Origin of the sequence: Mesobacillus harenae (genome assembly GCF_013343715.1) — a bacterium.
Classification (GTDB): Bacteria; Bacillota; Bacilli; order Bacillales; family Cytobacillaceae; genus Mesobacillus_A; species Mesobacillus_A harenae.
Genome location: NZ_JABUNR010000003.1, coordinates 230,685 through 346,027 on the forward strand (window position 1 = coordinate 230,685; position 115,343 = coordinate 346,027).

Genomic DNA, 115,343 nt, shown 5'->3' on the forward strand with positions numbered 1-115,343 from the left:
GCCAGCAATGCCTCAAATGCATGGTAACATGGACTATCAGATGCCTTACTACCAAATGCCGCACCAGATGCCGCCACAAGTGCAGGGAATGTCGGACTACCAGATGCCGCCACAAGTGCAGGGAATGTCGGACTACCAGATGCCGCCACAAGTGCAGGGAATGTCGGACTATCAGATGCCGCCGCAAGTGCAGGGAGCGCAGACAGCACCGGGAATGGAGATACCTTGTTATCCAGAAGATCTGATGCCCATGTCACCTGTTATGCCTGGACCAGGTTATCCATGCACCCCATATACCATAATGCCGCATCAAATGCCGCCGCAGGTTCAGGGAATAACGGACTATCAGATGCCGCATCAAATGCCGCCGCAGGTTCAGGGAATGACGGACTATCAGATGCCGCACCAAATGCCGCCACAGGTTCAGGGAATGACGGACTATCAGATGCCGCATCAAATGCCGCCGCAGGTTCAGGGAATGACGGACTATCAGATGCCGCATCAAATGCCGCCGCAGGTTCAGGGAATGACGGATTACCAGATGCCGCATCAAATGCCGCCGCAGGTTCAGGGAATGACGGATTACCAGATGCCGCATCAAATGCCGCCACAGGTTCAGGGAATGACGGATTACCAGATGCCGCATCAAATGCCGCCACAGGTTCAGGGAATGACGGATTACCAGATGCCGCATCAAATGCCGCCACAAGTACAGGGTGCGTTTGATCCTTATGGTATGCCTGGAATGCAGCAAGCACCAATGCATGGATATATGCCATATGATTGTGGATGCGGAGGGGGAGGTATGATGCCGTATGGCCCTTCTCCAGGAGCCGCTCCCTACTATGGAACACCATATGACCAGCAGCAGATAGCTCCCTATAACTATGGGCCTCCTCAAGATTCAATAGGAATGCCGCGGGTCGACGACGAAAGTAATGATTATTAATTTCAATAAAAGAAGAGACGATTATCAACAAAATCGTCTCTTCTCCTATTTACAAAGCCAGCTGCCATTTAAAATTTTAAAAACTGAATTCATCCGTAATCAAGTGATTAAAATAACGACCAAAGATGCGATTACCATTTTGAAAGGATTTCCTAGCCTGGAGCACATTAAGATACAGGCAGATTTAACTAGTGCTTTAAAAACGGAGGGATTTTCCCAAGTTCCCGAATTTCTTTCCATGAATAAGCCGATTTTCTTAGATAATGAATATTATTCTTTTCAGGAATATATCCAGCCCGGATTGCCGGTATTTAACTATAAACGAAAAAAAGACCGTCAAGACGGATTACATCTTCTAAGTAAATTTCATGCCGCTTCAAAGCCTATAGTTCAAGAGTTCTCAAAAAAACTGCCTCATACAAGCCTTTATAGAAAATGGAAAGAAAGATTAATTCAATTTAATCATAACCTGTCCATCATAAGTGGTTTTATTGATCAGAAGTTTTTAATTGAAATTTGCTGCTGGGCAGAGCAAGCTTTGAAGGGAATGGAAAGAGACCAGCCAATCGCAGAGGAGCAAGTTATTTTGCATGGTGATGTGGCACATCATAATTTTATAAGGCATGTTAGTGGCGGCCTTTATATTATTGACTTTGATTTAACTGCTATCGGACCAGAAAGGTATGATTTACTTCAGTATTCAAATAGAATCCTGCCTTTTCTTGGATGGTCATTGAAAGAACTTTCCAAACTAAATACCATTAATTCATACACCAAGGATAAAGAATTTTTATATGCACTTGCCTATCCAGCCGATATATTAAGGGAATGGAATCGGTTAATCCGCAACGGCCAGCAAAATAATCCTCAGCGAGTCTTATATGTTACAGGCCTTACCATGAATCAGCTCAATTTGAGGAGGAGCTTTGTAAAAACTATTTTTGAAAAAACGGAAACATAATAGGAAATGGGAAGTTTTAATTGGTCTTAACTGACAGCATGAAAACCCTGCTTCGCTGATACCCTATAAATGAGCAGATTTTTTGCTCGATGACAGCGAAGGGGGTTTTCCGCTTGCGTAACAAGCCGTTAATTGTACCTTTAGCATTAGTCATAACAGCAGGCCTATCCGCCTGCGGAGTCAATGGCGATCAAGGAGCTCAGGATGATGGGCGGGCTCACCCACTAGCATATTATTCAAACAGGGATTCGGAAAATGGGAATGCAAGGACTTTAGATAATAGGGAAGGCCCACTAACAGAGATATATGATTACTCTTATGGTGATGAAGGCAGGGAAATAAATAACCAACGCCAGACAAGACTGCAGACTAGAGATGAAAATGGAAATCCGCCTAATCCATCTGTACCGCTTGCAGATCACGATCATAACTTTTTCCAGAGAGATAATCGATTCTCCCATGGAGATGCAAATTATCATGGCCACCTGGACGATAATACTTCACAGCCGCGGAGTTCCTATTACTATGCCTATGAAGGTGATTTATCAGAGAAAATCGCCGATACAACTGGCTTAGTTAGGAATGTAGAGGATGTTCGGTCAGTGATTTATGGAAGTAATGTCTTAATAGCTGTGGACTTGACTGACTACAGCAGGGAGCAGGAAACAAAAAGAGACATCCAAAAGGCTGTCAGGCCGTATCTTCGTGGCAGATCTTGCACTGTAGTGACCGATGAGGGAACCTTCAGCAGAATACGCAACCTTGATAATGATCTAAGGGATGGCGGCCCTCATGAACAAATTAATTTGGATATGAAGGACCTTTTTAGAACACTTAAAGAACGTGCCAATAACAGAATTTCACAATAAAGAGAAGGCAAAGCATAATCTGCTTTGCCTTCTTTTCAGTTGAGCTATTGATAACCTTGCTCACTTTATTATGTTCTATGTTTTTTCAGGATATTTAGCCAAGTTTTGGTCAAACTATTAATGCAGAAATACTTCTGATCTAAATTGAGGTGATCGGCCATGCGGCCCAAGTTATTTGCCTGTGTAATGTTTATCGTTTTAGCTGTTTTTGGCAGCAGGGAATTAAATGCCAGTCCTGCAGCCAGCCTGGGGAGCATCAGCTTTTGGGATAGGCCAGTCTTCGCTGCTGAAGAAATCAGCCCTCTTAGGATAACTTTACACTTGGAAAGAGTTTATCTTGACGGTGAAAAAAGTGAAGAGACCGTCATGGAGACTATCTGGTCAATGGAGGACTTCTGGGCAAAATATGATGCATGGCAGCTGATCGAAATGGAAGAGTCTGAAATTGTTTTTAGACAGCATGTGGATGATATTTCTCCTCTTTTAAAAACAAATGGCTACTTCGGTTTATCAGATGAAGGAGTTTTAACGATATTTAATGGCCGTCCGGATCACACAAATATTATTCAATCCTTCTTTCAGCTGGATTTAGGAAAGCTGGAAAGTACGAAGAGAGAAAAGCTGAATCAAGGAATCCCTATTAAGTCAAAGGATGAATATGAAAAAGTCCTTGAAACATACAAACCTTACACGAGGATAGAAAAGCATTAAAACTTCTGCACACGTAAAAAAGGACCCTATACGGGTCCTTTTTAACATTCTGCTATTTTTCAACACCTGTTATGATGTATTTACCTTCTGCTAACTCAACAGTATAGACAACATCTTCAGGAGCTGTAACAGTTCCCTTATTAGCGTCACCTTCAACTGTAACATCTTCTTGAGTTGTTGTAAGGATGGAAGCTGGGAAATAGGATTCCTGGTTCACAATCATTCTGCCATCATCTGTTTTTTCTTCAGTTGCATAGTGAGCGTAGATTTCTTTCGCTGTGTCTTCATTATAATACTTTGATAAAAATTCAACAGCAGATGCCTCGTCAGCAAATGATGAGTTGATCACGAAAGTTGGATCTTCAGCTGAAACAGTTTCCTTGGCAAAAACTTCGTTTACCTTGCCTTCAGCTACTCGAATTGAATTATACATTTTGGATTTAGCCTGATCTGTTAATTCGGCTGTATTTTCCTCAGCAGCACCGTTATCCTTGTCAGCATTTTCTTCCTCAGCTGAACAACCGACAACAGCAAAAACAATTGTGAAAGCTGCCAATAAAGCTAAAAGTTTTTTCATTTTTTACTTCTCCCCTAAATGGTAAATTTAACAACATTCCCATTATATAGGAGGAGATTCCAAAAGCGCAACTTTTTTCTTCATCCCTTTAAAAGTTGTATGGTACAATGAGGTACAGTTATGCGGAGGGGCGAGGAATATTGCTTGATTTTGTAAAGGGAACGATTGATTTCGTGGGCCCGGAATACATAGTTATAGAGAATAACGGGATCGGCTATCAAATTATGACGCCAAATCCTTTTATATATTCAAAAGAAGCTGGGCAAGAGATTAAGGTTTTCACTTATCATTATGTAAGGGAAGATGTATTAGCCCTTTACGGTTTCCAAAGCCGGGAAGAAAAGGGATTATTCACTAGGCTGCTAAACGTGTCTGGCATCGGCCCAAAAGGCGCTTTAGCCATTCTTGCTTCTGGACAGCCAAATCAAGTGGTCCAGGCCATTGAAAATGAAGACGAAGCCTTTCTGGTCAAGTTTCCAGGGGTAGGGAAAAAGACAGCAAGACAGATGATTTTGGATTTAAAAGGGAAGCTTAATGATCTTGTTCCTGATTATTTTCCGAATTTATTTAACACGGATGAAACCGTTACTTCTAAAATGAGCCAGGAGGAAGAGGCTCTGGAAGAGGCTCTTCTAGCTCTCAAAGCATTAGGCTATTCAGAGAGAGAAATTAAAAAGGTTGTTCCAGAATTAAGAAAAGAAAACCTTTCTACTGACCAATATATAAAAAAGGCGCTGCAAAAACTTTTAAAGTAACTGTTTTATACACCCTTTGCCATGAGATATTAAACAAAAAGGTGATGGACAAATGGAAGAACGGATTATTTCCAGTGAAGCCGGAGACCAGGATTTTTCTTTTGAACAAAGCCTGCGTCCGCAAACATTAAGGCAATACATTGGCCAGGACAAGGTGAAAGAAAACCTTGATGTTTTTATTGAAGCGGCAAGGCTGCGGAAGGAAACACTGGATCATGTTTTGTTGTATGGACCGCCGGGTTTGGGAAAAACTACCCTTGCTGCGATCATAGCAAATGAAATGAACGTAAACCTTCGTACTACATCCGGGCCAGCAATTGAAAGGCCTGGTGACCTTGCGGCAATTCTAACGGCATTAGAGCCTGGGGATGTCCTGTTTATAGATGAAATTCATCGGCTGCCACGGTCAATTGAAGAGATATTATACCCTGCTATGGAAGACTTCTGCCTTGACATTGTTATCGGGAAAGGTCCTAGTGCTCGTTCAGTCCGGCTTGATTTACCGCCATTTACACTTGTTGGAGCTACGACAAGAGCTGGATCTTTATCAGCTCCTTTAAGAGATAGGTTTGGAGTATTATGCAGGCTGGAATACTATAATGAAACTCAGTTAACTGAAATTGTTGTTCGGACTTCAGAAGTACTTGAAACTACAATTGGCGGTAGGGCAGCAGAAGAAATAGCCAGAAGGTCAAGGGGAACGCCGAGGATTGCCAACAGGCTTTTAAAAAGAGTAAGAGACTTTGCACAAGTAAGAGGCGATGGCTCAATTGATAACGAACTAGCCGAGCAAGCACTTAACTTGCTGCAGGTAGACCGTTTAGGACTGGATCATATTGACCATAAATTACTTAAGGGGATTATAGAAAAATACCGCGGGGGCCCTGTTGGACTTGAAACAATAGCAGCTACGATAGGTGAGGAAGCTCATACTATTGAAGACGTCTATGAGCCATATTTGCTTCAAATTGGCTTTCTGCAGCGCACACCGCGGGGGAGAATTGTAACCCCGATGGTATACCAGCATTTCCAAATGGAGGTACCTTCAGAATGACCGCAATCGGTAAAATGCTTATGCTGGCTGGTGTCGTTATTTTTGTGATCGGCCTCTTAATGCAATTCATTCAGATCGGAAAATTGCCGGGTGATATCGTGGTTAAAAAAGGCAATGCAACTTTTTACTTTCCTGTTGTCACTTCGATTCTGATTAGTATCATACTCTCGGCTATTTTTTATTTTATTGGACGCTTCAGATAATAAACCTACATTAAAAGGGTGACATGATGAAAGTAGATTTGTTTGATTTCCATCTGCCAGAAGAATTAATCGCTCAAACTCCACTTGAAAAAAGAGCGGAGAGCAGGCTGCTAGTTCTCAATAAACAGACGGGCGAGATGGAACATGATATTTTTAAAAATATAATAGACCATATTCAGCCAGGGGACTGTTTAGTTCTCAATGATACGCGTGTTCTGCCTGCAAGACTTTTTGGACTTAAACAGGAAACTGGGGCGAAGATCGAAGTTCTTCTTCTCAAGCAGGAAGAAAATGATGTTTGGGAAACCTTGATTAAGCCAGCAAAACGGGTGAAAAAAGGGGCTCTTTTAGAATTTGGAAATGGGCTGCTCAAAGCAGAGTGTGTTGGTGAATCAGACCATGGCGGACGTTTGCTCAGATTCTCTTATGAGGGTATTTTTTATGAAGTCCTGGAACAGCTGGGAGAAATGCCGCTTCCGCCCTATATCAAGGAGCAGCTGGATGACCGAGACCGCTATCAAACAGTTTTTGCGAGAGAGCGAGGCTCAGCCGCAGCTCCTACTGCAGGACTTCATTTTACGGAGGAACTGCTTGAAGAATTAACAGAAAAGGGTGTTCATGTTACGTTTATTACTCTTCATGTAGGGCTAGGCACCTTTAGGCCTGTCAGTGCCGAAAATGTGGATGAACACGAAATGCACTCTGAATTTTATCAAGTATCTGAAGGGACTGCCTTGCTCCTTAATGAGGTACGCAGTAAAGGCGGGAGAATTATAACAGTCGGTACTACTTCAACGAGAACACTGGAGACGATTGCTACTTCTCATAACGGCGAGTTTGCAGCTGACAGCGGCTGGACCGATATTTTTATTTTTCCAGGGTATGAGTTCAAAGCAATCGATGGAATGATTACCAATTTCCATTTGCCAAAATCCACCCTAATTATGCTGGTTAGTGCCCTTGCCGGACGTGAAAATACCCTTCATGCTTACAAGACTGCTGTTGAACAAAGATACCGGTTTTTCAGCTTCGGGGATGCCATGCTAATCCTATAAAAACGTTTAAAAAAGTGTGCCATTTACAAAATAATGGCTATGAAAGTAAGACTGTTTGTGGTAGGCGAGCGCTTATTGACAACTCTTTTATTAGAATCAAAGTGAAAAGAAAATCTGAGACTAGTTACTGGCTTAAAAATGGCCTGGTTGTTATCGATACCTTTAGTATCGTCTTTGCCGGACACATTTCTTCGACCTGTTAAGACAATCTCTCAAGATTTAATAAATATGGAAGGAGAGCAATCGATTGACTGCAATCCGATATGAATTAATAAAAACTTGTAAACAAACAGGAGCAAGGCTTGGCCGAGTACATACACCACATGGTTCGTTTGATACTCCTGCTTTTATGCCAGTTGGAACACTGGCAACAGTTAAAACAATGGCACCCGAAGATCTTAAAGAGATGGGGGCGGGGATGATCCTGAGCAACACATATCATCTTTGGCTCCGTCCTGGCCATGAAATTATTAAAGAGGCCGGGGGCCTACACAAATTTATGAATTGGGACCGTTCTATTTTAACTGATTCTGGTGGTTTCCAGGTATTCAGTTTAAGTGAGTTCCGGAAAATTGAAGAAGAAGGGGTACATTTTCGAAATCATTTAAACGGAGATAAGCTGTTTTTATCGCCAGAAAAGGCGATGGAAATTCAAAATGCCCTAGGCTCCGATATTATGATGGCGTTTGATGAGTGTCCGCCTTTTCCTGCCACCTATGAGTATATGCAAAAGTCAGTAGAGAGGACGTCCCGATGGGCAGAAAGATGCTTACAAGCCCATTCAAGGCCAGAGGATCAAGGACTATTTGGCATTGTCCAGGGGGGAGAGTTCGAGGAGTTAAGAAAGCAGAGTGCGAAAGACCTCGTATCCATGGATTTTCCTGGATATGCAGTTGGCGGACTGTCTGTTGGTGAGCCTAAGGACGTAATGAAACGGGTGTTGGAATTCACTACACCGCTTCTTCCTGACAATAAGCCACGGTACCTGATGGGAGTTGGATCGCCTGATTCACTAATAGATGGGGCATTGCGTGGAATTGATATGTTTGACTGTGTTCTGCCAACCCGTATCGCTAGAAATGGGACATTAATGACAAGCGAAGGGCGCCTTGTTGTGAAAAACGCAAAGTTCGCCAGGGACTTTGGTCCTCTAGATCCTAATTGCAGCTGTTATACATGCCGTAATTATAGCAGGGCTTATATAAGGCACTTGATAAAATGTGAAGAATCCCTAGGAATTCGGCTTACATCTTACCATAACTTATATTTTCTGCTAGAATTAATGGAGCAGGTCCGTCAGGCGATCAGAGAAGACCGCCTGGGTGATTTCAGAGAAGAGTTTTTTGAACGTTACGGCTTTAATAAACCGGATGCAAAAAACTTCTAGATAAGAGGGTCTGGCTTTATGAAAGGGGGGAAAAGGAATGGAAGGATTATTAGGCACAGTGTTTCCACTGATCTTAATGTTTGCTCTTTTTTACTTTTTGTTAATTCGTCCTCAGCAGAAGCGACAAAAAGCAGTACAGAAAATGCAAACTGATTTGAAAAAGGGAGACAAAGTTATCACAATCGGGGGCTTACACGGTTTTGTTGATGCTCTTGATGAGGGGACTATTGTTATTAAATGCGGCGATGGCACCCGTCTTACGTTCGAGCGCTCTGCAGTTCGTGAAGTAACAGAAGCCAACTAATAAGAAAATAAAAGGAAGCTGCCGATGGCATGCTTCCTTTCACATTTTAAGGGCTCTCCCGCTGTACCTTTCTATGCCTGCCTCGATTTTGATGTCAGATTAACACCTAAGATTCCACCCATCATTGCTGTTAGAATATAGCATGTATGATAGACGATTTGCTCCAGTGAAAACAAGCTGTCCAGTCCCAAATACTGAAATAGGAAGATAATTAAACTATATAACAATCCAGTGGCACCGCCAAGGAGCCATCCTTTTTGCTTTCCGCTTCCTCCCGATAAAAAACCTCCGACAAAAAGCGAAATAAAAGAAACCGATGTTATCATAAATTGTAATGAGCCTTCATTTGCGGATGAAAACCTAAGGATATTTGCGAAGATGAAACTGCTGACAATGGCTAGTACAAAGATTGCTGTAACCCCGTACAATACGGCTAACCCCATATTTCTTGACTCCATTTTTTCCCCTCTCCTTCTTCCCATTACGGCATGATCAAGCTGTAATAAACAGCTGAGTTATATTAGTACAAGCATATTCAGGGCATTTTGAAATTAGAATATAAATATTTTTGATTTATCTTCCAAATTGGAAACAACTCCCGATTATGTTTCTCTTCCAGCGATACAAAATAAGAGTTGAGCCTTTTTAATTCGAAGGGAGAACCCAATATGGAAGAGTATTTGTTAATCGCGCTAAGGACGCTCTTTTTGTATGTTGTAATATTGATCACATTCCGCCTGATGGGAAAGAGGGAGATTGGTGAACTAAGTGTATTAGATTTAGTTATCTATATGATGATTGCTGAGTTGGTAGTGTTGTCAATTGAAAGTCCCAACGAACCAGTCATCCGATCTCTGCTGCCGATCTTTCTTTTAATGGCAGTCCAAATTGGACTTGCATATTTTTCAATGAAAAATAAAAAATTTAGGGATATAGTGGACGGTCGTCCATCCATCTTAATAAATAAAGGCAAAATTGATGAAAAGGCAATGAGGGAACAAAGGTACAATTTTGATGATCTGCTTCTGCAATTAAGAGAAAACAATGTTGTAAATGTATCCGATGTGGAATTTGCAATTCTTGAAACCTCTGGGAAATTATCCGTATTTGAAAAGGTGAAAGCAAAAGGCGAAATTACGATTCCGCTGATTCTTGATGGTGAAATACAAGAGGATGGATTAGAAAGAATTGATAAAACAAGCCTGTGGCTTCGACAGCATTTAAAGGCGCTTGGTTATAAGGATATTAAAGCTATTTCATTCTGCAGTTATCAAAATGACCGATTCTACGTGGATCTTAAAGATATAGAAAAATAGCATGCTGCGGAAAGCAGCATGCCTCAGCGCTTTACCGGAATACAATTTTTGAAAGTGGGCCTCCTATCCAAGGGATTCTTGCAAGTTCGTCTTTTTTAACAAGGCCAAAGAACAAGGCTATGGTAAGATATGTAACCCCCATAAAAGTGGCTGTCACTACAACTTTTCCTGCAAGGAAAACCGACGGATCAAATACACTCCAGAGCATATGGCCCAGCCAGCCGGAAACTCCAATAACGATAAAGGTTTTTACATATTCCATCACATGAAAGGTAAACGATATTGTTTTAAGCACTGTTGCGAAATGGAGCATGGTAATTAGAACAAGCCCGACAATCATTCCGAGAGCTACCCCGTTTATTCCAAAAGCAGGCTGGCTGGCGAGCATAAAAATGACAGCCGTTTTGATTATATTTCCAATCAGGCTGTTAATCATGGCTGCTCTAGCAAGGTTAAGGGCTTGAAGTGTAGCCTGGAGCGGACCCTGATAATAATAGAAAATAAAAAAGGGTGCCATTATCTTAATAAATACAGCTCCACTGGAAGAGCCGTATAAAAGCAGCATTAACGGGTCTGCCAAAATATATAAAAAGATTACTGAAAGTCCGCCTGTCAAAAGAGAAATTCTAAGTGACTGCTGGAGCCTTCTTTCAATTAAAGCCGAATTATTTTGCGAGTAAGCTTCACTAATTGCTGGAACAAGTGCGGTAGAAAGGGAAAAAGTGATAAAGGAAGGAAGCATTAATAATGGGAGGGCATAGCCAGTTAGTGCCCCATACTGCTTGGTCGCCGCTACTGTAATTACCCCTGCAAGTGCAAGGCTGTGTGCTACGACAATTGGCTCGAAAAACCACGATATAGAACCTATCAGCCTGCTTCCAGTGGTAGGCAGAGCAATCCCCATTAAATCATTAAATGTTGCTTTCCCGCTTTGGATAAATTGAAAGAAATTTTTCCTGAGCGGGAATTTTTTCTTTAGTTTAAAAGCGGTTAATAAATAACCCAGCGAGAATAGCTCTCCTATGACAGATGCTACCATTGCTGCAGCAGCAGCATATTCGATTCCGTAAGGCAAAAAGGCTCTTGTTAAAACAGCAATTAGTGTAATTCTTATCAGTTGTTCAAGCACCTGTGATATAGCTGCCGGCTTCATATTCTGTTTGCCTTGGAAATACCCTCTAAGAACAGAGGAAACGGCCACAATTGGTATGATCGGTGTTATAGCCAACAACGGGTAAAGGATGCGATCGTCTGTAAACAGAGTTTGCGATAAATACGGAGCTAACAGGATAATGGCAGGAGTAAAAACAATAGACATGGAAATAGTCGTAGCAAGGCTAACGACTAAAATCTTTTTTATTTTCCCGTGATCTCCCCGTGCCTGTGCTTCTGCAACATGCTTGGAGATAGCCACTGGCAGGCCAAGCTGGGTAATAGTGATAACCAGTATGAGCGTTGGAAAAGCCATCATATATAGGCCAACGCCCTCTTCTCCAAGGAGACGGGCGATCATTATACGGTTAATAAAGCCAAGAATCCTCGTTACGAGTCCGGCTAATAGTAAAATAATCGTTCCTTTTATAAACTTGGACATCTAGCTCCCTGCCTTCTCAAACAAGCTAATTTCATATACAATTAACTATATGCAAGAAAGTGGACAAAGCATGACATTAAAAAAGAGAAATAGCGGTGAGGAGGCGGGCTGGCATGATTAAAAGCCACCAGTATGATGCGTATCGGCAAATGGTTCAACCTGCAATAGACAGCAAGCTTGAAGAATTCAAAATGCTCGGCTATGGAACTGTTACTGAAGGAGAGTTCTGGAATTTTTTAATGAAAAAAAAGTGGAAAAAGCCTAAAGATGATATCCAGCTTTACGAGGTAGTAGCAGATATTCTATCTGTGCGGGTCAGTACATACATGAATTTTGCTACAGTAGAGGCGTTTAAGCTGGAAGACTTCAATTTGGACGATGAGAAAGATCGCAGGGAGCTGTTAAAGTAATTTCAGATAAAACCCGAACATAAAAAGCAAATTGACAGCCTTTCTTGTTGTGATACATAATGAAAAGGCAATCTTGCAATATCATAGCTTTTGCGCGACAGAACTGCGCACACCGATTCTTCTCGTTACTAGAGCAGATATCTTTAGCTATGCCCTTTCCCACTATAAAGGAGGATTTTTACTTAATGGTTAAACGCAGCCGGATCATAGCTTTCTTTTTGCTGCTTATTGCAATTGGAGGCTTAATGGGGAGTACCACTGAGAATATTATTAAAAATATCAAATTAGGCCTGGATTTACAGGGCGGCTTTGAAATTCTGTATGAAGTAAGTCCGATTGATGAAGGTCAAGTTGACCGGGAAACATTAACAAGTACAGCTGAGGCACTTGATCGGCGAATTAATGTCCTTGGAGTCAGTGAACCTAATATTCAAATCGAGGGTGAAGACAGGATCCGTGTCCAGCTCGCAGGAGTAACGGACCAAAATAATGCTCGGGAAATTTTGTCTACGGAGGCAAATCTAAGCTTCCGTGATGTGAATGACCGAAAAATGATGGATGGCGCTGACCTGGCTGAGAATGGAGCAAAGCAAAGCTTTGATTCAGAAGGAAGGCCCAGTGTTTCTATCACGCTAAAAAGCGGAGAGCAATTCCAAGAGGTAACAGAAGAAATCTTGGCGATGGCCCCTGAAAATCAGTTGGTTATCTGGCTGGACTTTGAAGAAGGCCAAGACTCTTTTGAGGCAGAGAGAATGAAAGAAGATCCTAAATTTCTCTCAGCACCTGCTGTCCGGGAAGTTTTAACACAAAAAAACGTCGAAATCACCGGTGATTTTACTGTTCCGGAAGCTCAGCAGCTAGCTTCTTTGCTTAACGCAGGATCATTGCCTGTTCAGCTTGATGAGATTTACTCCACTTCTGTGGGGGCAAAGTTTGGGGAGCAGGCTTTAGATGAGACTGTTCTGGCTGGAATAATTGGTGTCCTGATTATTTTCTTATTTATGATTTTTTATTACCGATTCCCTGGAGTGATCGCGGTCGTTACACTGTCCGTTTATATCTATCTCATTCTGCTTATCTTTGACTGGATGAATGCGGTATTGACTCTGCCTGGTATTGCTGCCCTTATTCTGGGTGTAGGGATGGCTGTGGATGCAAATATAATTACTTATGAACGGATCAAGGAAGAGCTCAAAGTAGGAAGGCCGGTCAAATCAGCCTTTCAGATCGGAGCCAAGAACTCCCTTTCGACTATCTTTGATGCAAATATTACAACGATCCTTGCGGCAACGGTCCTGTTTCTCTATGGGACAAGCTCAGTAAAAGGGTTTGCAACAATGCTGATTGTCAGTATTCTTGTCTCGTTCATCACAGCGGTGTTCGGTTCGAGGCTTCTGCTTGGCTTATGGGTTAACAGTAACTTCTTGAAGAAAAAGCCAGGCTGGTTCGGAGTTAAGCCGGGGGAAATAAAAGATATTGCGGATAATTACGATACCCTTGATCTTCCAACCCGCTTCGATAAATTTGATTTTGTAAAACACAGAAAAAGGTATTTCTTATTCTCTGGAGCCTTGCTTGGTGCAGGCTTAATCATCCTAGTTGTCTTCCGTTTAAATCTTGGTATAGACTTTGCCAGCGGAACCCGAATTGAGGTATTGGCTGATGAAAGAGTAACGGCTGACCAGATTCAGACAGAACTAGATAAGCTTGGAATCCAGACAACAGATATCGTTATTTCAGGTAACGACAATGAAATCGGTGTTGCTCGCTATAAAGGGGTCTTAAGCAAGGAGGAAATTTCCGAGGTGAAAGACCACTTTAATGAGCTATTCGGAAGTGACCAAACAAATGTAAGCACCGTTTCTCCTACAATAGGGAAGGAACTGGCTAAAAATGCGATTATCGCTGTTATAATCGCATCAGTGGGAATTATTTTATATGTAACCCTCCGTTTCGAAATGTTTATGGCTCTTGCCGCAGTTATAGCGCTGCTGCATGATGCTTTCTTTACAATTGCCGTATTCAGCATTGCAAGGCTTGAAGTGGATCTAACCTTTATCGCTGCTGTTCTTACAATTGTGGGGTATTCAATAAATGATACAATTGTTACCTTTGATCGCATGCGTGAAAACTTGCGAAAGAAAAAGCGCCTCAAAACGTTTGATGATATTGCTGATGTAGTTAATTCTAGTCTGCGTCAAACACTGGCACGGTCTATTAATACGGTTTTGACAGTTGTGATTGCAGTCGTGGCCTTGATGATATTTGGCAGCCCGTCTATTAGCAACTTTTCACTGGCCTTGCTGTTAGGGCTAATATCAGGAACCTACTCATCATTATTTATTGCTGCCCAGCTTTGGCTTGTTTGGAAGAATAAAGAGCTGAAGAAAAAAGGGGTCATCAAAACATATAAGGAAAAGAAAGTAAGCTCCGATGAGCCTCAGGTATAAACCTTATCGATAAGGTGATGTATTGAAGGGTAATTGAGCAGAGCCACAGGGAGTCCCTGTGGCTTTACTTGTTGGTAAGATAGACTTGTTGTATACCTGCTCCTTCGCTATCTCGAATTTTCAGGTTAGAAGTAAATGATTTAAGGATAAACTATTATAAATTCGAAATACTAAGACCTGCTATCATAAAAGCTATTTTGGCCAAAAATAAAAACTAACGGCTTACTTGATTAATATAAGGGGAAGGAAGTTTTTAATGGAAAAACAAGATCGTTTTAAACAAGCAGAATTTGCAGCCATGGTTGGGGTAGTCGGGAATATCGTTTTAGCTATCCTTAAATGGGGAATAGGGATTTATGCAAACAGCCGTGCACTTATAGCGGATGCTGTACACTCAGCATCTGATGTGGCCGGCTCTTTAGCGGTCTATGTTGGCTTAAGGGCAGCCAAACAGCCGCCAGATGAGGATCATCCGTACGGCCATGGAAAAGCAGAATCAATTGCGGCGATTATTGTTGCTGTATTATTAATGCTTGTCGGGTTTGAGATTGGCAAATCATCTTTTGAGGCCTTTTTTCATCCATTAGAAGCCCCGAAGGCAATTGCCATTGCTGCCGTAATTTTTTCAATTATAGTTAAAGAATGGATGTTTCGTTATAAATTTAACCTTGGCAAAAAACTGAACAGTGACGCCCTTATTGTAAATGCTTATGAACACCGTTCGGATGTGTATTCCTCTTTTGCCGCACTTATAGGGATAGGAGGAGCAGTGATAGGAGGCTACCTAGACATTGATTGGCTTGTCTACGGTGACCCCGTGGCAGGTATTTTTGTTGCTCTTCTAGTCATTAGAATGGCCTGGAAGCTTGGAAAAGAATCGATTCATAATACATTGGACCATGTTCTCCACGAGGAAGACACAGAAGAGTTTAAAAAAGTTGTACGTGAGATAGCTGGTGTAGAAAAAATCGATGAACTGCATGCTAGAGAGCACGGCCATTATGTGATTATCGACTTGAAGATTGCAGTCGCACCTCTTATAACTGTTGAGGAAGGGCACCGAATTGGTAAAGAAGTAAAAAGAAAATTAATGGAATCCCCAAATGTACAAAATGTCTTTGTTCATATTAACCCATATAATACAGAAGGCACTCGGGAGGATAACGTTGAAATTGAATAGCAAGGGAGAGTGATTATATGAAATTTCAATGGACACTTTTGCTGGGTATAGGATTTGCCTTAATTGTTGCTGTATTTGCGGTCATAAACGTGGATGCAGTAACAGTTAATTATTTATTTGGCCAGGCTGAATGGCCACTGATCCTGATTATTCTAGGATCGGTTCTTATGGGAGGAATAATTGTAGGTTCTGTTGGTATTTTCAGAATGTACGTGCTCCAAAGAAAAGTTAAGGTTCTGGAAAAGGAAAAAGATCGTTTAGAGAAGGAACTTGTTCAGCAACAAAATCCAGAAGTACTCGAGGAGACAAAACCTATAGATGCTTAAAAGGATATCTGCGGGAAGTACAGTTTTACTGATACGCTCATATGAATCAGGGTTGCTGACAACAGCAGCCCCTATTTACTTTTAACAGCATTTTTTGAAAAAATATGAGGATGTGATCTAGCAAACTTCCTAACTGTTACATTGAAACGTTCCCAACCCTTATGTATAATAAATAGGCTGAGGGGTGAACGTATGTTAAAATCTAAATCTAGATGGATTATTGCAAAGTCGAACAGTGAGAAAGTAAGCGAACTTGCGAAAGAGCTTAAACTTACTCCTCTTACTGCATCCCTGCTTGTAAACCGTGGAATGGATACCGTGGAAAAAGCCCGGTATTTTTTATTTGAGCAGGCTGGAAGTTTTCATGATCCATTTTTACTAAATGATATGGAAAAATCAGTAAATCGCGTCAAAGAGGCAATTAATAATCATGAACATATTTTAATATTTGGAGATTACGATGCTGATGGTGTCAGCAGTACCTCGATCTTAATGAAAACACTTCTTCGTCTCGGTGCAATGGTGGAATTCTACATTCCGAATCGTTTTACAGAAGGCTACGGGCCGAATGAAACGGCTTTTAGAAGTGCCGCTGAAAGTGGAGTCAGCCTAATTATTACTGTGGATACTGGGATTTCTGCTTTGCATGAAGCTGAAGTGGCTAAAGAACTTGGCGTTGATTTAATCATCACGGATCATCATGAGCCTGGCCCGAAGCTGCCAGATTCATTTGCCATAGTCCATCCAAAGCTTGAAGGAAGCAATTATCCATTTCGTGAATTAGCCGGAGCTGGAGTGGCTTTTAAATTTGCGCACGCTCTTTTAGGAGAAGTGCCTGAAGAACTTTTGGAAATGGCAGCATTAGGAACAATCGCTGATTTGGTTTCCTTGCTTGGAGAAAATCGATTAATAGCTAAAAAGGGGCTTGAACGTTTAAAACGAACCAGCAACCTAGGACTTCAAGCTTTATTGGCTGTTACGAGGACTGATGAGGCTTCAATATCAGAAGAAACAATCGGATTCGTGATTGGCCCGAGGATCAATGCAGCCGGCCGTCTCGGAAGCGCTGATCCTGCCGTCCAACTATTATTGACTGAGGATCCAGCTGAGGCTAGTCAATTGGCAGAAGAAATTGAAATGCTGAATAGAGATCGGCAGTCCCTGGTATCTGCTATGACAGAGGAAGCGTTTGCTGAGGTAGAAGCACAGTTTCCCATTGAGGATAACCAAGTTCTGGTAGTTGGAAAGGAAGGCTGGAATGCTGGAGTGATCGGCATATTGGCATCGCGGCTCGTGGATAAATATTACCGCCCGACTATTGTATTAAGCTTCGATTCTGAAACAGGACTAGCTAAGGGCTCAGCCAGAAGCATAGCTGGCTTTGACCTGTTTAAGAATCTTTCCACTTGCCGGGATATTCTCCCGCATTTTGGCGGACATCCAATGGCAGCTGGTATGACATTAAAGCTGGGAGATGTAGACCAACTGCGCAGCCGCTTAAATGGATTGGCCAGAGAACAATTGGCTGAAGAGGACTTTACGCCTCTGACCGAGATTACCGCAGAAGTCAGTATCTCAGATATTAATGTTAGTTCCATAAAGGAAATGGAGCTTTTAGCACCTTTCGGGATGGACAATCCGAAGCCGAAATTTCTTGTTAAAGAGGCGAAAATATCTGCTATGCGGAAAATTGGCTCCGACCAGAATCATCTAAAGCTCAGCCTGGAAGGAAAACAGGCCGGCCTCCTAGATGGCATTGGGTTCGGAATGGGTCATTTATATGAACATATTTCTCCATATGCAAGACTTTCGGCAGTAGGCGAGTTATCCATAAATGAATGGAATAATAACAGAAAGCCGCAAATCTTCCTGCAGGACGTCCACATTAGCGAGTGGCAGCTGTTCGATCTGAGAGGACTAAAGCGTCATGACAAGCTTAAGGAAATTATCCCGCAGCAGAATAGCCAGTACATCTGTTTTTCCCAAGATAACCTGGAGAACTTCACGGCTGGCGGCCTGGAAGATATAACTTTGATTCGTTCGGAAGAGGAAGCCAGTCAGTTTCCTATCGATTCGAAAAATATAGTTTTATTAGATTTGCCTCCTTCTAAGGAAATTCTTGCTGAGTTGGTTAAAGAGAAAGTCCCATCAAGGATCTATGCTCACTTCCATAAGGAAAACAGCGAATTTTTCAGTACAATACCAACGAGGGACCACTTCAAATGGTACTATGCTTTTCTGGCAAAGAGGGAAAGCTTTGATATAAAACGTCATGGTGATGAGCTCGCAAAACATCGCGGCTGGACTAAGGAAACAGTTATTTTTATGTCAAAGGTGTTTTTTGAACTAGATTTTGTTAAAATAAACAATGGATTTATATCCTTAAATAAAAGCGGTCCCAAACGGGATTTAATGGAATCTGAAACATATCAGCAAAAACTTGCGCAATTTACTCTTGAAAATGATCTGCTATTTTCTTCGTTTCAGCAGTTAAAGAGCTGGTTCGACCAAGTCATTCAAGGGTCTGTTAAAAATGAGGAGGCACTAACAGAGTGGATTTAAAACAATATGTAACAATCGTCGAGGATTGGCCGAAACCTGGTATAAAGTTTAAAGATATTACGACTCTAATGGATAATGGAGATGCATACCGATATGCTACAGACCAAATTGTCGAATATGCACGTGAAAAACATATTGATCTAGTTGTCGGTCCCGAAGCGCGCGGCTTTATTATCGGATGTCCGGTAGCCTATTCCCTTGGTGTTGGCTTTGCACCTGTACGAAAGGAAGGAAAACTTCCAAGAGAAACAATAAAGGTACAATATGGTCTTGAATATGGAAAAGATATACTGACAATTCATAAAGATGCGATTAAACCAGGACAACGTGTACTGATTACGGATGATCTATTGGCTACTGGAGGAACGATTGAAGCAACGATCAAGCTCGTTGAAGAGCTAGGTGGGGTTGTCGCAGGTATTGCCTTCCTGATTGAGCTTTCATATCTGGACGGACGCAGTAAACTTGATGATTATGATATTATGACTTTGATGCAATATTAATACCGAAAAGAGAGCGCTCAGGTTGAGTGCTCTCTTTTACATAAGCGCTCCCATAAAAAAGTTTTTCGACAAATTTCTTAATTCCCTTAAAAATAATCACCTATCTCTTTACATCTTGCTTCTTTTCTCTGATAATGGTAACAATCCTTCATACCTTCTATTTGATGAAGGGTACAGGTACAAATTAATTAATTCACATAAAAAACTTCTTATCATGCTAACTCAGAACGGATAAACTGTTTTTATAAATGAAGAAAATAAAGGTGATTATATGGCGAACGATCAAGTGTTATCCGCCGAACAAGTCATCGACAGTACACAAGCATATTTAAATGAGGAAAATGTTGAGCTTGTAAAAAAGGCATATGAATTTGCCAGACAAGCACATCATGACCAATACAGAAAATCCGGAGAACCGTACATTATCCATCCGATCCAGGTAGCGGGCATTCTTGCTGACCTGGAAATGGACCCAGCTACGGTTGCAGCCGGTTTTCTTCACGACGTTGTTGAAGATACGGATGTTACCCTTGCGGACTTGAGGGACGTCTTTAACGACGAAGTGGCTATGCTTGTTGATGGCGTGACAAAGCTCGGTAAAATTAAATATAAATCTCAGGAAGAACAGCAGGCTGAAAATCACCGAAAAATGTTCGTTGCTATGGCACAGGACATACGGGTTATTTTAATTAAACTTGCAGACCGTCTTCATAATATGAGAACACTTAAGCACTTGCCGATAGAAAAGCAGCGAAGAATTTCTAATGAAACGCTCGAAATTTTTGCTCCGCTTGCCCACCGTCTAGGGATCTCTAAGATTAAATGGGAGCTCGAGGATACGGCTTTAAGATATTTAAACCCTCAGCAGTATTACAGAATCGTGAACTTAATGAAAAGAAAACGTGCCGAGCGTGAACAATATCTTGAGGAAGTCATTACAGAAGTGCGCGATCGTATGAATGAAGTCTCGATAAAAGCTGAAATTTCAGGACGGCCAAAACACATTTACAGCATCTATCGTAAAATGGCCATCCAAAATAAACAGTTTAACGAGATTTATGATTTATTAGCCGTACGTATTGTTGTTAACAGTATTAAAGACTGCTATGCGATTCTTGGGATTATTCATACATGCTGGAAGCCGATGCCGGGCCGTTTCAAAGACTATATTGCCATGCCAAAGCCCAATATGTACCAGTCTCTGCATACTACCGTTATAGGACCTAAAGGGGACCCTCTTGAGGTTCAAATTCGAACTTTCGAAATGCATCGTATTGCTGAATTTGGGGTTGCTGCGCACTGGGCCTATAAGGAAGGCAAACCTGTTACCGAGAGTTCATCGTTCGAAACAAAATTAACCTGGTTTAGGGAAATACTTGAGTTTCAGAATGATACAGCCAATGCCGAAGAATTTATGGAATCTTTGAAGATTGACTTATTTTCTGACATGGTTTTCATATTCACCCCCAAAGGTGATGTGATTGAATTGCCGGCCGGTTCGGTCCCAATCGATTTTTCCTATAGAATTCATTCGGAAATTGGGAATAAAACCATTGGAGCAAAAGTAAATGGGAAAATGGTTACGCTGGATTATAAACTTAAAACAGGTGATATCGTTGAAATTTTAACATCCAAGCATTCCTACGGTCCTAGCCAGGATTGGCTTAAGCTTGCACAGACATCTCAGGCGAAAAATAAAATTAGGCAGTTTTTCAAAAAACAGCGTAAAGATGAGAATGTTGAAAAAGGCCGGGAGCTTGTAGAAAAAGAAATTCGAAATATGGACTTTGATACTAAAGAAATACTGACGCCAGATAATCTTAAGCGGGTAGTCGATAAATTTAACTTTACAAGTGAAGATGATATGTATGCGGCTGTAGGATATAACGGAGTAACGGCTCTACAGGTTGCGAACAGACTGACCGAGAAGTTACGTAAAAAGCGAGACTTAGAGCAGGAAACCACAATAACCAACGCAGTATCTGAACTGAAAAGTTTTCCTTCGGCCAGGAAGCGGGAATCAGGTGTAAGGGTGTCTGGTGTCGATAACCTTTTAATCCGCCTTTCTAAATGCTGCAGTCCGGTACCTGGGGACGATATTATTGGGTTTATCACGAAGGGAAGAGGCGTATCCGTCCACCGTGAAGACTGTACCAACATCAATACGGATGATGCAATGGCAAGATTAATCCCGGTTGAGTGGGATACAGTTTTAAATGATAAAAAAGAATATAATGTTGATATAGAGATTAGCGGCTATGACCGTCGCGGATTGCTTAATGAAGTGCTTCAGGCGGTTAGTGAAACTAAAACGAACATTACAGCAGTATCAGGGAAGTCTGACAGAAATAAAATGGCTACCATTACTATGTCAATTGCGATTCAAAATGTAAGTCACCTTCAAAAAGTGGTTGATAGGATCAAGCAGATCCCTGATGTGTATGCTGTCAGAAGAATCATGAATTAAGGAGTTTGGTCAATGAAGGCAGTTGTTCAGCGCAGTAAAGCTGCCAATGTAACAGTTGAGGGTAAAATCATTGGCGAGATTAATAAAGGGTTTGTTGTTCTCATTGGAATTACACATCAAGATACAGAAAAAGATGCTGCTTTTCTGGCAGATAAGATTGCTAACCTTCGGGTGTTTGAAGATGAAAGTGGCAAAATGAATCTTTCATTGCTTGACACAGGAGGCGAGATTTTATCAGTTTCCCAATTCACTCTTTATGGTGATTGTCGAAAGGGCCGCAGACCGAATTTTATGGAAGCTGCCAAGCCTGAAGCAGCGATATCGCTTTATGAATTTTTCAATAGCTGTCTCCGTGAAAAGGGATTGAAAGTTGCGACCGGAGAGTTTGGTGCTATGATGGATGTCCAGCTTACCAATGATGGCCCTGTTACATTGATTATTGAAAGCAAATAAAAAAGCCTCCTGAAAAGGGGGCTTTTTTTCATCTTCAACTCCGTTTAGTATTTAGTTAGATTTAAAGTATCGCGCTAAACCCTCAAAAATTCCAGCCGTGACAGCTTCCTGATAATTTCCTGAGGAAATGGCCATTTCCTCCGATGCGTTACTTAAATAACCCAATTCCAGCAAGATGCTCTTTTGGCTGTTTTCCCTTAACACATGATAGTTTCCAGACCTAACCCCGCGATCTTTTAACTTTGTCTGGGAAATTACTGATGAATGAACATATTCGGCAAGGGATTTTTCTCGGGAGTAATAATAATAGCTTGTAATTCCTCTTACACTTCTATCGAAGATACTATCATAATGGATGCTAATAAAAGCATCAGCATTATTGTACTGGGACGTGCTTACCCGGGATTTCAAAGATAGATAACTGTCGCTGCTTCTAGTTAGAATAACCTTTGTTCCACTAGCTCTAAGTTTATCGTAAAGTAACTTTGCTGTCCTGAGATTCAAATCCTTCTCCAAGGTTCCTCTGGCTCCAATAGTTCCGCTGTCTCTGCCCCCATGGCCAGGATCAATGACGATCGTTTTATTTTTAATATGAAGGGATGCACCGGGCCTCTCTATCTGTGGAGCAGCCCCAGAAACTGAAACGATCCAACCTGCTACATAGCCTTTATCCCCATTTTCAAGTTCAATTTCATACCAGTCATTTTTTAGACCAGTTATGGAAAAGTTGGCTCCCTGATTTACTCTTTTTGCAACTTGATGTTTAACCCCGGGCCCTTTCCGAATATTTGTACCATTGTGAAGGATTTGTACAGTGCTTTTCGAGACATTGTGATCGGAAGGTACTTTATTTGTTTTATCAAAAAACCATCCTGCTGCCCATCCAAATGATCCAGGCTTATATTCTATCTTTACCCAGTTGTTTTTCTCCTCAATGATCTTGTAGCTCTGCCCCTTTGTCACGGAACCTACAACTTTTCCGTTTAAAGACCCTGAATTACGTACGTTTAATGATGAGGCAGTAACTATTCCAGTTCTTTCGGTAGAGGAAGAAGAGGACCCTGCTTGATCGGAAGAAGATGAAGCTGCTGCCTTTTTAACATATTGGCTGCTAACCCAGGCTGCTTGTCCTTTGTATTCGATTTTAGTCCAGCTCTTTTCTTCAGTAATGATTTTAACTGAGGTGCCCTTATTAAGCTTTCCAATTACTTGCCCATTTAAAGACGCTGTTGCTCGCACATTTAAATTGTCAGCCAGAATACTCCCGCTGGCTGTTGTCTTAATATTGTTTCCTGACAAAGCGGGACTAGAAAATGCTAGATATTCTTGTGAAACCCAACCTTCCCCAGCTGAAAACCGCACCTTTGTCCAATTCTCATTTTGTTCAAGTACCTGGACAGCTTGTCCGTTATTTAATGAGCCGACAATCTGGAATTCTGTACCGGGCCCTTTCCTTATCCTAAGACCATTTGTGGTTATCGTAGCTGTCTCATTCTTTGCAGAAGGCTTTATAGAAGAAACGGTTGTCTCCTTCTTAATAAACCAGCCAGCAACCCAGCCTTTGCTGCCATTTTTTAAAGAGATTTGCACCCAATCGCCATCTTCCTTAACCAGATTGTATGTTTCCCCTTTTCTGACTTGCCCGTTAACTCCATAGCTCAATCCAGGCCCTTTCCTGACATTTAAGCTGTCAGCAGTGATTTTTACCGTATTGGTGCTTGCTTCGGCACTTTCCTGTGGCAGGAAAGTGCTCCAGGCCATACATAAACAGATCAGCATTATCCCCAGTTTTTGAACCATATTTAACTCCCCTTTATGTATATCTATCTATATCTTTCTTGTTAACTAATTGGCAGTCTTTGTCGGACCTTCCAGTTTTCTCGTTTCTGGTCACTAAGGGAAGCTTCCCAGAATCATCCTCGCAGGAACACGCTATGCTTGTTCCGAGTCGTCTCCGCATTTCTTTGTCCAGCTGCGACTCCTAGCTTCTCGAGTCGCTTCGGTCCAGCTGTTGAAGTCAAAGAACGACTTCCCCTGCTGGCCCTCCAGCGCTTGTCGAAGCTGGTCAGTCGTCTCCGCATTTCTTATTCCAGCTGCGACTCCTAGAAACTCGGAAAACTTCAGGTCCTCCGACAGAAGCAAGGACCGCTTCTTTGTCGGACCTTCCAGTTATCTCGTTTCTGGTCAGTCGTCTCCACTTTATTTATTTTAACGGATTTTTCCATTGAACGCACGGCTATATTGTGTTGTATCGACGTTTGTCTAAATACTTTTATTTTTATTTTGATATTTTAGAAAGATTTATGGAAAAAATCGAGGGTGAAGGGAAAGAATAATCTTTAATGAAACGGAGGGATAAATGTGCGATTTAGTGAAAAAGGGGCGGTTGTCCAATCTGGAGACAATCAAATCTTCGGGGTGGATTTTCATGATTTTATGCAAAAGGAACAAAATTCTAATATGGTAGAGCTTGCTTCGGAATTCGGCTTGACAGTTCGGGATGTAAGAAATCTAAAAAAACAGATGGAACGGTCATAGGATCTACTTGACAATCGAGATTAAGGTCCGTATTATAATATAAACTAAGCGGGATAGCATTATTAAAACCGATGATGGAGAATAGTAGTTAAGAAATAGGTGAAAAGAGAGAAAATGTCCTGGCTGAAAGCATTTTCGCACACTGGCTTAATGAATTGAACACTCCGTAGGTTTCTCTCCGAAAGATTTAGTTTAGTAGGGGAGAACGTAGGCAGGCGTTAACTGTTAAAGAGGAAGCATTTTTTTTTATTGCTTCAATTAGGGTGGTACCACGGGAAATCAAAGCTCTCGTCCCTTGTTTTTATAACAAGGAACGGGGGTTTTTTTTATTATTTATACATATTATTATTTTTATGATTCATAGGAGGAAAGAGGAAATGTCAATTCAAATACCGAGAGGCACTCAAGATATTTTACCGGGTGAAGTTGAAAAATGGCAGTTGATTGAAGAGGCGGCCAGAAAACTTTGTGAAAAATTTCAATATCGTGAAATCCGCACACCGATCTTTGAGCATACCGAATTGTTCCTTAGAGGGGTAGGCGACACAACAGATATAGTTCAAAAAGAAATGTACACCTTTCAAGACCGCGGGGGTAGAGACTTAACACTTCGCCCAGAAGGAACAGCCGCGACGGTTAGATCCTTTGTTGAAAAGAAAATGTTCGGCGATGCGCAGCAGCCTGTTAAGCTTTACTATATGGGACCAATGTTCCGTTATGAAAGGCCGCAGGCAGGGAGATACCGTCAGTTTGTCCAATTTGGGATTGAGGCACTGGGCAGCGCTGATCCTGCTATTGATGCAGAAGTAATTTCACTTGCAATGTCTCTTTATAAGGATCTCGGTTTGGAAAAACTGAAGCTAGTTATAAACAGTCTTGGGGATAAAGAAAGCAGAAGTGCTCACAGGCAGGCACTTATCGAGCATTTTGAACCGAGAATTGAAGAATTTTGCGGAGATTGCCAGGGGCGGCTTGAAAAAAATCCAATGAGAATCTTGGATTGTAAAAAAGATAGTGACCATGAGCTTATTAAAAGCGCTCCATCAATCCTTGATTATTTAAGCGAGGAATCGAGCAGTTATTTTGAAAAGGTTAAACAGTATTTAACTATGCTTGATATCCCGTTTGAGGTTGATCAAAATCTTGTTCGCGGACTTGATTATTATAACCATACAGCTTTTGAAATTATGAGCAATGCAGAGGGCTTTGGAGCTATAACCACTCTTTGTGGCGGAGGACGCTATAACGGGCTTGTTGAAGAAATAGGAGGGCCAGAGACACCTGGAATTGGGTTTGCCTTAAGCATTGAAAGACTCCTGGCCGCACTTGACGCTGAGAAAGTAGAACTCCCATTAACAAGAGGAATAGACTGCTATGTCGCAGCCCTTGGTGATGAGGCTAAAGATTATACAGTAGGCCTGCTTGGGAAGTTACGAAAAGCAGGATTCTCAGCTGAACGGGATTATTTAAACAGAAAAATAAAAGCCCAATTCAAAGCTGCGGACCGTTTAAATGCTAAGTATGTAGCGGTTTTGGGTGATGATGAACTTAGTGGAAATAAAATTAATCTGAAGTCCCTGGCGGATGGGGAGCAGATTGAAATCCAGCTTGATGAATTCATTGAAAAATTTACGGAGTTATGCAAATAAGGGGGAAGTAAGATGTTTGGAAGGACGTATTATTGTGGTGAAGTGACAGAACAAGCAATAGGTGAAACGATTTCTTTAAAGGGCTGGGTTCAAAAAAGACGCGACCTGGGCGGGCTTATCTTTATCGACTTTCGTGACAGGACTGGGATCGTTCAGGTAGTTTTCAATCCTGAGGTTTCCCAAGAAGCGCTTGCTGTCGCAGACAAGGTGAGGAATGAGTATGTCCTTGATATCAAAGGGACAGTTATAGCACGTGAGCCTGGAACTATCAACGAAAATCTTAAAACTGGGAAAATTGAAATTCATGCATCGGAGATTACCATCCTGAATGATGCTAAAACTCCTCCATTTACAATAGCTGATGGGACAGAAGTTTCAGAGGATGTAAGACTTAAGTACAGATATTTAGATCTGCGCAGACCTGTTATGTATGAGACTTTTAAAATGCGCCACAATGTAACCAAGTCTGTCCGGGATTACCTGGACGGAGAAGGATTTTTAGATATAGAAACACCAATGCTAACAAAAAGCACTCCTGAAGGTGCCAGAGACTACCTCGTTCCTAGCCGAGTCCATCCGGGTGAGTTCTATGCTCTTCCGCAATCACCTCAGATTTTCAAGCAGTTGTTAATGGTAGGCGGTTTCGAAAGGTATTATCAAATTGCACGCTGTTTCCGTGATGAAGACCTGCGTGCCGACCGGCAGCCTGAGTTTACACAGATCGATATTGAGACCAGCTTTATGAGCCAGGATGATATCATTGCCTTAACAGAGGGCATGATGTTTAAAATTATGAAAGAAGTTAAAGGTGTTGAGATTGACCTGCCGATCAAAAGGATGTCTTATGATGAAGCGATGGCCCGTTTTGGCTCTGACAAGCCTGATACCCGTTTTGGAATGGAACTAAAGGACTTGTCTGAACTTCTTAGTGACTCCGGCTTCAAGGTGTTTTCTGGTGCGATAGCAGCCGGCGGGCAGGTTAAAGCCATCAATGTGAAGGGCGGAGCTGCTTTATATTCCCGAAAAGATATTGATGGACTCACAGATTTTGTCTCCCGATATGGAGCTAAGGGCCTTGCTTGGCTAAAATCTGAAGAAGAAGGCCTAAAAGGTCCTATTTCTAAATTCTTGTCTGAGGAAGAACAGCAGTCTGTTTCCTCGTTGCTTTCTGCAAAAGCTGGTGATTTGCTCTTATTTGTAGCTGATAAAAAAAGTGTGGTAGCAGATTCACTTGGTGCTCTTCGGATAAAACTGGCTAAAGAACTAAAATTAATTGACCAAAGCAAATTCAACTTCCTTTGGATTACAGAATGGCCCCTGTTAGAGTATGATGAAGAAACTAATAGGTATTATGCAGCACATCATCCTTTTACAATGCCAGCAAGAGAAGATTTGCCTTTGCTTGAATCTGATCCAGCTAGTGTAAGAGCTCAAGCGTATGATCTTGTTCTAAATGGCTATGAGCTTGGTGGAGGTTCTCTTCGGATCTTCGAACGGGAAGTACAGGAAAAAATGTTTTCTGTCTTGGGCTTTAGCCGTGAAGAGGCTCAGGAACAATTCGGTTTCCTCCTTGAAGCTTTTGAGTATGGCACACCTCCGCACGGCGGAATTGCCCTTGGTTTGGATCGGTTGGTCATGCTCCTGGCTGGGCGTTCTAACCTTCGTGATACGATTGCATTTCCTAAGACTGCGAGCGCGAGCGACCTTTTGACTGATGCTCCTGGTGAAGTGAGTCAAGCTCAGTTGAAAGAGCTCCATTTGTCATTAAATTTTAACAAAGGTAAGGAATAAGTAACATTCTAGATCCTTGAAAATGAGACCTGAAAATGGTATTATAATCTCAATAAAAGAAAAGTCCTGATGTGTTCGTTGTATTACCTGAAGTTTTGACCGAACATTTTGTTTACGGGAGTCCAGAGTTTTTAAAGCTGCGTAAAAGCCTTGCAGTGTTGAGGACTTACAAAGTTTAAAACAGGTCACCCACCTGCTCGGAGCGGGTTCAAAACAAAGGCATTTGCAGCGACGGCACGATTGGGACTTTTCTTACATAATCCGGAACTCCATGCAAACGCATGGGGTTTTTTGTATGAGATTATAAAAATATCGTTAATTATATGTGACGTAAGGATTGGTCCAATACGAGGAGCGAAGTTTAAGAGGTAAGAGAAGATCTGGAAGGGAAAAATTTTGACGACTAGCTCATCTCTATAAAACTTTTACTAAGCCAGCTAAAAAGGTGCGATATCCCCATCGAAATACTTGTATTTAAAAAAAGTATGATATATTCTTTATCGGGTATAGATAAAATACGATATCGACTTTTAAAGCAGGGAACCGAATGTATATATAATTATAGGTTTCGATTGTATGCTTAATCCTAAAAATTTGGAGTGAGAGAATATGCTTCATCAATTTTCAAGAAATGAACTGGCTATTGGCAAGGAAGGCCTCGAATTACTAAAAAATAAAACGGTTGCTGTTTTAGGTATTGGCGGTGTTGGCTCATTTTCTGCAGAAGCACTTGCAAGGTCTGGCGTTGGACGGCTTGTGCTGGTAGATAAAGATGATGTTGATATCACAAATGTAAATAGACAGCTAATTGCACTCTTATCAACGGTTGGCAGACCAAAGGTCGAGATCATGGAGGAGAGGATAAGGGATATTAATCCGGATTGTGAAGTCATCTCTCTAAAAATGTTTTATACAGAGGAGACGTATGAAGAATTTTTCAACTATGGCCTTGATTTTGTGGTGGATGCCTCAGATACAATTTCTTATAAAATTCATTTAATGAAAGAGTGCCTACAGAGAAAAATCCCAATCATCTCCAGCATGGGAGCAGCTAATAAGATGGATCCTACCAGATTTCAGATTGCCGATATATCTAAGACTCATACAGATCCAATTGCCAAGGTTATTCGAAAGAGGCTAAGAGCTGAAGGAATCCAAAAAGGAATCCCGGTCGTATTTTCAGATGAAAGCCCAATCGTGATTCGTGACGAGGTAAAAAAGGAAATTGGAAATGAAAATTCCGAGATCAGAAAAGCTCAAATGCCTCCATCCTCCAATGCATTTGTACCATCAGTAGCAGGGCTGGTAATGGCAAGCTATGTTATGAGAGAGCTATTGAGTGATATTCAGATCCACCGTGTAAATGATTAAAAATACGAATTCGTATAGTAATTCGGACTAAATAAAAATGCTTGGAGACATATGCTCCAAGCATTTTTTATACCCCTCATTCTTCAAGAATCGCTACTCGATAGTGCACTTATTCAGGTATTTTACAAGATTGGATACTGAATAACATCATACCTGTAAATAAGTGAGGAGGATCTGCATGGTTGATAAATAAGCGGAGAAATTCCTCTTAATTATGAAAAAACGCAAAAAGCAGCTTAAATAGAGGGAAAGATTCCGCTAATTAAGTCGAAAAACCAGAAAACAGATCATTTTGCTTTACTTAACGGGAAAATCTCCGCTTATATACCCCAAACCGAGCTCTATTCTACAGTCTAACGGGAAAGTCTCCGCTTATTTTATAGATCACTGATTTGACTGAATTAGGGATAAGTATAACATTTAGCATATGAATTCATACGCTGACAAAAAATTATGTCATCATGTTAAAAGGGGTACGAAGCACAGGGCTTTTTCACCGTTCATTTTAAGGGGCTTTTGTTTATAACTCTTTTTTCTAGTGCAGGAGTTTATTTTCAGGCTGTTCTTCTGTTGGATATAAACCTCCTGTGACTTCTTGAATACTTAAGACAAGCTTTTTATAATCAGCCTGGAGTTGAAGAAATGCTTCTTCTCTCAGTCTTACCTTTTCCAATAGCTGTTTTTGTTTTTTCACTAACTGACGTTTCTCTTCCTGAAGCTGCATGTTCTCTGTTTGTAAGCTGCCTTCATTTGAGGCCGCTTTTATTGATTTAAGAAAATCGATAATGTTATCAAAAGACAACGTCATTTCTTGAGCTGGTTCATGCGTAGCTGGCAACGACTTAGCTGCCTTCATTTTTGCAGGTTCGGTCTTAACTTTCAAAATATTATTCCAACGGTACCTGCAAGCAGCTGGAGTTCTCCCAACCAGCGTGCTTGCATCCTGAAATGCCTGGCTTTTTGAATATCCTTTTCTTACGGAGTCTTGGACGAGAAATGACAGCTTTTTATCTTCTGCCTCTGTCCAGGCGTCTTTTCGTTTTTTCACTGTCTCCCTCCTTTATCGCTCATTGTATGCTTATCCTCACCGAGGAAGGATAAAATATACTTTTGGAAAGCTGCCATTCAAGATATAACCGCGTATAGATTACTTTACTCGTGCCATTGCGCTTTTAATTTTCTCATAGATGGCACCAAGAGCCTGTTCAAACTTGCCGGTTGTTTTAGGATGAAAGTATACCTTTTTTTTAATTTTATCTGGAAGGTATTGCTGCGGAACCCAAGCGCCATCATAGTCATGGGGATATTTATAGGTTATCCCTCTTCCTAGCTCCTTTGCTCCAGCATAGTGTGCGTCCTTTAAGTGGTCAGGAACTTCCCCGCTGATCCCCTTGCGAATATCTGTTAGGGCTGCATCAATGGCCAAGTAGGCAGAATTTGATTTTGGGGACAGGCTAAGCTCGATAACGGCATTGGCAAGGGGAATACGGGCTTCAGGGAATCCGATCCGTTCTGCAATTTCAATTGCTGTAAAGGTTCTGGTCCCAGCCTGTGGGTTTGCAAGCCCAATATCTTCATAGGCAATCACTAGCAGGCGGCGGCTGATGCTCGGCAGGTCTCCGGCTTCAATAAGCCTGCCAAGATAATGAAGAGCCGCATTCACATCGCTTCCCCTGATTGATTTTTGGAGAGCAGATAAAACATCATAATGGGCGTCCCCGTCTTTGTCGTGGACTAACCCTTTTTTTTGCAGGCATTCCTCTGCTGCGTTCAGGTCGATGATGATCTGCCCTTCATCATTTGGAGCAGTTGACTGAACAGCGAGCTCAAGCGCGTTAAGTGAGCTTCGAACATCCCCGTTTGCAGCAGTTGCAAAATGCTCCATTGCATCGCTCGTTACATTGACTTGGTATTGGCCTAACCCTCTATCTGTATCTCCCAAGGCACGGTTCAAGGCCTTTTCAATATCTATAGGCGTAAGAGGCTTTAGCTCGAAGATCTGACATCTGCTTCTGATGGCCGGGTTTATGGCATGATAAGGATTGCTTGTTGTGGCCCCAATCATCGTGATCATACCGTTTTCAAGGTAGGGCAGTAAAAAATCCTGTTTTCCCTTGTCGAGGCGATGCACCTCATCTAAAAGTAAAATGACTTTTCCAGACATTTTAGCTTCTGCTGCAACCGCCTCCATGTCCTTCTTATTGTTAGTCACTGCATTCAAATTTCGAAAAGCATACCTTGTACTCCCTGCGATCGCGCTCGCGATTGACGTTTTTCCTATTCCGGGTGGTCCATATAAGATCATGGAAGATAACTGTTTCGCTTTTACCATCCTGTCAATGATCTTACCTTCTCCAACAAGATGATGCTGCCCGATTATTTCCTCAATTGATTTTGGCCTCATTCTAAAGGCTAGCGGTTTTACGTTCATAGCATTGTCATCTCCAATATATAAAACCTAATAAGTAGATTTCTACCTACTAAATCTAACATAACCAAAGAAGGACGCAAATTCATTTGCCGTTTAATTTATGCTATAATGTCAAAAGCTTACCTATTGACTCAGAATTTTGGTAAAATCTTTTAGAGCGTAATAAATCAAAATAGATATTAACAGGAGCGGAGATCATGAATAAAAGGAGAGGCCTTATTGGGGCCAGATTCGCGGTTTATACAACCGGTCTTTTGATTATGGCTCTTGGAATTGTTTTGTTGATTAAAAGCAGTCTTGGGGCCACTGCATGGGATGTTTTACATGTAGGTCTTTATTATCAGCTTGGCTTGACTATTGGGAGTTGGTCAGTTATTGCTGGCTTGTTTATATTATCTTTATCTACCATCATATCAAAGGAATTTCCAAAGTTCGGTGCGTTTTTAAACATGGTGCTTGTTGGCTTGTTTATTGACCTGTACATGTTGCTTCCATTTATGCAGACACCAGGCTCATTTGCCGGAAAAGCGTCTATGTTTGTGATTGGCACGATACTGATGGGATATGGAATGGGAATATATATATCAGCCCAGTTTGGGGCAGGTCCTCGTGACAGCTTGATGATTGCGCTTGCCTCTAAGAGAAAGTGGAAAATCCGCAATGTCCGCGCTGGAATGGAGCTGGTTGTTTTGTTAATTGGCTGGCGGCTTGGCGGTCCGGTTTTTTGGGGAACTGTGGTTTTTAGTATGACAATTGGCCCGATCGCAGGACTGGCAATCCCGCAATGCCAGAAACTAACCGATAAAGTATTAAAACATGTTCATAATAAGAAAGAACTCTTAAAAGGGAATCAGGGAGAAGAAACGAAGCGAGGTGCGGTTTTATGAAAATATCAACAAAGGGACGTTACGGACTTACCATTATGATTGAATTAGCTAAGCGGTATGGTGAAGGGCCGATATCTTTAAAAGCGATAGCTCAGTCAAATGATCTTTCCGAACACTATTTAGAACAGCTAGTGGCTCCATTGCGGAATGCAGGACTAGTTAAAAGTGTAAGAGGAGCTTATGGAGGATATATCCTCGGAGACCTTCCTTCTAAAATAACAGCGGCAGACATCATCCGAGTTCTAGAAGGGCCCATCAGTCCGGTTGAAGGAATCGAAGACGAAGAACCGGCAAAAAGAGAACTTTGGATCCGCATTAGAGATGCTGTAAAAGAAGTGCTCGATAATACGACTATAGAAGACCTTGCTAGCCATTCAGAAGATAGCGGAGAATCGGATGCGTACATGTTTTATATTTAATTTGAACTGACTGCACAAACGTATAGTTTTGCTTTCAAAGAGTCGATTAAGATGCGGAGAAGGTGAGAGATTGAATAAAATTTACTTGGATCATGCAGCAACTACTCCCATGCATCCAGATGTCCTGAAAAAAATGATCAAGGTAATGGAAACCTATTTTGGAAATCCATCAAGCATACATTCGTTCGGCCGGGAAGTACGACACATTTTGGATGAAACACGGTATGAACTTGCTAATAGCATTGGGGCAAAACCCAATACTATTATTTTCACCAGCGGCGGCACAGAAGCCGATAATTTAGCCATTATTGGAGCAGTAGAAGGAACCCGCTCCAAAGGGAATCATATTATTTCAACAGAAATCGAGCATCATGCAGTTCTGCATAGCTGCCATGCCCTTGAAAAGAGAGGGTATGAAGTGACGTATCTTCCTGTTAACAGTGAGGGCCTGGTTACTCCTGAAGCCGTCAAAGCGGCCCTCCGAGATGAAACGGTTCTTGTTTCGGTGATGTACGGAAATAATGAGGTAGGTACGATCCAGCCGATTGCAGAAATAGGAGATCTTCTCTCAGGTCATCAGGCTGTCTTCCATACTGATGCGGTTCAGGCCTTCGGAATAGAAAAACTTAATGTGGACGAATTAAAGGTTGATTTATTGTCGGTATCAGCCCATAAAATAAATGGACCTAAAGGGATCGGCTTTTTATACGTTAGGAATGGAACTGATTTGGCGCCCCGCTTCTTTGGAGGGGAACAAGAGAGAAAGAAACGGGCAGGAACCGAAAATGTAGCGGCTATAGCTGGTTTCAGGGAAGCGGTTCGAATCTCAATGGATGAACAGGCCTTAAAACGCGAGCAATATTTAGTTTTTAAACAGGTCTTTTTGGACAAGCTTGAAAAAAGCGGGACCAAATTTTCCCTAAACGGATCAGTTGCAAAATCACTTCCCCATATTTTAAACTTAAGCCTTCCAGGTACAAATGTAGAAGCTATGCTCGTCAATTTAGACTTGGCAGGGATTGCGGTCTCGAGCGGCTCAGCTTGCACAGCAGGGTCGATTGAACCTTCTCATGTCCTTGTGGCCATGTTCGGCAAAGATTCAGAACGGATTCAAAATTCAATTCGGTTTAGTTTTGGGTTAAATAACACCATAGGTGAGATAGAAAAAGCAGCTGAAGAAACAGCGAATATAACATCACGTTTAACACGAAACTAGATTGAAAGCAGGACCAAGATGAGGTGGAAAAAGTGAAAAAAGCACCTAAGGATACAAGAGTAGTCGTAGGAATGTCCGGGGGCGTTGATTCATCGGTTGCAGCTCTGCTTCTCAAAGAGCAAGGCTACGATGTTATAGGCATCTTCATGAAAAATTGGGACGATACCGATGAAAATGGTGTATGTACAGCTACTGAAGATTATGATGATGTTATAAGGGTCTGTAATCAAATCGGGATCCCATACTATGCTGTCAATTTTGAAAAACAATATTGGGATAAAGTGTTCACCTACTTTTTAGAAGAATATAAAGCGGGAAGAACACCTAATCCGGACGTAATGTGCAATAAAGAAATTAAGTTCAAAGCTTTCCTTGAGCATGCTCTTAACCTTGGTGCGGATTATCTTGCAACAGGCCATTATGCTCAAGTAGAATATCGTGATGGAGAGTATAAGATGTTGAGGGGCCATGATGAAAATAAAGACCAAACCTACTTCCTCAATCAGCTTTCTCAGGAGCAATTGAGCAAGGTGCTTTTTCCAATTGGCAACCTGGAAAAATCAAAGGTACGAGAATTGGCTCTGGAAGCGGATTTAGCTACTGCTTCAAAAAAGGATAGCACCGGTATTTGTTTTATTGGTGAACGAAATTTCAAAGAATTTCTTGGAAATTATCTTCCAGCCCAGCCAGGTAACATGGAAACGCTTGAAGGCGAGGTTATGGGTAAGCATGATGGGCTTATGTATTATACGATTGGCCAGAGACATGGACTCGGGATTGGCGGCTCTGGTGAAGCTTGGTTTGCGATAGGAAAAGACCTTAAGCGCAATGTCTTGTATGTCGGACAAGGTTTTCATAATGAAAAACTGTACTCAGATTCAATTATATCTGTTCAAGTAAGCTGGGTTTCAGCAAAGCCCAAGCCGAAGGAATTTCAATGCACAGCAAAATTCCGTTACAGGCAGCCTGACAGTATGGTCACGGTACAGCTTCTTGACGATGAGAAAGTGAAGGTAGTTTTTGATCAGCCGATCAGAGCGGTAACTCCGGGCCAGGCAGTCGTGTTTTATGATGGTGACGAATGCTTGGGAGGAGGAACAATTGATTTGGTCTACAAAGATGAAAACCGTCTTACCTATGTGGGTTAAGAATCGCTTAGCTCGAAAATTCAGAACCTAACCAAAGGGACTCCGGCTCTTTCATCAGAGCGGAGTCCTTTTCATATTGATTCAGTAAATTATGATATAATTTTTTTTGAAATATAGAACGGAGTGATGAATCATGGATAAAAATCAGACCGGGATAAAGTTAATGGAAGAAGGAAATTGGGAGGAAGCAGCCAAAATGTTTACGGAGGCAATAGAAGAGACACCTACAGATGCTATTCCTTATATCAACTTCGGCAATCTGCTATCTGCTGTAGGAAATAAGGAAAAAGCCTTAGATTTTTACGATAAGGCAATTGAACTGGACGAAGGTGCTGCAGCTGCTTATTATTGCAAGGGAAATGTATTTTATGAACTTGAAAATTTTACTGAAGCACAGCAGATGTTTGAAAAGGCGTATCGCTGCGGACTTGAAACGGGAGATAATTTCTTTATGCTTGGAATGTCACTCGTTCACCTCAATGAGCTGCGGCTTGCACTCCCATACCTGCAGCGGAGCAGTGAACTAAACGAAGACGATGCAGAAGTATCCTTCCAATACGGTTTGTGTCTTGCGCAAGAAAATTATATCGATGAAGCGATCAAACAGCTGCAAAGGGCAGTTTCCATAGATCCAAACCATGCGGATGCTTTGTATAACTTAGGTGTTGCATATGGATTCAAAGAAGAGGCAAATATGGCTTTAGAGATGTTTAACCGCGCTTTAGAAGTTCAGCCTGATCACCTTCTTGCCGGACATGGAAAAAAACTAATTGAGGATAGCGGACTATAACGTACCGATAAAAATCGCAATACATAATTTGGACTGCTGCGTGAAGCAGGGGGAGGGAGAACGGATGGAAAAACAAAAGTCGCTTGATTTGTTCACTGAGCAAGGGAAGTTTATGAAGGGCAGGCATCTGGTTACCATCTTTCATAATGAACAGAATCTTTATACTGTCTTACGAATCAGACTGGAAGAGACCAATGAGGAATACACAGATAAAGAAGCGGTAATCACCGGTTACTTTCCTAGAGTGCATGATGAGGAGACGTACATTTTCTTCGGCGAGCTTAAGGATCATCCAAAGTTCGGTCTGCAGTTTCAGGCAACACATTTTCGAAGAGACCTCCCCCAATCGAAGCAGGGGATTATTAATTATTTATCCAGTGACCTTTTTAAAGGGATTGGCTCCAAGACTGCAGAGCGGATTGTTGAATCTCTTGGTGAGAAAGCAATTTCCCGTATTCTGGAGTCTCCCTCTGCTCTCGATCAGGTTCCAAAACTGCCTCCAGACAAAGCGAAAGTTCTCTATGATACATTGGTTGAGCACCAGGGACTCGAACATGTCATGGTGGGTTTGAATGATTATGGATTTGGGCCCCAACTATCAATGAAGATATACCAAATGTACAAAGATCAAGCGATTGATCTGATCCAAACAAATCCATATAAGCTTGTTGAGGACATTCAGGGGATTGGCTTCCGCCGAGCTGACGAACTTGGGCGTCAGCTTGGTATGACAGGCAAGCATCCTGATCGGATTAAGGCTGGCTGCTTATATATGCTCGAAACAGCAAGCGTTCAAACCGGTCATGTATTTATAGAAGCCGGTAATTTACTGGAGGATGTAAAACAGCTGTTAGAGGAAAATTATGAGGAAACAGTTGAATTCACCGATATTTCCAACGTTATCATACAGCTTGGGGAAGATGGAAAAGTGATTGCCGAAGGCCAAAAACTCTATTTGCCTGCTTTGTATTTTTCGGAAAAGGGACTCGTAACAAATATTAAACGCGTATTGGGTCAGACCGAATATGAAAGCCAATTTCCTGAATCTGAATTTTTGAAGGCGCTGGGAAGTCTCGAAGAGCGACTTAAAGTTGAATATGGGCCAACACAAAAGGATGCGATCCAGAAAGCCCTAATGTCTCCAATGATGATCCTAACCGGAGGACCCGGAACAGGTAAGACTACGGTTGTTAAAGGTATTGTTGAATTATATGGTGAACTTCATGGCTGCTCTTTGGACCCTAATGATTATAAAAAAGAAGAGCCATATCCTTTTATGCTCGCAGCCCCCACTGGCCGGGCTGCAAAGCGGCTGACAGAGTCAACCGGGCTGCCAGCGGTAACAATACATAGGCTGTTGGGCTGGAATGGAGCAGAAGGGTTCAACTTTAACGAGGACCAGCCTCTGCCAGGTAAACTACTTATCATAGACGAGACCTCAATGGTGGATATTTGGCTGGCTCATCAGTTGTTTAAAGCATTGCCTGAAAATATTCAGGTCATCCTTGTTGGGGACGAAGATCAGCTTCCATCCGTAGGTCCCGGACAAGTATTAAAAGATTTACTTGATTCAAAACAAATTCCAACCGTTCGCCTAACAGATATATATAGGCAGGCAGAGGGCTCATCTATTATTGAACTTGCTCATGACATAAAAAAAGGCCAGCTCCCACCTGATCTTGCCTTGCAGAAACAGGATCGATCGTTTATAAAATGCTCGACTAGCCAGATTGCAGATGTGGTTGAAAAGGTTGCCTTGAACGCAAAGAAAAAAGGGTACTCTGCCAGGGATGTCCAAGTGCTTGCTCCCATGTACCGGGGCCCTGCTGGAATTGATCGTTTAAACGTATTGCTCCAGGAAATTTTCAATCCCAATCCTGATGGCACAAGGAAAGAAATTTCATTTGGAGATGTAAAGTATAGAATTGGCGATAAAATTCTCCAGCTTGTTAATCAGCCGGAAGCAAATGTTTATAATGGAGATATCGGAGAAATTGCAGCCATATTTTATGCTAAGGAAAACACCGAAAAGCAAGATCAAATTATTGTTTCGTTTGATGGGATAGAAGTAACTTATACAAGGCAGGATCTAACGCAAATAACCCACGCTTTTTGCTGCTCTGTGCATAAATCGCAGGGAAGTGAGTATCCAATCGTTATTCTTCCAGTACTGAAAAGCTACTATCGAATGCTGCAAAAGAAACTGATTTACACGGCTATAACAAGAAGTAAAAGCTTTTTAATTTTGTGCGGGGAAGAAGAGGCACTTCGTTATGGTGTAGAAAAGGCAGATGAGATCAGCAGGAACACAACGCTGGCTGTTAAGTTAAATGACCAGCTTCCCGACATTATTGTTCCTGTAGATGAATGGGATGCCGAAGAGACTGACTATGAAGAGATGTTAATGAACGCCGATCCGATGATTGGAATGGAAAACGTTTCACCTTATGATTTTGCAGCGGATAGCGGAAACTAACTATGTTCGGAAGGGGTGGGAATCACTTTGCGGACATTTTCGCTATTAAAAGGGCTTCCAGTTTATGGAGTTCACAATGGGAAAAATTTAGGAGAAGTTTTCGATATTAGTATTACCAGTGACGGTAAGGTCAATGGGCTGCTTTTAAAAAGAGGCACATTCTTAAACAGGAATTGTTTAATCCGAATTGAAAATGTTGCCTCATTTGGAAAGAATGGAATCATGGTTAATTCTGATTCTGTTATTGAACAGCTTAAGAATCCTCCAGAATTCACATTAGAACACCGTCAAGCCCTTGCTGGCAAACCTATGCTTTCCTCTGAAGGAGAAAAGCTAGGATTATTGGATGATGTATATTTTATGGAAGAAATGGGGACAATCATAGGGTATGAATTAACGGATGGTTTTTTTTCAGATATAACAGAAGGAAAACGTGTCGTCAAAGCCGTTGAGCCGCCTGCGATCGGGAAAGATGCCATCATTGTTAACTTAGAATAACTGTGAGGTGTCTTTCCATGCTTAAATGTCCCAATTGCACCAGTAAGGATATAGGGAAAATTGGTATTAACCAGTATTACTGCTGGAACTGTTTTATCGAATTAACCCTCTCAAAGGGAGTCATATATACTCACCAGGTAGAGGAAGATGGCAGCCTTAGCTCTCTCGATGATTTATTCGATGAACAGGAGAGACAGTACGGTATGTAGCTGAAAGGCAACTTTGCGCATAAAATACTCTATTGCTGGCCAGAATGAAATCCAAAAAAGCAACTTAAGTTACTCCCCTGTTTTTTAGGGGGGTTTTTGTGTTAAATGAGCTAAACACTGAATAATTCCGGCTTTCCCACTAACAATAACAGTAAGTATTTAGGGGGCGGATATTGGTGGACATACAAATGAAGTGGTTCTATCGGCTAGGATTTCTTCTGCTCTTATTTATTCTGATCTTTATTTTCTTAAAACTGCAGGCAGTCTGGATGCCGCTTATTAAAGTGTTCATGGCGCTGTTTATTCCATTTTTTATTGCTGGTTTTATTACTTATCTTCTGCACCCAGTTATAGAACGGCTGCATTTATCAGGAATGCACAGGGGAGTGGCTGTTCTTATCATTTATTTTTTCTTCTTCGGAGGACTGGGACTAGCCATCTATAAAACGCTGCCAGCTTTAATACATCAGCTAAGAGACTTAACTGAAAATGCCCCAAAGTATTCTGACCAGTACCGTGAATGGATTGGCACCATGCAATCCAAGACATCTCGATGGCCAGCAGGCGTTCAGGAGAGGTTGGAAGAAGGGATCGACACACTGGAACTGGCTCTGGACGAGCTGCTTACCAGGGTAATTACTGTTCTATTGGGGTTTTTAAACTTTATCTTAGTGATAGCGATCATTCCATTTATCTCTTTTTACATGTTAAAGGATTTCAATCTTCTCAAAAAGACAGCTTGGTATTTGACTCCCCGACAATGGCGGGAGAGAGGTATCAGGTTTTTAAGGGATGTTGATAAATCCCTCGGCAGCTATATCAGGGGACAGCTGACAGTATGCTTAATTATCGGTATCCTGGCATCCCTGTTTTTTTGGATGGCTGGAATGAGATATTCATTGATATTAGGAACCATTGTGGGCATTACAAATGTCATTCCCTATTTCGGTCCGTTAATCGGGGCGATACCCGCAGTCATTATTGCCGCGACCATTTCTGTTAAAATGATTGTTATATCCCTTATCATTATTTTTTCGCTGCAGTTTTTAGAAGGAAATATACTTTCTCCGCTGATTGTGGGAAAAAGTCTTCACATGCACCCGCTTATTATTATGCTTGCACTTCTGGCTGGCGGGGAAATAGCCGGAATTCTTGGGCTGATTTTAGCCGTCCCAGTTCTGGCAGTTGTCAAGGTGGCATTCATCCATGGTCGGGATCATCTCATACAGTTTAATCAGGAAAGGGCGAAATTGCGCTAGATTTGACAAAAGGTTTTCTAGTTTATATAATTCGGCTATAGTAATCTAATAATGCTAAAGTATTGAAGGATCGAGTATGTTATAGTCCATTTTAAAGAGAGAAGCTTCCAAGGCTGAAAGAAGCTTCGAATGAAGGATAACAGAAGGCTAATCCAGAGTGCAGCTAATACCTGCCGTGAGCCGCGTTAAGGCTTTTTGAGAGATGAATGTCTATGAAGTGCATTCATAATCAGGGTGGTACCGCGAGTTAGCTCTCGTCCCTGTCCAGGGATGAGGGCTTTTTTGTGCGGATTTTTAATTACATATTAGGAGGTTTTAACGAATGAAAAACTTGTCTGGTTCAGAGATTCGCAGGTTATTTTTAGAATTTTTTAAGGAAAAAGGCCATGCGGTTGAGCCAAGTGCTCCCCTTGTTCCTCACGAAGATCCCTCTTTGTTATGGATCAACAGCGGGGTGGCAACATTAAAGAAGTATTTTGATGGAAGAGTGATTCCTGCTAATCCAAAGATAACCAATGCGCAAAAGTCTATCCGTACGAACGATATTGAGAATGTCGGCAAAACGGCAAGGCACCATACATTCTTTGAAATGCTAGGGAATTTTTCAATTGGAGATTATTTTAAAGTAGAAGCAATTGAATGGGCGTGGGAGTTTCTAACTGATGAAAAGTGGATCGGATTTGACCCTGAAAAGCTTTCTGTTACAGTTCATCCTGAAGATGATGAGGCATATGAAATATGGGTTAAGCAAATTGGAGTGCCTGAAGAGAGGATTATCCGTCTAGAAGGGAACTTCTGGGACATCGGAGAAGGTCCAAGCGGCCCGAACACGGAGATATTTTATGATAGAGGTCCAGAATACGGCTCAGATCCAAATGATCCAGAACTTTATCCAGGTGGTGAAAACGACCGTTATCTTGAAGTTTGGAATCTGGTTTTTTCCGAATTTAACCATAACCCGGATGGAACCTATACACCTCTTCCAAAGAAAAACATTGATACAGGGATGGGGTTAGAGCGGATGGCATCTGTAGTCCAAGATGCTCCGACCAACTTTGATACCGATCTTTTTCTGCCGATCCTTAGAGCAGTGGAAGAAATATCAGAGGAAAAGTATTTAGCAGACCCTGAAAAAGATACGGCATTTAAGGTCATAGCCGACCATATCAGAACAGTTGCTTTTGCAGTCGGAGATGGTGCATTGCCTTCAAACGAAGGACGTGGATATGTTCTGCGCCGCCTGCTTCGCAGAGCGGTCCGATACGCAAAGAAGCTGAACATTAATCGGCCATTTATGTATGAGCTTGTACCCGTGGTAGGGGGAATTATGGAAGATTTTTATCCGGAAGTTAAGGATAAAGAAGCGTTTATTCAAACCGTTATTAAAACGGAAGAAGAACGTTTTCATGAGACGTTAAACGAAGGGTTGTCTATTCTTTCAGCTTTGATTAAAAAGGAAAAAGAAAAAGGAAGTTCAATCATCCCAGGGAAAGATGTTTTCCGCCTATACGATACTTACGGATTTCCAGTTGAATTGACTGAAGAGTATGCCGAGGACGAAGGAATGTCGCTAGATCACGATGGTTTTAACGCTGAAATGGAAATGCAAAGAGAACGTGCTCGTCTTGCTCGCCAGGATACTGGATCTATGCAGATTCAAGGTGGCGTTCTGGGTGATATTAAAGCTGAAAGTGAATTTGTTGGTTATGATACACTAGAATCGAACAGCAAGGCCGTTGTACTTGTGAAAAATGGTGAGCTTGTACAAGAGGTTTCTGCTGGGGATGAATTTTATTTTATCCTCGACAAAACACCTTTCTATGCTGAGAGCGGCGGGCAAATAGCCGACAAAGGTGTTTTAGAGGCGGAAGGAACGGTTATTCTTGTAAAGGATGTCCAAAAGGCTCCAAATGGCCAAAATCTGCATCATGCTGTTATCCAAAGCGGCACACTTGGTGAAGGTCAGCATGTTCATGCAAAGGTATCAGCAGAAAACCGGCAGAAAATAGTTAAAAATCACACAGCCACCCATCTTCTCCATCAGGCCTTGAAGGATGTTCTTGGAAACCATGTAAATCAAGCGGGCTCTCTTGTTGAGCCAGATCGCCTGCGCTTCGACTTTTCTCACTTTGGTCAAATAGGGCCGGAAGAGATAGAGAAAATCGAAACAATTGTTAACGAAAAGATCTGGAATAGCGTTCCGGTGGTAACACAATTTAAACCAATTGATGAAGCGAAGGCAATGGGAGCGATGGCACTTTTCGGCGAAAAGTACGGCAACATCGTCCGTGTCGTACAGGTTGGAGATTACAGCCTCGAATTATGCGGCGGCTGTCATGTTCCTAACACATCAGTGATTGGATTGTTTAAAATTATTTCCGAAAGCGGCATAGGAGCTGGGACAAGAAGAATTGAAGCAATTACTGGAGAAGGAGCCTACAATATTCTGACTGGCCAAATTTCTGTTTTAAAGCAGGCAGCTTCTAAACTGAAGACCAACCCAGCAGAAGTGGCTAGTCGGATTGAGCTCCTGCTTGCCGAAATTAAACATCTGCAAAGAGAAAATGAATCACTTTCAGCAAAATTGGGTAACATTGAAGCAGGTAGCCTTACGTCAAAAGTGAAAGAAATTAACGGGGTAAATGTCCTAGCAGCAAGGGTACAGGCTGCAGATATGAACGGGCTTCGTAACATGGTAGATGACTTAAAACAAAAGCTTGGCTCTGCAGTAATTTTGCTAGGCAGTGTAACAGACGGCAAAGTCAACCTAATTTCAGCAGTAACAAAGGATCTAACTGAAAAGGGATACCATGCTGGTAAACTCGTAAAAGAAGCTGCTGCCATTTGCGGCGGGGGCGGCGGAGGCCGTCCGGATATGGCCCAGGCTGGAGGCAAGGATCCAGAAAAGCTTGAAAGTGCGCTTCAATTTGTGGAGGAATGGATAAAATCCATTTGATATCAGGACGAACTAGTGTAAAATGTAGGTATCTTACCGTATTCTGCCTGCCAACAAAAAAGCGAGGTGCATTTAATGAGCTCTTTTGACAAAACGATGCGATTTAATTTTCCTGAAGATCCCTTTGAACATGATGTAAACGAGGTACTATTTCAAGTATATGAAGCACTTCAGGAAAAAGGATATAACCCAATTAATCAGATTGTCGGTTATTTGCTTTCTGGAGACCCGGCCTATATCCCTCGTCATCGTGATGCACGGAATATCATTAGGAAGCTCGAACGGGATGAAATCATTGAAGAGCTAGTTAAGTCCTATTTAAAGCATCATCGAGAGGGATAAATTTTTATGAGGACTATGGGGTTAGACCTTGGCTCAAAAACAATCGGCATTGCTATAAGCGATGAGTTTGGATGGACAGCGCAAGGCATTAAGACACTTCGAATCAATGAGGAAAAAAATGAGTTAGGATTCGAAGAATTAGGAGAAATTATAAAAGAGTATCAAGTAACCAAAGTTGTGGTAGGTCTGCCAAAGAATATGAATAACACGATTGGCCCGCGTGGGGAATTAAGCCAAAATTATGCCAAGGAATTAGAAGTCCGTTTCGCCATTCCTGTGGTATTATGGGATGAGCGTCTGACAACAATGGCTGCTGAGCGCGTGCTGCTGGAAGCGGATGTCAGCCGCAAAAAGCGGAAAAAAGTTATCGATAAAATGGCAGCCGTCATGATTTTGCAAGGATACTTGAATAGCCAAATTAAATGAGGTGTAAATGAATGGAACACGGAGAAAACAACATTACGATAATTGATGAAAACGGAAACGAGCAGCTTTGCGAAGTGCTTTTCACTTTTGATTCTGAAGAATTTGGAAAATCTTATGTACTATACTATCCTATTGGTGCAGAAGATGACGATGAAGAAGAAATTGAAATTCACGCATCTTCTTTTAATCCTGATGAAGCAGACGGTGAAGGAGATCTAACTCCTATCGAAACGGATGCAGAGTGGGATATGATCGAAGAGATGCTCGAAACTTTCCTTAGTGAACAGGACGACGAGCAGGAATAAAAGTTTTAATTTCGTGTAAGTTTTAAAAAACCGGGTGGACAAGCCCGGTTTTTTATTTTTTTGTCTTCTAATGAGTTTTTAAGCGCGGTTATTGTCACAAAAAGGGATTTTTCGTAATTTTTTGCGACGAAAGTGAAATTATATAGTATAATGATTCGGTACAAACATTCAGATCTCGAAGTCAGCTGCCTAATAGTGATTGGCTGGAGGGGGAAAGCATGTCAGATCAAAAAAAGGTTACTACAGAGAAAAAAGATAAAAAGACTGTAATATACGAAAAACTGATAGAGCGGCAGAATGAAGCCCGAATTGTCAGGAGAGTTGTCTTTGTCGTTGCAGTTGTTTTATTTCTACTGGTAGGATCACTTGCAGGCGGAGGTTATTATTATATTACATCCGCGCTTAAGCCTGTTGACCCAACTAGCAATAAAACCAAACGAGTTGAAATTCCAATGGGTTCTTCTGTCACTGGAATTGGCAATATTCTTGAAGAAGAAGGAATTGTCCGAGATGCAAAGGTCTTTAAATATTATGTGAAATTTAAAAATGAAGCTGGTTTTATGGCTGGTGAATACCAGATGAATCCTTCTATGACTTTTCCAGAGATAATTACAAGTTTGAAAACCGGAAGTGTAGAACAGGATGTTGTCATGAAAATTACCATTCCTGAAGGAAAGCAACTTGAGGAAATAGCTGAAATCGTGGCCCAGAAAACGAACCAGAATTCGGAAGAGGTATTAGACACCCTTACCGATAAGGACTTTATCCAATCTATGATGGATAAATATCCTGATGTATTGACAGAAGAGATCCTTGGCGAGCAAGTTAAGTATGCGCTTGAAGGCTACTTATTCCCTGCTACGTATCCTTTTTACAAAGAAGATCCTTCTATTGAAGAGATTATTACATTGATGCTGGATAAAACAAAGAGTGTGATCGAGGAATACAGAGGCCTTATAAATGACCAGGATGTTACTGTTCATACTTTGCTTACGATGGCATCGCTAATTGAGGAAGAAGCAACTGAGAAAGCGGATCGTGAAAAAATTTCAAGCGTTTTCTTCAATCGCATAGAAGAAGGAATGCTGCTCCAAACGGACCCGACAGTTTTGTATGCTCATGGGGAACATAAAGATCGAGTTTTCTATAAAGATACCGAGATCGATTCACCTTACAACACATATAAATATAAAGGTTTGCCGCCCGGTCCGATCGCAAACGCGGGAGTAATGTCGATTGAAGCTGCATTGGCACCTGAGGAAACCGACCTTCTATATTTCTTGGCAACCTCTACAGGAGAGGTGATTTTCACAAGGACACTTGACGAGCATAACCGAGAGAAGGCCAAGCATATCACAAGCCAAAACTAGTAATGGCAGGGAAATGCAAATACGCTCGCATTTCCCTGTTTCTTATGTTAAAATAGTCCAAGTGTTTTTATACGAAGATGATAGCGTACATTATGGAACGAGGAATAACTGTGGTTGGCCATTCGCCGAATGGACAGCTTTTTCACGGGTTCCTGTCTGTAAACGCTATTTTTTCATGTCTTTAGAACATGCTAAAAGTAATCGGTTAAAAGGATAGAGGTGAAGCAGCTTGATGAATGAAAAGCTGCAAGACTATATTGATAAGCTCATTGCTGATCGTCCTGCTCTTTTTCAGGAGATGGAGCTGTTTGCGAAAGAAAACGGGGTTCCGATAATGGAACCTGCCGGAATGGAAGCGTTGCTTCAACTGCTGCGTATACACCAGCCAAAAACGATACTTGAAGTCGGTACCGCAATCGGGTACTCTGCATTAAGAATGGCAGAAGCTCTCCCAGACACGATAATTACTACGATTGAAAGAGATGAGGAGCGGTATCGTTTAGCCTGCAAGTATATAAGCATGGCTAACAAAGAATCCCAAATTTCTGTAATCAATGGGGATGCGCTTGAAGTAGAAGAAGACGTTAAACAGCACGGTCCTTTTGATGCTATTTTTGTTGATGCTGCAAAAGGACAATATAAACGTTTTTTTGAAATGTACTCTAATTTTTTATCAAACGGCGGGCTTATGATAACTGATAATGTACTTTTTAAAGGACTTGTTTACGAAGGTGAAATCGAAAGCAGAAGACTCCGCAGTCTCGTCAAAAAAATAAATGAATTCAATAGCTGGCTGGCAAATAATCCTGAATTCCACACTGTTATTCTTCCAGTTGGAGATGGTGTAGCTGTCAGTATAAAGAGGTGAAAAGGAATGAAAAAACCTGAGTTATTGGTTACCCCTACAAGTGTAAATGACATTTTACCGTTATGCGAAGCTGGTGCTGATGCATTTGTGATAGGCGAAGAGAATTTCGGATTGCGACTTGCAGGCGAATTCAGCCGAGAAGATGTTAAACAATCAGTTAAGCTAGCCCACTCAAAAGGTAAAAAGGTATATGCAGCCGTGAATGCACTCTTTCATAACGAGAAAATAGACTTACTTGAGGGTTATATTCAATTCCTTGAAGAGATCGGTACAGACGCAATTATTTTCGGAGATCCTGCTGTTCTGATGATTGCAAGGGATGTTGCACCTGAAATGAAGTTACACTGGAACACAGAAACAACAGCTACCAATTGGTACACATGTAATTATTGGGGAAGAAAAGGTGCCAAACGTGCAGTACTAGCGCGTGAAATCAATATGGACGCAATCGTTGAAATGAAAGAGAATGCGGAAGTAGAGATTGAAGTGCAGGTACATGGCATGACCTGTATGTTCCAGTCAAAACGCTCGTTACTTGGCAATTATTTTGAATACCAGGGAAAACAACTAGAAGTCGAAAGAGCCAAACAGGCTAAAGATATGTTTTTGCATGATCATGAACGTGAAAACAAATACCCGATATTTGAAGATGAAAATGGAACTCACATTATGAGTCCTAATGATATATGCGTAATCGATGAGCTGCAGGAAATGGTTGAAGCAGGGGTGGATTCTTTTAAAATTGATGGTATTTTGAAAAGTCCGGAATATATCATTGCCATTACAAAGCTGTACAGAAAAGCAATTGATCTCTCAGTGGATGAGCCTGATCAATATGATGATTTGAAAGAAGAGCTTCTGGCTGAAGCTGAAGCGATTCAGCCGCCAAACCGAAGGCTCGATACGGGATTCTTTTTCAAAGAGACCGTTTATTAAATAAGGAGGCAGCCATCATGACAGCAGTCAAAGCTAATATTTCTGAAATGATCAATGGAAAACGCGTCATTGTGAAAAAACCGGAACTCCTAGCCCCAGCAGGCAACCTAGAGAAACTTAAAATTGCTGTTCAATACGGGGCTGATGCTGTATTTATCGGAGGCCAGGAGTACGGATTGCGTTCGAATGCTGATAATTTCACCTTTGCAGAAATGAAAGAAGGCGTAGAGTTTGCCAAACAATATGGAGCTAGAATTTATGTAACAACGAATATCTTTGCCCATAACGAAAATATAGATGGGCTCGATGACTATCTTTTGGGATTACGTGACGCTGGAGTAGCAGGAATAATTGTTGCAGATCCGTTAATTATTGAAACTTGCCGGAGGGTCGCTCCCGAAATTGAAGTCCACTTAAGTACCCAACAATCTTTATCTAACTGGAAGGCTGTACAGTACTGGAAAGAAGAAGGGCTTGAGCGTGTTGTCTTGGCGAGGGAAACAAGCGAAGAAGAAGTTCGCGAAATTAAAGAAAAAGTGGATATTGAAATTGAAACCTTTATTCATGGGGCAATGTGCATTGCTTATTCAGGACGCTGTACGCTGAGTAACCATATGACCGCCCGTGATTCTAACCGGGGTGGCTGCTGCCAGTCATGCCGATGGGATTATGACTTGTATCAGTTAGCGGGAGAAAATGAAAAAGCCTTGTTTGCTGAAGGGGATCATCCTTTTGCAATGAGCCCAAAAGACCTCAAATTAATTGAATCAATTCCCCGAATGATTGAACTTGGAATTGACAGTTTAAAGATTGAAGGAAGAATGAAGTCGATCCATTATGTTGCCACTGTTGTTAGTGTGTATCGGAAAGTAATTGACGCCTATTGTGCAGACCCTGAAAACTTCAAGATAAAAAAAGAATGGCTTGAGGAACTGGACAAATGTGCAAACCGTGAAACCGCTCCTGCCTTTTTTGAAGGAGTTCCCGGGTATAAAGAGCAAATGTTTGGAAACCATAGCAAGAAGACAATGTTCGACTTTGCCGGTTTGGTCCTTGGCTATGACCCTGAAACCAAAATAGTCACACTTCAACAGCGTAATTATTTTAAGGCCGGAGATGAAGTAGAATTTTTCGGTCCTAAAATGGATAATTTCACAATGGTTGTGGAGGAATTATGGGATGAACGCGGAAATGTATTAGATGCAGCCCGCCATCCTCTGCAAATTGTCCAATTCAAGGCGGATCAGCCGGTCCATCCTAATGACATGATGCGGAAGGAGAAGAAAGCATGACACGCAAACCAGTTGTGATAGGCGTTGCTGGGGGTTCCGGTTCAGGGAAAACCAGTGTAACGAGAGCTATTTACGAACATTTTAAAGGTCATTCTATTTTAATGCTGGAACAGGATTTTTATTATAAAGACCAGCGCCATCTTCCATTTGAAGAACGGCTGAAAACGAATTATGACCATCCGCTGGCTTTTGATAATGATCTTCTCATTGAGCATATTACAAAGCTTTTGGCTTATGAAGCGATTGAAAAGCCGGTCTATGATTATTCTATGCACACCCGGTCCAGCGAGATTATTCCGGTGGAGCCTAAGAATGTAATCATACTTGAAGGAATCCTAATACTTGAAGACGAACGGCTAAGAGACTTAATGGATATTAAGCTTTTTGTTGATACAGATGCCGATTTGAGGATTATCCGCCGACTGCTTCGAGATATTAAAGAACGCAGCCGCTCTGTGGATTCAGTCATTGAACAGTACGTCGGTGTTGTTAGGCCGATGCATAACCAATTTATTGAACCCACGAAGCGTTACGCTGATGTGATCATACCTGAAGGCGGGCACAATCATGTGGCAGTTGACCTTATGGTAACAAAAATTCAAACAATTCTTGAACAAAAATCGTTTTTGTGAAACAATAGCATAGATAATAATAGGTTTATTTGGTAAAAACAATGCTTCGCTTGTCCAATACCTGTTTTTATCATGATCAATCATATGGCTGACTAAAAAAACAAAATGTCCCTTGGGACTAATGTGCTGCGCGCCCCTTAATGGGGACGCGCAACCTGTATTTACATTGTAAATACGCCTACATATTGCAGACTAAGTTTTTTGGGGACTTGCGATGATTAGAAGGAGTGAAGAATAGTGGCTACAGATAAAGTTTTTCCAATGACACAAGCTGGTAAAGAGAAACTTGAACAAGAATTAGAACAATTAAAATCAGTAAAAAGAAAAGAAGTAGTAGAACGAATTAAAGTCGCCCGCAGCTTTGGTGACCTCTCTGAAAACTCTGAGTACGATTCAGCGAAGGAAGAGCAAGCGTTTGTTGAGGGCAGAATTACTACGCTTGAAAACATGATCCGCAATGCGAAAATTATTGAAGAAGATGCTATCAGCGGAGACTCAGTTTCGCTTGGCCGTTCGGTTACTTTTGTTGAGCTGCCAAATGGGGACGAAGAAACCTATACTATTGTAGGAAGTGCTGAAGCTGATCCGTTTGAAGGGAAAATTTCAAACGATTCGCCGATTGCCAAGAGTTTAATTGGGAAAAAAGTCGGTGACCAGGTTTCTGTACAAACACCTGGCGGGGAAATGAGCGTTAGAATTACATCGATTAATTAGGATTTCCTTTATTTATAACTAAAATGTTTGAATTTCCCGCACCTCGTCAACACTCTTGACGAGGTGTTTTTTATGTGGAAAAAACGAGCAATTTTCTGTACGTCCCTATGTTTCCTTGTTTTGGCTGTTTTATTTGCAAGGCTAGTCCAGATTCAGCTTGTGGATACTAAATCTTTTTCTAAGCACAATATAAATTTATTAGAATCGAGTGTAGAACAACGATCCCAGTCAATGGTTGTTGATAATGGCAGAGGCAAATTTTTAGACCGGCATGGAGAGCCACTAACCTTCGAAAAAATTCCCGTTCTTATCTTATTTCCTTTTTTAAAAAAGATTGATTGGCCTGCTGCCGAAGTTGCGAGAACTATAGGAGTTTCTGAATTTAGGCTTATGGAAGCAGTGAAAGCTGCTAAGAATCCATTTGCATATGGAGAACCTCAGCCTGTGGTGCTCACAAAAATTCAAATGGAAAAGATAAACTCTTTAAAAATCCCTGGTGTGTTTGCAGTAGAGCAAAAATATGATGTTAAAAAAAATCCGGCTGAACAGTTGTTAGGGATTGTTGGTGAAAATGAAAGGATGATACTAAAGCGGCACCCAGATAAACAGCTCCCCCCGCGCACATTAATTGGATTATCTGGACTTGAGGAGTCCTTTGATGAATTTCTGTTAGCAGAAGGCAGCAGCAAGCTTGTTTATCACGTTGATGGTGAGGGAGCACCTTTATTTGGCATTAATGTAAAGTATGTGGAGCCTGGCAATCCTTTCTACCCAATAAACATAAGGACAACGATTGATAAGAAGCTGCAGGAAGCAGCCGAGCAGCTGGCCGATACACATGCTATCAAATCAGGAGGCCTAGTTTTGCTTGATATCGAATCAAACGCCATTCTGGCAATGGTATCACGACCATCGATTAATCGGAAAGATCCATTTGCCGATTCTGGTATAAATAACATGATGTTAAAGCAGCATGCACCTGGTTCAGTTTTCAAAACTGTGGTTGCTGCAGCAGCAATCGACTACAATTTGGCTGATCCAATGCGGAAATTTGATTGCGACAGAAAAATAAACGGAGATCCTGACCTCGAGTTTCAGCATGGTAATCTGACTTTTTCAGAGAGCTTTGCAAGAAGCTGCAACAGAACCTTTGGAGAGCTTTCGAAAGAGCTGAAGGAGATTGATGAGAATATATTAGAAGAGTATGCAGCGAAATTATCATTAGTAGGACAGACGGGCTGGGAAGGTGATGTTTTCCACCTTTCTGATTTTAAACAGCTGCCAGGGGAAGATAAGGGCAGAGTATTTGCAATAGAAGAAGCTAAGAAGGATGATAATTTTGCAGCTTTGTCGGGGATTGGACAGCATGAGGTCAGGGTCACACCACTCTCAGTAGCAAATATGATGGCAACAATAGCAAAGGCTGGAAAAAAGGAAATGGTCAGGGCGGCTACAGCGATTGAATATCAAAACGGTACAAGCTTGGTGGCTTTTGATAAAAAAGATCTTGCAGGCGACTCGCTTGCTCCATATACAGCGATGAAACTGCAGCAGCTGCTCCGTGGGGTCGTCGTGAGTGAAAATGGGACAGGCAGATGGTTCCAAAATCTCCCTTATGAGGTAGCTGGCAAATCAGGAACCGCAGAAACTGGGATTTTTATAGATGATAAGCAGCTTCATAACAAGTGGTTTGCTGGCTATTTTCCATATAAGAACCCTAGGTATGCCCTTGTAACAGTTAACCTTGGAGTTTTTGGGAATGAAGGAGCTGTTAACCCTCTATTTGCAGATATGGTCGATGTTATATTTAAGTACGATCAGGAGAACGGGTTATGAAAGGATAAGATATAAATTCTTTCCTGTTTGCATAAAGTCATGGTAGAATGTTGACAACCTTATTCAGGGAGGAAAGCGCCGTGAGAAACGACGATTATGGAAATCTAGACGAAGGGTCCCGCATCAAAAAGCGGGCAAAGAGAAGAAAAACCAATATTATTTTAAATAGCTTGATAGTAATTGTCCTATTATTGATAATCTTCGTATCTTCCAGGATTTTCTTTGGGACTGACGAAAACACAGCCGATGACAGTCAAGTGGCAGCTGAAAATATGAAAGATACAGCTTCGAAAGATACCTCGGAATCGGATAAAACAGACAATGACAGTGAAGATTCGGGACAGACTGAAACTGGCTCCAATCTTGAGGGAGATGGGAGCAGCACCTCGGATGACAGCAGTACAAGCGAGCCAGTCGTTTCGGATGGTGGAAGCGATTCAAACGTTAAGCAAACAATTGTTAACCCAGACTGGAAACCAGTTGGCACCACTCAGACAGGTGAACATATATCTAGTTCAGATCCTAATTCGGCCGATTGGAAGGAAAAGGAGCTGGCTCTGTCCCATGGAGCTGGAATTGACCACGCGAACATGACTGTTTGGTGGCTGGAAAGCAATGGAGATCCTAATAATGCAATTGGGACCATCTCTGGAAAAGGCAGTGACCAAACCTACCGTGTCTACATCGAGTGGGTAGATGGACAGGGCTGGAAACCAGTTAAGGTTGAAGAACTTATTGAAAATGATAAAAAATAGCTCTTTAAAGCCCCGATAATTTTCGAGGCTTTTTTTTATTAATTTCCGGTATCCAAACTAGATTATGGTTATGAATATCCTCAGGGTTTCGTCTTAGAGTAAGATCTCCCTCAATGATCCCCCAGAAGGAAATCAACCCCACCATACCAAGTATTTTTTAATATCTAGAGAGCTTATTTTTTCGCCTACAGGGCTTGTTTGCTTAACAGTGTGGAATGTGGAATGTGGAATGTGGGGTGTGTGCAAGACCAAACGGACCGGGCGATTATGCCCGGTCCGTTCTTGTGTTATCAATCCGCTCTAAGACTATTTGGCTTTTGATTTAAAATGTACGACGGCAGAATAATAGCAGCGGCCGTTTTCATCTACATGCATCTGATGCGAAACAGAATGAACACGTAATAAAATAGCCCGATTAATTTCAATTTGTTGATTAATCTTCTTTTCTAGCTGGCTAAGTTGAGGAGCTTCAAAAAACTCTACTTTATCTTCAATTAAGTCGAAATTGAGCATACATCATCTAATCCTTTCCGTGCGCTGTCTACTATCTCATTGTATGTATGTAGATGAAAGGAATCAAGTTATAGTTGATTCAGATAGAGTCAATATGGTAAATTTAGAACAAGTTAATTTTTAATTCATACTATACTTATAGGATTTATTAGAATAACAATGGAGTGTGGTCAAAATGGGTAAAGAGTTTATAGAGCTTTTTGATAAGTGGGCTGATACGTATGATTCTTCAGTAGTAGGCCATGATCCTGAATATAAAGATGTTTTTTTACATTACGATCAGATTCTAACAGAAGTAACAAATCGGGCACAGGGAACCGTATTGGAGTTTGGCCCGGGAACAGGGAATCTTACCCTAAGACTTGCTGAAAAAGGGCTGAAAGTTATTGCAGTTGAACCATCCCCTGCAATGAGAAAGCAGGCAGAAGTGAAGCTTGGTTCAAAAGCGTTGATTTTAGAAGGTGATTTCTTTAATTATCCAACAAATCTGGCTTATAATACGATGGTGAGTACTTATGCTTTTCATCATTTAACTGATAAGGAAAAAGCAGAAGCGATAGCCAGCTATGGAAACCGTCTTGCCCAAGGTGGTAAAATAGTTTTTGCGGATACTATGTACGAGTCTGCAGAAGCTTATAAAGAAGCCATCTCAACTGCCTTGTCGAAAGGATTTAAAAACCTCGCGGAAGACTTACAAAGAGAATATTACACTACTATTCCCGTTTTAAAGGATATTTTGGAGAAGAACGGGTTTACAGCAAGCTTTCAGCGCTGCAATGATTTTGTCTGGCTGATGACAGGTGAGAAAAAGGAATAGAAAGAGGTATACACAGTATGAAAGTTGCAATAATTGGTGCAATGGAAGAAGAAGTTACCCTGTTAAGAGAAAAGATCGAAAATCGCAGACAGGAAACAATCGCAGGATGCGAATATACGATAGGCCTGCTTGGAGAAACAGATGTCATTCTCCTGCGTTCTGGAATCGGAAAAGTAAACGCAGCAATGTCTACTGCGATCCTGCTTGAAAGGTTTCAGCCTGATTATGTAATTAACACGGGATCAGCAGGCGGATTCAATCCAGCATTGAATGTTGGCGATGTTGTTATCTCGTCGGAAGTTCGCCATCATGACGTTGACGTTACAGCCTTTGGATATGAATACGGGCAAGTCCCTCAGTTGCCCGCTGCATTTATTGCAAATCCTTTATTGATTGAAGCGGCAGAATCCTCTGCTCAAGACATAACAGATGTCCGGACCATAAAGGGCCTAATTGCTACCGGAGATTCTTTCATGAATGATCCTGGCCGTGTAGAATATATCCGTGACAAATTTACGGATCTGCAGGCAGTTGAAATGGAGGCGGCTGCAGTTGCTCAAGTGGCATATCAGTTTAAGACACCTTTTGTCATTATACGATCTCTTTCGGATATTGCCGGCAAAGAATCAGATGTTTCTTTTGAACAATTTTTGGAAAAGGCAGCTGTTAACTCCGCAAACCTAGTGTTAAAGATGGTGTCTTCTTTAGTAGATAATCAATAATTTCCCATAAGGGGGAAGAAATTTTGAATATATACAAAAGCGTCCATGACTTAATAGGAGAGACGCCGATAGTTGAATTAACCAAGTTTCCGATTCCTGATGGAGTCAGACTGTTCGCCAAGCTGGAGTTCATGAATCCAGGAGGCAGTGTTAAAGACCGTCTTGGCATGGAATTAATAAAGCAAGCCTTAGAAACTGGAGAATTGAAGCGTGGTGGAACCGTCATTGAACCTACGGCAGGCAATACGGGCATTGGGCTAGCTTTGGCAGCACTTCAGGCAGATGTAAAGGTAATTGTTTGTGTTCCTGAGAAATTCAGCATTGAAAAGCAGGATTTGATGAAAGCTCTTGGAGCAGAAATTGTCCATACACCCACAAGTGAAGGAATGAAGGGGGCCATACAAAGGGCAGAGGAGCTGCTTAAAGAGTATCCAGAGGCTTATTGTCCCCGGCAGTTTGGTAACCCGGCTAATCCTGACACATATTATAAAACGCTTGGTCCTGAAATCTGGAAACAGCTGGATGGGAATGTGAACATATTTGTAGCAGGAGCCGGTACAGGCGGAACTTTTATGGGAACGGCCCGCTATTTAAAAGAAAAAAATGAAAAGATAAAGACCGTTATTGTTGAGCCAGAGGGCTCGATTTTAAATGGAGGAGAGGCCGGTCCGCACAAGACTGAAGGGATAGGCATGGAGTTTCTGCCTGATTACATGGACTCTGCCTATTTTGATGCGATTCATACAGTCTCTGATCAGGATGCTTTCGAACTGGTAAAAGTAGCGGCTGCCAGAGAAGGGCTGTTGATGGGCAGTTCATCAGGGGCTGCATTGCATGCTGCCTTGAAGGAAGCGGACGTGTCTCCTCCGGGTACGAACATCATTGTTATTTTTCCAGATGGAAGCGAACGATATCTCAGCAAGAAAATTTATGAGGGAGGTATTTAAATGAGAAGAAAAACTAAGCTCATCCATGGTGGCATATCTGGCGATCCTTTAACAGGAGCGGTCAATGTACCGATCTATCAAGTCAGTACTTATAAGCAGGACGGCGTAGGGAACTTTAAAGGATTTGAATATAGCCGAACAGGAAATCCGACTCGCCATGCGCTCGAGGAACTAATTAAGGATCTTGAAAACGGTGAAGCGGGATTTGCTTTTGGTTCGGGAATGGCAGCAATTACTGCTGTCATGATGCTCTTTAACAGCGGCGACCATGTTCTGATGACAGACGATGTGTATGGAGGTACATATCGGGTGATGTCAAAGGTGCTAAACCGGTTTGGAATCGAGAGTACATTCGTAGATACGAGCAAACTTGAGAGTATCGAGGAACATATTAGGCCAAATACAAAAGCACTTTATATCGAGACACCGACAAACCCATTATTAAAAATTACCGATATTGAAGCAGCTGCAGGCATTGCTAAAAAGCATAGCTTGTTAACAATTGTTGATAATACATTCTCTACACCTTACTGGCAGACACCGCATGATCTCGGAGCAGATATTGTGCTTCATAGCGCAACGAAGTACTTAGGCGGACACAGTGACGTTGTAGCAGGTTTAGTTGTTGTAAACAGCCCGGAAATGGCAAAAGATTTACATTTTGTTCAGAATTCTACTGGAGGCGTTTTAGGACCTCAAGATTCTTGGCTTTTGATTAGAGGAATTAAGACACTTGGAATCCGAATGGAAGAACACGAAAAGAGCACTCGTAAAATTGTTGAGTTTCTTCAAAAACACCCTGCCGTTAAAAAGGTATTTTATCCAGGAATTGAATCTCATCCAAATCACGATATTGCCAAAAAACAGGCAGGCGGTTTTGGTGGAATGGTGTCATTCGACGTTGGCAGTGAAGAAAACGCTGATAAGCTGCTTGAAAAAATTAAATACTTCACTCTGGCTGAAAGCCTTGGTGCTGTAGAAAGCTTGATTTCAGTTCCAGCAAGAATGACTCATGCATCCATTCCAAAGGAGCGTCGGGCAGAGCTGGGAATTGGAGATGGACTGGTAAGGATCTCAGTGGGTCTTGAGGATGCGGATGATCTAGTGGAAGATATTGATCAAGCACTAACAAAATAGAAAAGTATCGAGGAGGGCAGATAAACTGCCTCCTTTTTTAAATTCCATTGCTAGTAGTTCATTAACCAGCCTCCCAAAAATTACATTCGGCTTTACCATCTTTGTTGTGGTAAAGTAGTCTTGTAGTTTTTAAGAAAAGCGCAGGTGATAATTAATGGAAGCGAAGCACACTTATGAAAAAATGATAGACTTTAAAAATTATGCAACCGTATTATTAGCTGTGGCTGTATTTTTCTATATAGGTGTTATCATCCCGTCAACTTTCCAAGTGATGTCGGATGTCTATATTTCTATAGGTGCATCAACTGTGTTTATTACTGGTTCAATCTATTTTTTCTTTCAATCTAAAGTTTTACGCAAAAAGCTCGCTGATATGGAAGACGGCGAAGAATACTTGATGAAAAAGTAAACGTCCATTACCAGGGCGTTTTTTTTTATATAGTTTTCACGATGGAATGTGAATGCATGTTCGAAAAGTGAATTTCATAGCTAGTTAAAAAAATTGTGCAAGTTAACCGTGGAGTATTAACTGAAAATTACAAATGTATATCCAGCAGAAAAAAATGGTAAAAATCATTTACAAAATTGGAAAAAGTGGATATAATTACCACTGTAAGATAATTTGGAAAAAGGAGGTCGAATGATATGATCACAAACACATTTGGAATTGCAATCGAAATTAAATATAACAAATGTACGTATTCGACCGATAAGGACTGGATTATTTAGACATTCTAAATTATATTATCCATGCCGCAGGAAGAATCGTCTCCTGCGGCATTTTTATGCCTATTTTTAGCCGCAGGAATTCCTGCGGCTTTTTTGTGGGTAAATTGAAGGAGGTGAAATGGGATGACTTTAAATATATTATTTTTTACAGTAACAATTAAGAAACGTAAAATGTCAGCAGAAGAAGCTGTGCATGAGCAAATGGTAAACGAAATACACGAAAAGAATAAGGATCGTCAGTTTTCTTTATATCGTCCGTTTTAATCTGTGAAAGCAAAAAATACTTATGAAAGGTGGTTGGAACAATGATTGTTTTAATGCTTACACGACAAGCTTGCTTATGGGTGGAGAAGGATACCACCTAGGAGGAAATAGAATGTCACTTCATGTCTTACTGCTCACGGTTATTTTTAAAACGAAAGCCAGAAGTTCAGATCATAACCGTTAACACAATGTTCACATCCTTAATCATATTTACTTTGTAATTGTGATAAATTTAAATCAAATATTGCCTTTTAAAAGGGGTGTGAAATCATGTTTGCGATTGTAATGGGATTCGTGGTTTGTGGAGCGATTGGCTGTATTATTGCTGCTGAAGTCAGTGTGGAAAATTAAATTAAAACAAAAAGAGCATGGGCCATTGTTTGTTGGGTCCCATGCTCTTATTTTGTTATACACTATCGGGTCAACTGCGATCTTCAGCAGTAAAGCTAAGCTTATCTGCGTCTGTTTTTAGGCCGGAACCACAACAAGGTAATTAGTGCAGCAACAGCTAGAAACAAACCGAAACTTTTTAGAGAGAATCCTTCAAAAATTGTTTCGGCAAGCAGGTTCAAGAAAACAATGAGAAAAATCAAGCCTAATATTATCTTTTCATAATCCATAAAAACAACCCCATAGAATTCATATGGCTATTATTCTACCCGATGTCATTTTAGCTGTCCATAGCTTCTAAATGAAAAGAGGCCATTAATGGAACCCCTTGGAAACTGGAAATATTTTTCTAAATATAATTAGATCAGGACAGACACGAACATCGTTTTCTGCTCATAGGAATTAATAATAGGCAATAGTCCTAATAAGCGGGGGTGTTAATCATGTCTGGAATTCTTACGGCACTCGGTTACTTAGTAAAAGAGATTATTTTTCTTGTCTCTTATGTGAAGAACAATGCCTTCCCTCAGCCATTATCAGCTGCTGACGAAAGGAAATATCTCCGTTTAATGGCTGAAGGTGATGGCCATGCACGTAACATGCTGATAGAGCATAATCTTCGCCTTGTCGCCCATATAGTTAAAAAGTTTGAAAATACGGGTGAGGATTCAGAAGATTTAATCTCTATTGGGACGATTGGTTTAATTAAAGCCATTGAAAGCTATTCGGAGGGTAAGGGCACCAAGCTGGCGACCTATGCGGCAAGATGCATTGAGAACGAGATTCTTATGCATTTAAGAGCTCTCAAGAAAACAAAGAAGGATGTTTCTCTTCATGACCCAATTGGACAGGACAAAGAAGGGAATGAAATATCGTTAATTGATGTTTTGAAGTCGGAGTCTGAAGATGTTATTGATACGATCCAGTTAAGTATGGAGCTGGAAAAAATAAAAGAATATATTGATGTTTTAGACAAAAGGGAAAAAGAAGTAATTATCGGCCGATTTGGACTCGACCTTCAGAAAGAAAAAACACAGCGTGAGATTGCTAAAGAATTAGGTATATCCAGAAGTTATGTTTCACGAATAGAAAAACGTGCCTTAATGAAAATGTTCCATGAGTTTTATAGGGCGGAAAAAGAAAAAAAGAAAAAACAAAACTAAGGAAAGACAGTTTACGCTTTCCGTTTTTAATTAAGATTTAGAAGCAACTTGTTTCCATTCTTTATAAGCCATGCACCCGTGGAGAGTCCGAGGAATAAAGTAAAATTGTGTTAAAACAACCACGGAGGTATGGAGATGGCAAATAAAAAGACTTTAGCGTGGCACGAAACCTTAGAACTTCATGAGTTAGTTGCGTTTCAATCATTTGTATTAATGAAGCTGAAAAAAAGCCTTGGTGAAATTCAAGACCCTGATCTTCACTCATTATATACGTTTTCCATTCAAGCGTTGGAAAATAACTTACGAGAATTGCTCAAGTTTTACCCTGCAGCACCAGGTTTCGATGGCGGACAGCGAGCAGATACAGCATTTTTCGCAGGGGACCTACTGGCAGTGGCTAAGACTGCAGTAAGGAATTATGCAATTGCTATTACAGAAACAGCAACCCCTGCACTTAGAGCGGTTCTGAAAAAGCAGCTGAACTCAGCAGTAGACTGGCATGCTAGAGTATATACTTTCATGTATAACAGGGGATTGTATCCGTCTTATGATATAAATCAGCTATTGATGAATGATTTAAAAATTGCTCAAAAGGCATTAAAAGGTTAACAAAAAAGCTGTACTTCCCGAGTTACAAGGGAAGTACAGTTTAAATTATCATAACAGGAAGCCTGCTGACACAGACAACTGAGCTGTAATCAAAACAGAATGCAGCTAAAAGCCCAGACACTGAAGGGCTAATTTACATAAAATATAAAAAAGGAGCGAAGGAGGTAGAGATATGTCTTACGGATATTATTATCCGTATACATGGCCTGCAGCCTACCCAGCACCAGCACCAGTTCCGGCAAGCAGCGGGCCATGGTACGCTTTATTTATTGTCCTGCTTATCATAGTATTGATTTTTGGAGGCTGGTGGTATTTTAGATCCTACTGAATGGGCTTGTGCTTAAAGCATAGGCCTTTTTAGTTTTGTTGACCAAAATAGAGATGGTTATATGGAAATATCAAGAATTGAGAAGATGTATCTTTATCTGATGGTCAAGCTACAAACCGCTTTTTTAATTACATACCGCCTTGAAAGGAAATATTGGTAAATCAACCGGAATCTTTGATAAATACTCACAGGAACCCTGAGGTATATTCTTGAGGAATAAGACCATCTTCTGGCGGCAAAGCTTCTTTTAGTTGATTATTTCTAAAAAATTGTTGTTTTTGTATGAGTGGTGACAACACTGTCCTTCCCGCGAAAAGCCAGCATATGGAAGCGGAAACCCATGACTGTTTGTTATCTTTAGCGTTAACCCTATGTGAAAAAATAATATTGCCTACTTTGAAATTTTTTTCTTTTGAGGGAGATAAAGAATTCTAATAGTACATTACAGACTAGGAATGTTATAATATCACTCGTGGAATCTATTATGGCCTGATTACGAGGCTTATGATTAAAAAAAGCATAATGAATCATTTTACTGGAGAATAGACTCTTTGTCTTTGGCACAATGTTATATTACGGAGGGAAGTCCTTGATTCAACGCATAGTTTATCGAACTCTAATCGAACTGACAAATGGGAAATGGTCTTCTGTATTGTTGCAAAGGTTTGCAACTTCTAAATACAGCAGGTTGTTGGTCCCGTCCTTTGCGAAAATATATAAAATCAATCAGGCAGAAATGGAAAAACCTATTCAAGATTATCCAACCTTGCATGACTTTTTTATTAGAAAGCTGAAACCAGGCGTTCGCCCAGGGGATGACAAACAGGCAGAGACTGTCCTTAGTCCTGTTGATGCAGTCATCGAAGATATAGGCCAAATTGAGCCTGAATATAGAGTTACTGTAAAGGGAAAAGTTTATTCAATTGAAGAAATGCTTGGTGGAATTGAAGCGGCCGACAAGTACGATAAGGGGACCTATATGGTTTTGTATTTAAGCCCCAGCCATTATCATAGGATTCACAGTCCGGTCACAGGAAAGGTATTCTCCCAAAGGTCATTGGGAAGCAAATCTTACCCGGTAAACAAAATGGGCCTTAAGTATGGAAACAGAACCTTAGCTAAGAATTTCCGAACCATAACTGAAGTCGAGCATGAATTTGGCAGGATGGCTATTGTGAAGGTTGGTGCAATGTTTGTAAACTCAATTGAAACAACCCATGAAGGGGACCGCCTTGTAAAAGGGAGTGAAATGGCATATTTCACTTTTGGTTCTACTGTTGTTTTATTGTTTGAGAAGGATACCTTTAGCTTAAAGCGCGGACTGGAAGTTCCAGTAGAAATAACTGTTGGAGACGTTCTGGGACATTTTTCGACTAAATAGCAGATAGTGTAAGCGCAGGAAGAAGCCTGCGCTTTTCACTTTTCTCGGCGGAGGCATGGAACAAAAAAAAGCCCAATGGGCTATGTTTTTTTAAGATGAAACTTTGATTTGCTGAGATAATGACCGCCGGTGAATTTCAGTTTCAATTAAACGTATAAACTCTAAGCTAAGATTAAGTTCTCTTGCCTTATAGTACGATTCAATTAGCAGTTCATCCGATAATTTACGCATTCAGTCATGCACCTCCAATGTAAAATTAATCGTTCTAACCTTAATATCTATACATATACTGGTAAGTCATATTGTTGTACCCTTACTTTAGCAGAATTACATGAAACGAACAACCGTTCTGTTATCCACAGGTGATAGTGGATAACCTGTGACTATTTTGTTTATAACTAGTACAATAATAGATTAGACAAGGTGTATAATGTGCATAAAGTTATCCACAAGCAAGAGGTGCTAGAAATTTGTCGAAAAGTTTTAAGAAAAATCAGCTTTTTAAACGTGTGAATTTTATAACAGATGGTGGAGTGTATTTTAGAAGAATGACTAGAAATAATAATAGAGAATATCTTTGAAATCGGAGAATTAAACAGGTTTGTTTTGAAAGAACGGATAAAATTGGTTATGATGTTAACGTTAAATCAGTTAATGAGGTGTAAAAATATTGCTAAATAAATTTTTGCCTGACCAGCATGTTAAAAGTATTTTTGATATTAAGCCGGAAAGCTTAAAAGCAAAAGGAATAAAGGGGATCATAACCGATCTCGATAATACTTTAGTTGAGTGGGATCGTCCAAATGCGACACCCAAACTAATTGAGTGGTTTGATGACATGAGGAAGAATGAGATCCTGGTAACGATCGTTTCTAATAATAATGAAAGACGGGTAAGAGCATTTTCAGATCCGCTTCACATTCCGTTTATTTTTCAGGCTAGAAAACCGATGGGCCGTGCCTTTCGAAAGGCGCTTAAACAGATGGGCCTACGGAAAGAGGAAACGGTTGTTATTGGAGACCAGCTTTTAACAGATGTCCTTGGCGGTAATCGGAGCGGATTCCATACAATCCTTGTTATCCCCGTAGCTCAAACAGATGGCTTTTTTACAAGATTTAATCGTATGGCTGAACGAAGGATTTTGAACTGGTTCCGTAAACAAGGAAAGTTGAATTGGGAGGACTAAGCTTTGGATGACCAAGAATTTGCATGCACAGGATGTGGAGTAAAAATCCAGACCGAAGAGAAGGAAGCTGTTGGTTATGCACCTCCATCCTCTTTGGAAAAGGAAGTAGTGGTATGTCAACGCTGTTTCCGATTAAAACATTATAATGAAGTTCAGGACGTTGATTTGACGGATGATGATTTTTTAAAAATTCTCAATGAAATCGGTCAAAAAGATGCGTTAATTGTAAAAATTGTTGATATCTTTGATTTTAATGGAAGCTGGCTGCCGGGCTTGCACCGATTTACGGGGAAGAATAAGGTACTTTTGATAGGAAATAAGGTAGATCTTCTTCCCAAATCTGTTAACCCTAATAGATTAAAAAATTGGATGCAGCAGGAGGCAAAAGAGCTTGGATTAAGACCAGAAGAGGTGTTTTTAGTTAGTGCCGCTAAAGGACATTTTATCGCAGAAGCAGCGGCTTTAATTGATGAATACCGTGATGGAAAGAATGTCTATGTAGTAGGCTGTACAAATGTCGGTAAATCTACTTTTATTAACCGAATTATCAAGGAGGTTACAGGGGAAGGAGATATCATTACTACATCTCACTTTCCAGGTACCACGCTTGATATTATTGAGATTCCTCTTTCAGATGGAAAAGCACTTATTGATACACCGGGAATTATTAACCATCATCAAATGGCCCATTTTATTGATAAGCGGGACTTGAAAATCATTACACCCAAAAAGGAAATCAAACCGAAAGTTTATCAGTTAAATGAAGGACAAACTCTGTTCTTTGGAGGACTAGCCCGTTTTGATTATATAAGTGGAGGGCGAAGATCCTTTGCATGCTATCTTTCAAATGAACTGACGATACACCGCACTAAATTGGAGAACGCAGATACGCTTTATGAAAACCATGCCGGTGAGTTACTGACTCCTCCCCGTGTCGAGCAAGTTGAATCATTTCCAGAGCTAATCAGGCATGAATATACGATCAAAGAAGCAAAAACGGATGTCGTGTTTTCAGGGCTTGGTTGGGTGACGATCAATGAACCAGGCGCTAAGATTGCTGCGTACGTTCCAAAAGGCGTCCATGTTCTTCTTAGAAAGTCTTTGATTTAATCGGTTGGTTTAAAAGGAGAGGATCTAGTGAAAAAATTATATGGAGTCATTGGGGATCCGATTAAACATTCGATGTCACCTGAAATGCATAATCAGTTGTTCCAATTATATAGAATAGATGCTGCCTATGTTCCTCTTGAAGTGAAGGAAACCAATTTAGCAGATGCAATTAGAGGTTTCAGGGCTATTGGGGCAGCAGGTTTTAATGTGACAATTCCTCATAAAACAGAAATTATCAAATTTCTTGACAGAATTGACCCACTGGCTGAAGCCATTGGTGCTGTTAACACAGTCGTCAATGAAAATGGAAAGCTGGCCGGATATAATACAGACGGTCTGGGGTTTGTCAAAGGGGTTGGAACCCAGGTTTCTGATTTGAAGAAAAAACGAGCTCTAATTATCGGGGCCGGAGGAGCAGCACGCGCTATATACTTTTCTATGGCAGAAGCAGGGATAACTCAAATTGACATATGCAACAGGACTTCCGGAAGGGCAGAAATTCTTGTCAAAGAATGTCCAATTTCTGTTGAAACAAACATAGTAGACTTTTCAGAGGCGGAAAAGGAATTACAGAGGTACGATTTAGTAATTCAAACCACCTCTATAGGAATGTCTCCTAATATTGACCATAAACCTTTTTCCGCAAGGAATGTTTCAGAGACCGCTTTTGTCAGCGATATTATATACAATCCGCTTGAAACAAGTTTTTTGAGGGAAGCTAAAGAAAAGGGGGCTTCAGTCCAAAATGGCATTAACATGTTTGTATGCCAAGGGGCTTTAGCTTTCGAAAAGTGGACGGGGATCTTTCCAGATACAGAAATAATGAAGGAAACAGTCCAAAAAAGGCTAGGAGGACCTACATGTTAAAGGGTAAACAAAAAAAGTTTTTACGTGCAAAGGCCCATCACTTGAATCCAATATTTCAGGTTGGAAAAGGCGGCGTAAATGATAATATGATTAAACAAATATCTGAGGCTCTCGAAGCTAGGGAACTGATAAAGATCAGTGTGCTGCAAAATAATGATGACGATCGTGATGAAGTAGCTGAGAGTCTTACCAGTGGGACAGGCGCAGAGTTAGTCCAATTAATTGGAAGCACGATTATCTTGTACAAGGAATCTAAAGAAAATAAAGAGATCCAGCTGCCTCAGTAAATTTAAAGAAGGAGGGGCTGCCTTATGGTGAAAAAAATCGGAGTGCTTGGCGGAACATTTAATCCTCCTCATTATGGTCATTTATTAATTGCCAATGAGGTGCTGCATGCTTTTCAGCTTGATGAGATCTGGTTTATGCCTAATCAGGAACCTCCCCATAAACAAAAAGCTTTAGATGTCAGCAATGATGACAGGATTGAAATGCTTAACCGGGCACTGGAAACGAATCCGGACTTTAAATTGATAACAACTGAGCTAGAGCGCAAAGGTGCCTCCTATACGTATGATACAATAAAAATTCTCAAGGGCAGGTATCCGGAGCATAAGTTTTATTTTATTATAGGTGCTGACATGATTGAATATTTGCCCAAGTGGTATAAAATAGAACAATTATTGGAATTAATTGAGTTTATTGGGGTTGACAGACCTGCTTACACGACTAAAAGTGACTTTGATATTCATTATGTACAAACACCAATGATGGAAGTATCATCAAGCATGATCAGGGATCGAGTTTCAGAGGGGAATCCGATCAGATACCTTTTGCCAGAGGAAGTTAGAAATTATATTGAGGAGAAAGGCTTATATGGAACGCAATGAAGCTTTACGGCTAGTAAAAAAACAATTGACTGAACATCGCTATGAGCACACTCTTGGTGTTATGAAAACAGCTATTGATCTGGCTGAAAGATTCGGAGCCGATCCGCAAAAAGCAGAATTAGCAGCCATTTTTCATGATTATGCCAAATTTCGTCCAAAAGAGGAAATGCGGAAGATTATTTTAGAACAAGAAATGCCTGTGGATTTACTTCAATATAATAGTGAACTGTGGCACGCTCCTGTTGGCGCTTACCTTGTTAAAACAGAGGCGGGGCTAACAGATAACGAGACACTGCAAGCAATCCGGTTTCATACATCGGGGCGCCCAGGGATGACTCAGCTGGAAAAGGTTATTTACCTGGCAGATTATATTGAACCTGGAAGGCGTTTCCCTGGTGTTGACGAAGTGAGGAAACTGGCTGAAACTGATTTGCATTCTGCATTAATACAATCGGTTAAAAATACGATCCAATTTTTAATGAATAGAAACCAGCCGGTATACCCGGATACATTTAAAACCTATAATGATCTTGTTAATAACATGGAGGATTGATTGCATGAGCGAGCGAAATATATTGACGGCTGCGGTAACTGCTGCAGACGATAAAAAAGCGGAAGATATTATTGTGTTAAACATGAAAGGAATCTCCCTTGTAGCTGATTATTTTCTTATTTGCCATGGAGGTTCTGATAAACAAGTACAGGCAATTGCTAGGGAAATAAAAGATAAAGCCGAAGAAAAAGGCTATCATGTGAAACGAATGGAAGGTTTTGAAGAGGCGCGATGGGTTCTTATTGATTTAGGAGATGTTGTGGCTCATGTTTTCCACAGGGAAGAGCGGGGTTATTATAATCTTGAACGCCTTTGGGGAGATGCTCCTCATGAGGATATTCAAGGTGAGCTTCAATAATGAGCTACGGCGGCTTTGCCAATCTTTATGATACATTAATGCAGGATATTCCTTATGATGATTGGGTCAGTCTTGTAATGAAACAGTTAGAAACCTATCAAATTACTGGTGGACGCCTGATGGATCTCGCCTGTGGAACGGGAGAGTTATCGATCCGCTTTGCCCAGGCAGGGTTTGATGTAACTGGTATCGATCTTTCAGGAGACATGCTAGCAATAGCACAGTCAAAAACTGCCGATCATAATTTGTCAGTTCAATACTTCCAACAAAATATGGCAGAGCTTGAAGGATTTGACGAACACGATATTATTGGGATATTCTGCGATTCACTCAATTACCTTGAAAAGGAGTCAGACATTGTCTCTACATTTAATGGTGTTTTTCGTCATTTGCGAGACGATGGCCTTTTTATCTTTGATGTCCATTCACTTTATAAAATGAATCATATTTTTATGGATGAAACGTTTACCATGAAGGATGAAAATATTTCCTATATATGGGACTGCTTTCCAGGTGTGGAACCTGACAGTGTAGAACATGACTTGTCGTTTTTCGCTTTAGATAGCTCAACGGGAAAATATAGCAGGATTGATGAGCTCCATTTTCAAAGAACTTTCTCTGTTGAAAGATATTCGAATTGGCTTGAACAGGCTGGCTTCAAGGTATTGGAGATTTCTGCAGATTTTGAATCGAAAGTTCCGGAACCTGACTCTGAAAGAATATTTATTACGGCCAGAAAGAGTAAAGCTAAATAAAATATGAGTATAAGAGCAAAGCAAAAAAAAGAAAGCGAAAATGCTTTCTTTTTTTTTTATTTAAGAAGGAATTTCTATTGCTCATGCAGAAATATCTACTGAGAAAAGTGTGCTCTTGTATTTGAGAGATCTTCTTCGAATTTCAGGTGGGTAGCCTGAAATAAGTGCTCGAATACATCACCAAGCTCCTGTTCTAAAACCTTAATCCCCTCGCCTGTTATACCGCCTTTTACGCATACCTTTTCTTGTAAGGCTGGCAATGTGTAATGTTTTTTACTAAGCAGCTCCCCTAATCCAATCAGCATTTCACTTGTTAATTCAGTTGCTGTCTCCAGATCAATTCTAGTTTCCTTAACCGCCGCTGCAACGAAACGTTGAGCCAAATAGCTGAAAAAAGCAGGGCCGCAGCTGACAATATCAGATGATACCCTTGTAACATCTTCATTTATCTCCAGCGGGACAGAAATCTTTTCAAAAAGACTCCACAACCGATCTCTCCACTGTTTGGAACAGTTTTCTCCAAATGTCATTAATGATACTCCTGCCAGTGCCCTGTTTGTAATGCTTGGAATAATCCGCGCAACTGAGCAATTGGCTACACTTTCAATTTGGCTAGTATTGATTGGACTAGTTATGGAGATAAGACATTTGTCTTTGCTTAAGTAGGGCTGAATGTCTTTTATAACTGTATACACATCATGTGGTTTCACGCAGATAAATATGGCATCAGATGTTTCGACCGTTTCCCTAGTATCTCCAACATGGATCTCTTGATAGGATTTCTGCAACTCATATGCTTTTCCAAGAGTTCGGTTGGTGACTGTTAGTGAAGAAGGGGAAACGGCATTCCCATCAAGCATTGCCTCAGTCAGTATTCTCCCCATATTTCCTGTGCCAATAATCCCGATTTTCAAGTCCCTTCCCTCCTTCGTACCTGAATTCCTCTTAAAACTTTATGTATTAAAAGATCTAAATATACCTGAAGAAAGGTCGATTCTTATGATTGAAAAAATAAAAGAGCATAGACTGCAAGTTTTAATTAGTGTGTCAGCCGTACTGATGGCAGGCTATTTTCTGTTTTCGGTAATCTTTCCCGCGGACATGAGCGACGAAGCTGCATGGGACCCCGTTGAAGAAGTTGACGGCGGAAGCGAAGACAAATCTCTTGCGGATGAACAGCTTATTATTATGGCTGATATTAAAGGAGCAGTAGTAAAGCCAGGAGTCTACGAAATGAAAGAAGGAGAACGGGTAGTGGATTTAATCACGGCAGCGGGAGGGGTTACAGAGGATGCAGAGGTATCAGGAATAAATTTTGCCGTAAGAATCACTGATGAAATGATTATTTATATACCTCGGGTCGGCGAGGAGAATCCTGCGGGAGAGCTGGCAGACTCAGGGAGTAAACAGGGTAAAGTTAATTTGAATAAAGCGAACGCCAGTGAGTTAGAAACACTGCCTGGAATTGGTCCTTCCAAATCAGCTGCAATTATTGAATACCGAGAAACAAATGGATCTTTTAAGAATATTGAGGAACTGATGGAAATAACGGGTATTGGGGATAAAACTTTCGAAAAACTGCAGGAACATATAACCGTTCAGTAAGAGAGGGAAAAATGAAATTGCGTACTGCTCTTCGAACCTTTAAACTAATAGAAAGAATTACACTTACTGAATACCGCCAGAAGGGGAGAGCAAAAATGGAAAGAATATCTTGGGATCAATATTTTATGGCTCAAAGCCAATTGCTTGCTTTGAGAAGCACATGCACCAGACTAGAGGTAGGGGCTACGATTGTAAGAGACAAGCGAATCATTGCTGGCGGATATAATGGATCGATCGCTGGAGGGGATCATTGTATCGACAGCGGCTGCTATGTAATTGATAACCATTGTGTCAGAACCGTCCACGCTGAAATGAACGCGCTCTTGCAATGTGCTAAATTCGGAGTTCAGACTGGTGGGGCAGAGTTATATGTAACTCATTTTCCGTGTCTTCAGTGCTGCAAAGCAATTATCCAAGCAGGAATTAAAGCAGTCTATTATGCTGCCGATTATAAAAATCACCCGTATGCAATAGAGCTATTCAAAATGGCCAATGTCCAAGTCGAACAAGTGGAAAGCTTAGGCCTCCAGATCGGAAGCTTGAATCGGGATAAAGCTTAAGTTTATAGATGCTGTCTAATAATCCTGTTGGTGTTTAAGTGGACAGCAAAGGCCCTTTAAAACGGGGAATAGTATAACGGCACCGAAAAGTCAGGTGTTAACCATAGGTAACATTTTATTTTTTGCTAGCTTATTTTCAGTGTTAGGTGTAATGGCTGCTCTGGAAAGTATGTTTCCATCCTTGGCAGCAGCAGCCTTAATTTGCCTAGGTTTGTTTTTATCTAAGGATACTTCTAACCGATCACTTCTAATATTCCTATCCTGTTTTAGCGGCTTTTATATCAATGGAGTAATAACAGCTGACTCAAATAGCACTTCATTAACAGGACAGGAAAAAAGTTTTTTCGTTTCTTTAAATAATGGGGTTAAAGTAGATGGCGATTCGTTTTCAGCACTAGGGACTATTGTTGGATCACAGGAGAAGCTCGCAATAACATACCGAATTAAAACTAACGAAAAAAAAATACTGTTGAAAGAGGAGATTACCCCGGGGGCTGTTTGTAAAGTAAATGGAAGGCTTACGTTGCCACCAGCTGCAAGAAACCCGAATGCTTTTGATTATAAAAATTACCTTTTTACTAAAGGAGCGTTTTGGATTTTTGAAAGCAGCAGTCTGGAATGCGGGCCAGGAAATTCAAACCTTATAAATCGAATAAAAAAGATAAGGTTAAAAGGAATCAGCTATCTTGAAAATCATTATCCAGCTGAAGCTGCCGCGATATCCATTGCGTTAGTTTTCGGTGATCGCAGTATGATTGACCCAGATACTATTCTTTCTTATCAAAAAGCAGGAGTTATCCATCTATTAGCAATCTCTGGTCTGCATGTTGGACTGCTGTCAGGTATGCTATATTTCTTTTTGCTGAGAATTGGGTTGACTAGAGAAAGAACACTAGAATTACTCTTGGTGCTCCTTCCAATTTATGCTGTTTTAACAGGGTTGTCCCCGCCTGTCAACAGGGCTGCTAGTATGATCATGATTATTTTAGCGGCGAAGCGTTTTCACCTTACATTGTCCCCACTAAGTGCAATTTCTTTTAGCCTGCTGGCTTATCTGCTCATAAATCCTTATATTATTTATGATGTTGGTTTCCAACTGTCTTTTAGGGTTAGTTTTACATTAATTATATCCGCAAAGCCAGTGATGAGAAAACAATCCTATTTTATTCGTATGGTCTTGGTTTCTCTGCTTGCTCAATTGGCCAGCCTCCCTATTCTTATGTATCACTTTTATGAAATTTCCTTGATTTCCATTTTAGCTAATTGTATTTTTGTCCCTCTTTACTCCTTCATCATTCTTCCCGTTTGCCTCCTTTTGTTTATTGTTCACTTGCTGTTACCGATGGAGTTAGTTTTCTTTGTAGAAGTTTTCTCACTGATTACCCAAGCTGCAAATGGACTTTCTGTAAAATTAGCCAGCCTTCCAGGGGCTGCTTTTATCACCGGAAGGCCCAGTTTTCAACTGCTCCTTTTCTTAGTTATCGTTCATCCGATTATGTTGATGTATTTTGAAAACCCAAAAATTCAAACTGTGAATAGAACTGTTATTATATTAGCTGTATTTTTATTTGTCCTTGTCGTTCCTGCTACCTATTCACCCTATGGCAAAGTAGTCTTTATTGATGTGGGTCAAGGTGACAGCATTCTAATTAAGCTTCCTTACAATCAAGGGATATTTCTGATTGATACAGGAGGGAATATGGTATTTGAGCAGGAAGCGTGGAAGCGAAAAAGTGACAAATTTGAGGTAGGAAAGGATATTTTAGTTCCTTATCTTAAAAGTGAAGGAGTGCGTTCCATTGATAAATTAATTCTTACGCATGGCGATCTAGATCACATCGGCGGAGCACAGGCCCTTTTTACCGAAATAAAGATAAAGGAATTGATTTTACCTGCATCAAAATCAGTTTCAATAACAGAGGAAAGGCTTTTAAAACTAGCGGAAAGCTATGGTGTTATGACACACCGCATATCAGAGGGGCCTAGTTGGAAGGCGGGAAAAGCAAAATTCAAGGTGCTTGGCCCTCCAGGGGAGAAAGATTTAGGAGGGAATAACCAGTCAATTATACTTCTGGCTGACATTGGAGGCTTAACATGGCTATTTACAGGTGACGCTGAATTGGAAGCTGAATCCCAGCTTATTAAGAATTTCCCTGAATACAATATCGACATTTTAAAGGCAGGACATCATGGCAGCAAAACATCTACGACCGAACAGCTATTAGATCATTTTAAGCCAGAAGGAGCAATATTATCGGCGGGCCAAAAAAACCGTTACGGTCATCCCCACCAAGAGGTTTTGGGACGGTTAGAAAGAAGAGGAATAAAAATATTCAGGACTGATAAAAATGGTGCAATTACCTATAGTTTTAGAGGAGAAAAAGGAACGTTTTCAAAGGAAATTCCATAGTATAAATTAACAAATTCCTTAACTCCTACATGTCAGCTGCATACACTTACCTTGCTAAAAAAGCAAAGAGACTGCATGATCTGCAGTCTCACCTTTTTCGCTATGTAGCCTGATTATCTTCCGACTACTTGAATGACTGTTGCAATTACGAACATGGTTGCAAAGAATCCGAAAGAAACGATGAAACCAACACCAGAGTCTATGGCGTCGTTACGATTGCTTTGGACGTTTTTTTCAAATTGGTTCACAGTCTACCCCTCCTATTTCCATTACAGTATAAATTAATTTCAGGAAAAAATCCAGCGTACCTTTTAAGCTTTCCTTTACTGACAAGAGTTGTCACAAATACTTTTCCGGTTCAAAGGGACAATAATAACTACAATACAAGGCGTACCGTCGTTATTTAAGTATCCTAGGCCTTAAATGGCGGCGTTTACTATAAATAGGGAATTGGTTGTGAGAAGCCAATTCCCTAATAAAACTTGTCAAAATGTCCAAGCTTCTTTACGATATGGTTAGGGTAAAACTTGATTCGAACGGAGCGAAGGACTATTGGGACTAGACATTTGGAAACAAATCAAAACTAAACAAATTAAGCCTCTATATTTATTATATGGAACGGAATCATTTCTTATAAATGAGACATATCAGCTTCTTATCGAACATGCACTTAATGAAGAAGAAGTGGAGTTTAATCTTTCTACACACGATCTTGAGGAAACCCCAATTGAAGTGGCTCTCGAAGATGCAGAGACCTTTCCATTTGTTGGAGAAAGAAGATTAATTATCCTAAGAAATCCGTCCTTTCTCACTGCAGAAAGAACAAAAGGAAAAACTGAACATAATTTAACTAAGCTGGAAGCCTATTTAAAGGAGCCGGCTCCATATTCAGTTGTTGTTTTTGTTGCTCCATATGAAAAATTAGATGAACGGAAAAAGCTAACAAAGGAGCTTAAGAGGCTCGCTTCAGTTCTAGATGCGAAAAAATTATCAGAACAGGAGCTTAAAGTTTGGGTAAGAGACAGAGCGGCTTCAAATGGAGTTCAAATTGATGAGGATGCGGTTGACCTGATGCTCTTGCTGTCTGGTACCAATCTTTTTATGCTGACAGGAGAGGTGGACAAGCTTGCTCTATACGCACAGCAGGAGAAAAGGATCCATTCGGACATGGTGGATAAACTGGTTGCAAGATCATTAGAGCAAAATATTTTCTCGCTGGTCGATAAAATCGTCAATCGCAAAATAGAACAGGCTCTTCGTATTTATTATGACTTGTTAAAGCAAAATGAAGAGCCCTTGAAAATTCTGGCCGTTATTACAGGTCAGTTTCGATTAATTTACCAGGTAAAGGAAATGGCAAGGAACGGTTATGGACAACAACAAATGGCCGGATATCTCAAAGTTCACCCATTTAGAGTGAAGTTAGCCGCAGGCCAAGCCCAATATTTCTCTGAGCAGGAGCTAACCGGGATAATAAAGCAGTTAGCTGACGCTGATTTTCAAATGAAAACAGGCGGCATGAACAAAACATTGCTTATAGAACTGTTCCTCTTCAAACTCAAAACCTTGAGATGAAAAGCGGAGCCGACTGTCCAACACCGATAAGTGCGGGATGGCTAGAGGTTGAAAGCTAATCCTGGCAGCTTATATCCTTAGCCACATAAAAAAACGACCTTCAACTGGTCGTTTTTTCTGTGTGCAATATTATTCAGCTTTTAAAGAGTTGATTCTTTTAGCTAAACGAGCTTTTTTACGGGCAGCAGCATTTTTATGGATAAGACCTTTAGAGGCTGCTTTGTCCAGCTTGCTTGCAGCTGCAACAAAAGTTTCAGCAGCTTGGTCGCTGTCATTGTTTACAATCGCAGCTTCAGTTCTTTTAACTGCAGTACGCATATTAGATTTGATTGTAATGTTGTGGGCTTTATGTGCTTCACTTGTTTTAACACGCTTGATAGCAGATTTAATATTTGGCATTTGGTTCACCTCCTAAAAAGGATCGAGAGTTTATGGAACTCGATTTTCCATTACGTTTCTTTTTATAAGAACAAGAGATATTTTATCAAACGCACGTCCATAATGCAATACTATACCCTCAATTTGATCGATAATCTAAAATGTGAATGTTTTTTTATATACAGGAAAAGATAGGAATTAGGATGTCTGTATAGAAAGGAAGATTTTTAATGAAAGAACCTATTGATTTAAGCAAATATTCAGTACGTACCGACCTTGCTGTGGAAGCACGAGAGATGGTTCTTCAAAAAAGGGATGCAACAGTTCACGATCAACAGGACTCTTCCCATATTGAAGGAGTCATAATAAAGGAAAAAGAAGAGAATGGCATAAAGGTGTCACTGGTCGAGGTGACAGCTGAGGGTGAAAAGGAACTTGGGAAAAAGCAGGGACAATACATAACAATAGAGGTTGTCGGAATCAGGCAGCAGGACACCGAGCTCCAGCAAAAAGTTGAAGAAGTGTTTGCTTCAGAGTTTGCCCGGTTTTTAAGGCAGAAAGGAATAAAGAAAAATGCCTCCTGTTTAGTCGTAGGGTTAGGCAACTGGAACGTTACTCCAGACGCCTTGGGACCGCTTGTATGCGAAAATATTCTGGTTACCCAGCATCTATTTACCCTTCAGCCAGAAAGAGTACAAGACGGCTATCGCCCTGTTAGTGCACTAACTCCTGGAGTGATGGGTCTAACAGGGATTGAAACAAGTGATATTATTTTTGGTGTTGCCGAAAAAACCAAACCGGATTTTGTTATTGCAATCGATGCGTTGGCCTCACGCTCAATTGAAAGGGTTAATGCATCGATCCAAATATCAGATACAGGAATTCATCCTGGTTCTGGTGTAGGGAATAAGCGAAAAGAAATCAGTCAGGAAACACTGGGCGTACCTGTTATTGCGATTGGAGTTCCAACGGTTGTTGACGCAGTGACAATTACAAGTGATACGATTGATTTTATCCTTAAGCATTTTGGAAAAGAGTTAAAAGAAGGTGACCGTCCATCCCGGGCTTTGACGCCGGCAGGAATGACATTTGGTGGAAGGAAGAAACTCTCTGATGAGGACCTTCCAGGGGAAGAACACCGCAAAACCTTTCTTGGCATTGTTGGCACGCTTCCAGAAGTTGAAAAGCGCAAGCTGATTCATGAGGTTCTTGCTCCACTTGGCCATAACTTAATGGTTACCCCAAAAGAAGTAGATGTTTTTATGGAGGATATGGCTAATCTAATTTCAAACGGGCTAAATGCAGCGCTGCACGAGTCTATTAATCAGGATAATGCAGGGTTTACTACCAGGTAGAAAGCCAAGGAAAGAACCATTTGGATGCAGCACGAACCTGGAGCTAACCGCCCAGCACATCTTTGCCCGAATAGCAGAAACAGGCCGCGGCAATACCGTGGCCTGCATTTTGCGGGGGCATTTGCCAGGAACCTTTCTTTACAAAATCAGTTCTATCTTCTCTATCAAAGTCATATGATTTACTAGACTTATGAAGAGAGGTAGAAATAGATGAAATTTTTAAGAGGACCAGAAATCATCATTGCTGTGCAAGGGACAAGCATTATAAAAGTCTTGGCAGGGTTTCTGCTTTTGTTGATCACTATCTTTTCAATAAGCGGAGTATTAACATCTTTAAAGCCTGAATATCGTCTATCGTCAGCTTCTGTTAACAGTGCAGCTACAAATATTTCTGGTGAACTCCTTTACCAGCTAATGGGCTGGGAAAATCATAGTTTATTGCAAGTTCTTCCTGAAGGAAAGAAATCACCCATGCTGACTAGTAAAATGTTCAACCTTTCTACCAATATTCATCTCGATGATCCGCGAAGTTTATTAGGACGCGAACTGCCCGGTTTTTCTCTGTTTGATGGGAAAATACTAGTTGCAGGAGAAGGTACTAACTACACGAACATGCCAATGGAATCAGCCCCTCCTCTTGACGTACTGAAGGCAGAACAAGAAGCAGCTCTTCAAAATACGGCAGATATTGAAAATCCCAAAAATGATAATACTGAAATTAATTCAGCCCCTATGACAACGGGTGGAAGGAAAGTCGTGTACGTTTATTTTTCCCATACCCGCGAAAGTTATCTTCCGTATTTAAAGGGCGTTACTGATCCAAACAAGGCCTATCATTCAAAAATAAATGTCACCAAAATTGGCGATAAATTAAAAGAGAGTCTTGAATCAAACGGAATTGGCACAACTGTCGATAAGACCGATGTGATGGAAAACTTAAACAATAAGGGCTTTAGCTTCGGAAAAGCATATCAGGAGTCCAGGCCTTTGGTTCAAACGGCTATGGCGGGTGATCGTGATCTTCAATATTTTATTGATATTCACAGAGATGGTCACCGTAAGGATAAAACGACGATGGTGATTAACGGAAAATCATATGCCAAACTAGCTTTTGTTATTGGAGCTGAGCATGAGAACTACGAAAAGAACCTTAAGCTTGCGCGTGAGCTTCACAACCTTCTTGAAACAAAATATAAGGGCTTAAGCCGTGGAATTATTGAAAAAAAGGGAGAGATGACGAACGGGAAATTCAATCAGGATTTATCGGGAAATGCGATGTTGCTTGAATTTGGCGGTGTAGATAACACATTTGAAGAACTAAACAGATCTGCAGAAGCCTTAGCGGATGTTTTTAGCGAATTTTACTGGCAGGCAGAAAAAGTAGACGCTTCCGTTGAGAGCCAGCCGGAATAAGAAATAACCAGAATGCCGGGTGATCCATATGAAAATGTTTATGTTAAAAAGTGTTCTGATTGCAGCACTGATGTTTTTAGCTGTACTGTTTGGAATGGAACAGGCTAATAGCGGGATTCATAAAATGAAAGGCTATGAAGATCCTAACTTCAAAAGTGCGTTTAATTTAAGTGAGGATGAAAGCGGAGAACTTGAGACATCTGTTCTTGGAAATAAAATTACTAGCCATGATCTTGAGAAAAAAAAGGAACAATTAGAAGAGCTTAAAGCTTATAATTTTTTTTCATCAATTGGAAGGAAGCTAGCAGATGGACTGTCGAGTGCAGCTAATACGGTTATTCGTTTTATAACAAGTAACGCAGGAGGTTAACTCTTAACGGTGAGTGCTGTATCTCCCCCATGAATAGTTATGAAACTTATCCTGTAACGCCTATCAGTAAGAGGGCCTTGTTTACGGCCCTTTTAGAATTTATCAGCCTTATTCAATGGATTTACCAGTTTTACAACATCCGGTTTTAATTGAATCTTGTGTACCCTGCTGATATAATCTAGAATTAGTTAGATGTGCGAGAATAGTAGGAGTGAACTTCATGAATAGAGAAGAACGGCTTAAACAGCAAACAAAAATACGTAATTTCTCGATTATTGCCCATATTGACCATGGGAAATCAACACTTGCAGACCGAATATTAGAGAAAACCAATGCTTTGACATCTAGGGAGATGAAGGCACAGCTGCTTGATTCAATGGACCTTGAAAGAGAGCGGGGCATCACCATCAAGCTAAATTCAGTTCAATTGAAATATAAAGCAAAAGATGGCGAGATTTATACTTTTCATTTAATTGATACTCCAGGTCATGTCGATTTTACATATGAGGTTTCCCGGAGCCTTGCCGCCTGTGAGGGAGCTGTACTTGTGGTAGATGCAGCACAGGGAATTGAAGCCCAAACCCTCGCAAACGTATATCTTGCAATTGACAATGAACTGGAAATTGTACCTGTAATCAATAAAATTGACCTTCCAAGTGCAGACCCTGAACGGGTACGCAAAGAGATAGAAGAAGTGATTGGGCTTGACGCTTCTGATGCAGTCCTTGCTTCCGCAAAAGCCGGAATTGGGATTGAAGAAATCCTCGAACAAATCGTTGAAAAAGTCCCAGCGCCTCAGGGAGACCCTGATGCTCCTTTAAAGGCTTTGATTTTTGACTCCTTGTATGATGCTTACCGAGGGGTAATTGCTTATATACGCGTTGTCGATGGAACCGTTAAAGTTGGCGACAAGGTTAAAATGATGGCAACAGGTAAAGAATTTGAGGTAACAGAACTTGGGGTATTTACACCAAAGGCAGTGGCCCGTGATGAGTTATCTGTAGGGGATGTTGGCTTTTTAACAGCAGCTATAAAAAATGTTGCCGATACGCGTGTTGGGGATACAATTACGAATGCGAAAAAAGGAGCGACTGAAGGATTACCGGGTTACCGTCGCTTAAATCCAATGGTTTATTGCGGCCTTTATCCAATTGACTCCGCCAAATTTAATGACTTGCGTGATGCACTTGAAAAGCTAGAATTGAATGATGCAGCGCTTCAATTTGAACCGGAAACCTCGCAGGCTCTGGGATTTGGCTTCCGCTGCGGATTTCTGGGACTTCTCCATATGGAGATCATCCAGGAACGAATTGAGCGGGAATTCAAAATTGATTTGATTACAACTGCGCCAAGTGTTATTTATCATGTTGTCATGACTGATGGATCTGACTTGAAAGTCGATAACCCGAACCATATGCCTGATCCACAAAAAATTGACCGGATTGAGGAACCGTATGTTAAAGCAACCATGATGGCTCCTAATGATTATGTAGGAGCCATTATGGAGCTTTGCCAGGATAAGCGGGGAATCTTTATTGATATGCAATACATGGATGAAACGAGAGTCAATATTGTTTATGAAATCCCTTTATCTGAGATTGTTTATGACTTTTTTGACCAGTTAAAGTCTAGTACGAAAGGCTATGCTTCCTTTGACTATGAATTAATTGGCTATAAGCCTTCAAAGCTGGTGAAAATGGACATCCTGTTAAATGCAGAAAAGGTCGATGCTCTCAGCTTTATAGTCCATAATGATTTTGCTTATGACCGTGGTAAAATCATTGTAGAAAAGCTTAAAGAACTAATTCCGCGCCAGCAGTTTGAAGTGCCTGTTCAGGCTGCCATCGGGCAAAAAATCGTGGCCCGCTCCACCATTAAGTCAATGGGGAAGAATGTTCTTGCCAAGTGTTACGGCGGTGACATTTCACGTAAGCGGAAACTTTTAGAGAAACAAAAAGAAGGTAAGAAACGAATGAAGCAAGTTGGTTCTGTAGAGGTTCCACAAGAGGCGTTTATGGCTGTATTAAAGATGGATGATCAGAAAAAATAAGGTATGTTAGGTTAGAGATGCTTACTGCAACAAGCAGCTCTAACCTTTTTAATTTTTAAGCTTGGAAGTGAAAAAATGATTAAAGCAGCTTATATCCACATTCCTTTCTGTGAGCATATTTGCCACTATTGTGATTTTAATAAAGTTTTTCTTAAAGGTCAGCCTGTGGACGATTATTTGACATATTTAGATAAAGAGATGGAATTGACTCTTAAAGAAGCGCCGGTATCCAAACTGCAGACTATATTTGTTGGGGGCGGAACGCCGACAGCACTGAATGAGCGGCAGCTAGAAAAGCTCTGTACAAGTGTGAGGGACAGACTTTCTTTTGACGAAAAGGCAGAATATACATTTGAAGCCAACCCAGGAGATTTATCGGTTGAAAAATTAAAGGTTTTAAAAGACGCAGGTGTTAACCGACTTAGCTTTGGAGTCCAGACTTTTAATGATGAGCTTTTAAAAAAAATCGGCAGATCCCACAGGCGTGCAGATGTTTTTACTTCTATCGAAGCGGCTAAAAAAGTCGGTTTTGAAAACATAAGCATTGATTTAATATACAGTTTGCCAGGACAAACAGTGAGTGATTTTAAAGCTTCATTGGATACAGCTTTTACACTTGATGTCACCCATTATTCCGGTTATTCACTTATTATTGAACCGAAGACCGTCTTCTATAATTTAATGAAAAAAGGCAAGCTGCCTCTTCCTGGTGAAGAAATAGAAACGGAAATGTACGAACTGCTCATTAATGAGATGGAAGCCCACGGATTCAGCCAGTATGAAATCAGCAACTTTTCTTTACCAGGCTATGAAAGCAAGCATAATCTAACTTATTGGGATAACGAGGAATATTTTGGATTTGGTGCGGGGGCGCATGGTTATATTAATGGCAGGCGAGAGTCTAATTTTGGACCATTAAAAAAATACATGGAGCCGCTTGAATCACAGAGGCGTCCCATTATGGAATCCCATACTGTTACGAGGGAAGAAATGATTGAGGAAGAGATGTTCCTTGGTTTAAGGAAGACAAAAGGTGTGTCTATTCAGCATTTCACCGAAAAATTTTCACAAAGCCCGCTGGACTATTTTGCTCCGGAGCTAAGTGAATTTCAAGAACGAGGACTCCTTGAGGTTAAGAATGATTCTATTTTCCTTACGAAAAAAGGTAAATTTTTAGGGAACGAAGTGTTCCAGTCTTTTATTGGCGTAGCAAATCGTTGACATCTGCCCCCTTCATTTGATAATTTATTAGTAGAATTAGCACTCGTAATATAAGAGTGCTAACAGAGGTGATAATCGGTGCTAACAGATCGTCAATTGTTGATTCTTCAGGTAATTGTTGATGACTTTATTCGATCTGCTCAACCAGTCGGCTCGAGGAGCTTGTCGAAAAAAGAAGAGATATCTTTTAGTCCAGCCACCATTCGAAACGAAATGGCAGACCTTGAAGAACTTGGATTTATAGAAAAAACTCACACCTCATCAGGACGGATTCCGTCTGAAAAGGGGTATAGGTACTACGTGGACCATTTGCTGCTTCCTGAACAGCTCGGACATTCTGATGTTCACAAAGTTAAGTCAGTTTTTGCCGAAAGGATTTATGAACTTGAAAAAATAGTCCAACGGTCTGCGAAAATCCTATCAGAGTTAACCAATTACACATCAATTGTACTTGGTCCAGCAGTAAAGGATAACAAACTGAAAAAGATTCAGATTGTGCCATTAAATAAAGAAACAGCAATTGCGATTATTGTGACTGACACCGGACATGTTGAAAACAAAATATTTCAGTTCCCTGCTAGCTTGGATTCAGGTGAAATGGAAAAGCTGGCAAACATTCTGAATGACCGTTTGGCCGGAGTTCCTCTCGTTGATCTCACTAATAAAATTTATAAAGAGGTGGCAGTTCTACTGCGCTTGCATATCAGTAATTATGATTTAATGCTTCACGCCATTGCTGATACACTAAAAATGCCAGGTCATGAGAAGCTGTTTTTTGGTGGCAAAACGAATATGCTTAGCCAGCCTGATTTTAGTGACATCAATAAACTCCGAGGCCTGATGAATATGATTGAACATGAAGACAGTCTGTATAAGCTGATCCGTGAGAAAAAGTCCGGGATCAGCATCAAAATTGGCAGGGAAAATGAAAATTCAGCCATGGAAGACTGCAGTTTAATCACAGCTACTTATTCTATTGGGACTGAACAGCTTGGTACAGTCGCTATACTTGGGCCGACAAGGATGGAATATTCTCGTGTTATCAGCCTGCTACAGCTAATTAGCACGGATTTATCAAGGGTACTTACAGATTTGTATCAAAATAAGTAGCACTGGAAATATTGAGTAAGGGTGGAACGCTAGGTTCCATCCCTTATGATGTGTTTAAATTAGATACTTAAGAACGTTTATCCTTTAAGGGAGGTGAGTAAATTGTCAGAAGAAAGAAAAGAAGGTTACGAAGAAATGCAAACCGAAAACCCAGCATCAGAGGGAGCTTCCGAGGAGACTTTTGCAGAGACTGGGGACGCTGCTTTAGAGGATGAAAATACGGTGGAACAAGCAGCCGATAATCCTGCAGAACACAGAATCACGGAATTAGAAATGAAACTGGAAGAAACTGAAAACCGGTATTTCCGTCTTCAGGCTGATATGGAAAACTTACGCCGCCGTTCAAGACTTGATCTTGAGGCTAGTTCCAAATATAGAGCTCAAAACCTGATTAGTGATCTATTACCTGTTATTGATAATTTTGAGAGAGCATTGAAAATGGATGCCGATAACGAACAAGCCAAGTCCATTCTAAAAGGTATGGAGATGGTTTACAATGGCCTGATTGCTGCCTTGAAAACGGAAGGTGCCGAGCCAATTGAGTCAGCTGGCAAAGAGTTCGATCCACATGTGCACCAAGCTGTGATGCAGGTTGAAGATGAAAACTTCGAACCTAATACAGTTGTCGAGGAATTTCAAAAAGGCTACAAGCTTAAAGATCGTATCATTAGGCCAGCAATGGTTAAGGTCAGCCAATAATATTACATATTGAATTAGGAGGCAAATGAACATGAGCAAAATAATTGGGATCGATTTAGGAACCACCAATTCATGCGTAGCTGTTCTTGAAGGCGGCGAACCAAAGGTAATTCCTAATCCGGAAGGAAACAGAACAACTCCATCTGTTGTCGCATTTAAAAACGGAGAGCGCCAGGTTGGTGAAGTGGCAAAGCGCCAGTCAATCACAAACCCGAATACAATTATTTCCATCAAGCGCCATATGGGGACAGATCATCAAACAGAGGTGGATGGTAAAACTTATACACCTCAGGAAATTTCAGCGATCATTCTTCAGCACTTAAAAGCGTATGCAGAAGATTACCTAGGAGAAAAGGTAACGAAGGCAGTTGTCACGGTTCCTGCTTATTTCAATGACGCAGAACGCCAAGCAACAAAAGATGCGGGTAAAATCGCAGGTCTTGAAGTAGAGCGGATTATTAATGAACCTACTGCGGCAGCGCTAGCGTATGGATTAGATAAAATGGAGGAAGATCAAACAATCCTTGTTTATGACTTAGGCGGCGGTACCTTTGATGTTTCCATTCTAGAATTAGGCGACGGGGTATTTGAGGTTAAATCAACGGCTGGAGACAACCGTCTTGGCGGAGATGATTTTGATCAAGTTATAATCGATTATCTTGTTGAGCAATTTAAAAAAGAAAATGGAATTGACCTTTCAAAGGACAAGATGGCTCTTCAGCGTTTAAAGGATGCTGCGGAAAAAGCTAAAAAAGATCTTTCAGGTGTTTCTTCCACTCAGATCTCTCTTCCTTTCATTACAGCTGGAGAAGCAGGACCTCTTCACCTTGAACTAAACTTAACTAGAGCAAAGTTTGAAGAACTGTCTGCAGATTTAGTTGAGCGCACAATGGGTCCAACACGGCAGGCGCTAAAAGATGCAGGCCTAAATCCTGCAGAAATTGACAAGGTTATTCTTGTCGGTGGATCTACTCGAATTCCAGCCGTTCAGGAAGCTATTAAAAAAGAGACAGGCAAAGAACCTCATAGAGGTGTTAACCCTGACGAAGTTGTTGCAATGGGAGCTGCTATCCAGGGCGGCGTAATTTCCGGTGATGTTAAGGATGTTGTCCTATTAGACGTGACGCCACTTTCACTTGGAATTGAAACGATGGGCTCTGTATTTACGAAATTGATTGACCGCAATACGACTATTCCAACATCTAAGTCACAAACTTTCTCAACAGCTGCTGACAACCAAACAGCAGTCGATATACATGTGCTTCAGGGAGAGCGTCCAATGGCTGCAGACAATAAGACACTCGGCCGCTTCCAGTTAAGTGATATCCCGCCTGCACCACGCGGAGTTCCTCAAATCGAGGTTACTTTTGATATCGATAAGAACGGTATCGTTAATGTAAGAGCCAAAGATTTGGGAACGAATAAAGAACAGGCGATTACAATCAAATCTTCAACAGGCCTGTCCGATGAAGAAATTGATAAAATGGTAAGAGAAGCAGAAGAAAATGCTGAGGCAGACAAACAGCGTAAAGAAGAAGTTGAACTGCGTAATGAAGCTGATCAGTTAGTATTTACCACTGAAAAAACATTGAAAGACCTTGAAGGCAAGGTAGACGAAGCAGACGTGACCAAAGCCAATGAAGCAAAAGAAGAGTTGAAGTCTGCAATCGAGAAAAACGATCTTGATGAAATTCGTACGAAAAAGGATGCGTTACAGGAAATTGTTCAGAATCTGTCTGCTAAGCTTTATGAAGAAGCAGCTAAACAGGCACAAGCTCAGCAAGGTGAACAAGGACCACAAAGTTCAACAGACGATAACGTTGTTGATGCTGAATATGAAGAAGTCAAGGATGATAAATAAGATCTAAAGCCTTCTGTAAAATTTGTTCTGGTTTCTTTTAAGTCAAAGTCAGGTCATCTTGGCTTTGGCTTTTTCTTTACCAGTGCGAGTCAATAAGTATGGAATTCCATTAAACAGGCAAAAAAATAGTCATATTAGAGATTGGCTCCTTTGGTGTATTAAAGTGTAAAGTGCCTGTCGTTGGTAACAGGCCCTTTGCACTTTTAATTGCACATTGATGAGTTTGAATGATAAAATAATCTTTATGTGAAAAGATACGGGAGTGGTAATCATGAGTAAACGGGATTACTATGAAGTTCTGGGGGTTAGCAAAGGAGCTTCTAAGGAAGAAATAAAAAAGGCTTATCGTAAGCTTTCTAAAAAATATCATCCAGATATAAATAAAGAGTCTGGAGCAGACGAACAATTTAAGGAAGTAAAAGAAGCTTATGAGGTCTTAAGTGATGACCAAAAACGTTCTCATTACGATCAATTTGGACATACAGATCCGAACCAAGGTTTTGGGGGAGGATCAGATTTCAATGGTTTTGGCGGGTTTGAAGATATCTTCAATAGCTTCTTTGGAGGCGGTGGCCAGAGACGCCGTGATCCTAATGCACCTAGGCAGGGTGCCGACTTGCAGTACACTATGACTTTAGGCTTCGATGAGGCCGTTTTTGGCAAAGAGACTGACATTGAAATCCCTAAGGAAGAACAATGTGATACCTGTGATGGTTCAGGAGCAAAGCCTGGCACTAAGGCAGAGACTTGTAAACATTGTCATGGGTCAGGACAGCTTAATATTGAGCAAAACACACCTTTTGGCAGGATTGTTAACCGTCGTGTTTGCCATTATTGCAATGGTACCGGGAAAGAAATCAAACATAAATGTTCAACCTGTTCTGGAACAGGTACAGTAAAAAAACGCCGCAAAATCCATGTGAAAATCCCTGCTGGTGTAGACGATGGACAGCAGCTTCGCGTGTCAGGCCAGGGTGAACCAGGGATTAATGGCGGCCCGTCAGGTGATCTTTATATTGTTTTCCACATAAGAGAACATGAATTTTTTGAACGGGATGGGGACGACATTTATTGCGAAATGCCGTTAACATTTGTTCAGGCTGCACTTGGAGACGAGGTTGAGGTTCCGACACTTCATGGGCGTGTAAAGCTTAAAATCCCTGCTGGGACTCAAACAGGGACCAAGTTTCGCCTGAAGGGCAAGGGAGTTCCGAATGTAAGGGGCTATGGTATCGGAGATCAGCATATTATTATTCGAATTGTAACACCGACAAAGCTCACAGAAAAACAAAAGCAATTACTTCGTGATTATGCTGAAGTCAGTGGGCAAGTCCCTCACGGAGAGCAGGAAGACGGCTTTTTCTCGAAAGTAAAAAGAGCCTTTAAGGGTGAATAACGGAATGGAGTTGGTAGAAGGTGAAATGGTCTGAAATCAGTATCTTGACTACAAATGAAGCGGTTGAGCCGGTTTCTAATATTTTACATGAGGCGGGAGCCAGTGGTGTAGTAATCGAGGATCCGTTTGAACTGATTAAGGAAAGAGAAGACCAATTCGGTGAAATTTACCAGCTTAATCCTGCTGATTACCCGGACGAGGGCGTGATCGTAAAAGCTTATCTTCCAGTTAACAGTTTTCTCGGCGAGACAGTGGATGGAATTAAGGAAGCCATTAGTAATTTAATCCGCTATAACATTGATATCGGAAAAAACAGGGTATCAATTAGTGAAGTTAATGAAGAAGAATGGGCTACTGCCTGGAAAAAGTATTATAACCCAGTTAAAATATCAGAAAAGTTTACGATTGTGCCGACATGGGAAGATTATACCCCAGTTAATAGTGATGAGCTGATCATTGAACTTGACCCTGGCATGGCATTTGGCACTGGCACACATCCAACAACGGTAATGTGCATACAGGCACTGGAGCGGATAGTGAAGCCTGGAGATCAGGTTCTGGATGTGGGCACGGGCTCAGGAGTATTAAGTATTGCAGCAGCAAAGCTTGGAGCTGCCGAAGTGCAGGCCCTCGATCTGGATGAAGTGGCGGTTAATGTTGCTAAAATTAACATAAAGCTAAATAAAACAAATGAGGTTGTATCAGTTAGACAGAATAATCTCTTAAATGAAATTGATATTAAAGCAGATATCATCGTAGCAAACATATTAGCAGAAGTAATTGTCCGCTTTGTGGATGCTGCAAGTGCTAACTTGAGAAGTGGTGGAACTTTTATCGCTTCTGGGATTATTCAGCCTAAGAAGCAGGAAGTGATTGATAGCATGATTGCTGCTGGTTTTGATATCACTGAGACATTGGCCATGGAGGATTGGGTCGCGATAATCGCTACTAAAAAATAGGTTCTGTTAAAGAAAAATATTGATTTTACTATGAATTGTTGAGTAGGGGTGTGAGCCTCTTCAAAAATGCAAACTCATGTCAGGGGGAAAGCGTGGCAAGAGAGCTGATGGTCGGAGCCAGGTCACGAAAGCGAGTACTCCCCCCTGTAGTGAAAATCAATAACCGTTTAACTTGACCAAAAAATAAGAGGAAAAGGGGAACATGATCCCCTTTTTTTCTGTGTTTATATCCTTAAACTAAGGTAGAGCTGTCAGACTGCCTTTCAATTGGGCCGTCAGTTTAGTACAATCGAGTTTATAGATTATGGAGAGAGGGTGCTGGTTATGCAGCGCTATTTTATCGACGGATCTTTAAATAATGATATGGCAGCGATAGTCGGGGACGACTGTCACCATATTTCCAGGGTAATGAGAATGGGCAAGGGCAGTCAGGTTATTTGCTCAGACCAAAACGGAAAAAGTGCTGTCTGTGTTATTGAAGAAATTACCGATGAAAAAGTAATGGTAAATGTTGTAGAATGGATTGAGGCAACAAATGAACTGCCTGTCAGGGTAACAATCGCGAGCGGACTGCCTAAAGGGGATAAACTGGAGCTGATTATCCAGAAGGGAACCGAACTTGGCGCGTTTGAATTTATCCCTTTTATTGCATCTCGCTCTATTGTAAAATGGGATGAAAAAAAAGCACTTAAAAAAGTTGAGAGATGGCAGAAGATCGCTAAGGAAGCTGCCGAGCAATCTCATCGCAGTATCCTTCCAGCTGTCCATTCACCAGTTAAACTAGAAACACTTACAAGGCTAGCAGAGAGCTATGATTTTAAGCTGATTGCCTACGAGGAAGAGGCAAAAGCCGGTGAAGCTTCTATGCTGTTCCAGACCCTTAATGAACTTAAGGCAGGCGATTCTCTATTTGTTGTATTTGGACCAGAAGGGGGACTTTCTGACAAAGAAATTGCCGCTCTTACTGCCCGGAATTTTAAAAGCTGCGGACTGGGTCCAAGAATTTTGCGTACCGAAACTGCGCCACTCTACACGCTTTCTGCTATTTCCTATCATACTGAATTAATGAGGTGACAAATTATGCCTACTGTTGCGTTTCATACGCTTGGCTGCAAAGTGAACCATTATGAGACTGAAGCCATTTGGCAGTTATTTAAAGAAGAAAATTATGATCGGGTTGACTTTGAGTCAACGGCCGATGTATATATTGTCAATACTTGCACGGTTACAAATACTGGTGATAAAAAAAGCCGCCAGGTTATCCGCCGTGCAGTCAGAATGAATCCAGACGCAGTTATATGCGTAACAGGATGTTATGCCCAAACATCACCAGCCGAGATTATGGCTATTCCTGGCGTGGATATTGTTGTCGGTACTCAGGATCGAGTTAAAATGCTTGACTATATTGAACAATATAAGCAAGAACGCCAGCCGATTAACGGTGTAGGTAATATAATGAAAAACCGAGTATACGAAGAGCTGGACGTTCCAGCATTTACAGATAGAACTAGAGCATCTTTGAAAATTCAGGAAGGCTGCAATAATTTCTGCACTTTCTGTATTATTCCGTGGGCACGAGGATTAATGAGATCCCGAGATCCAAAAGAAGTCATTCGCCAAGCCCAACAGCTTGTAGATGCTGGATATAAAGAGATCGTCCTTACAGGGATCCATACTGGCGGGTACGGAGAAGATATGAAAGATTATAATCTTGCTATGCTATTAACAGATCTCGAAGCTCAAGTCAAAGGGTTAAAGAGGCTTCGCATATCATCAATTGAAGCGAGCCAAATAACAGATGAAGTAATCGATGTGATCGACAAGTCAAATATCATTGTCCGCCACCTCCATATCCCGCTTCAATCTGGTTCTAATAGTGTCCTTAAGAGAATGCGCCGGAAATACACAATGGAATTCTTTGGAGAAAGGCTTGACAGGCTGAAAGAGGTACTTCCAGGCCTTGCCGTAACATCTGATGTCATTGTAGGCTTCCCAGGTGAAACGGAAGAAGAATTTAAAGAAACATTTGATTTTATCAAGGAGCATAAATTCTCTGAACTCCATGTTTTTCCTTATTCCAAGCGTACAGGTACGCCTGCTGCACGCATGGAAGACCAGGTAAATGAAGAAGTTAAGAATGAGCGTGTGCACCGCCTTATTGCTCTTTCAGATCAGCTCGCAAAACAATATGCATCACAGTTTGAAAATGAAGTACTTGAAGTGATTCCTGAAGAAGAATATAAAAACGATACTGTTCAAGGAATGTATGTCGGGTACACAGACAACTATTTGAAGGTTGTTTTTCCTGCTACAGAAGATATGATTGGCCAGATCGTTAAAGTAAAAGTAAAGAAAGCCGGCTATCCATATAATGAAGGACAATTTGTCCGTGTAATTGGAGATGAGCTGCCTATTAAGGAAGCAGCGGTTTAACTTAATAGAGTTTTTTAAGACGAAAGCTGACACACACTGCCAGCTCAGACTGTAGACAAACTCGATGAAAATCGTGTTTGTTTACAGTCTTTTTTTGGTTGGGGGTGGAATGTGGCTGTGATTTCCGTTCTAGGCGCTTCGCTTTCCGCTGGGCTGGCGCTGAGCCTCCTCGCCGCCGTTGGCGTCTGCGGGGTCTCATCTGTCGAGCTGATCCCGCTGGAGTCTACGCGCCTTCCACTCCAATTCAGCAGGGATTCTAAAAATTAGCGTGGAACTATTACAAAGTCTATTTTAAATAGATTTATAAAAGTTTTAGGTGATGAATATGTTTTGAAAACAATCCAATCCAACGAGACCAATTAGAGATGGTTGCTATGACCAACTAGTTCCTCAAGAACTCTTAGTCCGTAAAACGGAATGCGCACTTGATTTCTCTTTCATTTATGACTTGGTGAAGGATGTGTATTCGGAAGTAAGCCGCCCATAGACCCTGTTAGTTTAATCAAACTCACCTTCATTCACATACCTTTGACATTCGCTCCATGCGCCAAACCATTGAGGAAGTAGAAACAAACCATTAAAAAGGGGTTCGGAATGTGAAGATTCCGCACCCGTTTTTGTCTACAAATTGAGCCGGCATACACTACTGGCTTTCTTAATCTTGATTTTTAATTATCTTAATAGCAGGTGTATTGTTGTACATGTAGGTAGGGGCATTTTCATTGGCGTTTTCATCCGCATAGAATTCTTGCTGAATCTTTTTATTCGCTTTTTCAGAGTTATCATGGCTGTCTTGCCGTTCGTGTATGTTACTGTCTTCCAAAGTAGCATTTATTTTATTATTTGCTTCTACAGTGTTTTTATCTTGTTTATTCATCAAATTCCTCCTTCGTTTTAGTATTAAGCAAAAAGGGGGATACACTCTTTAATTTTATACCCTGAATTGGAATTCATCTAACAGGTATAGGGGATTATTGGTGTGAATTTTTTTGCCAGTACTGTATAAAATAAGCATGTGTTGACGAATTATTGCTCGTCTTTTTTTTATCTGAATGATATGATGATAGAGGTACGTACATCTTGTTATTTTGAAAGGAGTACATAGATATGAACATAAACATTGCTGAAATGATTGACCATACACTCCTAAAGGCTGATGCGAAAAAATCGCAAGTGGAAACTCTTTGCCAGGAAGCAAGAGAATACAAATTTGCCAGCGTGTGTGTCAACCCAACATGGGTAAAGTATGCGAGCGAACAGCTGCAAGGCAGTGACGTAAAGGTTTGCACTGTTATTGGTTTCCCTTTAGGAGCCACAACACCTGAAACAAAAGCTTTTGAAACCACAAATGCAATTGAAAACGGTGCGACAGAGGTGGACATGGTCATTAACATTGGTGCTCTGAAGGATGGAAACAACGTGCTTGTGGAGCAGGATATCCGTGCTGTGACAACTGCTGCTAAAGGCAAAGCTCTTTCAAAGGTCATTATTGAGACAAGCCTTTTGACTGATGAAGAAAAAGTCCGTGCTTGTGAGCTGGCGGTTAAGGCCGGAGCGGATTTTGTTAAAACTTCCACAGGGTTTTCCACTGGCGGGGCTACAATCGAAGATATTAAATTAATGAGAAAGACGGTCGGTCCCGACATAGGTGTTAAAGCATCAGGCGGTGTCAGGAGTACAGAAGACACTCGAAATATGGTTGAAGCTGGAGCTACGAGAATCGGGGCTAGCTCTGGTGTGCAAATTGTGAATGGTATGACAAGTGAATCTGATTATTAATCAGTAAAAGCCAGGAGTCATACTCCTGGCTTTTACTAGTCTTTTTTATGCCTGCCATGAATAAAGAGAATCATTGATCCAAAACGGGTAGCAAATGGAAAAACGAGCAGAGAAGAAAGAACGTTAAAAATTACACTGGCGTGGGCGAGCTGTACTTCTGGCGCAGCTGCAGTTAGCGGTGCTATAACAGCAAAAACATGTATAAATGGATAAAAGACGGCCACTCCAAGTACATTCAGCCATATATGGGCAAATGCGGTCAAGCGTGCCTCCCTTCCGGCCCCAACAGAGGCTAAATAGGCTGTAATACAGGTGCCTATGTTAGCTCCAAGCATAGCAGCAATTCCTGCTTCCAGCGTTAATATATCTCCTTCCAGAAACCCCATGACGATTCCCGTCAAAGCTGTACTGGACTGGATGACAGCAGTTAATGCTGTTCCTGCCAGTACACTCCAAAAATGACTGCTATTCATCATTAATAGTCCTGCTTGTACCAATGGCAAGTCGGTCAGCGGACCAGCCAGAAAAGCAAATCCCCTCATAGCTGCAAATACAGCTGCAATTCCTAGAAATATGGTCCCTGCATATCTTGTATTCTTACGGCTGATCAAGATCATCAAAGAACCAATAACAGCTAGCGGTACAATTAAAAAATCAATGTTAAAGGTAATGAACTCGACAGTAAAAGTGGTTCCTATATTTGCTCCAAGGATTATTCCAATCGACTGAGAAAAAGTTAAAATACCGGCAGATATTAAACCAATAGTAATAACCATAACAGCCGAGCTGCTATGAAGGAGTGCTGTTACAATAATGCCTGACAGCAGTCCTTTTAATGGGGTGTCAGCATATTCTGCAACTCTAAGCTTAAAAGAGTCAGCAGATAGGTTATACAAGCCGCTTCGAAGCAAGGCCATCCCAGATATAAACACAGTAATGAATAAAATGAAATATAGCAAAGAAAGCATAAATCCCCACCCCTTCTTTTCTATTTCTATGGGGATAGCCGTGAGGACATGCTTGGTTTTAAATTTAATTTCCGCTGGGTTAAATTAAATTTTAATATATAGGTCTTTTGTTAAAATTACTGACATTCAAAATAAATTCTTCCAGCATTGCATGAGTTATACCAGCATGAAAATAGATTGTTTTATCAATCTTCCTTTCATCAGCTAATTACAGTTGACCTTGTATTAAGGTTATATTATAATGGCAAAGTACATGGAATTCCATGTGAGGTGATGTAAGTGGTGTTGTGCTCGGAGGGAGGGAAAGAGAATGTCTAAAACTGTCGTTCGCAAAAACGAATCGCTTGAAGATGCTCTTCGACGCTTTAAACGTACTGTATCTAAATCAGGTACTATTCAAGAAGCTAGAAAGCGCGAGTTCTATGAAAAGCCTAGTGTAAAGCGTAAGAAAAAGTCCGAAGCTGCTAGAAAACGTAAGTGGTAAGAGAGGGTGGAATCAATTGAGTCTTCTCGAGCGTTTAAATAATGATATAAAGCAAGCGATGAGGAACAAAGAAAAAGACAGGCTCACGACTATTCGGATGATTAAAGCATCATTGCAGAACGAAGCTATAAAGCTCGGGAAGCAAGAGTTGTCTGAAGAGGAAGAGCTAACAGTACTTTCTCGCGAAGTTAAACAACGCAAAGATTCCCTCCAGGAATTTGAAAAAGCCGGTCGTGAAGATCTGGTTGAGAAATTACGCAATGAATTAAATTACGTCGAATTCTATATGCCTCAGCAGTTAAATGAAGAGGAAATTTCAGAAATCGTTCAAGAAACGATTGCTGAAACAGGAGCGACGTCTAAAGCTGAGATGGGAAGAGTCATGTCTGCCATTATGCCTAAAGTAAAGGGTAAAGCAGATGGCTCCCTAGTAAACAAACTTGTACAACAACACCTTTCATAAAAATGTTTTCGGGGCCGTAAGCTAACTTACGGCCTTTTGTCATATTTAAGGAATATAGATTAGGAATAAAGATACATAATAGTATGGAGGGTTTTCCTTCTAATGAATCAAAACTATGGTACCATACAATTAAGGAATCGCTTTCAATTAGAAGCTCTCTGATAAATCGGCCAGTACATAAAGAGAAATTAAATGCCGCCAAAATAGCTTAAAAAAATGAAACCTTTTTAATTTTCTCACGTAAAACAAGGAGGCTGATTTATTTAAAAGAAAGGGGGAACGAACTTTTGGTGGTTAATCGGGTGATTTCTGTAATTTTGATCTTATTAATATTCTTAAGCCTGTTTGCCACAACGGACACTTTTGCTCAGGATGAAATTGTGTACGTCGTTCCAATCGAAGAAACAGTTGAAAAAGGCCTTTATGCATTTTTAGAACGTGCTGTGACTACGGCTGAAGAAGCAGGGGCTACAACGATCATCTTTGAAGTGAACACACCAGGAGGTGCGGTTGATGCCGCGGGTGAAATTGGTCGCCTGTTGACTACTACAGAGCTCAAAACCGTTTCGTTTGTCAATAAACAGGCACTTTCAGCAGGTGCATATATCTCATTAAACACAGACGAGATTTATATGGTTCCCGGGGCAACAATGGGCTCTGCTGCTATCATTGATCAACAGGGCAACACTGCAGGGAAAAAGGCGGAATCCTACTGGTTCGCAGCTATGAGAAGTGCTGCAAACGAATCTGGAAGGGATCCTCAATATGCACTCGCGATGGCGGATGAAAATGTTAATTTGCCTGAATATGGTGCAGGAAAAGGCGAGCTTCTTACACTGACTGCCGAACAGGCTTTAGAGGTAGGCTACTCTGAAGGAACTGTCCGAAATCTTGATCAGCTGTTAGCGCAGTTAGGTCTAGAAAATGCAGAAGTAAGGAATCTGGAGGCTACCTTTGCCGAGAAGATTGCGAGATTTATTACCAATCCATATGTTGTTCCAATTCTATTGACAATTGGAAGTTTAGGATTAGTATTGGAGCTTTATTCACCGGGCTTTGGTATTCCAGGATTTATGGGGATGTCAGCCTTGCTGCTGTTTTTCTATGGGCATCTTGTAGCTGGTCTGGCAGGATATGAGACAATTATCTTGTTCGTTGTGGGTATTGGACTTATCCTTCTGGAATTCTTCCTGCCAGGCGGGATTGCTGGAGGAATTGGCATCGCGGCTGTTATTGGAAGCTTATTTCTGGCAACGGATAATGCACTTCATATGGGTATCTCACTGTTAATTGCACTTAGCGTTACTGTTATTGCCTCTATTTTAATGGTAAAGGTGTTTGGTAAAAAAATGAGACTATTTAAGAAGATTATTTTAACTGATTCCACAAGCACCGAGGGTGGGTATATCTCAAACAAAAGCCGGACTGAGCTCGTAGGTGTTGAAGGATATACTTTAACGGCTCTAAGACCCTCTGGAACCATCGTAATTGAGGACGAACGAATTGATGCAGTAAGCGAGGGTGCCTATATACAGAAAAGCGCCAGAGTCCGAGTAGTTAAGGCAGAAGGATCAAGAGTAGTTGTTAGAGAGTTAACTGAAGATAAATAAAGATAAGCAGGAGGATGCATAATGATCGATCCAGGAACCGCGTTTGTATTAGTTGCAATAGTGATTGGATTCATTTTATTAGCTGTACTTTTGACATTTGTACCAGTAATGCTCTGGATTGCAGCATTAGCTGCAGGTGTCAAGGTTAGTATTTTCACTTTGGTAGGAATGAGATTGCGCCGGGTCATCCCGAGCAGAGTCATTAACCCAATGATTAAAGCACATAAAGCGGGATTAAATGTTACGACAAACCAGCTTGAAAGCCATTATCTTGCAGGTGGTAATGTCGACAGAGTTGTTAATGCGCTAATTGCAGCTCACCGTGCTAATATCGAATTAACATTTGAAAGAGCAGCAGCGATCGACCTTGCCGGCCGTGATGTATTAGAAGCTGTACAAATGAGTGTTAACCCTAAAGTAATTGAGACGCCATTTATTGCCGGTGTTGCAATGGATGGAATTGAAGTTAAAGCAAAAGCAAGAATTACCGTAAGAGCTAATATTGACCGGTTAGTCGGGGGTGCAGGTGAGGATACGATTGTTGCCCGTGTAGGTGAAGGGATTGTATCAACAATCGGTTCTTCTAGTAATCATAAAAAAGTTCTTGAAAACCCTGACATGATTTCTCAAACAGTGTTATCCAAAGGTTTAGATGCAGGAACGGCCTTTGAAATTCTCTCGATTGATATTGCTGACGTTGATATCGGCAAAAATATCGGTGCTGAACTTCAAACGGAACAAGCCGAGGCTGACAAGAATATTGCCCAGGCAAAAGCAGAAGAACGCCGAGCGATGGCTGTAGCCCAAGAACAAGAAATGAAAGCCCGCGTTGAGGAAATGAGAGCGAAAGTGGTTGAAGCGGAAGCGACTGTTCCCCTTGCGATGGCAGAAGCATTGCGCCAAGGAAATATTGGAGTTATGGATTACATGAACATTCAAAATATATCTGCTGATACTGATATGAGAGGTTCAATCGGGAATATGACCGATGACAAGAAAGATAACAAGAAAAAATAATAAAGAGGAAAACCCGAGCGGTTAACAGGAAGGGGACCTCAAATGGAAGCTTTATTCGATAATCCAATTATTATTATGATTATTCTAGGGATTATATCTACGATTTTCGGACGGATCAAGGGAGAAAATCAGGAGGAACAAAAGAAACGCGGAACGCGTCCGGCTCAGCCGGCTCGCCCCGTTTCTCAGCCTGCCAGGACAGAGTACAGAGAGGTAAGTCCGGCCGAACCAAGCCGGCCGCAACGAAACCCTGTAGAAGAGACTCTGCACACTCCTGAGAAAATCCAGAATGTATATGAAGAGAAGAGAAGAGAAGCTGAAGAACGTATAAAGCAGCTGAATTCTCAAGCTCAAAGAATTAAAAATTCCCAAAAAAGAAATCAGCCCAAAGAAGAGTCGGTGGAAACTTTTCAAAGGGAGAGACGGAATGCAGTACTTCACCCAGATAAATCCACGTTGGTTGATGGAATCATCTGGTCAGAAGTGCTAGGTCCGCCTCGCGCCAAAAAACCGCGTTTTCCTTTGAGACATAGGTAATGCAAGCTATAAAAAACTGTGCTAGAACCCTCTTTCATCTCATATGTATGAGATGAAAGGGGGTTCTTTTTTATGGCGAAAAATTGGAGCCAGCTTGTTCGGAACTGGATGACCCACAAAATGGATCTTCCACACGATGTCATGATGGATCTCCCCCGAATAACAATGATTGGGCAAATTCACATATATATTGAGAATCATCAAGGTCTGCTAGCTTTCTCAGACAGTGAGGTAAGGCTCCTGTTAAAGCAGGGCCAGCTTCTCGTGAAAGGCCAGGCCTTTGTTATTAAAACCGTCTTACCTGAAGAAATCCTGCTTGAGGGGAAGGTAGACCAGGTTATCTACATTAACGACTAGTTCAGGGGGAGAAAAATGAAGAGCCAATGGATAGAATATTATTCTGGGGTTATAAAAGTTAAAGTGTCTGGCAGGGGTGTTGAAAGGCTCATTAACAGACTTATGCGTGACGGGGTTAAGGTTTGGAATGTTAAAAGACAAGGTACAGAGGCAATTACGTTTTATATGAAATACAAAGATGTAAACAAATTGAGGGCTGCCGTTAGGACTAGTGGGTGTAAAGTCAGGTTTCTCGAGAAAGTCGGGGGGCCTTTCTTAATAAGGCGTTTACGGACAAACAGTGGTTTTTTTACTGGAGGTGCCCTATTTTTAGCTGTTTTAATGTTTTTATCCAATATGGTTTGGGGAATTGAGATAAAAGGAGCTAGCCCTGCGACTGAATATCAAATTAGAAAGCACCTGGATGATATGGGTGTGAAGAAGGGGAAACTGCAGTTTTTCATTGGAAGTCCTGAAGCTGTTCAAAGAGAGCTTACAAATGCGATTCAGGCTCTGACATGGGTAGGGGTTGAGTTAAAGGGGACAACCTATCATTTTCAAGTAGTTGAAAAAAATGAGCCTGAGAAGGTGGAATATTATAGTCCACGCCATCTAGTTGCTGCTAAAAAAGCAATAATTGTCGATATGTTTATTGAAAAGGGTGAACCAGTCGTTAATGTGAATGACCACGTCAAACCAGGCCAACTGCTAGTTTCTGGAATCATACCAAAGGATGATGGAGAAGAAACGGTACCTGCCCAAGGAGAGGTCCTGGGGAAAACCTGGTATAAAACCGTTGTAGAACTTCCACTGACAAGCTCATTTCAAGTGTTTAACGGAAACGAGAAAAAGAAATATTACGTTAAAATTGGTGGATTTTCGATTCCTGTCTGGGGATTTGGCAAAAATGAGTATAAGGAATTTGAGAAAGAAACCAATGAAACAGCGCTCCGCTTTTTAGTTTGGGAGCTTCCTATTGCCTTCGTAGACTCTACATTTAGGGAGAGAGAGAAGGTGACCAGGATCTACTCAACCGATGAAGCAATCAAGAAAGCAAAAGAAATGGCAAGAATAGATATAAAAAGCAGCCTGCATGAAGATGCTATAATTAAAGGGGAAAAAGTTTTACACCAATCCATCGAGAATGATAAAGTAAACTTAATCACTCATTTTGAAATAATCGAAAACATTGCTGAAGGACAACCAATTATCCAAGGAGACGAAGAATGACAAATGACTTAAAAACAACAGAATTAAAAATTGAAGATCCTAACGAAGCAGTTGCTCTAATTGGAAATTCAGATGCACATCTAAAGATGATCGAAACGGAATTAAGTGTATCCGTGATTACCCGTGGTGAATCAATCATCATCACTGGCCCAGAGGAACAGATTCCATTGGCTCGATCTGTCATAGAGGCGCTATTATCTGTTATCCGGAAAGGGATCACCATTAGCCAAAGGGACGTGATGTATGCCGTCCAAATGGCTCAAAAAGGCACATTAGAGTATTTTCACGATCTTTATGATGAAGAGATTACGAAGAATGCCAAAGGCAAAGCGATTCGAGTGAAAACACTTGGCCAGCGCCACTATATTTCTGCAGTTAAACAAAATGATTTAGTCTTTGGCATAGGTCCAGCAGGAACGGGGAAAACCTACCTTGCCGTTGTAATGGCCGTCAGTGCTCTGAAAAACGGCAGTGTCAAGAAAATTATTTTAACAAGGCCAGCAGTTGAGGCGGGAGAAAGCCTCGGCTTTCTGCCAGGAGATCTCAAGGAGAAAGTCGATCCCTATCTTCGCCCGCTTTATGATGCGCTGCATGATATTTTCGGAACCGAGCATACCGAGCGTCTGATCGAACGCGGTACTATTGAGATTGCTCCGCTTGCCTATATGCGCGGAAGAACATTGGATGATGCGTTTGTTATACTGGATGAAGCACAAAACACAACGCAGGCTCAAATGAAGATGTTCTTAACCAGGCTTGGGTTTGGGTCAAAAATGGTCATTACTGGTGACAAGTCTCAGGTAGACTTACCGAAAGGAGCCCGCTCAGGTCTTATTGCTGCAGAAGATATATTGCAGGATGTAAAAGGAGCGTCATTTATTTATCTCGAACAGTCAGATGTAGTTCGTCATCCTCTCGTAGGCCGGATTATTGAAGCTTATAGCAAAAAAGAGTCTTAAAAAAGAACCCGTCCGTTTTTCAGCGGACGGGTTCTTAACGCGGTTCTTCAAAAAGTATGATAAATGTTAATAAATGTTATCTTCTTTGTTTTGAAGGTGAAAGTTGGAGTGAAAACTGTTATTATGTTACATAATCGGGAGATTTTAAAATTTAACACTTATCGAGCGGTTTAACGCAAGATAGGAGGACATATAATGGAAAAGCTTCAACAGCAGTTAATAAAGATAAGGAATTTATTAAATAATACATTTTTTAAGATCTTGCTGTTTCTAATCGTTGGAGTTTGTTTATATGGAGCTATGTATACCAATGTTAAGCCTGAAAAGCTTAATTTAAGTTTGTTTTCTGTCGCAGAGAAGACGATACGGTCACCGATCACGGTTGAGGACAGAGAAAGTACAGAGAAAAAACGAAGAGAAGCACTTGACTCAGTAAAAGATGTTTATATTTTAAAGAAGGAATATACACAAAACCAAGTCGATCTAATGACGTCCATTTTTGATTCTGTCTCGGAAGTTAATGAAGAAGCTGCTCAGCAAACAAATGAACAGGCTGAAACCGGAGCGGCTGGCCAGAACGAAGATACGGTTTCTAAAGATGAGAAACTCTCCATGCTTAAAACCAGATTAACAGAAAAAGTTACAAAGGATATTTCAGACCAAAACCTTTTAGTACTTATAGAGGCTCAGCCTAGCGAGCTTGCGATCGCAAAAGACCTGACAGTAACAGCTATAAATAATGTAATGAACCAGCGTATATCTGCTGATGATGTTGAGAACGCAAAGAAGCGTGTAGAGGAAGAACTTCGTTTTACAAGTCTTGGGACGGCTCTTAAAAACGCTGTTATTTCCCTTGGCCGTTTTGCAGTTATTCAAAACGAATTTTATGACCCGGCTGGCACAGAAGAAGTGCGGCAGCAAGCAATAGACGATGTTGAGCCTGTAAGGATTCTCGAAGGGCAGATACTTGCAGAAGAAGGCCAGCTCATAAATCGGGATATCTATAAACAGCTTGAATTAGTAGGCCTTCTTGACAGTGATAAATCAATTCAGCCATTTATTGGGCTTGCGTTGCTGATCTTAATTATTTTAAGTGGAATGTATTTTATTTTTCATGAATCAGAGTTTCAGAATGAAACAAAGCAAAACTATTTGCTGATTTTTAGTTCAATTATAATACTGTCAATTGCTTTAATGAAAATCTTAAGTTTTTTTCAGGAGCTTGAGTACTCTGAAATTGGATACATTTTCCCAGCAGCCCTCGGTGCCATGCTGATCAAGATATTAATTGGCGAGCGCCTGGCCATATTTCAAATAATTATATTGGCTATTTGCGGCACGATCATTTTCAATGAGGGTGTAACGGGAACCCTGAATATGACCGTCGGAATCTATATGCTGATTAGCGGCATAGCTGCTGTATTATTTCTCAGCAAACAAAGCCAACGGACAAAAATCCTGCAAGCGGGGTTATTTGTTTCTGGTGTTAACTTGCTTGTGATTACAGCTCTTTTATTCCTTCGAAACGGTCACTACTCAGGACTGGAATATGGCTTCCATTTAGTTGCTGCCCTTGTTTCTGGGATTTCTGCTGCTGTATTGGCGATTGGATTGCTTCCATTTTTTGAAGCCGGGTTTGGTATCCTCTCCACTATGAAATTAATTGAGCTTTCGAACCCTAATCATCCTTTGCTAAGAAAAATTTTAACCGAGGCCCCAGGCACTTATCATCACAGTGTAATGGTAGCAAATTTGGCAGAATCTGCATGTGAAGCAATAGGAGCTAATGGATTACTGGCTAGAGTAGGCTGTTATTATCACGATATCGGAAAAACGAAAAGGCCTCAATTTTTTATTGAAAATCAAATGAATATTGAAAACCCTCATGATCGGCTGCCGCCTCAAACGAGTAAAAATATTATTATCGCTCATGCTACAGATGGAGCTGAAATGCTTAGAAAGCATCGAATGCCCCGGGAAATAATAGATATAGCGGAACAGCATCATGGTACTACCTTGTTAAAGTTCTTTTTACACAAAGCAAAACAGAGTGGACTTGAAATAACGGAGAAAGACTTCCGTTATCCTGGTCCTAAAGCAAAGACAAAAGAATCGGCTGTTATTGGTATCGCTGATAGTGTCGAGGCTGCTGTTAGATCGATGGCCCGTCCTACAACAGAACAAATTGAAAGCCTTGTCCGCAACATTATTGCTGACCGACTGCAGGATGGTCAGCTATCCGATTGCGATATTACTCTGAGGGAACTGGAAACAGTTGCATTTACGCTTTGTGAAACACTTAAAGGAATTTTTCACTCAAGGATTGAATACCCGGAATCAACGACAAAACAGAAGGTGAAGCAGGCATGAACTTAGTAATTGATTTTATTGACGATCAGAAAAAACTTCAGGAGGCTGAGATAGCAGAAGTGAAAAATCTGCTCCAGTTTGCTGCTGAAAAAGAAGGAATAGAGGAAAACACAGAGGTTTCTGTAACCATTACTTCTAATGTGGAAATTCAAGAGATTAATCGCCAATATCGAGGCAAAAATAGTCCTACTGATGTTATATCCTTTGCAATGGAGGAAATGGGGGAAGGGGAAACCGAAATTATTGGCGTGGATCAACCCAGGGTTTTAGGTGATATCATCATTTCGGCCGAAAAGGCACTAGAACAGGCAGAAGAATATCAGCACTCATTCGCAAGAGAGCTTGGTTTCTTGGCTGTACATGGACTATTGCATCTCTTAGGTTATGATCATGAAACAGAAGCTGATGAAAAACAAATGTTTAGCAGACAGAGGGAAATTCTAGATGAATTCGGATTGGAACGCTAACAGACCACGGAAAAAGCAGCATCTAAGTGCCTCTTTTCGTTTTGCATGGCAGGGGATAAGATATGCTGTCAAGAGTGAGAGAAACTTGCAAATCCATTTATTGATTTCAGCAGCTGTTTTGTGTGCAGGAGCTGTGCTTAAGCTGTCAATTACAGAATGGTTTGTCGTCCTTCTAATAATTGGTGTTATGGTTTCTCTTGAACTATTGAATACTGCATTAGAGAAAGTGGTCGATTTAGTTACAGAAGAATATCATCCTTTGGCTAAACAGGCTAAGGATCTTGCAGCTGGCAGCGTATTGGTTTTTTCGATTATTAGTGTATTGATCGGCCTGTTGATTTTCGTTCCGAAGGCTGCAGAGCTGTTTAGAAGCTAATCTGTTATTCGAAAAGTTGTCCGATTGCGGGCAGCTTTTTCCTATTATATTTGCTGTTTTATCGCCGTACATTGAAAACGTCTTCCGTTTTCAGTTAAAATAACAGAACAGTATTATTATCACTGTGAAAATGTTTTTTGAAAATTTAAACTTTTTTACTGAAATCGATGAATTTAAAGTCAAAATAAGGTAAAATAGATGAAAGGGAGTTTAACTATGAATACCGAAAAATTAATTGAAGAAGCAAAGATTGCAAGGGACAGAGCTTATGTACCTTACTCAAAGTTTAAGGTTGGAGCTGCCCTGCTCACAGATGACGGAACTATTTACCACGGGTGTAACATTGAAAATGCTGCCTATAGCATGTGCAATTGTGCAGAAAGAACAGCCATTTTTAAAGCATACTCGGATGGAGTCAAGAACTTTAAAAGCTTGACTGTTGTTGCGGACACTGATCGTCCTGTACCTCCTTGCGGTGCTTGTCGCCAAGTAATTTCAGAACTCTGCCCTAAGGATATGAAAGTTGTACTAACAAACCTCAAAGGTGATATACACGAATTAACAGTTGAAGAATTACTGCCAGGCGCATTTTCACCGGAGGACTTGCATGCAAACTAACAATAAATTTAAATCAGGTTTTGTCTCCATCATTGGAAGGCCTAACGTCGGTAAATCAACATTTCTAAATCGGGTCATCGGCCAAAAGATCGCTATTATGAGTGATAAGCCGCAGACAACAAGGAATAAAGTACAGGGCGTACTCACTGCTGAAGACTCACAGATCATTTTCATTGATACACCAGGTATTCATAAACCAAAGCACAAGCTGGGCGATTTCATGATGAAGGTAGCTCAGCGGACCTTGAAGGAAGTCGACCTGATTTTATTCATGGTAAATGCTGATGAAGGATTTGGTCGCGGCGAAGAATTCATTCTCGAAAAGTTCGAATCAGTCAATACACCTATCTTTCTGGTTATAAATAAAATTGATCTTATTCATCCAGATCAACTGTTTAAGTTTATTGATTCCTACAAAGAAAGATATGATTTTAAAGAAATTATTCCGATATCTGCCCTTGAAGGCAATAATGTCGACACACTGTTGGATCAGATAAAGAGCTATTTGCCTGAAGGTCCTCAATACTATCCAGCAGACCAGGTAACAGATCACCCTGAAAGATTTATTATTTCAGAATTGATCAGAGAAAAGGCGCTGCATTTGACACATGAAGAAATTCCTCATTCCCTTGCAGTGGTTATTGAAAAGATCGAGCGGAAAAAAGATAAGGATATGATTCATGTCATGGCGACCATTATGGTTGAACGCGATTCACAAAAAGGAATTGTGATTGGCAAGCAGGGAAAGCTCCTGAAGGAAATCGGCAAACGAGCACGGCTAGACATTGAAAATCTTATGGGATCCAAAGTGTTTCTTGAACTATGGGTTAAGGTTCAAAAAGACTGGAGAAACAAAGCCACACAGCTTCGTGATTTCGGTTTCCGTGATGATGAATACTAAAAATATTTTATATTAAAAAGCTGGTTAAGGAATACTGGTCTTTAATTATGTGATTGAATTGGGAAGTAACTATTTTTAAAAACTACCCTAACTAGAATATTAGCGGTTGTTACACTTTATGCATGATAGAGATTAACAATTTTTTCGTAACATGAAAACCACAATGACAGGCTATGATAAATGTTACAGGTTTAGGGATTAAAACATGCTAGTGAATAATTGAAAGGTGGGGTTTTCGAATGATTGATTTTACCTGGAAGGTCTTTTCGCAAACAGGTAATATTGACACTTATCTTCTCTTTAAAGAGTTGGAGAAGGAAAATCAAGAAATACCCGGAAATCAGGAGGAAGAACTAGCACAACTGGACTTTCCCATCTCATAGGTTTGTCTCTTAAATGGATGGTGACTGCTGATGCTTCAAAAATGTGAAGGCATCGTCATAAGAACAACAGATTATGGAGAAACAAATAAAATCGTAACTTTATATACACGTGAGTGGGGAAAGATAGGAGTAATGGCGCGCGGAGCTAAGAAGACGAATAGCAGGCTTGCCGCCATTACTCAAATTTTTACATATGGCCATTTCTTAGTGCAAACCGGAAGTGGTTTGGGAGGGCTTCAACAGGGAGAAATGGCTTCGTCCATGCGCGCGATTCGTGAGGATATCTTTCTTACTGCCTATGCCAGTTACATTGTGGAGCTTACTGATAAAAGTACAGAAGATAAGAAGAGCAATCCTTTTTTATTTGAACTTCTTCTGCAGACACTCCAATTTATAAATGAGGGATATGACCAGGAAATCCTAACTAATATTTATGAAATGAAGATGTTGAATGGGCTTGGACTGTACCCGATTTTGGATAGATGTGCGAATTGCGGAAACACAGAGGGTCAATTTTCATTTTCTATTAGGGAAGGGGGACTGCTTTGCCATCGCTGTCTTTCCCAAGATCCTTACCACTTAAAACTTTTGCCCGGAACGGCAAGGCTGCTGCGGCTCTTTTACCTTTTAGATTTATCCAGGCTGGGGGATATATCGGTAAAGCCTGAAACCAAAGCTGAACTAAAAAAGGTAATCTCTGCTTACTATGATGAATATTCAGGGCTTCATTTAAAAACCAAAAAGTTTCTTAACCAAATCGACCAGTTACGTTAACCCTTTAATAGCTTGACAAAGGTTTTTCTTTCAGATAAGATTCATTTAAATTAAATAGGTTGCCATGAAGGAAAGAAGTACTTAACTCCCTCTTTTCAAGCGAGTCCGGGTTGGTGAAAGCCGGATACTGATAGTTAAGGAAAGGCATTCCTGAGCAACGGTTATTTTAAAGTGGCTGCTCCGGCAGCAATTAGGGTGGAACCGCGGGTAACTCTCGTCCCTATGCCAAGTGCATAGAGACGGGAGTTTTTTGTTGTTAAGGAAACTATAAAAGTAGGGTTGTGGATAATCGTATAGGTGTCTGCGTCCAGCTCCAGAGCCCAGCTACTAGTGTACTCTGCCACCCTCTATGATAAGTCTACATCGAACCGCTCCCGCTCTCGTATTTCATTTTTCTCAGTTGGTGTCCTAAAGTCGTTACGTTGCTTAACGGACGCTTGCGCTTTTCTTCTTGTTCTTGATTATTATTTTTATGTATTTAGGAAGCGCTCTTGCCGTCTGCTTTAGACGTCCATCAGTCTAAGCGGAATGGATGTTAGCTTCTTGCCTGCCGCAGTCTGATGGCTTATCGCGGTGTTGGCACAATTGCCACGTTTTTAAAGGGCAATGCTTGCCGAGGCTCCAAGTTCTCTTTTCTTATATTAAATGGAGGTGTAAAGTAATGAACATTCAAAACATGATACTAACCCTGCAGCAACACTGGTCAGAGCAGGGCTGTATACTTATGCAAGCGTACGATGTCGAAAAAGGGGCAGGAACAATGAGCCCGTATACATTTCTTAGAGCGATAGGTCCTGAGCCTTGGAATGTAGCGTATGTTGAACCATCAAGGCGACCAGCAGATGGTCGTTACGGAGAAAACCCAAACCGACTTTATCAGCATCATCAATTCCAAGTTATTATGAAGCCTTCACCAGATAACATTCAGGAACTTTATCTTAATTCGCTAACTGCACTTGGGATTAATCCGCTTGAGCATGATATTCGGTTTGTTGAGGATAATTGGGAAAACCCCTCACTTGGATGCGCGGGCCTTGGCTGGGAAGTTTGGCTGGATGGGATGGAGATCACTCAGTTTACATACTTCCAACAGGTAGGAGGATTGGAATGTAAGCCAGTTTCTGTTGAAATAACATACGGTATTGAGCGTCTGGCTTCGTACATCCAAGACAAAGAAAACGTGTTTGACTTGGAATGGACCGATGGTTTTACCGTAAGAGATATTTTTGGCCAGCCTGAATATGAGCATTCTAAATACACTTTTGAAACTTCCGATCCGGATATGCTCTTTAACCTATTTTCTATTTATGAAAAAGAGGCTCACAGGCAGATGGAAGAGGGACTCGTACATCCTGCCTATGATTATGTTCTTAAGTGTTCACACACATTCAATATTCTCGATGCACGCGGAGCTATCTCCGTAACAGAAAGAACAGGTTATATAGCGAGGTGCCGCAATCTGGCCAGAAAGATCGCTAAAACTTTTTACGAGGAGAGGGAAAAGCTTGGTTTCCCTATTTTAAAGCAAAAGGAGGAGCTTAATCATGAGTAAGCGAGATATGCTGCTCGAAGTTGGCCTCGAGGAAATGCCTGCAAGATACGTAACATCTTCTGTTGATCAGCTTGCACAAAAGATTGAAGCATGGCTAGAAAGTCATGGAATCAACTATTCGGAAGTAAACCTATTTTCAACACCGCGCCGCCTTGGAGTCCATGTACGGGAAATGGATGAACAGCAAGAGGACAGTTTCGAGGAGGCAAAAGGGCCGGCAAGAAAAATTGCTGTTACAGAAACAGGTGATTGGTCTAAAGCGGCAATTGGTTTTAGCCGCGGACAAGGTATGGCACCAGAAGATATTTATTTTAAGGAAATAAAGGGTGTCGAATATGCTCATGTAAAAAAATACATTAAGGGGCAGAGGACCGCTGATTTATTACCCGAGCTAGAAAGTATTATTACAGGGTTGAATTTCCCTAAAAATATGCGATGGGCGAATGAAGAGCTAAGATATATTAGGCCTATTAAATGGCTTGTTGCTATGTTTGGCCAAGAAATTATTCCTATTTCGATTACTGGTGTGTCTTCTGGAACTGTTACATATGGACATCGATTTCTCGGAGGGAAAATTGAATTAACAAACCCTGATGATTATGAGTCACAACTTTTGTCGCAGTACGTCTTAGCTGATTCTGAGAGGCGTAAACAAGCAATTTTATCGCAGATTGAAAAGCTTGAAGAAGAAATGGACTGGGTTATAACGGTAGAAGCGGAACTGTTAGAGGAAGTTACGAACCTAGTTGAATACCCGACTGCATTGTATGGCCGATTTGAGGAGGAGTTTCTTGAAATACCTGAAGAAGTCCTGATTACTTCAATGAAGGAGCATCAGCGGTATTTCCCTGTTAAATCAAAGGAAGGTACGTTACTGCCATATTTCGTAACTGTACGAAACGGTGATCATAACCATTTAGAAACGGTCGCAAAAGGCAACGAAAAGGTTTTAAGAGCTAGGCTTGCCGATGCTGCTTTCTTTTACAAAGAAGATCAGAAAATGCCTATCGAAAAAGCATTGGTTAAGCTTAACTCTATTGTTTATCATGAAGAAATTGGAACCCTCTCAGAGAAAATAAGCAGGGTTAGAAACTTAACCAATCAGCTTACTGGTATGCTGCAGTTAAATCAAGAATCACAAAAAGCAGCTGATAGGGCAGCAGAAATCAGCAAGTTTGATCTAGTTACGCAAATGGTGTATGAATTTCCGGAACTTCAGGGGTTTATGGGGCAAAAATATGCTTTGCAAAAAGGCGAATCATCCCTTGTTGCACAAGCAATTAACGAGCACTATATGCCAAGAAATGCAGAGGATGCTACTCCGGAAAGCGACGCAGGGGCATCGTTGGCGATCGCAGATAAGCTTGACACGATTGTTAGCTTTTTCTCGATAGGCAGCACTCCAACAGGTTCCCAGGATCCTTATGCCCTAAGAAGGCAGGCCAGTGGAATTATCCAGATATTACTTAAGAAAGCATGGAACATTAATTTTGAAGAAACAGTAGATCTTGCTGTTAGTCTTATAGGTGGAGCTGGTATTGCCAAACGGGATACTCTAGAAATTAAATCGGATCTAATTAGCTTTTTCAAATTAAGAATCAAACACTACCTTCAGGAACAAGGGACAAGCCATGATATCATAGAGGCTGTGCTAGGAGGTCCTATAGGGGCTGTTCCTGAGCTAATTAAAAGGTCTAACATTCTGGAGGCTTATAAACGTAAAGAAGGGTTTAAGAGCAGTATTGAAGCTCTCAGCCGTGTTGCAAACATTGCAGGGAAAGCTGAGACTCCTGGAGAAATAAACCCAGACTTATTTGAAAACGAATATGAAAGGCAGTTATATAACAAATATTTAGCTTCTGCAGCTAAAGTCCAAGGAACAATTCCTGCTAAGACGTATTTCGAGGAATTAATTTCACTTGAATCTTTTATCAGCAATTATTTTGAGCATACCATGGTTATGGCTGAAGACCGAGAACTCCGAACCAACCGTCTTAGCCAAATGGCCAAACTTGCAGCAATTATCGAAGGGTTTGCCAAAGTTAATGCAATAATCGTAAAATGATTATAGCTTGAACGGCTTCTAAAAAGGCGCCTGTCATATGACGGGCCCTTTTAGTATCCATATATATTTTTGAATTGAAAGTAGCCGTCACAATTCCTCCATGACTGTTCCACTGCAAGTAGTATATAATTATTTATATAAGGCAGGACGTATTAAACCTCAGTTAGGCGGTGAATCAAATAGAACTTAATAAACGCCAGGAAACAATTGTGCAAATCGTTAAAGATAATGGCCCTATTACAGGAGAACAGATTGCAGAGAGATTAAACTTGACTAGAGCTACATTGAGACCTGATCTAGCCATCTTAACAATGGCGGGGTTTCTTGATGCAAGGCCTAGGGTCGGATATTTTTATACAGGTAAATCAGGAACACAGCTGCTTTCGGAAAATTTGTTAAAGATCCAAGTAAAGGATTATCAATCGATTCCTGTTGTTGTCCATGAAAATGTCTCAGTGTATGATGCCATTTGTACGATGTTTCTTGAAGATGTAGGCACTTTGTTTGTAGTAGATAGAGCCTCTCATCTTGTAGGAGTTCTTTCAAGAAAAGATCTATTGAGGGCCAGTATAGGCAAACAAGAACTGACAACCCTGCCGGTGAATATTATTATGACAAGAATGCCTAATATAACTGTGTGCGAGAAAGATGATCTGCTAGTGGATGTTGGTTTGAAGCTAATTGAAAAACAAATTGACGCAGTCCCGATTATCAGAGAAACAACCGAGGGGTTAGAGGTAGTAGGCCGATTAACAAAAACTAATATTACCAAAGCGTTTGTCGAGTTGGCGAGTAATGAAAATGGACCATAAAGGAGCTGGTGTTTACTGATGGGTAAAAAACCGATAATATACGTCGTGTCAGATTCTGTTGGTGAAACAGCGGAGCTGGTAACAAAGGCTGCGGTAAGTCAATTTACTAATGTAGATGTGATATTAAAAAGATTTCCTTACGTTGAGGAGATTGAGAATATTGAAGAGGTTATCTCACTTGCGAAGCTTGACAGCGGGATGATTGCCTATACACTCGTAAAGCCTGATATGAGCAAGTACATGAGAGAGGCTGCTGCACGTGAGGGTTTATATGCTTGTGATATAATTGGACCGCTAATGGCACAGGTTGGTGAACTATGCGGGCAGACCCCTCTTTATGAACCTGGTCTGGTTAGAAAGCTTGATGAAGATTATTTCAAGAAGGTAGAAGCGATTGAGTTTGCTGTAAAGTATGATGATGGCCGGGACCCCCGTGGGATTTTAAAGGCAGATATAGTTCTTGTTGGAGTTTCACGGACTTCTAAAACACCTTTGTCACAATACCTTGCGCATAAACGCTATAAGGTTGCCAATGTCCCCATAGTTCCCGAAGTAGATCCTCCGGAAGAATTATTTCTGGTGCCAAAAGAAAAATGTTTTGGGTTGAGAATTACACCGGACAAGCTGAACCAAATCCGCAGAGAGCGTTTGATATCTTTAGGGTTAAATGATAAAGCTATTTATGCAAACATTGAAAGAATTAAGGAAGAGATAGAGTTCTTTGACACGATCGTTTCGAAGATAGGCTGTCCTGTTATTGATGTAACAAACAAAGCTGTTGAAGAAACTGCTAACGTGATCGTGAATCTTAAACAAAACAAACTCAAAAATTTGTAACTATGCTAAAAACAGCCACAGTATCCGTACTGTGGTTTTAGTTATTAGAAAGAAATTATACTGATAAGGTTAATCTGAAAATAAAGTGTTATTTTGTGGTTAAAATAATGGAAATATTACATTTTATATACTATAATAAAAAATTGTGATAAAAATGTATTAGTTTAGGTTTAGACTTGAGCTAGAAGGAATAAACTATTTATTGTCAGATGTCAAGGAGGAAGCTGTAAAAAAAATCGACATGAATTCCTTTTTTCATTTTTACCATCTAGAAGAAGGAATATGTGGAGTGGTGTAGAATAACTACAAGTAAATTAGAAAATCCGACAGTTTTTGTCGATGCAGATTCCTGCCCTGTAAAGGATGAAATTGTTGAACTAACCTCAAAGTACTCAATGGAACCTGTATTTGTTGCTTCTTATGCTCATGTAAAAAATGATACGGGCAGGGAAAAATGGATTTTTGTCGATACTGGCAAGGAAGCAGCCGACCTATATATTATGAATGCAGCACATCGGGGAGATGTTGCTGTAACCCAGGATATTGGGCTCGCTTCAACACTTCTGGCTAAAGGGGTTTATGTCCTCTCGCCAAGGGGAATTTTATTTGAAGAAGCCGATATTCAGACTGCGCTTGATATAAGGTATTTATCAGCGAAAGCAAGGCGCCAGGGAATGTATGGGAAAGGGCCTAAGGCCTTTACTCAGGAGGATAGACAAAGATTTGTAACAAATTTGACAAAAATTTTGTCGAAATTTGCAGGAAATCCATAAGTATACGACGAATTCTTGAGAAATGATATTGGAGTTGTGCTTATGGGGGAACGTATTGCTGAAGAAAAATTGAATGAAATACGCGAGGCTGCAGATATTGTTGACATAATAAGCGACTATGTCCAACTCAATAAGCAAGGTCGCAACTATTTTGGCCTGTGCCCATTTCACGGTGAAAACACCCCGTCCTTTTCTGTAGCACCAGATAAACAAATTTACCATTGTTTTGGGTGCGGTGCGGGTGGGAACGTATTCTCCTTCCTTATGGATAAAGAAGGGCTAACATTTATCGAAGCGGCTGTGAAACTTGCAGCAAGAACCAACATTGAATTACCGGCGGAGACTCTTACCGAAAATAAGGCCAAGCCAGCTTCACGGGACTCTCAGCAGATGATAGAAGCTCACGAGCTGTTACGTAAATTCTACCATCATTTACTGGTAAACACAAAAGATGGCCAGCATGCTTTGGAATACTTAATTAAGCGTGGATTTACTATAGAGTCAATTGAAAAGTTCCAAATAGGATATTCTTTAAACTCATGGGATTTTGTCTATAAATTTTTGATAAAGAGAGGATATTCTCCGGAACTGGTTGAAAGATCAGGGCTAATTATCAAGCGCGATGACGGTACTTATTTTGACAGGTTCAGAGAACGAATTATGTTCCCGCTTCTTGATTCACATGGCAATACGATTGCTTTTTCTGGCAGAGCACTAGGGGACGATGAGCCCAAATATTTGAACAGCCCTGAAACAGCAATCTTCAATAAAAGTAAAATTTTATATAATTTTCATCTTGCAAGACCTAGTTTAAGAAAACTTCAGCAAGCTGTTCTTTTTGAAGGATTTGCTGATGTAATCGCTGCAGACAAATCTGGAGTAATAAATAGTATTGCCACCATGGGAACATCTTTGACAGAAGAACATATTGCTCTCCTCCGAAGAAATGTTCAATCCGTAACAATCTGTTTCGACTCAGATAATGCAGGGATAGAGGCGGCTTACCGTGCAGCAAAAATGCTGGCTGAAGCAGGCTTGAATTTGAGAGTAGCCCTTATGCCAGATGGTTATGATCCTGATGACTACATCAAAAAATATGGAGAAGAAAAATTCAAAAATGATGTAATAGGGGCAAGCGCTACGTTAATGACATTTAAGTTTTTATATTATCGCAGGGGAAAAAACCTGCAGAATGAAGGAGATAGACTCCTTTATATCGAAGAAGTACTAAGAGAGATTAGCCGGCTTGAAAAGGCTGTAGAAAAGGATCATTATCTACGGCAGCTTGCTTCGGAGTTTTCACTTTCCTTAGATGCTTTAAAACAGCAGCAGGATGAAATGTCTGCCGCAGAAGGAAAAAAACACCAAAAGGGTCAAAGTGCTCTTAAGAAAAAGGCTCCTGCAGCCAGGCCTACCGGGCAGCTTAGGCCTGCGTATCATACAGCTGAAAGATGTCTGATAGCTCATATGCTAAAAAATAGCGAGCTTGCATACAGGGTTCAGGATAAACTTCAGGGAAACACCTTTAACATTGATGAACATCAAGCAATCATAACCTATTTAATTGGTTTTTATGAAGAAGGTCATGCTCCTGATCTTAGCGGGTTCTTAAATTACCTAAACGATAATAAGCTAAAAAGGATTGTGGCAGAAATCGAAATGATGTCCATCAATGAGGAAATAAGCGATCAAGAATTGATCGATTATATCAAACAGGTGTTGAATTATCAAAAGATGTTAAAGATAAAAGAAAAAGAAGCAGAAGAAAGGGATGCGGAGCGCCAAAAAGACTTTGCACGAGCTGCTGCAATAGCAACGGAAATAATTCAAATGCGTAAATCATTATAGATTCACTATGAAAAATTGTTGTGATTTTTGGAAGGAGGGGGACATATGGCTGAAAAGTCGGCCCGTTCTAAAGAGGTTGATGTAGAAGTGACCCTGGAACAAGCAAAAGACCAGTTAACCGAACTGGGGAAAAAAACCGGTGTCCTAGCTTATGATGATATTGCCGAGAGGCTCGCAAGTTTTGAACTTGATTCAGACCAAATGGATGAATTTTACGAGTTCCTTGGTGATCAGGGAGTTGAGCTAGTTGGTGATAACGACGAAGCTGATCCTAATATCCAGCAGCTTGCTAAAACCGGTGAGGAAGAATTCGATCTAAACGATTTAAGTGTTCCTCCTGGTGTGAAAATCAATGATCCAGTACGAATGTATTTGAAAGAAATCGGGCGAGTCGATCTTCTTTCTGCTGAAGAAGAAATCAATCTTGCCAAACGCATAGAAGATGGTGATGAAGAGGCGAAAAGGCGCCTGGCTGAAGCAAACCTGCGTCTTGTTGTAAGTATTGCCAAGAGATACGTTGGCCGTGGCATGTTGTTTCTTGATTTAATCCAGGAAGGAAACATGGGCTTAATCAAGGCTGTTGAAAAATTTGATTACCGAAAAGGCTATAAATTCAGTACTTATGCAACCTGGTGGATCCGTCAGGCAATCACAAGGGCTATCGCTGACCAGGCCAGGACGATCCGGATACCGGTTCACATGGTAGAAACAATTAATAAATTGATTCGGGTTCAAAGGCAGCTGCTGCAGGACCTTGGCAGGGAACCAACGCCGGAAGAAATCGCCGAAGATATGGACTTAACACCAGAAAAGGTTAGAGAAATTTTAAAAATTGCTCAGGAACCTGTGTCCCTTGAAACCCCTATTGGTGAGGAAGATGACTCCCATTTAGGTGACTTTATCGAAGACCAAGACGCAACCTCTCCTTCCGAGCATGCTGCATACGAACTTCTCAAAGAGCAGCTGGAGGACGTTCTGGACACATTAACGGACCGGGAAGAGAATGTCCTTCGTCTTCGTTTCGGGCTCGATGATGGGCGTACCAGAACGTTAGAAGAAGTAGGTAAGGTCTTTGGCGTTACCCGTGAACGAATTAGACAGATCGAAGCAAAAGCTCTTCGGAAGCTAAGACATCCAAGCCGCAGCAAACGTTTAAAAGATTTCCTAGAATAGAATTAACCATTGCCAGGGAATAATTTACTTTTTACATTAGAGTGCCAGGGAATAATTTACTTTTTACATTAGAGTAGATTATTCCTTTTTTGTTCGAATTTTCCAGTTAAGAGGTGAAGAGATGGATCCCCAACGGCAAGAAATTATTATAAATGAAATAATGCAGTGGAGAAAAAGTAAGCTGTTGCCTGAGCGATACTGTGATTTTCTTTTGGCCTTATATTCAGGAGGTGAAGGACAGTCTGCTTTAGTTGAAACCAAGAGAAACAAAATAGGACTTTACGTTTCCAGCGTTATTTTAATTACGATTATGTTGGTAAGTGTTTTTTTCATTTATTTTACTGAATTGTCTCTTATTTTGCAAATGGCGTTGGGACTTTTATTGCTTTTAAGCAGTATTACGGCCATTTTTTACTTTTTTAAAAAAGGTTTTTCTCCCCAAATCCCACTCGCTTCAGCTGCATTTATATTTCTTATATTATCTTCGGAAGCTGTGTCCCGTTTATATAGCGGAAATCAGGCCATACTGTACGCGGCACTAGTTAGTAACTGTTTGATATGGATTTTTATAGGGAAAAAATATGCGTTTATTTCTTTTCTGCTTTCTGGTCTTGTTGGATTAGGACTTTTGATTATTTATATATTTATATAGCAATAAAATAATTAAATTTTTTTAATCTTGAGAAAACTCCAAAAACCCACTTATAATAGTATTGGAAGCGCATTCAATGCATGAGGGGGATATTTATGAATTTTGACTTAACCGCAGAACAGGAGATGATTCGCCGAACAATTAAAGAGTTTGCCGATGAAGAAGTAGCTCCTGGAGCCCTTGAGAGAGATCTTGCCAAAACTTTTCCAGTGGGGATCTTTAAGCAGTTAGGCAAAATGGGGATGATGGGTCTGCCTTTTCCTGAAGAATACGGAGGTGCAGGAGCGGATACCGTTTCTTTTGCTATAGTGACAGAAGAACTTAGCCGTGCTTGTGCATCAACGGGTATTACCTACTCTGCGCACATATCACTTGGAGGGGCCCCGCTAAACTTGTTTGGAACTAGTAAACAAAAGCAAGAGTATCTTACGCCAATTTGTACAGGAGAGTCTCTTGGGGCATTTGGACTCACTGAACCTGATGCAGGCTCTGATGCTGGGGGCACTAAAACTACCGCATCAGAAGCCGACGAAGAATTTGTAATAAACGGAAGCAAGTGTTTTATTACGAATGCTAGTTATGCCAAACATTTAGCTGTTACTGCTATAACCGGAGAAAAGAATGAAAAAAAAGAAATCAGTGCGATCATAGTTCCAACAGATCAAAAAGGATTTACTGTCATTGATAAATATGAAAAAATGGGCCTTAATGCATCCAATACGACCGAGCTAGTCCTAGAGGATGTAAGAGTTTCTAAAGATCATCTGCTCGGAAAAAGGGGAGATGGCTTTAAGCAATTTTTAATAACCCTTGATGGGGGAAGAATTGGAATCGGTGCCATGGCTGTCGGCATTGCACAGGCCGCCTATGAGAAAGCCCTTCAATATGCTCAAGGAAGAAAGCAATTTGGGCAGTCTTTATCGAAGTTTCAAGCTATTCAATTTAAACTAGCGGACATGGCTATGGAAATAGAACTTGCCCGAACTATGGTGTTTAAAGCCGCATGGCTCAAAGACCAAGGCAGAGTATTCACGAAGGAGGCATCTAT

Annotated in this window: 117 protein-coding genes, 1 other RNA gene, 1 pseudogene and 3 other annotated features (2 of these 122 cut by a window edge); of the genes and pseudogenes, 105 read left to right on the top strand and 14 right to left on the bottom strand. The window is 40.9% G+C overall.

What is annotated here, in order from left to right:
* From safA to HRJ06_RS05145, 4 genes are all read left to right on the top strand, one after another.
* Positions 1-949, top strand: partial view of a SafA/ExsA family spore coat assembly protein gene (safA, locus tag HRJ06_RS05130; RefSeq protein ID WP_174729900.1) — the 3' portion only. 911 nt of this gene lie to the left of the window's left edge; 949 of the gene's 1,860 nt are visible here — the last part of the coding sequence; the start codon falls outside the window, past its left edge; the stop codon is at positions 947-949.
* On the top strand, positions 939-1,910 hold the full coding sequence (locus HRJ06_RS05135) for an aminoglycoside phosphotransferase family protein (RefSeq protein ID WP_174729903.1): 972 nt from the start codon (positions 939-941) through the stop codon (positions 1,908-1,910). The genes safA and HRJ06_RS05135 overlap by 11 nt, the downstream gene beginning before the upstream one ends.
* Positions 1,911-2,023: 113 nt before the next feature.
* Positions 2,024-2,779: a YhcN/YlaJ family sporulation lipoprotein gene (locus tag HRJ06_RS05140; RefSeq protein WP_242035137.1), complete on the top strand. Its 756-nt coding sequence runs from the start codon at positions 2,024-2,026 to the stop codon at positions 2,777-2,779.
* Between the two features lie 159 nt (positions 2,780-2,938).
* On the top strand, positions 2,939-3,490 hold the full coding sequence (locus HRJ06_RS05145) for an intercompartmental signaling factor BofC (RefSeq protein WP_174729909.1): 552 nt from the start codon (positions 2,939-2,941) through the stop codon (positions 3,488-3,490).
* Positions 3,491-3,542: 52 nt separating this feature from the next.
* Here the strand turns inward: HRJ06_RS05145 and HRJ06_RS05150 are convergent, their stop codons facing one another.
* Positions 3,543-4,067: an endonuclease gene (locus tag HRJ06_RS05150; protein ID WP_174729912.1), complete on the bottom strand. Its 525-nt coding sequence runs from the start codon at positions 4,065-4,067 to the stop codon at positions 3,543-3,545.
* A 140-nt stretch (positions 4,068-4,207) separates the two neighbouring features.
* Here HRJ06_RS05150 and ruvA point away from each other — a divergent pair, with 140 nt between their 5' ends.
* From ruvA to yajC, 6 genes are all read left to right on the top strand, one after another.
* Positions 4,208-4,822 (top strand): Holliday junction branch migration protein RuvA, encoded by a 615-nt coding sequence (gene ruvA, locus HRJ06_RS05155; protein ID WP_174729915.1) that lies wholly within the window; start codon positions 4,208-4,210, stop codon positions 4,820-4,822.
* A gap of 52 nt (positions 4,823-4,874) precedes the next feature.
* Positions 4,875-5,876, top strand: a complete 1,002-nt coding sequence (gene ruvB, locus HRJ06_RS05160; protein ID WP_174729918.1) for a Holliday junction branch migration DNA helicase RuvB — start codon at positions 4,875-4,877, stop codon at positions 5,874-5,876.
* Positions 5,873-6,079, top strand: coding sequence for a DUF2905 domain-containing protein (locus tag HRJ06_RS05165; protein ID WP_174729920.1), 207 nt, complete (start codon positions 5,873-5,875; stop codon positions 6,077-6,079). Before ruvB ends, HRJ06_RS05165 begins: the two co-directional genes overlap by 4 nt.
* 26 nt (positions 6,080-6,105) lie before the next feature.
* Complete coding sequence (gene queA / locus HRJ06_RS05170) at positions 6,106-7,134, top strand: tRNA preQ1(34) S-adenosylmethionine ribosyltransferase-isomerase QueA (protein ID WP_174730252.1); 1,029 nt, start codon at positions 6,106-6,108, stop codon at positions 7,132-7,134.
* Between the two features lie 247 nt (positions 7,135-7,381).
* Positions 7,382-8,521, top strand: a complete 1,140-nt coding sequence (tgt, locus tag HRJ06_RS05175; RefSeq protein WP_174729923.1) for a tRNA guanosine(34) transglycosylase Tgt — start codon at positions 7,382-7,384, stop codon at positions 8,519-8,521.
* Between the two features lie 37 nt (positions 8,522-8,558).
* On the top strand, positions 8,559-8,825 hold the full coding sequence (gene yajC, locus HRJ06_RS05180; RefSeq protein WP_174729926.1) for a preprotein translocase subunit YajC: 267 nt from the start codon (positions 8,559-8,561) through the stop codon (positions 8,823-8,825).
* Between the two features lie 71 nt (positions 8,826-8,896).
* Here yajC and HRJ06_RS05185 read toward each other — a convergent pair whose 3' ends face one another.
* The gene (locus HRJ06_RS05185; protein ID WP_174729929.1) at positions 8,897-9,283 is read right to left on the bottom strand and encodes a TIGR04086 family membrane protein; all 387 of its coding nucleotides are present in this window, start codon (positions 9,281-9,283) and stop codon (positions 8,897-8,899) included.
* Between the two features lie 210 nt (positions 9,284-9,493).
* Here HRJ06_RS05185 and HRJ06_RS05190 point away from each other — a divergent pair, with 210 nt between their 5' ends.
* Positions 9,494-10,141: a DUF421 domain-containing protein gene (locus HRJ06_RS05190; protein ID WP_174729932.1), complete on the top strand. Its 648-nt coding sequence runs from the start codon at positions 9,494-9,496 to the stop codon at positions 10,139-10,141.
* Between the two features lie 31 nt (positions 10,142-10,172).
* On the opposite strand, the gene spoVB is transcribed toward HRJ06_RS05190, so the two are convergent.
* The gene (spoVB, locus tag HRJ06_RS05195) at positions 10,173-11,735 is read right to left on the bottom strand and encodes a stage V sporulation protein B (RefSeq protein ID WP_174729935.1); all 1,563 of its coding nucleotides are present in this window, start codon (positions 11,733-11,735) and stop codon (positions 10,173-10,175) included.
* 113 nt (positions 11,736-11,848) lie between these two features.
* On the opposite strand from spoVB, the gene HRJ06_RS05200 reads away from it, so the two are divergent.
* The 8 genes from HRJ06_RS05200 (at position 11,849) to dtd (ending at position 22,086) form a co-directional block, all read left to right on the top strand.
* A complete protein-coding gene (locus HRJ06_RS05200; RefSeq protein WP_174729938.1) occupies positions 11,849-12,145 on the top strand; it encodes a post-transcriptional regulator in 297 nt (98 codons plus the stop codon).
* Positions 12,146-12,330: 185 nt separating this feature from the next.
* The gene (secDF, locus tag HRJ06_RS05205) at positions 12,331-14,595 is read left to right on the top strand and encodes a protein translocase subunit SecDF (protein ID WP_174729941.1); all 2,265 of its coding nucleotides are present in this window, start codon (positions 12,331-12,333) and stop codon (positions 14,593-14,595) included.
* Positions 14,596-14,851: 256 nt separating this feature from the next.
* Positions 14,852-15,775: a cation diffusion facilitator family transporter gene (locus tag HRJ06_RS05210; RefSeq protein WP_174729944.1), complete on the top strand. Its 924-nt coding sequence runs from the start codon at positions 14,852-14,854 to the stop codon at positions 15,773-15,775.
* Between the two features lie 17 nt (positions 15,776-15,792).
* On the top strand, positions 15,793-16,101 hold the full coding sequence (locus HRJ06_RS05215) for a LapA family protein (RefSeq protein ID WP_174729947.1): 309 nt from the start codon (positions 15,793-15,795) through the stop codon (positions 16,099-16,101).
* 192 nt (positions 16,102-16,293) lie between these two features.
* Complete coding sequence (gene recJ / locus HRJ06_RS05220) at positions 16,294-18,663, top strand: single-stranded-DNA-specific exonuclease RecJ (RefSeq protein WP_174729949.1); 2,370 nt, start codon at positions 16,294-16,296, stop codon at positions 18,661-18,663.
* The gene (locus HRJ06_RS05225; protein WP_174729952.1) at positions 18,654-19,166 is read left to right on the top strand and encodes an adenine phosphoribosyltransferase; all 513 of its coding nucleotides are present in this window, start codon (positions 18,654-18,656) and stop codon (positions 19,164-19,166) included. Before recJ ends, HRJ06_RS05225 begins: the two co-directional genes overlap by 10 nt.
* Before the next feature lie 271 nt (positions 19,167-19,437).
* Complete coding sequence (locus HRJ06_RS05230; RefSeq protein ID WP_174729954.1) at positions 19,438-21,633, top strand: RelA/SpoT family protein; 2,196 nt, start codon at positions 19,438-19,440, stop codon at positions 21,631-21,633.
* A gap of 12 nt (positions 21,634-21,645) precedes the next feature.
* Complete coding sequence (gene dtd / locus HRJ06_RS05235) at positions 21,646-22,086, top strand: D-aminoacyl-tRNA deacylase (RefSeq protein WP_174729957.1); 441 nt, start codon at positions 21,646-21,648, stop codon at positions 22,084-22,086.
* A gap of 51 nt (positions 22,087-22,137) precedes the next feature.
* Here dtd and HRJ06_RS05240 read toward each other — a convergent pair whose 3' ends face one another.
* A complete protein-coding gene (locus HRJ06_RS05240) occupies positions 22,138-23,886 on the bottom strand; it encodes an N-acetylmuramoyl-L-alanine amidase family protein (RefSeq protein WP_174729960.1) in 1,749 nt (582 codons plus the stop codon).
* Positions 23,887-24,447: 561 nt separating this feature from the next.
* Between HRJ06_RS05240 and HRJ06_RS05245 the strand changes: the two genes are divergently transcribed.
* The 5 genes from HRJ06_RS05245 (at position 24,448) to HRJ06_RS05265 (ending at position 29,435) form a co-directional block, all read left to right on the top strand.
* Entirely contained in the window at positions 24,448-24,624 is a 177-nt protein-coding gene (locus tag HRJ06_RS05245; protein ID WP_174729963.1) for a hypothetical protein, read from the top strand.
* A gap of 62 nt (positions 24,625-24,686) precedes the next feature.
* Positions 24,687-24,923 (top strand) — a binding site (T-box leader).
* 78 nt (positions 24,924-25,001) lie between these two features.
* A complete protein-coding gene (gene hisS, locus HRJ06_RS05250) occupies positions 25,002-26,273 on the top strand; it encodes a histidine--tRNA ligase (RefSeq protein WP_174729965.1) in 1,272 nt (423 codons plus the stop codon).
* Between the two features lie 12 nt (positions 26,274-26,285).
* Positions 26,286-28,064: an aspartate--tRNA ligase gene (aspS, locus tag HRJ06_RS05255; protein WP_174729968.1), complete on the top strand. Its 1,779-nt coding sequence runs from the start codon at positions 26,286-26,288 to the stop codon at positions 28,062-28,064.
* A gap of 60 nt (positions 28,065-28,124) precedes the next feature.
* A non-coding RNA gene (gene ssrS, locus HRJ06_RS05260) (6S RNA) lies at positions 28,125-28,315 on the top strand.
* 358 nt (positions 28,316-28,673) lie between these two features.
* Positions 28,674-29,435, top strand: coding sequence for a tRNA threonylcarbamoyladenosine dehydratase (locus HRJ06_RS05265; protein WP_174729971.1), 762 nt, complete (start codon positions 28,674-28,676; stop codon positions 29,433-29,435).
* A gap of 535 nt (positions 29,436-29,970) precedes the next feature.
* On the opposite strand, the gene HRJ06_RS05270 is transcribed toward HRJ06_RS05265, so the two are convergent.
* A complete protein-coding gene (locus tag HRJ06_RS05270; RefSeq protein WP_174729974.1) occupies positions 29,971-30,483 on the bottom strand; it encodes a hypothetical protein in 513 nt (170 codons plus the stop codon).
* Positions 30,484-30,582: 99 nt separating this feature from the next.
* Positions 30,583-31,866, bottom strand: a complete 1,284-nt coding sequence (locus tag HRJ06_RS05275) for a replication-associated recombination protein A (protein ID WP_174729976.1) — start codon at positions 31,864-31,866, stop codon at positions 30,583-30,585.
* A 197-nt stretch (positions 31,867-32,063) separates the two neighbouring features.
* On the opposite strand from HRJ06_RS05275, the gene HRJ06_RS05280 reads away from it, so the two are divergent.
* From HRJ06_RS05280 to HRJ06_RS05380, 21 genes are all read left to right on the top strand, one after another.
* The gene (locus HRJ06_RS05280; RefSeq protein ID WP_174729979.1) at positions 32,064-32,753 is read left to right on the top strand and encodes a YczE/YyaS/YitT family protein; all 690 of its coding nucleotides are present in this window, start codon (positions 32,064-32,066) and stop codon (positions 32,751-32,753) included.
* A complete protein-coding gene (gene cymR / locus HRJ06_RS05285; RefSeq protein WP_174729982.1) occupies positions 32,750-33,172 on the top strand; it encodes a cysteine metabolism transcriptional regulator CymR in 423 nt (140 codons plus the stop codon). The genes HRJ06_RS05280 and cymR overlap by 4 nt, the downstream gene beginning before the upstream one ends.
* Positions 33,173-33,242: 70 nt before the next feature.
* The gene (locus tag HRJ06_RS05290; RefSeq protein WP_174729985.1) at positions 33,243-34,388 is read left to right on the top strand and encodes a cysteine desulfurase family protein; all 1,146 of its coding nucleotides are present in this window, start codon (positions 33,243-33,245) and stop codon (positions 34,386-34,388) included.
* Between the two features lie 32 nt (positions 34,389-34,420).
* The gene (gene mnmA, locus HRJ06_RS05295; RefSeq protein ID WP_174729988.1) at positions 34,421-35,536 is read left to right on the top strand and encodes a tRNA 2-thiouridine(34) synthase MnmA; all 1,116 of its coding nucleotides are present in this window, start codon (positions 34,421-34,423) and stop codon (positions 35,534-35,536) included.
* A gap of 133 nt (positions 35,537-35,669) precedes the next feature.
* The gene (locus tag HRJ06_RS05300) at positions 35,670-36,326 is read left to right on the top strand and encodes a tetratricopeptide repeat protein (protein ID WP_174729991.1); all 657 of its coding nucleotides are present in this window, start codon (positions 35,670-35,672) and stop codon (positions 36,324-36,326) included.
* 64 nt (positions 36,327-36,390) lie between these two features.
* On the top strand, positions 36,391-38,802 hold the full coding sequence (recD2, locus tag HRJ06_RS05305; RefSeq protein ID WP_174729994.1) for an SF1B family DNA helicase RecD2: 2,412 nt from the start codon (positions 36,391-36,393) through the stop codon (positions 38,800-38,802).
* Positions 38,803-38,829: 27 nt separating this feature from the next.
* A complete protein-coding gene (locus HRJ06_RS05310; RefSeq protein ID WP_174729997.1) occupies positions 38,830-39,300 on the top strand; it encodes a PRC-barrel domain-containing protein in 471 nt (156 codons plus the stop codon).
* Between the two features lie 17 nt (positions 39,301-39,317).
* The gene (locus tag HRJ06_RS05315) at positions 39,318-39,509 is read left to right on the top strand and encodes a hypothetical protein (protein WP_174730000.1); all 192 of its coding nucleotides are present in this window, start codon (positions 39,318-39,320) and stop codon (positions 39,507-39,509) included.
* Between the two features lie 176 nt (positions 39,510-39,685).
* Complete coding sequence (locus HRJ06_RS05320) at positions 39,686-40,768, top strand: AI-2E family transporter (protein WP_174730255.1); 1,083 nt, start codon at positions 39,686-39,688, stop codon at positions 40,766-40,768.
* 53 nt (positions 40,769-40,821) lie between these two features.
* Positions 40,822-41,033, top strand: a binding site (T-box leader).
* Between the two features lie 57 nt (positions 41,034-41,090).
* On the top strand, positions 41,091-43,724 hold the full coding sequence (gene alaS, locus HRJ06_RS05325; protein ID WP_174730003.1) for an alanine--tRNA ligase: 2,634 nt from the start codon (positions 41,091-41,093) through the stop codon (positions 43,722-43,724).
* Between the two features lie 75 nt (positions 43,725-43,799).
* Positions 43,800-44,066, top strand: coding sequence for an IreB family regulatory phosphoprotein (locus HRJ06_RS05330; RefSeq protein WP_174730006.1), 267 nt, complete (start codon positions 43,800-43,802; stop codon positions 44,064-44,066).
* 6 nt (positions 44,067-44,072) lie between these two features.
* Positions 44,073-44,492: a Holliday junction resolvase RuvX gene (gene ruvX / locus HRJ06_RS05335; RefSeq protein ID WP_174730009.1), complete on the top strand. Its 420-nt coding sequence runs from the start codon at positions 44,073-44,075 to the stop codon at positions 44,490-44,492.
* Between the two features lie 11 nt (positions 44,493-44,503).
* Positions 44,504-44,797 (top strand): DUF1292 domain-containing protein, encoded by a 294-nt coding sequence (locus HRJ06_RS05340; protein ID WP_174730012.1) that lies wholly within the window; start codon positions 44,504-44,506, stop codon positions 44,795-44,797.
* 218 nt (positions 44,798-45,015) lie between these two features.
* Positions 45,016-46,167, top strand: coding sequence for an endolytic transglycosylase MltG (gene mltG, locus HRJ06_RS05345; RefSeq protein WP_174730015.1), 1,152 nt, complete (start codon positions 45,016-45,018; stop codon positions 46,165-46,167).
* Positions 46,168-46,396: 229 nt separating this feature from the next.
* Positions 46,397-47,035 carry an O-methyltransferase gene (locus tag HRJ06_RS05350; protein WP_174730019.1) on the top strand — a complete coding sequence of 213 codons (639 nt, stop codon included), beginning with the start codon at positions 46,397-46,399 and terminating at the stop codon, positions 47,033-47,035.
* Between the two features lie 6 nt (positions 47,036-47,041).
* Positions 47,042-47,971, top strand: coding sequence for a peptidase U32 family protein (locus tag HRJ06_RS05355; RefSeq protein WP_174730022.1), 930 nt, complete (start codon positions 47,042-47,044; stop codon positions 47,969-47,971).
* Between the two features lie 17 nt (positions 47,972-47,988).
* The gene (locus HRJ06_RS05360; protein ID WP_174730025.1) at positions 47,989-49,263 is read left to right on the top strand and encodes a peptidase U32 family protein; all 1,275 of its coding nucleotides are present in this window, start codon (positions 47,989-47,991) and stop codon (positions 49,261-49,263) included.
* Positions 49,260-49,895 (top strand): uridine kinase, encoded by a 636-nt coding sequence (udk, locus tag HRJ06_RS05365; protein ID WP_174730027.1) that lies wholly within the window; start codon positions 49,260-49,262, stop codon positions 49,893-49,895. Before HRJ06_RS05360 ends, udk begins: the two co-directional genes overlap by 4 nt.
* A gap of 237 nt (positions 49,896-50,132) precedes the next feature.
* Complete coding sequence (gene greA / locus HRJ06_RS05370) at positions 50,133-50,609, top strand: transcription elongation factor GreA (RefSeq protein ID WP_174730030.1); 477 nt, start codon at positions 50,133-50,135, stop codon at positions 50,607-50,609.
* A gap of 72 nt (positions 50,610-50,681) precedes the next feature.
* Positions 50,682-52,445 (top strand): peptidoglycan D,D-transpeptidase FtsI family protein, encoded by a 1,764-nt coding sequence (locus HRJ06_RS05375; RefSeq protein ID WP_174730033.1) that lies wholly within the window; start codon positions 50,682-50,684, stop codon positions 52,443-52,445.
* 80 nt (positions 52,446-52,525) lie between these two features.
* Complete coding sequence (locus HRJ06_RS05380) at positions 52,526-53,200, top strand: YrrS family protein (RefSeq protein ID WP_338421054.1); 675 nt, start codon at positions 52,526-52,528, stop codon at positions 53,198-53,200.
* Positions 53,201-53,506: 306 nt separating this feature from the next.
* On the opposite strand, the gene HRJ06_RS05385 is transcribed toward HRJ06_RS05380, so the two are convergent.
* A complete protein-coding gene (locus tag HRJ06_RS05385; RefSeq protein ID WP_174730039.1) occupies positions 53,507-53,713 on the bottom strand; it encodes a YrzA family protein in 207 nt (68 codons plus the stop codon).
* Between the two features lie 175 nt (positions 53,714-53,888).
* On the opposite strand from HRJ06_RS05385, the gene HRJ06_RS05390 reads away from it, so the two are divergent.
* The 6 genes from HRJ06_RS05390 to HRJ06_RS05415 all read left to right on the top strand — a co-directional run bounded on the left by HRJ06_RS05390 (position 53,889) and on the right by HRJ06_RS05415 (position 58,329).
* Entirely contained in the window at positions 53,889-54,530 is a 642-nt protein-coding gene (locus tag HRJ06_RS05390) for a class I SAM-dependent methyltransferase (RefSeq protein WP_174730042.1), read from the top strand.
* A gap of 17 nt (positions 54,531-54,547) precedes the next feature.
* The gene (mtnN, locus tag HRJ06_RS05395; RefSeq protein WP_174730045.1) at positions 54,548-55,252 is read left to right on the top strand and encodes a 5'-methylthioadenosine/S-adenosylhomocysteine nucleosidase; all 705 of its coding nucleotides are present in this window, start codon (positions 54,548-54,550) and stop codon (positions 55,250-55,252) included.
* Positions 55,253-55,275: 23 nt separating this feature from the next.
* The gene (locus tag HRJ06_RS05400) at positions 55,276-56,199 is read left to right on the top strand and encodes a PLP-dependent cysteine synthase family protein (protein ID WP_174730048.1); all 924 of its coding nucleotides are present in this window, start codon (positions 55,276-55,278) and stop codon (positions 56,197-56,199) included.
* The gene (locus tag HRJ06_RS05405; RefSeq protein WP_174730051.1) at positions 56,200-57,336 is read left to right on the top strand and encodes a bifunctional cystathionine gamma-lyase/homocysteine desulfhydrase; all 1,137 of its coding nucleotides are present in this window, start codon (positions 56,200-56,202) and stop codon (positions 57,334-57,336) included.
* A 154-nt stretch (positions 57,337-57,490) separates the two neighbouring features.
* Complete coding sequence (locus HRJ06_RS05410; RefSeq protein WP_174730054.1) at positions 57,491-57,745, top strand: YrhC family protein; 255 nt, start codon at positions 57,491-57,493, stop codon at positions 57,743-57,745.
* A gap of 443 nt (positions 57,746-58,188) precedes the next feature.
* The gene (locus HRJ06_RS05415) at positions 58,189-58,329 is read left to right on the top strand and encodes a YrzI family small protein (protein ID WP_174730057.1); all 141 of its coding nucleotides are present in this window, start codon (positions 58,189-58,191) and stop codon (positions 58,327-58,329) included.
* 452 nt (positions 58,330-58,781) lie between these two features.
* Here HRJ06_RS05415 and HRJ06_RS05420 read toward each other — a convergent pair whose 3' ends face one another.
* Entirely contained in the window at positions 58,782-58,949 is a 168-nt protein-coding gene (locus HRJ06_RS05420; protein ID WP_174730060.1) for a hypothetical protein, read from the bottom strand.
* A gap of 213 nt (positions 58,950-59,162) precedes the next feature.
* On the opposite strand from HRJ06_RS05420, the gene sigK reads away from it, so the two are divergent.
* From sigK to HRJ06_RS05440, 4 genes are all read left to right on the top strand, one after another.
* Complete coding sequence (gene sigK, locus HRJ06_RS05425) at positions 59,163-59,882, top strand: RNA polymerase sporulation sigma factor SigK (RefSeq protein WP_174730063.1); 720 nt, start codon at positions 59,163-59,165, stop codon at positions 59,880-59,882.
* Between the two features lie 135 nt (positions 59,883-60,017).
* Entirely contained in the window at positions 60,018-60,491 is a 474-nt protein-coding gene (locus HRJ06_RS05430; protein WP_174730066.1) for a spore coat protein, read from the top strand.
* Positions 60,492-60,663: 172 nt separating this feature from the next.
* Entirely contained in the window at positions 60,664-60,819 is a 156-nt protein-coding gene (locus HRJ06_RS05435) for a hypothetical protein (protein ID WP_174730069.1), read from the top strand.
* 592 nt (positions 60,820-61,411) lie between these two features.
* Positions 61,412-62,200 carry a phosphatidylserine decarboxylase gene (locus HRJ06_RS05440; RefSeq protein ID WP_174730258.1) on the top strand — a complete coding sequence of 263 codons (789 nt, stop codon included), beginning with the start codon at positions 61,412-61,414 and terminating at the stop codon, positions 62,198-62,200.
* Between the two features lie 90 nt (positions 62,201-62,290).
* On the opposite strand, the gene HRJ06_RS05445 is transcribed toward HRJ06_RS05440, so the two are convergent.
* Positions 62,291-62,431: a sporulation histidine kinase inhibitor Sda gene (locus tag HRJ06_RS05445; protein WP_174730071.1), complete on the bottom strand. Its 141-nt coding sequence runs from the start codon at positions 62,429-62,431 to the stop codon at positions 62,291-62,293.
* Between the two features lie 439 nt (positions 62,432-62,870).
* Between HRJ06_RS05445 and HRJ06_RS05450 the strand changes: the two genes are divergently transcribed.
* Genes HRJ06_RS05450 through HRJ06_RS05485 form a run of 8 tightly spaced genes read left to right on the top strand, consistent with a single transcriptional unit; the run spans position 62,871 to position 67,916 of the window.
* On the top strand, positions 62,871-63,386 hold the full coding sequence (locus tag HRJ06_RS05450) for a YqeG family HAD IIIA-type phosphatase (protein WP_174730074.1): 516 nt from the start codon (positions 62,871-62,873) through the stop codon (positions 63,384-63,386).
* A gap of 3 nt (positions 63,387-63,389) precedes the next feature.
* Entirely contained in the window at positions 63,390-64,496 is a 1,107-nt protein-coding gene (gene yqeH, locus HRJ06_RS05455; protein ID WP_174730077.1) for a ribosome biogenesis GTPase YqeH, read from the top strand.
* 27 nt (positions 64,497-64,523) lie between these two features.
* On the top strand, positions 64,524-65,363 hold the full coding sequence (gene aroE / locus HRJ06_RS05460; RefSeq protein ID WP_174730081.1) for a shikimate dehydrogenase: 840 nt from the start codon (positions 64,524-64,526) through the stop codon (positions 65,361-65,363).
* Entirely contained in the window at positions 65,357-65,650 is a 294-nt protein-coding gene (yhbY, locus tag HRJ06_RS05465; RefSeq protein ID WP_174730083.1) for a ribosome assembly RNA-binding protein YhbY, read from the top strand. Before aroE ends, yhbY begins: the two co-directional genes overlap by 7 nt.
* Before the next feature lie 27 nt (positions 65,651-65,677).
* Entirely contained in the window at positions 65,678-66,250 is a 573-nt protein-coding gene (locus HRJ06_RS05470) for a nicotinate-nucleotide adenylyltransferase (protein WP_174730261.1), read from the top strand.
* Positions 66,237-66,803 (top strand): bis(5'-nucleosyl)-tetraphosphatase (symmetrical) YqeK, encoded by a 567-nt coding sequence (yqeK, locus tag HRJ06_RS05475; protein ID WP_174730086.1) that lies wholly within the window; start codon positions 66,237-66,239, stop codon positions 66,801-66,803. The genes HRJ06_RS05470 and yqeK overlap by 14 nt, the downstream gene beginning before the upstream one ends.
* A gap of 4 nt (positions 66,804-66,807) precedes the next feature.
* A complete protein-coding gene (gene rsfS / locus HRJ06_RS05480) occupies positions 66,808-67,161 on the top strand; it encodes a ribosome silencing factor (RefSeq protein WP_174730089.1) in 354 nt (117 codons plus the stop codon).
* Positions 67,161-67,916: a class I SAM-dependent DNA methyltransferase gene (locus HRJ06_RS05485; RefSeq protein ID WP_174730093.1), complete on the top strand. Its 756-nt coding sequence runs from the start codon at positions 67,161-67,163 to the stop codon at positions 67,914-67,916. The genes rsfS and HRJ06_RS05485 overlap by 1 nt, the downstream gene beginning before the upstream one ends.
* A gap of 95 nt (positions 67,917-68,011) precedes the next feature.
* Here HRJ06_RS05485 and comER read toward each other — a convergent pair whose 3' ends face one another.
* On the bottom strand, positions 68,012-68,830 hold the full coding sequence (gene comER / locus HRJ06_RS05490) for a late competence protein ComER (protein WP_174730096.1): 819 nt from the start codon (positions 68,828-68,830) through the stop codon (positions 68,012-68,014).
* An 85-nt stretch (positions 68,831-68,915) separates the two neighbouring features.
* On the opposite strand from comER, the gene HRJ06_RS05495 reads away from it, so the two are divergent.
* From HRJ06_RS05495 to HRJ06_RS05505, 3 genes are all read left to right on the top strand, one after another.
* The gene (locus tag HRJ06_RS05495; protein WP_174730099.1) at positions 68,916-69,521 is read left to right on the top strand and encodes a helix-hairpin-helix domain-containing protein; all 606 of its coding nucleotides are present in this window, start codon (positions 68,916-68,918) and stop codon (positions 69,519-69,521) included.
* A gap of 95 nt (positions 69,522-69,616) precedes the next feature.
* Positions 69,617-70,081: a ComE operon protein 2 gene (locus HRJ06_RS05500; protein ID WP_174730264.1), complete on the top strand. Its 465-nt coding sequence runs from the start codon at positions 69,617-69,619 to the stop codon at positions 70,079-70,081.
* A 151-nt stretch (positions 70,082-70,232) separates the two neighbouring features.
* Positions 70,233-72,491 carry a DNA internalization-related competence protein ComEC/Rec2 gene (locus tag HRJ06_RS05505; protein WP_174730102.1) on the top strand — a complete coding sequence of 753 codons (2,259 nt, stop codon included), beginning with the start codon at positions 70,233-70,235 and terminating at the stop codon, positions 72,489-72,491.
* Between the two features lie 113 nt (positions 72,492-72,604).
* Here HRJ06_RS05505 and HRJ06_RS05510 read toward each other — a convergent pair whose 3' ends face one another.
* On the bottom strand, positions 72,605-72,739 hold the full coding sequence (locus HRJ06_RS05510; RefSeq protein WP_174730105.1) for a YqzM family protein: 135 nt from the start codon (positions 72,737-72,739) through the stop codon (positions 72,605-72,607).
* Positions 72,740-73,043: 304 nt separating this feature from the next.
* Between HRJ06_RS05510 and holA the strand changes: the two genes are divergently transcribed.
* Positions 73,044-74,066 (top strand): DNA polymerase III subunit delta, encoded by a 1,023-nt coding sequence (gene holA, locus HRJ06_RS05515; RefSeq protein WP_174730108.1) that lies wholly within the window; start codon positions 73,044-73,046, stop codon positions 74,064-74,066.
* Positions 74,067-74,195: 129 nt separating this feature from the next.
* Here the strand turns inward: holA and rpsT are convergent, their stop codons facing one another.
* Positions 74,196-74,465, bottom strand: a complete 270-nt coding sequence (gene rpsT, locus HRJ06_RS05520; RefSeq protein WP_174730111.1) for a 30S ribosomal protein S20 — start codon at positions 74,463-74,465, stop codon at positions 74,196-74,198.
* Positions 74,466-74,674: 209 nt separating this feature from the next.
* Between rpsT and gpr the strand changes: the two genes are divergently transcribed.
* From gpr to HRJ06_RS23180, 13 genes and pseudogenes are all read left to right on the top strand, one after another.
* Positions 74,675-75,799 carry a GPR endopeptidase gene (gpr, locus tag HRJ06_RS05525; RefSeq protein WP_174730114.1) on the top strand — a complete coding sequence of 375 codons (1,125 nt, stop codon included), beginning with the start codon at positions 74,675-74,677 and terminating at the stop codon, positions 75,797-75,799.
* 210 nt (positions 75,800-76,009) lie between these two features.
* Positions 76,010-77,212: a stage II sporulation protein P gene (spoIIP, locus tag HRJ06_RS05530; protein ID WP_174730116.1), complete on the top strand. Its 1,203-nt coding sequence runs from the start codon at positions 76,010-76,012 to the stop codon at positions 77,210-77,212.
* Between the two features lie 28 nt (positions 77,213-77,240).
* Positions 77,241-77,582, top strand: coding sequence for a YqxA family protein (locus HRJ06_RS05535; RefSeq protein ID WP_174730118.1), 342 nt, complete (start codon positions 77,241-77,243; stop codon positions 77,580-77,582).
* 220 nt (positions 77,583-77,802) lie between these two features.
* On the top strand, positions 77,803-79,632 hold the full coding sequence (gene lepA, locus HRJ06_RS05540) for a translation elongation factor 4 (RefSeq protein WP_174730120.1): 1,830 nt from the start codon (positions 77,803-77,805) through the stop codon (positions 79,630-79,632).
* Between the two features lie 75 nt (positions 79,633-79,707).
* Positions 79,708-80,853: a radical SAM family heme chaperone HemW gene (hemW, locus tag HRJ06_RS05545; protein ID WP_174730122.1), complete on the top strand. Its 1,146-nt coding sequence runs from the start codon at positions 79,708-79,710 to the stop codon at positions 80,851-80,853.
* Positions 80,854-80,931: 78 nt separating this feature from the next.
* Positions 80,932-81,963, top strand: coding sequence for a heat-inducible transcriptional repressor HrcA (gene hrcA, locus HRJ06_RS05550; protein ID WP_174730124.1), 1,032 nt, complete (start codon positions 80,932-80,934; stop codon positions 81,961-81,963).
* A 102-nt stretch (positions 81,964-82,065) separates the two neighbouring features.
* Positions 82,066-82,662, top strand: a complete 597-nt coding sequence (gene grpE, locus HRJ06_RS05555; RefSeq protein ID WP_422392712.1) for a nucleotide exchange factor GrpE — start codon at positions 82,066-82,068, stop codon at positions 82,660-82,662.
* Positions 82,663-82,693: 31 nt separating this feature from the next.
* Positions 82,694-84,523, top strand: coding sequence for a molecular chaperone DnaK (dnaK, locus tag HRJ06_RS05560; RefSeq protein ID WP_174730126.1), 1,830 nt, complete (start codon positions 82,694-82,696; stop codon positions 84,521-84,523).
* A gap of 271 nt (positions 84,524-84,794) precedes the next feature.
* On the top strand, positions 84,795-85,919 hold the full coding sequence (gene dnaJ, locus HRJ06_RS05565) for a molecular chaperone DnaJ (protein ID WP_174730128.1): 1,125 nt from the start codon (positions 84,795-84,797) through the stop codon (positions 85,917-85,919).
* A 20-nt stretch (positions 85,920-85,939) separates the two neighbouring features.
* Positions 85,940-86,878, top strand: a complete 939-nt coding sequence (gene prmA, locus HRJ06_RS05570; RefSeq protein WP_174730130.1) for a 50S ribosomal protein L11 methyltransferase — start codon at positions 85,940-85,942, stop codon at positions 86,876-86,878.
* A gap of 324 nt (positions 86,879-87,202) precedes the next feature.
* Complete coding sequence (locus tag HRJ06_RS05575) at positions 87,203-87,952, top strand: 16S rRNA (uracil(1498)-N(3))-methyltransferase (RefSeq protein ID WP_174730132.1); 750 nt, start codon at positions 87,203-87,205, stop codon at positions 87,950-87,952.
* Between the two features lie 6 nt (positions 87,953-87,958).
* Positions 87,959-89,311, top strand: a complete 1,353-nt coding sequence (mtaB, locus tag HRJ06_RS05580) for a tRNA (N(6)-L-threonylcarbamoyladenosine(37)-C(2))-methylthiotransferase MtaB (protein WP_174730134.1) — start codon at positions 87,959-87,961, stop codon at positions 89,309-89,311.
* A gap of 365 nt (positions 89,312-89,676) precedes the next feature.
* Positions 89,677-89,886: pseudogene (locus tag HRJ06_RS23180) on the top strand (transposase); the annotation flags it as partial.
* 80 nt (positions 89,887-89,966) lie between these two features.
* Here the strand turns inward: HRJ06_RS23180 and HRJ06_RS05585 are convergent.
* The gene (locus HRJ06_RS05585; RefSeq protein WP_174730136.1) at positions 89,967-90,188 is read right to left on the bottom strand and encodes a hypothetical protein; all 222 of its coding nucleotides are present in this window, start codon (positions 90,186-90,188) and stop codon (positions 89,967-89,969) included.
* Between the two features lie 230 nt (positions 90,189-90,418).
* Here HRJ06_RS05585 and deoC point away from each other — a divergent pair, with 230 nt between their 5' ends.
* Positions 90,419-91,090 carry a deoxyribose-phosphate aldolase gene (gene deoC / locus HRJ06_RS05590; RefSeq protein ID WP_174730138.1) on the top strand — a complete coding sequence of 224 codons (672 nt, stop codon included), beginning with the start codon at positions 90,419-90,421 and terminating at the stop codon, positions 91,088-91,090.
* Positions 91,091-91,125: 35 nt separating this feature from the next.
* Here the strand turns inward: deoC and HRJ06_RS05595 are convergent, their stop codons facing one another.
* Positions 91,126-92,058 carry a Na/Pi symporter gene (locus HRJ06_RS05595; RefSeq protein WP_174730142.1) on the bottom strand — a complete coding sequence of 311 codons (933 nt, stop codon included), beginning with the start codon at positions 92,056-92,058 and terminating at the stop codon, positions 91,126-91,128.
* Between the two features lie 310 nt (positions 92,059-92,368).
* On the opposite strand from HRJ06_RS05595, the gene rpsU reads away from it, so the two are divergent.
* The 24 genes from rpsU to HRJ06_RS05715 all read left to right on the top strand — a co-directional run.
* Entirely contained in the window at positions 92,369-92,542 is a 174-nt protein-coding gene (rpsU, locus tag HRJ06_RS05600; protein WP_019154564.1) for a 30S ribosomal protein S21, read from the top strand.
* Positions 92,543-92,558: 16 nt separating this feature from the next.
* Positions 92,559-93,005, top strand: coding sequence for a GatB/YqeY domain-containing protein (locus tag HRJ06_RS05605; protein ID WP_174730145.1), 447 nt, complete (start codon positions 92,559-92,561; stop codon positions 93,003-93,005).
* A gap of 287 nt (positions 93,006-93,292) precedes the next feature.
* A complete protein-coding gene (locus tag HRJ06_RS05610; RefSeq protein WP_174730148.1) occupies positions 93,293-94,615 on the top strand; it encodes an NfeD family protein in 1,323 nt (440 codons plus the stop codon).
* Positions 94,616-94,636: 21 nt separating this feature from the next.
* Positions 94,637-95,632 carry a flotillin-like protein FloA gene (gene floA / locus HRJ06_RS05615; protein WP_174730151.1) on the top strand — a complete coding sequence of 332 codons (996 nt, stop codon included), beginning with the start codon at positions 94,637-94,639 and terminating at the stop codon, positions 95,630-95,632.
* A gap of 42 nt (positions 95,633-95,674) precedes the next feature.
* Positions 95,675-96,169 carry a hypothetical protein gene (locus HRJ06_RS05620; protein ID WP_174730154.1) on the top strand — a complete coding sequence of 165 codons (495 nt, stop codon included), beginning with the start codon at positions 95,675-95,677 and terminating at the stop codon, positions 96,167-96,169.
* A 72-nt stretch (positions 96,170-96,241) separates the two neighbouring features.
* Complete coding sequence (gene yqfC, locus HRJ06_RS05625) at positions 96,242-96,526, top strand: sporulation protein YqfC (protein ID WP_174730157.1); 285 nt, start codon at positions 96,242-96,244, stop codon at positions 96,524-96,526.
* A gap of 15 nt (positions 96,527-96,541) precedes the next feature.
* Positions 96,542-97,735 carry a sporulation protein YqfD gene (gene yqfD, locus HRJ06_RS05630; RefSeq protein WP_174730160.1) on the top strand — a complete coding sequence of 398 codons (1,194 nt, stop codon included), beginning with the start codon at positions 96,542-96,544 and terminating at the stop codon, positions 97,733-97,735.
* Positions 97,732-98,694: a PhoH family protein gene (locus HRJ06_RS05635; RefSeq protein ID WP_174730162.1), complete on the top strand. Its 963-nt coding sequence runs from the start codon at positions 97,732-97,734 to the stop codon at positions 98,692-98,694. Before yqfD ends, HRJ06_RS05635 begins: the two co-directional genes overlap by 4 nt.
* A gap of 195 nt (positions 98,695-98,889) precedes the next feature.
* Positions 98,890-101,064: an HD family phosphohydrolase gene (locus tag HRJ06_RS05640; RefSeq protein ID WP_174730165.1), complete on the top strand. Its 2,175-nt coding sequence runs from the start codon at positions 98,890-98,892 to the stop codon at positions 101,062-101,064.
* Positions 101,061-101,531 carry an rRNA maturation RNase YbeY gene (ybeY, locus tag HRJ06_RS05645; protein WP_174730167.1) on the top strand — a complete coding sequence of 157 codons (471 nt, stop codon included), beginning with the start codon at positions 101,061-101,063 and terminating at the stop codon, positions 101,529-101,531. Before HRJ06_RS05640 ends, ybeY begins: the two co-directional genes overlap by 4 nt.
* On the top strand, positions 101,509-101,907 hold the full coding sequence (locus tag HRJ06_RS05650) for a diacylglycerol kinase family protein (protein WP_174730170.1): 399 nt from the start codon (positions 101,509-101,511) through the stop codon (positions 101,905-101,907). The genes ybeY and HRJ06_RS05650 overlap by 23 nt, the downstream gene beginning before the upstream one ends.
* 216 nt (positions 101,908-102,123) lie before the next feature.
* Complete coding sequence (locus HRJ06_RS05655; protein ID WP_174730173.1) at positions 102,124-102,525, top strand: cytidine deaminase; 402 nt, start codon at positions 102,124-102,126, stop codon at positions 102,523-102,525.
* Positions 102,515-103,426, top strand: a complete 912-nt coding sequence (era, locus tag HRJ06_RS05660; protein ID WP_174730176.1) for a GTPase Era — start codon at positions 102,515-102,517, stop codon at positions 103,424-103,426. Before HRJ06_RS05655 ends, era begins: the two co-directional genes overlap by 11 nt.
* A 239-nt stretch (positions 103,427-103,665) precedes the next feature.
* The gene (locus HRJ06_RS05665; protein ID WP_174730179.1) at positions 103,666-103,809 is read left to right on the top strand and encodes a YqzL family protein; all 144 of its coding nucleotides are present in this window, start codon (positions 103,666-103,668) and stop codon (positions 103,807-103,809) included.
* Between the two features lie 30 nt (positions 103,810-103,839).
* A complete protein-coding gene (gene recO, locus HRJ06_RS05670) occupies positions 103,840-104,583 on the top strand; it encodes a DNA repair protein RecO (protein WP_174730182.1) in 744 nt (247 codons plus the stop codon).
* A gap of 55 nt (positions 104,584-104,638) precedes the next feature.
* Positions 104,639-104,808, top strand: a binding site (T-box leader).
* A gap of 436 nt (positions 104,809-105,244) precedes the next feature.
* The gene (gene glyQ / locus HRJ06_RS05675) at positions 105,245-106,135 is read left to right on the top strand and encodes a glycine--tRNA ligase subunit alpha (RefSeq protein ID WP_174730185.1); all 891 of its coding nucleotides are present in this window, start codon (positions 105,245-105,247) and stop codon (positions 106,133-106,135) included.
* On the top strand, positions 106,128-108,200 hold the full coding sequence (gene glyS / locus HRJ06_RS05680) for a glycine--tRNA ligase subunit beta (RefSeq protein WP_174730188.1): 2,073 nt from the start codon (positions 106,128-106,130) through the stop codon (positions 108,198-108,200). The genes glyQ and glyS overlap by 8 nt, the downstream gene beginning before the upstream one ends.
* A gap of 170 nt (positions 108,201-108,370) precedes the next feature.
* Positions 108,371-109,012: a transcriptional regulator CcpN gene (gene ccpN, locus HRJ06_RS05685; RefSeq protein ID WP_174730191.1), complete on the top strand. Its 642-nt coding sequence runs from the start codon at positions 108,371-108,373 to the stop codon at positions 109,010-109,012.
* A gap of 18 nt (positions 109,013-109,030) precedes the next feature.
* Positions 109,031-109,849 (top strand): pyruvate, water dikinase regulatory protein, encoded by an 819-nt coding sequence (locus HRJ06_RS05690; RefSeq protein ID WP_174730194.1) that lies wholly within the window; start codon positions 109,031-109,033, stop codon positions 109,847-109,849.
* Positions 109,850-110,133: 284 nt separating this feature from the next.
* Positions 110,134-110,622, top strand: coding sequence for a YaiI/YqxD family protein (locus HRJ06_RS05695; RefSeq protein WP_338421055.1), 489 nt, complete (start codon positions 110,134-110,136; stop codon positions 110,620-110,622).
* Between the two features lie 42 nt (positions 110,623-110,664).
* Entirely contained in the window at positions 110,665-112,470 is a 1,806-nt protein-coding gene (gene dnaG / locus HRJ06_RS05700; RefSeq protein ID WP_174730196.1) for a DNA primase, read from the top strand.
* A 45-nt stretch (positions 112,471-112,515) separates the two neighbouring features.
* Positions 112,516-113,643 carry an RNA polymerase sigma factor RpoD gene (gene rpoD, locus HRJ06_RS05705; RefSeq protein ID WP_174730199.1) on the top strand — a complete coding sequence of 376 codons (1,128 nt, stop codon included), beginning with the start codon at positions 112,516-112,518 and terminating at the stop codon, positions 113,641-113,643.
* 121 nt (positions 113,644-113,764) lie between these two features.
* On the top strand, positions 113,765-114,295 hold the full coding sequence (locus tag HRJ06_RS05710; RefSeq protein ID WP_174730202.1) for a hypothetical protein: 531 nt from the start codon (positions 113,765-113,767) through the stop codon (positions 114,293-114,295).
* Between the two features lie 95 nt (positions 114,296-114,390).
* Positions 114,391-115,343, top strand: partial view of an acyl-CoA dehydrogenase family protein gene (locus HRJ06_RS05715; RefSeq protein WP_174730206.1) — the 5' portion only. 187 nt of this gene lie beyond the right edge of the window; the window shows 953 of its 1,140 coding nt (coding positions 1-953); its start codon is at positions 114,391-114,393; the stop codon falls past the right edge of the window.

Coding starts and splice junctions, on each gene's coding strand:
- HRJ06_RS05135 (WP_174729903.1), top strand. CDS start 939: ATGATTATTAATTTCAATAAAAGAAGAGACGATTATCAACAAAATCGT.
- HRJ06_RS05145 (WP_174729909.1), top strand. CDS start 2,939: ATGCGGCCCAAGTTATTTGCCTGTGTAATGTTTATCGTTTTAGCTGTT.
- HRJ06_RS05150 (WP_174729912.1), bottom strand. CDS start 4,067: ATGAAAAAACTTTTAGCTTTATTGGCAGCTTTCACAATTGTTTTTGCT.
- ruvB (WP_174729918.1), top strand. CDS start 4,875: ATGGAAGAACGGATTATTTCCAGTGAAGCCGGAGACCAGGATTTTTCT.
- HRJ06_RS05165 (WP_174729920.1), top strand. CDS start 5,873: ATGACCGCAATCGGTAAAATGCTTATGCTGGCTGGTGTCGTTATTTTT.
- queA (WP_174730252.1), top strand. CDS start 6,106: ATGAAAGTAGATTTGTTTGATTTCCATCTGCCAGAAGAATTAATCGCT.
- yajC (WP_174729926.1), top strand. CDS start 8,559: ATGGAAGGATTATTAGGCACAGTGTTTCCACTGATCTTAATGTTTGCT.
- HRJ06_RS05185 (WP_174729929.1), bottom strand. CDS start 9,283: ATGGAGTCAAGAAATATGGGGTTAGCCGTATTGTACGGGGTTACAGCA.
- HRJ06_RS05190 (WP_174729932.1), top strand. CDS start 9,494: ATGGAAGAGTATTTGTTAATCGCGCTAAGGACGCTCTTTTTGTATGTT.
- spoVB (WP_174729935.1), bottom strand. CDS start 11,735: ATGTCCAAGTTTATAAAAGGAACGATTATTTTACTATTAGCCGGACTC.
- HRJ06_RS05200 (WP_174729938.1), top strand. CDS start 11,849: ATGATTAAAAGCCACCAGTATGATGCGTATCGGCAAATGGTTCAACCT.
- secDF (WP_174729941.1), top strand. CDS start 12,331: ATGGTTAAACGCAGCCGGATCATAGCTTTCTTTTTGCTGCTTATTGCA.
- HRJ06_RS05210 (WP_174729944.1), top strand. CDS start 14,852: ATGGAAAAACAAGATCGTTTTAAACAAGCAGAATTTGCAGCCATGGTT.
- HRJ06_RS05215 (WP_174729947.1), top strand. CDS start 15,793: ATGAAATTTCAATGGACACTTTTGCTGGGTATAGGATTTGCCTTAATT.
- recJ (WP_174729949.1), top strand. CDS start 16,294: ATGTTAAAATCTAAATCTAGATGGATTATTGCAAAGTCGAACAGTGAG.
- HRJ06_RS05230 (WP_174729954.1), top strand. CDS start 19,438: ATGGCGAACGATCAAGTGTTATCCGCCGAACAAGTCATCGACAGTACA.
- dtd (WP_174729957.1), top strand. CDS start 21,646: ATGAAGGCAGTTGTTCAGCGCAGTAAAGCTGCCAATGTAACAGTTGAG.
- HRJ06_RS05240 (WP_174729960.1), bottom strand. CDS start 23,886: ATGGTTCAAAAACTGGGGATAATGCTGATCTGTTTATGTATGGCCTGG.
- hisS (WP_174729965.1), top strand. CDS start 25,002: ATGTCAATTCAAATACCGAGAGGCACTCAAGATATTTTACCGGGTGAA.
- aspS (WP_174729968.1), top strand. CDS start 26,286: ATGTTTGGAAGGACGTATTATTGTGGTGAAGTGACAGAACAAGCAATA.
- HRJ06_RS05265 (WP_174729971.1), top strand. CDS start 28,674: ATGCTTCATCAATTTTCAAGAAATGAACTGGCTATTGGCAAGGAAGGC.
- HRJ06_RS05275 (WP_174729976.1), bottom strand. CDS start 31,866: ATGAACGTAAAACCGCTAGCCTTTAGAATGAGGCCAAAATCAATTGAG.
- HRJ06_RS05280 (WP_174729979.1), top strand. CDS start 32,064: ATGAATAAAAGGAGAGGCCTTATTGGGGCCAGATTCGCGGTTTATACA.
- cymR (WP_174729982.1), top strand. CDS start 32,750: ATGAAAATATCAACAAAGGGACGTTACGGACTTACCATTATGATTGAA.
- HRJ06_RS05300 (WP_174729991.1), top strand. CDS start 35,670: ATGGATAAAAATCAGACCGGGATAAAGTTAATGGAAGAAGGAAATTGG.
- recD2 (WP_174729994.1), top strand. CDS start 36,391: ATGGAAAAACAAAAGTCGCTTGATTTGTTCACTGAGCAAGGGAAGTTT.
- HRJ06_RS05315 (WP_174730000.1), top strand. CDS start 39,318: ATGCTTAAATGTCCCAATTGCACCAGTAAGGATATAGGGAAAATTGGT.
- alaS (WP_174730003.1), top strand. CDS start 41,091: ATGAAAAACTTGTCTGGTTCAGAGATTCGCAGGTTATTTTTAGAATTT.
- HRJ06_RS05330 (WP_174730006.1), top strand. CDS start 43,800: ATGAGCTCTTTTGACAAAACGATGCGATTTAATTTTCCTGAAGATCCC.
- ruvX (WP_174730009.1), top strand. CDS start 44,073: ATGAGGACTATGGGGTTAGACCTTGGCTCAAAAACAATCGGCATTGCT.
- HRJ06_RS05340 (WP_174730012.1), top strand. CDS start 44,504: ATGGAACACGGAGAAAACAACATTACGATAATTGATGAAAACGGAAAC.
- mltG (WP_174730015.1), top strand. CDS start 45,016: ATGTCAGATCAAAAAAAGGTTACTACAGAGAAAAAAGATAAAAAGACT.
- HRJ06_RS05355 (WP_174730022.1), top strand. CDS start 47,042: ATGAAAAAACCTGAGTTATTGGTTACCCCTACAAGTGTAAATGACATT.
- HRJ06_RS05360 (WP_174730025.1), top strand. CDS start 47,989: ATGACAGCAGTCAAAGCTAATATTTCTGAAATGATCAATGGAAAACGC.
- udk (WP_174730027.1), top strand. CDS start 49,260: ATGACACGCAAACCAGTTGTGATAGGCGTTGCTGGGGGTTCCGGTTCA.
- HRJ06_RS05375 (WP_174730033.1), top strand. CDS start 50,682: ATGTGGAAAAAACGAGCAATTTTCTGTACGTCCCTATGTTTCCTTGTT.
- HRJ06_RS05385 (WP_174730039.1), bottom strand. CDS start 53,713: ATGCTCAATTTCGACTTAATTGAAGATAAAGTAGAGTTTTTTGAAGCT.
- HRJ06_RS05390 (WP_174730042.1), top strand. CDS start 53,889: ATGGGTAAAGAGTTTATAGAGCTTTTTGATAAGTGGGCTGATACGTAT.
- mtnN (WP_174730045.1), top strand. CDS start 54,548: ATGAAAGTTGCAATAATTGGTGCAATGGAAGAAGAAGTTACCCTGTTA.
- HRJ06_RS05405 (WP_174730051.1), top strand. CDS start 56,200: ATGAGAAGAAAAACTAAGCTCATCCATGGTGGCATATCTGGCGATCCT.
- HRJ06_RS05410 (WP_174730054.1), top strand. CDS start 57,491: ATGGAAGCGAAGCACACTTATGAAAAAATGATAGACTTTAAAAATTAT.
- HRJ06_RS05415 (WP_174730057.1), top strand. CDS start 58,189: ATGACTTTAAATATATTATTTTTTACAGTAACAATTAAGAAACGTAAA.
- HRJ06_RS05420 (WP_174730060.1), bottom strand. CDS start 58,949: ATGGATTATGAAAAGATAATATTAGGCTTGATTTTTCTCATTGTTTTC.
- sigK (WP_174730063.1), top strand. CDS start 59,163: ATGTCTGGAATTCTTACGGCACTCGGTTACTTAGTAAAAGAGATTATT.
- HRJ06_RS05430 (WP_174730066.1), top strand. CDS start 60,018: ATGGCAAATAAAAAGACTTTAGCGTGGCACGAAACCTTAGAACTTCAT.
- HRJ06_RS05435 (WP_174730069.1), top strand. CDS start 60,664: ATGTCTTACGGATATTATTATCCGTATACATGGCCTGCAGCCTACCCA.
- HRJ06_RS05445 (WP_174730071.1), bottom strand. CDS start 62,431: ATGCGTAAATTATCGGATGAACTGCTAATTGAATCGTACTATAAGGCA.
- yhbY (WP_174730083.1), top strand. CDS start 65,357: ATGTTAAAGGGTAAACAAAAAAAGTTTTTACGTGCAAAGGCCCATCAC.
- yqeK (WP_174730086.1), top strand. CDS start 66,237: ATGGAACGCAATGAAGCTTTACGGCTAGTAAAAAAACAATTGACTGAA.
- rsfS (WP_174730089.1), top strand. CDS start 66,808: ATGAGCGAGCGAAATATATTGACGGCTGCGGTAACTGCTGCAGACGAT.
- HRJ06_RS05485 (WP_174730093.1), top strand. CDS start 67,161: ATGAGCTACGGCGGCTTTGCCAATCTTTATGATACATTAATGCAGGAT.
- HRJ06_RS05495 (WP_174730099.1), top strand. CDS start 68,916: ATGATTGAAAAAATAAAAGAGCATAGACTGCAAGTTTTAATTAGTGTG.
- HRJ06_RS05500 (WP_174730264.1), top strand. CDS start 69,617: ATGGAAAGAATATCTTGGGATCAATATTTTATGGCTCAAAGCCAATTG.
- HRJ06_RS05505 (WP_174730102.1), top strand. CDS start 70,233: ATGGCTGCTCTGGAAAGTATGTTTCCATCCTTGGCAGCAGCAGCCTTA.
- rpsT (WP_174730111.1), bottom strand. CDS start 74,465: ATGCCAAATATTAAATCTGCTATCAAGCGTGTTAAAACAAGTGAAGCA.
- gpr (WP_174730114.1), top strand. CDS start 74,675: ATGAAAGAACCTATTGATTTAAGCAAATATTCAGTACGTACCGACCTT.
- spoIIP (WP_174730116.1), top strand. CDS start 76,010: ATGAAATTTTTAAGAGGACCAGAAATCATCATTGCTGTGCAAGGGACA.
- HRJ06_RS05535 (WP_174730118.1), top strand. CDS start 77,241: ATGAAAATGTTTATGTTAAAAAGTGTTCTGATTGCAGCACTGATGTTT.
- lepA (WP_174730120.1), top strand. CDS start 77,803: ATGAATAGAGAAGAACGGCTTAAACAGCAAACAAAAATACGTAATTTC.
- hemW (WP_174730122.1), top strand. CDS start 79,708: ATGATTAAAGCAGCTTATATCCACATTCCTTTCTGTGAGCATATTTGC.
- dnaK (WP_174730126.1), top strand. CDS start 82,694: ATGAGCAAAATAATTGGGATCGATTTAGGAACCACCAATTCATGCGTA.
- dnaJ (WP_174730128.1), top strand. CDS start 84,795: ATGAGTAAACGGGATTACTATGAAGTTCTGGGGGTTAGCAAAGGAGCT.
- HRJ06_RS05575 (WP_174730132.1), top strand. CDS start 87,203: ATGCAGCGCTATTTTATCGACGGATCTTTAAATAATGATATGGCAGCG.
- mtaB (WP_174730134.1), top strand. CDS start 87,959: ATGCCTACTGTTGCGTTTCATACGCTTGGCTGCAAAGTGAACCATTAT.
- HRJ06_RS05585 (WP_174730136.1), bottom strand. CDS start 90,188: ATGAATAAACAAGATAAAAACACTGTAGAAGCAAATAATAAAATAAAT.
- deoC (WP_174730138.1), top strand. CDS start 90,419: ATGAACATAAACATTGCTGAAATGATTGACCATACACTCCTAAAGGCT.
- HRJ06_RS05595 (WP_174730142.1), bottom strand. CDS start 92,058: ATGCTTTCTTTGCTATATTTCATTTTATTCATTACTGTGTTTATATCT.
- rpsU (WP_019154564.1), top strand. CDS start 92,369: ATGTCTAAAACTGTCGTTCGCAAAAACGAATCGCTTGAAGATGCTCTT.
- floA (WP_174730151.1), top strand. CDS start 94,637: ATGATCGATCCAGGAACCGCGTTTGTATTAGTTGCAATAGTGATTGGA.
- HRJ06_RS05620 (WP_174730154.1), top strand. CDS start 95,675: ATGGAAGCTTTATTCGATAATCCAATTATTATTATGATTATTCTAGGG.
- yqfC (WP_174730157.1), top strand. CDS start 96,242: ATGGCGAAAAATTGGAGCCAGCTTGTTCGGAACTGGATGACCCACAAA.
- yqfD (WP_174730160.1), top strand. CDS start 96,542: ATGAAGAGCCAATGGATAGAATATTATTCTGGGGTTATAAAAGTTAAA.
- HRJ06_RS05635 (WP_174730162.1), top strand. CDS start 97,732: ATGACAAATGACTTAAAAACAACAGAATTAAAAATTGAAGATCCTAAC.
- HRJ06_RS05640 (WP_174730165.1), top strand. CDS start 98,890: ATGGAAAAGCTTCAACAGCAGTTAATAAAGATAAGGAATTTATTAAAT.
- ybeY (WP_174730167.1), top strand. CDS start 101,061: ATGAACTTAGTAATTGATTTTATTGACGATCAGAAAAAACTTCAGGAG.
- HRJ06_RS05650 (WP_174730170.1), top strand. CDS start 101,509: ATGAATTCGGATTGGAACGCTAACAGACCACGGAAAAAGCAGCATCTA.
- HRJ06_RS05655 (WP_174730173.1), top strand. CDS start 102,124: ATGAATACCGAAAAATTAATTGAAGAAGCAAAGATTGCAAGGGACAGA.
- era (WP_174730176.1), top strand. CDS start 102,515: ATGCAAACTAACAATAAATTTAAATCAGGTTTTGTCTCCATCATTGGA.
- HRJ06_RS05665 (WP_174730179.1), top strand. CDS start 103,666: ATGATTGATTTTACCTGGAAGGTCTTTTCGCAAACAGGTAATATTGAC.
- recO (WP_174730182.1), top strand. CDS start 103,840: ATGCTTCAAAAATGTGAAGGCATCGTCATAAGAACAACAGATTATGGA.
- glyQ (WP_174730185.1), top strand. CDS start 105,245: ATGAACATTCAAAACATGATACTAACCCTGCAGCAACACTGGTCAGAG.
- glyS (WP_174730188.1), top strand. CDS start 106,128: ATGAGTAAGCGAGATATGCTGCTCGAAGTTGGCCTCGAGGAAATGCCT.
- HRJ06_RS05690 (WP_174730194.1), top strand. CDS start 109,031: ATGGGTAAAAAACCGATAATATACGTCGTGTCAGATTCTGTTGGTGAA.
- dnaG (WP_174730196.1), top strand. CDS start 110,665: ATGGGGGAACGTATTGCTGAAGAAAAATTGAATGAAATACGCGAGGCT.
- rpoD (WP_174730199.1), top strand. CDS start 112,516: ATGGCTGAAAAGTCGGCCCGTTCTAAAGAGGTTGATGTAGAAGTGACC.
- HRJ06_RS05710 (WP_174730202.1), top strand. CDS start 113,765: ATGGATCCCCAACGGCAAGAAATTATTATAAATGAAATAATGCAGTGG.